This window comes from Flagellimonas chongwuensis (assembly GCF_013376415.1).
GTDB lineage: Bacteria > Bacteroidota > Bacteroidia > Flavobacteriales > Flavobacteriaceae > Flagellimonas > Flagellimonas chongwuensis.
This window is the reverse complement of sequence record NZ_WYET01000004.1, coordinates 807,402-922,744: the sequence shown is the minus strand read 5'-3', so window position 1 is coordinate 922,744 and position 115,343 is coordinate 807,402. Positions and strand designations below refer to the sequence as shown.

The window sequence follows — 115,343 nt, the reverse complement described above, 5'->3', positions numbered from 1 at the left end:
TTTCCCATGATTTGATAAAGAACGTCCTTAAACCTGACCTTTCGGAAAAAGGAGAGCTATGGGCGGCCCGACTTTCGGCTGCAGTTGCCGTTGTAGTAGCGGGATACTTCGGAATTAATCCTCCGGGATTTGTGGCAGCGGTAGTCGCATTGGCTTTTGGCCTGGCCGCGGCATCGTTTTTTCCAGCCATCATACTTGGGATTTTTTATAAAAAAATGAACAGTAAGGGGGCCATTTCTGGAATGGTAGTGGGGCTTTGCCTAATGCTTTTTTATATGTTGAAATTCAAATTTGGCATTTTTGATGGAGGTAAGGACGCGGTGTCTGGGCTTCAGGAAAATTGGTGGTTCGGAGTATCCCCAGAAGGATTTGGGTCTATTGCAATGTTGGTCAACTTCATAGTAGCCATCGTGGTTAATATGTTTACTCCGGAACCTCCCGAAGCTGTACAGGAAATCGTGGAAAACATTCGTGTTCCAAACCAAGCAGGACAAGCAATTGAGCACTGAATCTCCTGTGAAATCACTCCGTTTTTCCGTATTTTTAAGGCAGCTTAAAATTTAATTGAACATAATGAGTAATTACCACATTAAACATCTGGAGGAATATTTTCAGGTGTATCGAAAATCTGTTAGAAACCCTGAAGAATTTTGGGAAGAAGTAGCTGAAGAACACTTTTTTTGGCGAAAAAAATGGGATTCGGTACTGGAATGGGATTTTACAAAGCCAGAGATAAGTTGGTTTAAAGGAGCCAAACTGAACATTACCGAGAATTGTATAGATCGTCATATACGTATAAGAGGCGATAAGACCGCCATTCTTTTTGAACCTAACGATCCAAACGAAGAAGCTGAACACATCACGTATCTGCAATTACACGAGAGGGTGTGCAAATACGCCAATGTGCTAAAGGATAAAGGTGTGGAAAAAGGGGATAGGGTCGTTATTTATTTACCGATGATTCCCGATTTGGCCATAGCACTTTTGGCCTGTGCCCGCATCGGGGCAATTCACTCGGTGGTTTTTGCAGGATTTTCTTCAACAGCGTTGGCCACTCGAATTAACGACTGCGGTGCCAAAATGGTATTGACGTCCGATGGTTCTTATCGTGGTAAAAAAGAAATAGATTTAAAAGCCATTGTGGATGAGGCTCTTGAAAGTTGCCCCGATGTGGATAGTGTTTTGGTTTCGAAACGTACAGGCGGCAAGGTTACAATGAAAGAAGGCAGGGATGTTTGGGTTCAGCCGTTGTTGGACAAAGCCTATTCCGATTGTGTGCCCGAACTCATGGATGCCGAAGACCCATTGTTCATATTGTATACCTCAGGTTCAACAGGTCGCCCAAAAGGGATGGTCCATACCACGGGAGGGTATATGGTGTACACGGCCTATACTTTTAAAAATGTTTTCCAGTACCGAGAAGAGGATGTGTATTGGTGTACTGCCGATATTGGATGGATTACTGGACACTCTTATATTGTTTATGGGCCATTGGCCAACGGGGCTACAACGGTAATGTTTGAAGGTGTACCATCATACCCCGATTTTGGAAGATTTTGGGATGTGGTTCAAAAACATAAAGTAACCCAGTTCTACACGGCACCCACAGCAATTAGAGCATTGGCCAAGGAGAACTTGGATTTTATTACAGAACATGACCTTTCTAGTCTCAAGGTTTTGGGAACTGTGGGAGAGCCTATCAATGAGGAAGCATGGCACTGGTATAATGATCATGTGGGCGACAAAAAGTGTCCGATAGTAGATACATGGTGGCAAACAGAAACAGGAGGTATACTTATTTCACCAATTCCTTTTTCAACACCAACAAAACCAACTTATGCCACCTTGCCTATGCCGGGTATCCAACCTGCACTGATGGATGAAAATGGTAAGGAAATCAAAGGAAACCAAGTTGATGGAAGGCTTTGCATCAAGTATCCATGGCCATCCATTGCAAGAACCATCTGGGGCAATCACCAACGTTATAAAGAAACTTATTTCTCTGCCTTTGAAGGTAAATATTTCACAGGTGATGGAGCGCTCAGGGATGAGGTGGGCTACTATCGAATCACAGGTAGGGTAGACGATGTTATTATTGTTTCAGGACACAATCTGGGCACCGCACCAATTGAAGATGCCATAAACGAGCATCCGGCAGTGGCAGAATCGGCCATTGTAGGATTTCCGCACGATATTAAAGGAAACGCCTTGTATGGCTATGTAATTTTAAAGGAAACAGGAGAAACTCGTAACCGGGATAACCTGAAAAAGGAAATCAACCAATTGATTACGGAACATATTGGTCCGATTGCCAAGCTTGATAAGATTCAGTTTGTAGAGGGACTTCCAAAAACGCGAAGCGGTAAGATCATGAGGCGAATCCTAAGAAAAATTGCTTCAAAAGATACCAGTAACCTTGGTGATACTTCCACATTGCTGAACCCGGAAGTAGTAGAGTCAATTATGAAGGAAAGTCTATAATTAAATTTTTTGCTTTAAGCAAGGGCCTCTTTATCTAAGGAGGTCCTTTATTTTTTGTGGCTTTAGTTTTTCAATGGTTCTTAAAAAAGCAATTGCCGTAATAAAGGCATCCCCCAAGGCTGTATGCCTATCTTTTCTGGAAATACTGAATTTTTTTGCAAGGTCGTCCAAGGCGTACCGCTCTTTTTTTTGGACCACCGATGATATTAATAAGGTTCTAATATAGAGGGATTCGGTATCCAGCGTTTTATTTTTGAGCTTGGGAAGTCCATTTCTTTTAAGTGCAGCATTCATCATATTGACGTCGAATATCACATGGTGCCCCACCAATATGTGGTTTTTGGCATATTCTAAAAACTGCTTCAGGGCTTCAAGTTCAGAAATAGTACTCTTTTTACTGTGCTTGAGTATCCCATGGATTTCGGCACTCTCCGAATCGTAATGTTCCTGTTGAATGTATACTTCAAAACTTTCTTTAACCACAATGGTGTTGTCCCTCAGTTTCAAAGCACCGATGCAGAGCATTCTGTCCTTGGTCAAACTAAAACCTGTGGTTTCCGTATCCAGTACCACAAACGTATTTTCATGAATGCTCTCTGGGAGCTTTTCATTGAAATCCTCTTCATAGGCCCACCAAAAATTGGGCAGTTCCAGCGATTTTTTTTTGGAGAACGGCCACATTATCGCAAAAGGTTTTTTACTTGGAACCGGACCTCAATCAAGGATTGAATTTCCTTAACGGTCTTAAAGGTTCTCTTCAGTTTGATTTTTTCTTCCTTGTTCAATTTGTCCAAAGCAATGTATCGGCCCGAATCGTTGTGCAGTAAACCTTGTCTTGTTCTAAATTTGAGCAAAGCCTTGCTTGCGTAAGAACAGGCCAAATAGAGTTCTTTGTTGTTTGGTTCCAGTTCCGCAAGTTTCTCATAACGTTCGGCCGTATTATTGATGGATTTGATGGAGTGGGATAAAATAAGCACCCGAGCTGCATCGATAATGGGCATAAGGGCACGTAATTTTAAATCGAAAAAGTCTTTATGTTCACCATCTTGCTCCACCAAAAAATCCCTAAAAAATCCTGAAGGAGATGGGTTTTGCAATGCACCACTTGCCAAATGGGTAAAGAATAATGGATATCCTTGAACATTGTCAAAAATATTTTGGGATAATTCATCGGCCAACGACTTATCTCCATAGGTGACATTGTAGTCGAAAAATATGGATGACAATAAGATTTCGTCGGGCCCCGGATTATGTATCCAATGAGTGGTCACCTTTTTCCATTCACTTAGGCTGTGGCACCAAGATGGGTTATAAGCCATCATATCCGCTGGACAATATTCAAAACCAATGGTATTTAGCATTTTGGAAATCCGTTCGCCCAATTTTAGGAAATAGGCTCTGGTGGCTTCCAAATTTTCCACTGGAACATCCTCAAAAATAATCGCGTTGTCTTGATCAGTATTTAATAATTGTTCGCCACGACCTTGACTTCCCATACTCAACCAAGTAAATTTTACAGGAGGTTCTTCTTCCATTTTGGACAAAGCAATTTTTACCACCTGTTTTGTAGAGGCATCATTGAGTTCGGAAATAATTTTGGAAACAAGTCCCAACGGAATATTCTGTTCCAGATAACCTTGAAGCAGATTCATGATTCCATGTCGAATGCCCCGTAACCTTTTTACTTTGGAAGCCCTTTTTATGGCGCGTAAAAGAACAGCAGGGTTGTTTCCCACGGCAACCATAATATCATGTTTGGACAGGATTCCTGCCACTTTTGTATCCGTCGTGCCATCCTCGGTGAGCACTAAATGGCTGATATCGCTCTTCATCATGGCCATTTGCGATTGTGCCAAGGTAAGTCCTTTGGGGTAGGTAATGATAGGGGATGACATTATGGATTGAACCGAGGCGGTTATGGGGTACAGTCCCGTTGCTACTTTTTTTCTGATATCCTTGTCAGTAATGATACCAACAGGAAGGTCTTCCCGAACCACCAACATGCAACCTACATTGTGCTTGGTCATTTTGTTGGCAATGGTCTTTACCTGGGTCCCTTCTTTGCAGGTGATGAGCTTGGTGGAATATTTAATGGGCTGCAAATCCAGCATTTTGTCGCTGGAATACTGATTGGAATCACTGTTCTCACCATACAGTTTGCCACGATGTTTAATGGAATAGGGGTTTCCGGTGTTGGAGGCAAAACTTTCTATCAAAAAATTCCCGATACGTTTGTTTTCGAGAGCCAGTGGCTTGAAATCTTTGATGGGAATGGCGTAGAGGATGGTTTCTTCATAGGCCTTAGCTTCCAATTTATAGCTTTCGTTGGCCAGCAGGGGGCGCAGTCCGAACACATCACCTTCATCACAAATATCCAATATCTGACTCGAACCTGCTTTGGAAAGTGCCACCGCACCTTTGTTTACCACATAAAAACTCTCGTGCGGGCTTTCACCTTGGGAGAAAACAACCGTATTGGTCTCTTTATGGATTATGGTCACCTCAAGGGACAATTGCTCCAATTGTTTAACCTCCATGGCATTAAAAGGCGGGTAGTTTTTTAAAAAGTCGGCAATACGCTCGGATATGGTGTTTTTCATACTACTAATTTAAGCCTTGGTTTCATTTTCTAGAAATTATTGCTCCATAACCTTTTAATGGATGATTCTCTTATATATACTGAGTTTCTCAAAGTGATTGCCGACTTTTTACCTTGCCCATAAACACCTATCTTTGCCCATCGGAAAAACAAGAATCCAATTTTCTAATAATTTATTAATCATATACAATGCAAGACGGAATCTACGCAAAGTTCAATACTTCCAAAGGTGAAATATTGGTGAAGCTTACGCATAATAAAACACCTGGAACGGTTGGCAACTTTGTTGCACTGGCAGAAGGGAATATGGAGAACAGTGCTAAGCCACAAGGAAAACCGTATTATGATGGACTAAAGTTTCACAGGGTAATTGCCGACTTTATGGTACAGGGCGGATGTCCATCCGGAACTGGAACCGGAGACCCAGGATATAAGTTCGATGATGAGTTTCATCCAGATTTGGTGCATGATGGACCAGGAGTGCTATCCATGGCCAATGCAGGGCCAGGTACCAATGGGAGTCAATTTTTTATCACCCACGTAGCCACCCCATGGTTGGATAACAAGCATACCGTTTTCGGTCGTGTTGAGGAAGGTCAGGATGTGGTGGATGCCATTTCCCAAGGAGATAAAATTGAAACCTTGGAAATCCTTAGGGTAGGCGAAGAGGCCAAAAATTGGAACGCTATTGAGGCCTTCCGTACATTTGAAGGTGCAAGGGAAAAGCGTATCGCAGCGCAAAAGGCTGCTGCAGAGGCCGAGATGGAAAAGTTGGCCGCAGGTTTTGATAAGACCGATAGTGGACTTCGTTATAAGATTATTCAAAAAGGTAGCGGTGCCAAAGCGGAAAAGGGTAAAACCGTATCCGTGCATTATGAAGGAGCTTTGACGAATGGTCAAGTGTTTGATTCATCCTATAAAAGAAAGCAACCTATTGACTTTTCATTGGGTATTGGACAAGTAATTCCCGGTTGGGATGAAGGTATCAGCTTGCTGAAAGTAGGTGACAAGGCACGTTTTGTGATTCCTTCTCATTTGGCATATGGAAGTACGGGAGCTGGCGGAGTTATTCCACCAAATGCAACATTGATTTTTGATGTGGAATTAATGAACGTGAAATAAAAAAATCACGTCAAAATATAGAAAGCCTTCAGTAATGGAGGCTTTTTTTATTTGGCCCGGTTTACGCTCAAAAACAATAAACAGGCGTTAAGTGCAAGTAGTGCAACAAGAATGCTTAAAAAAGTTGTCATGGTTGTAACGTGTTTATTAGGTAACAGTTGAACGGTAAAAAACCCTACCTATTGCCCTAATCGATTTTTTTGTTACTTTTTTGAACCATTGACACTCCATACCAATAGCAGCGCATTGACAATCAATAAAAACGAAAGTACTCCGAAAAAGGTATTCATTTATTATTAGGTTTATATGGTTATTGGGGAACAGTGCTTGTTTATTGCTTAGATAGTAAACTTTGGAATGGTTGCGTAGAATTTGAAAAAAAAAGCAAAAAAAAAAAGTCTGGGCCGCAGCCCAGACTAGTCTAGAAAAAAAGTTTATATAACTTATTCCGCAATTTGTACATTGACGGCGTTCAATCCTTTTTTACCTTGTTGTAGTTCGAATTCTACAACGTCACCTTCTCTAATTTCATCGATTAAACCTGAAATGTGTACGAAGTGATCTGTGTTTGAACCATCTTCAGTGATAAATCCGTAACCTTTAGAATCATTGAAGAATTTTACTGTTCCTTTACTCATAATATAAATTGAAAAAATTAAATTGGCTCCAAAGGTACGTTTAATTTATTGGCAATCAGTTTTTTTCTTCAAATAAAATAAATTAAGCTGTTGGATCGGGCGTCAAACGTAGGTATGGTTTTACTTCTTCTACCCCTTTTGTAAAAATATTTTTCGCTTCTTCCGTAGGTATCGCAGGACTAACTACCACTTTTTCACCGTTTTTCCAGTTGGCTGGAGTCGCTACTTTATGGTTTGCTGTTAGCTGCAATGAATCCACAACTCTGAGCAATTCGTAAAAATTACGTCCGGTAGAGGCAGGATAGGTGAGCGTAAGTTTAATTTTTTTATCTGGATCGATAATGAATACCGAACGAACGGTCAACGTATTGTCTGCATTAGGGTGGATCATATCATAAAGGTCGGATACCTTTCGTTCCACATCAGCAACTATCGGAAAGTTGACTTCAGTGCTTTGTGTTTCGTTGATATCCTTTATCCATTCCAAGTGCGAAGCGGCACCATCGACACTCAAAGCCATCATCTTTACATTTCTTTTGTCAAACTCATCCTTGAATTTGGCCGCGGTACCCAATTCAGTTGTACAAACGGGTGTAAAATCAGCAGGGTGGGAAAACAGAATTCCCCAGCTATCCCCAAGATATTCATAAAAGTTCAAAGTTCCTTCTGAAGTTACCGCAGTAAAATCCGGAGCGGTATCTCCCAATCTTAAAGTTGCCATATATTTTAATTTTTAGGTTTATAAATTAGTACTCTACAAAATTACTAGATTATTTGGTTGTCTAGTTGTAAATCAGTTAAAAGTGTATTAAAATACGGCTTTTTGGTGAAGCGTGTTATTGACAAAAAGTTATTATTTTTAGTTTATGGAAAATGAAACCTTGGAACAACTGCGCTATCCGATAGGAAAATTTGAGATTCCTGATGCTATTACAACCGACGATACAGAAAAATGGATCACTGATTTGGAAACACTCCCTCAAAGGTTAAGCGATTTGGTTGCCCCACTTTCGGAGCAACAACTCGAAACCGCTTATCGCCCTGGAGGCTGGACCGTGCGCCAATTGATACATCATATTGCTGACAGCCACCATAATAGTTACATACGTTTTAAATGGGCACTAACGGAGGATAATCCGACCATAAAAGCCTACGATGAAAAGGCTTGGGCGGAGTTGTTCGATACAAGAACCGCTCCAATACTCATGTCGTTGTACCATTTGAGTGCTGTACATGCCAAGTTGGTGTATTTGTTGAAGGGTCTTTCGGAAGAAGACTTGCAGCGCAGTTTTATTCATCCTGATGGAAACCAGAAAACTAGTTTAAAGGAAAATATTGGACGCTATGCGTGGCATGGCAATCATCATTACTCGCATATACAAAACTTGGTTGAACGCAAAGGGTGGTAGGCTAAAGTTTTTTGGTCAAAATATACATGGGCTTCTCTTCTGGTTTTACATGGGGAAGAGTTACTTCGCTATCCCTTTTGATGATAAAACCATTTTTTTGATAAAATTGTACCGGCTTGCCTTTTTGCATGGCATCCAGCCAGATGATTTTTTTGTTGAGTGTTCGGGCCGTTTCTTCAATTATTTGGATTAGTTGTTTGCCAATACCTTTGCCAGAATGCTCTTTCAAAAGATAGATTTTTTCGGCTTTTAATGCCTCGGCATCCGATATTTCATCAACACCACGGTCTTTTAGCAATTTCAGAATGCCAACAGTATGATCTCCCAAGTTGATGAGAAAATTCAAAGCATTGGGGTCCTGTAGTTCGCGTTCTACAACTTCAGATGTAAAACCATTTGAAATGTAAGGTGTCGGGTCATCATTCTCCCATAAATGAAGGTAATTCTCACGATAGGATTTAATGCCAATGGTCAAGTAGGTTGTAAGGTTATCGTGGTTGACAGGGACCAATGTTACGGTATTGTCCAAAACAGCACAGTTCATTTATAGTTAGGTGTTTTTCCATTTGATGTTACAGCCCAAGCTCGGTTTTTGGTCTTGGTCGACCTCTTTTCCCTGCAGAATAGCGTCCATTGCTTTTTTGAGATCGGTTCCGGTGAGCGGAACATCGTTTCCGGGCCTGGAGCCGTCAAGTTGTCCTCTATAAACTAAGGTTAGCTGGGAATCAAAAAGATAAATATCCGGTGTACAGGCTGCATCGTAGTCTTTGGCGACCCCTTGGGTTTCATCATATAAATATGGAAATGTATACCCTTCTTCCTTTGCTTTTTGTTTCATGAGGTCTGGCGAGTCTTGCGGATAGTTTTCCACATCGTTGCTTGAGATGGCTACAAAGGCAATGCCTTTTTTTTGATATTCCTTGGCCAGTTCAACAATCATTGGGTTTACATGGATCACAAATGGGCAGTGGTTGCATATGAACATTATAACCGTGCCTTTCTCTCCTTTTGCACTGTTCAACGATATGGATGTGCCGGAAACGGTATCCAGGAGTTCAAAATTCGGAGCTTTGGTGCCCAAGGGTAGCATGTTGCTGGGTGTCCTAGCCATTGTTCTGTATTTTTTGTTGCGGAAATGCTATGGTAAAAATAAAAAACGACCTGCAAAATACAGGTCGTTTTAAATTATTAAAGGAATTATTTTTTAGATGTCGTCGAAACTTACATCGGTAAAGTTGCTTCCGGCGGCAGTTCCATTCTCACTGAAAGTTTCTTCTTCATCTTCCTTTTTAAAATCTTTTTGATGTCTTTCGGAGATGACCTCGCTCCCTTTTTCGTCAATGATGTAGTCCATCATCTCTTCCATAATCTCACGGAAAGCGCTAAAATCTTCTTTGTACAAGTAAATTTTGTGCTTTTTGTAGTGGAAAGAACCATCGTCGTGAGTAAATTTTTTACTCTCTGTTATGGTAAGGTAATAGTCTCCGGCCTTGGTGCTTCTGACGTCAAAAAAGTAGGTTCTTCTTCCTGCTCTTAAGACTTTCGAATAAATCTCTTCCTGATCCATTGTATCTTTCTGGCCCATATGGTATAGTGTATTTAGTACTATGTTGAATTACGTTACCAAAAATGTAAAAAAAAAGCTAATTCAGCAACTTTTTTATGATTCTTTGCCCGAAAGCTGATTAATGTAAAGGTCTTTATAATACCCATCAGTATTATTCAGTTCTTCATGTGTGCCTTCTTGTATGATACTTCCATTGTCCAATACGATAATTTTATCGGCGTTCTTTGCAGACGATACTCTATGGCTCACAATCAATGTGGTCTTGCTTTTTGAAACTTTTTTCAAATTATTGAGAATTTCTTCCTCTGTTTCGGTATCCACGGCCGAAAGGGAATCATCGAACAAATAGATTTTTGGGTCTTTGAGCAATGCCCGGGCAATGGAGACACGCTGTTTTTGCCCTCCACTCAACGTAATCCCGCGTTCACCCAAAATAGTGTTGTATTTTTTGGCAAAGCCTTCGATGTTCTTATGGACGACTGCTTTTTTTGCGACCGCTACAATTTCATCATGGGTGGCGTTCTCATTACCAAAACGGATATTGTTCTCAATAGTGTCCGAGAATAGAAAAGCATCTTGCGGTACGGCACCGATAGAACTTCGTAAACTGTCCAAATTTAGATTTTGAACGGGTACACCATCAATCAATACCTCACCTGAAGAGGTGTCGTACAAACGAGCCACCAAATCCAGTATGGTCGATTTTCCTGAGCCTGTTTTTCCTAAAATGGCTACGGTCTGTCCTGCTTTTACCGAGAACGAAACATTTTTGAGGGCAGTGATATTGGTATCCTCGTAGGTGAAAGTCACATTCTTGAATTCGATATCGCCTTTGATAGGCGTAGGCTCCTTTACCATGTTTTGGATGGAGGGTTCCTCTTTCAAAAATTCGTTGATTCGTTTTTGTGAAGCTTCCGCCCGTTGTACAATGGATGTAAGCCATCCTACAATGGCCACGGGCCATGTGAGCATATTCACATATAATATAAATTCTGCAATGATTCCAATGGTTTCAATTTCCCCATTGATGTATTGGCGACCTCCAATATATATAACAAACAGGTTGCTCACCCCAATCAATAATATCATCAAAGGAAAGAACCATGCATTTACTTTGGCCAAGGCCATACTGGTATCTTTTCCCTCTTGGGCCAAATCGCGTAATTCATTATTGATACGTGGCTCAATACTGTATGCTTTGATTACAGAAATTCCTGAAAAAGATTCTTGGGTAAACGTGGAAAGGGTGGATAGAAATTCCTGCACCTTGGTGCTCCTTTTGTGGATTATCTTGCTGATTTGATAGATCAAAACAGATAAGATGGGTAATGGGAGCAGGGTATAGGCCGCAAGTGTGGGAGCTTTTATGAACATTAGGGGAATCAAGCAGACAAAAAGGGTCAAGGTCTGTATACCGTACATAATGGCAGGCCCACCGTACAATCGCACCTGGTTGATGTCCTCGCTGATTCGGTTCATTAAATCCCCGATTCGGTTTTTCTTGTAAAAATTAAGACTGAGGAGCTGGTAATGGTCAAACACCTCGTTCTTGAGGTCATATTCAATATACCGGGATACATTTATAATGGTCTGGCGCATCAGAAAAGTGAACAATCCTGATAAAAAAGCTGCGCCGACAATAATCAAAATGTACTGGAGCAGTAATCCTTTGGCATCGGACAACGTAATCACATCCGACATAAAATCCTCCACGGCCTGGATGGATTTGTTCACGTAAGAGGGCATTACAAGGGAAAAAATCCGTGCAATTATGGTAATCAATATGCCCAATAGCAGTTTAAGCCAATATTTCTTAAAATATTTATTTAAGTGCTTCAGTTCTTTCATAAGAGGGAGAAAGGTGGTTTTTTAGCTTCGATGTAAGCAGACAATCCCGCAAATATATACCATACCTCACAAAGTAAATGTTATAAAACTGATAAGAAAGTAACTTTGGTAGGTAAGAATCAAATATAAGATTACTTTTGCAGTGTGAAAGCCAAATAATGACTTTAAAAGTTCTTTAAACATGTTAACCAGAAGGCACATTAGGGTAAAAGTTATGCAATGTATTTATGCATTGGTGCAATCCAAGGACGATTCGCTTCAAAAGCAGGAAAAGTTCCTAAGAGTGAGTATAGAAAATATGTACGTTCTATATCTTTTGATTTTAAGCCTTTTGGCAGAACTGCATCGTTTGGCCGAAAAACATGTGAGCCACGCTTCCAAAAAATACGTGGCCACCGAAGAAGATAAATATCCCAATCCAGAAAAATTTATAAAAAACCGATTGCTTTTGCAACTGGTCAATAACGAGGCGTTGAAGAATGAACTCTCCAAGCGCAAACTGGACAATTGGTACTTGAACGATGAATATGTAAAGATCATCTACAAGGAAATCATGGGCAGTGATATTTATAAGCAATATATGCTGAACGGGGCCGATGATTATACTGATGACCGTGATGTGGTACTACAACTGTTCAAAGAGATTATAGCTCCCAATGAGAAAATCTACGATTACTTCGAGGATGATAAGCTTACGTGGGTCGATGATTTCCCTATTGTAAATACTTTTTTGGTCAAACGCCTTAAAAAAGCCAAGCCAGATTCTGGAGACCGTTTCTTTTTACCCGCATTGCTCAAGGATCAACAAGATTTGGATTTTGCCAATGATCTGTTGACCAAAACACTTCTTAACGATGGTAAATGGGAGAAAGAAATTGAAGGAAAAACTCCGAATTGGGACAACGACCGTATTGCTGAGATCGACTCCATTATCCTTAAAATGGCAATATGCGAGTTACTTAACTTTCCGTCCATTCCAGAAAAAGTAACTTTGAACGAGTACTTGGAGATTGCCAAAGAGTATTCCACACCTAAGAGCAGTATATTTATAAATGGGGTGTTAGATAAGTTGGCAAAAGAGTACAAATCGGACGGAAGACTCCAAAAAATAGGTAGAGGTCTACAATAAACAATAATTCCTTAATTTTGGGAAAACAAATTTTAATCATGAAAAGAATAACAACAATTTTTAGTTTGATCGCAGTGGTTGCCCTAACCAGTGTATCATGCAAGGACAAAGCATCGCAAAAGATAGTTGCTGACAATGTTGAAAGCGCTGTTAGCAGAGATGAGGCCGACAAAAAAGTTCCTGTAATGACGTTTGAAAAAACGGAGCACGATTTCGGTACCATCCAAAGAGGAACTCCTCAAGAAACTGTATTTACTTTCACCAATACAGGTGATGCTCCTTTGATCATTACAGATGCTAAAAGTAGCTGTGGTTGTACAGTGCCAAACCCTCCAAAGGAGCCTATTGCACCAGGAGAAAAAGGTGAATTGTTAGTGAAATTCAACGGTTCTGGTCAAAACCAGGTGACAAAAACCATTACGGTAACAGCAAACACCGCCAAAGGTTCTGAAATCGTAAGAATCAAAGCATTTGTACAAGCACCAGAAGCTACACCAGCTGGTCCTGTAAAATAATTTAAAAGACCTAAATGGAAAACTTACAGCAGTTTTTACCGCTGATATTGATTTTTGCCGTGGCGTATTTTTTTATGATTCGCCCGCAAATCAAACGTCAGAAGGATGAGAAAAAATTCGCTTCCGAATTAAAAAAAGGAGACAAGATTATTACCAAGAGTGGTTTGCACGGTAAGATTGTGGAATTGAACGACAAGGATTTTTCCTGTATCATTGAAACCATGGCAGGCCGTTTAAAGTTCGACCGCTCCGCCATTTCCATGGAAATGAGCAAAAAATTAAATGCTCCCGACGAAAAAAAGTAAGCGTTTAAAATTCATAAAAATTGAAAACACCCCATGGTACAGGATAACCAAGGGGTGTTTTTTTTGTACTTTACTCAAAATTTTGAAAAGTATGGGAACCAGAAGACAGTTTGTAAAGCAAAGCAGTTTGGGCGCGGCAGCCATGGGAGCATCAATGGTATTGCCAACCGAGTTGTTGGCATCGATTAGAAAAACCATCAGTCCAAATGATAAAATTCAGGTTGGCCTTATTGGTTGTAAAGGAATGGGTTTTTCCGATTTGAGTTCTATGTTGCAGAATAGTGAGGTCGAGGTTGTAGCCCTTTGCGATGTGGATGAAAATGTGCTTCGCGAAAAAACTGCCGAACTGGAAAAAGGGGGAATCAAAAGGCCTAAATGGTATTCCGATTACCGAAAACTGTTGGAAGATAAGGATATTCATATTGCCATAATCGGAACGCCGGACCACTGGCATTGCCTACAACTTACCGATGCCATTGATGCCGGTAAGGATGTATATTGTGAAAAGCCCATAGCCAATTCCGTGGCCGAGAGCGATGCCATGCTGGCCAAGGTAAATGCAAGCGACAGAATGGTGCAGATAGGGCAATGGCAACGCAGCGAGCCCCATTTTGTAGATGCCATCAACTATGTGCATTCCGGTAAGCTGGGACAGATAAGGCTAGTAAAAACATGGGCGTATCAAGGGTGGATGTCATCCGTTCCCGTGGAGCCCAATGGCCCTGTACCTGCTGGTGTAGATTATGATATGTGGTTGGGACCTGCGGAGAACAGGCCCTTCAATCCAAACAGGTTTCACTTTAATTTCAGATGGTTTTGGGACTATGCAGGAGGATTAATGACGGATTGGGGCGTACACTTGATTGATTACGCTCTTTTTGGAATGAAGGCTTCCACACCCAAATCTGTGATGGCCATGGGTGGTAAGTTTGCCTACCCCAAAGATGCGGCCGAAACTCCTGATACTTTACAAACCATTTACGATTTTGGTGATTTTTCCCTTTTGTGGGAGCATGCTACTGGAATTGACGGTGGCAATTACGGGCGTAACCATGGTATTGCTTTTATCGGGAATAATGGAACTCTAGTACTCGACCGAGGTGGCTGGGAGGTAATCCCGGAACATGATCGTCCACATTGGAGTCAAGATTTGGGGCCAAAAATAGAAGCTGTACCGTTACAGCAGGGTGTTGGCCAAGGTTTGGGATTGCATACACAAAACTTTTTGGAAGCAGTAAAGTCGAGGGATAAATCAATCTTGAAAGCCCCGATAAAAATCGGTTATGATGCCGCGGTGGTGAGCCATATGGGGAATATTACCTACAAAACAGGAGAACGCTTATTCTGGGATGCGGAAAACCATAAGTTTAACCACAAGGAAGCTGATGCTTTATTGGCCAAGCAATACCATAATGGATGGAAGTTCCCAAAGATGGGCTAAAAGACAGATTTTTAGTTGAAATTAACAGTGACTGACGGAGCTCGACTTACCGTTCTGCGTCTGTGGCAACTGTTATTTTTCCATTTTGCCACCCTTTGGGTAGGTGTAGGTTCATTCCAGTTTTATTTTCAATATCGATTAAATCATTTCTAAGGGAGATGGTTCGTAATCCGATAACATTTCTATTGTTATTTGTTGTTTCCAAAGCTGCATCATTCGGAATGACTCCAAGAAATCCATAGGATGTTGATTCATGGTTAGTTAAAGCTGCAGTTCGCCAATCTTCAATTTGGGCTAATTCGTACGGTGATATTTCACCTTGTTTCAGTGCAGCTAATAATTTTGGCTTTAAATGAGCGTAGATGGTATCTTTCGAATTGTAATTTATGGATATTGAATTATGATGACTTAAAATCACGGAGCCCCATAGGTTGTTTCCTGTAAGTCGTTCACCTGGATAACCATACTCTTTTAAAATTTGCTCCAGTTGTTCTAACTGTTGCTCGCTATGAGGGGCAAATTTTTTTTCTGAATACCTCCTTTTGGCTTTTTGTCCAATTCTGAACAATGCCCCAAGTGCTTTTTTCTGGTCCTTTTTGAACATTTCATGGACTTGTTCTTTGAGCTGAGGATTTAGTCCCGATAAGTAGGTTTGGTGGAGGGAATCATATTCGGATAAAAGCTTTGACCATTCCGAAGATTTTTTTAATGACTGTAAATTGTCATTTTTTTTTATGCTTTTCAGTGTCCAACCAGCTTTGATTCCCAGTCTGGTGAACTGTAATCCTGATTGATAATCATTTTGATATGCACTGAGCTCAGTAGCGACTTTGATGTCTCTTAAAAACGAGAAATCAAACTGTTTAAATAGAGAATCAAATGTATCAATCGCAGAAGAGTATTTTCCTTCAGCAATCAGCTGTTCACACTCAATTACTTTGGAATGGTAGTTCAGGTAGTTTTCTTGGGCTTTACTTTTGACAGAAAACAAAAGACAGCCAATAAAAATAAGGGTCAGTGAAAATTTAGTCATGAAACAAAATAATGTATTTTGACTGTAAATAGCTGTGAATGAATAGTTAAATGTGGCTTCAAGGTTAAACCTGCAGTTAAGATTAACCAATCCCCTTTTCAGTTGACGGATTCATTTTGGTATGTGCTTTTTTTCCAATAAAGCTATCGCAAAGGGGATATACATTTCTAAGATTTGCCCACTGGTGGACAAATGTATATAGGTCTATTGTATCAATGCAGGTAAGATATGTGTTTTGAGAACATCCCTGGATTGATTCCCTTTACCGTTCCTAAAGTTGCCCGCAGTGATTACAACTACTGTACCCAAATCGGGAAGGATAAAAATAAACTGTCCGCCCGCACCTCTGGCTTCAATAGATTTGATTTCTTTACCGTTTATCTCATAGGTGTCGTGCCACCATAGATAACCATATTCATTTTTATCCTTGGTGTCCTGTAAACGACCATACTTTTTAAAGGATTCCTTTACCCAACTTTCGGAAATAATACGTTTTCCATTCCAAGTTCCTTTATTGAGGTACAATTGACCAAACTTGAGCAGGTCACGGGAAGTCAACAGCATACCACCTCCAAAATAAGGTCTCTGTTGGGTGTCATCTGTCTGGTTGATGTAGTTTGTAATGCCCAATGGCTCAAATAGCTTTTCGTCCATATAGGTCTCCAGAGGAGTTTTTAAATGTTCACTCAAACAAATGCCCAATAAAAACGGGTTTGCGGAACCGTAGTCCAAGTAAGTGCCTGGAGCGCGTACCATCGGTGCCTCTAGGACAGTTTTTAACCAATTATCGGAATTGTTGGGGTTCTGGTAGTAATCCTCCGCAGCTTTATTGTTTACATCCAGCCCGGAGCTCATGGTAAGCAGGTGCTGTAACGTTATGTTAGCCTTCAGGGAATCTTTGGTATATTTATATGCCTCAGGTATAAAATCGTACAATTTTTCTTCTGCACTTTTGATGAGACCATCATCGATAGCAATCCCTATTATGGCAGAAGAAATACTTTTCGATGCGGATCGCAAATCGTGAGGAATATGGGCATTATAGCCTCCAAAATAACTTTCGAACACCAGTTTATTGTTTTTGGCTATAAGGATACTGTGCATATTTATCAACTCACCGGTATTGGATGCATTTATCAGCTCCGCAAGCTTACCTTGGTCAATACCGTATTCATTACTGTTAGCCACTTCCCAACCATCTTTTAATAATGGAGGGGTGTTGGTGCTCTGTGGCTCGGCCCTAGGTTCGGAGAAGTATTCCCACCCATCATCAGTATACGTTAAACGGGTAGAGGTTAACACAGACTGACTCAAAAGGATATCCAAGTCAATATGATCTCCCTGTAGATTGGCCCTAAAATTAAACCCTGTATTACTATCCTTGAAGGTGAGCAAGTTGCCATTTTGTTCAAAATTGCTTGACCATGCTCCTCTAAATCGTTGGTCGCCAAAAAATGGATAGCCCGCTAGGCCATTATCGGTTTCTTCCATGTACAACATAATGTCGGAGCTCTGTAGTCCATCGTTGAACATAAAAGGGTTCCATGTTCCTTTATAAGTATCGTCGTCAGCTTTTTTTAAGGTTACATGGTACAAAAACCTTCCAGTCTTCAGAAATCCGGTCAGTTCTGTTTCATTATCTTCATACTTTAGATCAAAAAAGAGTCCTTCGCCAACAGTGAAAGCCACATTATCGTGACTTTGCGATACTATTTCCTTGTCAATCAGAATATCTTCGTTAGCAATGATCAAGTTGTAACTGTTGTCTCGTAGTTTTTCCAGCGAAACTTTAAAATTGAAACTAGTTTTTTCCGGTAGATGTCCAATCCATTCGCCTGAGTAGGAATGTTCCTTTCCCTGTGCGCAGCTCAACAGCATATTGCAAAGCAGCGCTGTTGATAGAATCCATTGTTTAAGCATTATATTGATATTTTGAAGACAAATGTACCGCCCCGATTATTCCAAAACTTGTATAAAATTAACATCAGAGCTTAGTCTTCAACCTATCTCTATAGGCTTTTGGAGTCATGTTGAAATGTGATTTGAAAACGCGGTTAAAATGACTCTGGTCTGAAAAACCTGACTGGTATGCGATTTCTGTAAGCGAATAATTGGACTGTATTAACAATGGAATGGCAGCTTTTAATTTGCATTGCCTAATGTATTCTCCTAGGCTGGCATTTAGATATTTTGAAGCTGCCCTTGAAATATGCACGGGATGAACATCTAACTGTTGCGATAGGTATTCCAAGCTCAGGGTGTTTTCATCAAAATGAAGTAACTCTTTTAGTCTATCAACCCATTCGGGCCGTTTCTTTGATTCGACCGATTGCTCGGTTTTGAGGGAATCACATATTTGAATCAAGATGGATTGAATAGTAAGTTCGCTGTAGTTGTCCATCATGCTAAGTTCCCGATACAATTTTGCGAACAGAAAATGTACTTCGGGGTGCTGTACCAATTTACTTCCTTCCAGAACAGTGAAGGTAATATCATGTTTTTGCAGCCAAGATGTCTCAAATTCCAGATGAAAGCCAGCTGCGTTGGTAGAGTGTTTGGACCCGTAATGGGTTTCCTGCCAATTATTGAACATTAAGCTGCCGGTAGGGCATAAAGTGGTCGCTTTTTTGTTACAATCCTTCATGTTGCCCTGCAGTACGTACATAAAATAAGGGTTTTCATGATAGTGCCAATCCGTTTGTATTCCGGTGTAACTGTATTTTGAAAGCGTTATTCCGTCATGGCGTAACTCCGAGTTTTTGTTACCATAGTATTCGCCGCTAGATAAGATTTTCATTGATGATTTTTGATTGATGATGCAAATTTACACTCAATATAAGCGAATTATAGATGTAAGCCTATGATTTTAGCGATAAGTATCATTCAACCCAACACCCACTTTAATCATGGGAAGTATTTTTTCCAATCTGCGCAGTTTGGTTTTCTCCTGTTTAGCCTCGGCAATGTACTCGCAGAATTCTTTTTGTTTGTAGGGAGTAAATTTTTCAAAAGCTGTCCTTAGTTCGCGATTTTGGTCCAATTCAGCTTGTAATAATTGGGGAATGGTAACTTTCTTGGTCTTCTCGGCTTGCACTTCCAATCCCTTTTTTTGATTTTCCAAAGCTTCATTCATATAGGCCAGTACATCCTTTTGGTTAACTTCTTCCCAATTGTGGAACTTCCAATGGCGCATACCTTTGGTTTTGCCTTCTTGTGCATTTTCTAGTACGTCTTGCGGATCCTTTAGATATACCCCGTTAAAAAACCAAACACCGAAATAGCTCTTGAACTTTCCAATGCCAAATACATTTTTGCCATCCAATGTATAAACAGGTATACTCCATTTAAAGTCCTCTACGGCTTCTGTTTTTAGGGCAATCTCTCGCAGTAGAGCAATGCCGCCCTTAAACGGATGCTCGCTTTCGTAAAAAGACTCCAGTTTTTCGATTTTATTCACAACTATCTGATTTGACTAGCGGTAAGTTCGCAAATTTTGGCGATAACCAGCACAGCTTTTTCCATACTTTCCAAGGGAACATACTCGTATTTGCCATGGAAATTGTGCCCACCGGCAAAGATGTTGGGGCAGGGTAGCCCCATAAAACTGAGTTGGGAGCCATCGGTCCCGCCACGGATAGGTTTAATAATGGGTTCTATTTGGAGAGATTTCATGGCTTCTTCCGCTATTTCTACAATATGAAAGACTGGTTCCACCTTCTCTCTCATATTCTTATACTGATCCTCAATGGTCAGGTTGATGAACTCTCCATATTTTTTGTTGAGTTTGTCCTTGATGTCGATTAAAAGGTCTTTTCTAGCCTGAAAATGCACTGCATCGTGATCACGGATAATCAAATCTATTTCTGCCTTTTCAATTTCCCCCTTGATTTTGTGCACATGGAAGAAGCCCTCTCGACCCGTGGTATGCTCAGGTACTTCACTAGGGGGCAAATGGGTTAAATAGTCATTGGCAATCCCAATGGCATTTACCATTTTGTTTTTTGCATATCCGGGATGCACACTTTTTCCGGTAACGGTGATCTTGGCCTTTGCGGCATTGAAGTTTTCGTATTCCAGTTCGCCCACTTGGCTACCATCCATGGTGTAGGCCCATTCCGCACCGAATTTTTCCACATCGAATTTGTGGGCGCCTCGCCCAATTTCTTCATCGGGAGTAAAGGCAATCCTAATTTTTCCATGTTTGATCTCAGGATGTTGAATCAAGTATTCCATGGCGGTAATAATTTCGGCAATACCTGCTTTGTCATCAGCGCCCAATAACGTGGTCCCGTCGGTGGTAATTAGTGTTTGACCTACGTAATCTTTCAAATCTTCAAAATAATCGGGAGATAGAACAATATTGTTCAACTTGTTGAGCACAATATCTTTCCCGTCATAATTTTCAATGATCTGTGGCTTTACATTTCTGCCCGAAAAATCTGGGGAGGTATCAAAATGAGACACAAATCCAATGGTAGGTACTTTTTTATCAGTATTGCTAGGCAAGGTTGCCATTATGTAGGCATTTTCGTCGATTGAGACCTCCTGCATACCGATTTGGTGCAGTTCCATCACTAATTTCTTCGCTAGATCCCATTGTTTTTCTGTACTTGGAGTGGTCTTGGAATAGGGGTCGCTCTGTGTGTCAGTGGTTACGTAATCTAAAAATCGGGACAATAACTTTTCCATGGTCGGTGTTGAATTTCATCAAAAATAATGCTTATTCAGACGTAATTTTGCAAATCAAGAGCATTAATAAGTATCTTTCACAAACGATTAAATTCAACTTCACTTGAAACCATTGGTATATTTTCTTTTTTTGATATCTGGGTTTTACGGAACTGCCCAGATGGATTGTATTTTAGGCGTTGGCGGTAGGGATAACGAGACCATTACCAAAGTTTTTGAACTCACGGAAGAGCAAAAGGAGGACTTGAAAAATTGGAGTGCCGAACTAAAAATCAGGAACGATATTTTTAAGGAACGGGCAGAGTACCTAATGAAACAAAATGAGGACAGCTCGCCTGAAGTTCTGATTGAAGTGTCCAAAAAGTACCAATCCTTTATTGATAGCATGGCAAAAAATGTCCATATGATGGATAAAAGACTGCTGGAAAGTTTCACTCAAACACAATATGATAGGTATTTGAAGCTGTGCAACCAAATGACCCTGCGCCCCATCTATGTAAATAGGTCTGTTGACGAAAATTGACCGAAATGTTAAGAACTGTTTTAAGAGTTTTTATTTTTGTCCAAAATCCATTCTGAATGTACAAAATCCTTATTCGTCCGGTACTTTTTTTGTTTGACCCAGAAGCCGTGCACCACTTTACTTTTAGGGCTATAAAGTTTTTTTCAAGATTGGGTTTGGGCAGTATTTTCCGAAAGATTTTTGTTGTTGATGACCCAAGATTGGAACGGGAAGTATTTGGCGTGAGGTTTAAGAATCCGGTGGGATTGGCCGCTGGTTTTGATAAAGATGCCAAACTGTACAACGAGTTTTCGGATTTTGGATTTGGATTTGTTGAAATAGGTACGGTAACCCCAAAACCACAACCGGGCAACCCCAAAAAACGGTTGTTCCGATTAAAGGATGATGAGGCCATTATCAATAGGATGGGGTTCAACAATAAAGGTGTTTTTGAAGCCGTTGAGCAGTTGAAGAAGAGTCATCGCGTAATTGTTGGAGGTAATATTGGTAAAAACAAGGTTACACCCAATGAGGATGCCTTAAAGGATTATCTCATCTGTTTTGAAGCTCTGTTCGAGCATGTGGACTATTTTGTAGTAAATGTGAGTTCACCCAATACGCCAGGTTTGAGAGAACTTCAGGATAGGGAACCACTCACCAAATTGCTCAAAAAGTTAAAGAGTCATAATAAAAAAATGGCCAAGAGCGTGTCTAAGAAAGAAAAACCGATATTATTGAAGATTGCTCCTGATTTAACGGACGACCAACTATTGGATATCATCGAAATTGTGGCCGACACAAAAATCGAAGGGGTAATAGCGACAAATACCACGATTGCACGAAATGACTTAAAATCGCATTTGACCTTATCTGAGGAAGCAGGCGGTTTAAGTGGAAAACCATTGACCAATAGGAGTACCGAGGTAATCCGATTTTTGGCTGATAACAGCAGAAAGGCATTCCCGATTATAGGTGTCGGCGGTATACACTCCGAAGCTGATGCGCTCGAAAAATTGGAGGCAGGTGCGGATTTGGTGCAGCTTTACACCGGTTTTATATACGAGGGACCGGCACTTGTCAAAAAAATCAACAAGGCCATTTTGGAAAAAATGACTTAAGGTAGTATGTACGGTTTGCTAATATTTCTGGAAACCATCAATTCACCCGTATTGATTGCATTTTTGGTGTCTTCCTTGGTTTTAGCCATTTCACCGGGACCTGATAATATTTTTGTGCTCACCCAAAGCATCAGTAACGGAACAAAATCCGGCCTGGCCACCGTATTTGGATTGGTCTCCGGTTGTTTGGTGCATACCACACTTTTGGCTTTTGGGGTGTCTGAAATCATTAAACAAAGTGATGTTTTGTTTTTTGCCATCAAATTATTTGGTGCCATATATTTATTGTACTTGGCTTATCAAGTTTATCGTAGTGATGCCTCCATTCTTCTGGATGACAAAAACAGAACTACCAAATCACCAAGAAAACTTTTTTGGACCGGTTTCACCATGAATGTGCTTAATCCTAAGGTTACCATCTTCTTTTTGGCATTTTTTCCTGGTTTTTTGTTCAGTGAGAGTCTAAGTACTGTAGTTCAATTTTACATTTTGGGATTACTTTTTATGCTTTCCGCATTCATTGTTTTCGGTACAATTGCAGTTTTGGCGGGTAAAATCACCAAGTATCTTTCGCGTCATCAAAAAACAGGATTCTATTTAAAATGGGTGCAGATAGTTGTTTTTGTGGGGATTGCTCTTTATCTGTTTCTGTCGGAGAAATAAGTGCTATTTTTACGGGAGACTATGCAAAAAGTAAAACTCATAGAATGTCCAAGGGATGCCATGCAGGGTATCAAAACCTTTATTCCTACGGATGAAAAGGTGAAGTATATTCAATCGCTTTTGGGCTGTGGTTTTGATACCATCGATTTCGGAAGTTTTGTATCTCCCAAGGCCATACCGCAAATGCAGGATACCGCTGAGGTTTTGGCAAAGTTGGATTTGTCCCGCACCCGAAGTAAACTTTTGGCCATTGTGGCCAATGTACGAGGCGCTCAAGATGCCTGTGAACACGAAGCTATAGATTATCTGGGTTTTCCATTCTCCATTTCCGAAAACTTTCAGATGCGGAACACACACAAGACGATAGACCAATCGGTGGAAACGCTAAAGGGAATCTTGGAATTGGCAGACGCAAACAACAAGGAGGTGGTCACCTACATTTCCATGGGATTCGGAAATCCATATGGCGACCCATGGAACGTGGAGATAGTAGGGGAGTGGACCGAGAAATTGGCCGATATGGGAACCAAAATCCTATCCTTGTCCGATACCATTGGAAGTTCCACACCAGAAGTAATCGATTATTTGTTCAGCAATCTGATTCCGAAATACCCAGAAATAGAGTTCGGTGCCCATTTGCACACTACGCCCGTTAAGTGGCACGAAAAGGTGGATGCGGCGTACAAGGCCGGTTGCCGCCGTTTTGATGGAGTAGTGCAAGGTTTTGGTGGTTGTCCCATGGCGAAAGACGAGCTGACCGGCAACATGCCCACAGAGAAAATGCTGTCCTACTTTACTACAGAAAAGGCAGATTCAGGTGTTAACTGGATGGTTTTTGAAGCGGCATACAACAAAGCCACTGAGTTGTTTTCCGTGTATCATTGATTCCTTAATCGATTTAAATCCTTCGCTATTTATTTAGATTGAGTCTAAATTGATATCTTTGATGCTTCCAATCATTCATCATTATGAGATATAACGGTCTTTTGCCCAGCTTCCCTAAAGAACTACGTTTTTTTATAGCAACATTCGTATTTGTTTTATCCGTAGGTTATTTCACGGGATTGCTTTTTATCCAAGAAACGGAATCCACCACACCAGCTGGAATCGAGGAAAATTATTTGGGTAATGAAGATGATGAAGATGCGGAAGAAATGAAATTCAAAAAAGGGAACCGTGAGATGCTGACCATAGTCCATACACATATACTCTCCATGTCACTCATATTTTTTCTTTTGGGTGGATTGGTATGGCTAACAAAAGCCCCAAAAAAGCTTAAACTTTTTTTGACGATAGAACCGTTCCTTTCCATAATTCTAACATTTGGAGGTATTTATCTCATGTGGTCGGGTATTGATTGGTTCAGGTATATTGTGGTGTTTTCTGGAATTTTGATGACGATTACCTACACGGGCTCAGCTATCTTAGTACTTTGGCAATGTATGTTTCCGAAAACATTCAAAATATCAGGTATCAGTTCTCGATGAATTGATAGTCGATTTCATCGTGACTTAATAATGCTACGCCTTGCTTTTCAAAACACAGTAGGCTTAGTAGTTCACTGACTTCCTCCTTATTTACCAAGATGATGAAATGTTTTTTGCCCACGGAGATTGGAATTTTACGTTGATGGCCCCAATTTTTCAAGTGTTTTTCCCAATAGGGAATATCTAGCTGTTCAATGTATTCTCGTAAAGCGTCTAGCTCCCATTCATACAACTCAAAACAGAGGTTGTTGTATAGTAATTGAAATAATTTGGTGTGGTCACAGAAAGTCAACACCCCATTTTTCGACCGGCTCATCACATTCAAAAATCTGCACATAAAAAAAGATTTGAACCCTAAAGGTAATAATTATATAGAATGATTCTAAATAATCGAACAAATTTCTAGGAGCCGAAAAAATGTAATACGGGCACAGCGAGGTAATCCAATAAATTAGTGGTATATTTGCACGCAATTAATCCGTAATTGCAATGGAAGCTCACCAGAACAAAATTGTTGGAGAAGGACTTACGTACGACGACGTTCTTCTTGTGCCGGCATACTCCGAAGTACTTCCCAGAGAAGTAAATATTCAATCAAAATTTACAAAGAACATCACCATAAATGTCCCCATTGTTTCCGCAGCGATGGATACAGTGACCGAATCCCGTATGGCCATAGCCATGGCAAGGGAGGGCGGTATTGGTGTGCTTCATAAAAATATGACCATAGAGCAACAAGCACTTAAGGTCAGAAAAGTAAAGCGGGCAGAGAGTGGAATGATCATGGATCCTGTTACTCTACCATTGGAATCCTTGGTGCGCGATGCCAAAGCAAGTATGAGAGAGCATAGTATCGGTGGAATTCCCATTGTGGACAGCAACAAAAAGCTGATCGGTATTGTGACCAATCGTGATCTTCGTTTTGAGAAAAATGACGATAGGCCCATTGCGGATGTAATGACGTCCGAAAATTTGGTGACTGTCGCCGAGGGTACTTCACTTCAACAGGCAGAAGTGATCCTGCAAGAGAACAAAATTGAAAAACTTCCGGTAATAAATGACAATGACGAGCTTATAGGCCTCATTACCTTTAGGGATATTACGAAACTTACCCAAAAACCCATAGCCAATAAGGACCAGTACGGACGATTGCGCGTAGCTGCGGCAATTGGCGTCACAGGAGATGCGGTAGATCGTGCAGCAGCCTTGGTCAAGGCTGGCGTAGACGCCGTAATCATAGATACGGCTCACGGGCACACCAAAGGTGTGGTAAGTATTTTAAAGGCGGTAAAGAAATCGTTCCCGGAACTGGAAGTGGTCGTCGGAAACATAGCGACTGCTGAAGCCGCAAAATACTTGGTAGAGGCCGGTGCCGATGCCGTAAAGGTTGGAATCGGGCCAGGTTCCATTTGCACCACGCGTGTTGTGGCGGGGGTTGGATTTCCCCAGTTTTCCGCTGTTTTGGAAGTTGCCGCCGCATTAAAGGGGACTGGTATTCCTGTTATCGCGGATGGAGGAATCCGATATACCGGTGATATCCCAAAAGCATTGGCGGCCGGGGCGGACACCGTAATGTTGGGGTCCTTGCTTGCGGGCACCAAAGAATCTCCGGGAGAAACCATAATCTACGAAGGAAGAAAGTTTAAATCTTACCGCGGAATGGGCTCTGTAGAAGCCATGAAGCAAGGTAGTAAAGACAGATACTTTCAGGACGTTGAGGACGATATCAAAAAGTTGGTTCCAGAAGGTATAGTTGGCCGTGTGCCTTACAAAGGGGAATTAATGGAAAGCATGCACCAGTTTATTGGTGGGCTGCGGGCAGGTATGGGCTATTGCGGTGCCAAGGATATCGAAACCCTTAAAAACAACGCTCGATTTGTAAAGATTACATCAAGCGGAATTCACGAGAGTCACCCACATAATGTTACGATTACAAAAGAAAGTCCGAACTATAGCAGATAAGAAATAAGGTCAAAGCGGCTGGGGAATTTTATTTCCCAGCGTAGCTTTGCCAATCTTTGTCCTTATAAATGTTGTCGCCAAAGTATTTGGCAATCTGCATAAAAGGTTCCACCTGTTGATAACCGGGAACGGGAGATAACATATTTAGAGATTCATCCAAGAAAACAACCGTAGGATAGCTCATTTTTCCCTGTAATAGTGCAGCTGCAAGCTCATGGTAGCCTCTTCTTCCCGAGGGAACATACTTGAAGGTCTTACCTTGATATACGATAGGGTCTTTACCTTCAGCATCCATTTTTACCATATAGAAGTTGTCCTGCATATATTTGGATACTTCGGGGTTTTGAAAAGTGTTTTGGTCCATTTTTTTGCACCATCCGCACCAGTCCGTATAAACATCCACAAAGATTTTTTTGGGTTTGGCATCCGTTTTGGAAAGTTCAACGGCCTCTTCCCATGATATCCAGTTAATATCTTGAGCTTGAATACTAAAGCTAGTGAATACTAGAAAAAGTAAGCTGATTTGGGTAAAAATTGAGCGCATAGTCTTGGTTTTTTGACGTAATCGTCGTCGTATCAATACAAAACTAACGAAAATTGTGCCAAAAAAGTATTGCCTTTAACAGTCTAATAATGCTTTGTGCTTACTTTACGGTTTGCTTTTTTGATGGTTCAAAAAGTTCCTTAACGTCAACTTGATTATTCAAGATATCATCAAAGGTTTCCCTTTTTCTAATCAAATGTGCTTTGCCCTGATACCAAAGTACTTCCGCGGGCCTGTATCTGGAGTTGTAATTGCTTGCCATGGTAAAACAGTAAGCACCGGCATTTTTAAAGCATAGGATGTCCCCTTCGGATATTTCGTTGATTCTGCGGTTGCTTCCAAAGGTATCTGTCTCACAAATGTACCCCACTACGGAGTAATAACGCTCCCTGCCTTTTGGATTGGAAATATTTATAATTTGATGGTTGGACCCATACAGCATAGGTCTTATCAAGTGATTAAAACCTGAATCGATACTGGCAAAAACGGTAGAGGTGGTTTGTTTTACCACATTTACTTTTGCCAAAAAGAAGCCAGCTTCGCTTACCAAGAATTTACCCGGCTCAAAAGCAAGGGTAAGCTCTCTACCATATTCTTTGCAAAACTCATTGAACCTTTTGGTCAATTTTTTGCCCAACTCATCCACATTGGTCTGTATATCACCTTCTTTATAAGGAACTTTAAACCCGCTACCAAAGTCGATAAACTCTAGATCCTTGAAGTTTTTCGCGGTTTCAAAAAGTATTTCCGAAGCATAAAGAAAAACATCAATATCCAAAATATCGCTACCTGTGTGCATGTGAATACCGTTGATGTTCATGTTGGTCAACTCCACAATACGCAATAGGTGTGGAATCTGATGTACGCTGATTCCAAATTTAGAATCGATATGTCCCACGGAGATGTTGGAATTTCCTCCCGCCATCACATGAGGGTTGATACGGATACAAACGGGAATATCAGGGTGCTTGCTTCCAAACTGTTCCAAAATGGAAAGGTTGTCTATATTCACCTGAACCCCTAGTGCTGCGGCTTCCTCAATCTCTTCCAAAGAAACCCCGTTAGGGGTGAAAATGATGGATTCCGGTTTAAACCCGGCCAGAAGGCCTAATTTTACTTCTTGTATGGATACCGTATCCAGACCACTCCCAAGACTGTTCAGCAATCGTAGGATGCTAACATTCGACAAAGCTTTGGCCGCATAGTTCAGCTTTAGATTGGGTACGCCCTTAAAAGCATTGGTGAGCTTTTTGTATTGTGATGTGATCTTATCGGCATCATAAACATATAGCGGTGCGCCAAATTGCTCGGTTAGCTGAAGTAAGTCCTTAGAATTCATATTGTACGGTATTTTGAGCAAAACTATATTTTGTTGCTTATACACGCAAGAAATAAAACATTTTTATCAAAATATAACAAGTTGTTTTATTTAAAACAACTATGGTTTTTTTGGAGTTGCGGATTTAGGTTTTCATCTGTATTTTTAGGCAAATCGCAACAATGAAACTACCCTTATTCCCATTACAGTCGGTATTTTATCCGGGAGAAACGGTGCCGCTACATATTTTTGAAGACCGTTACAAACAATTGATAAACGATTGTAGAAGAGAGGCCATGACCTTTGGTGTTCCGGTTTATATCAACAATTCTATTTCCTATGGCACCGAGGTGCAATTGGTAGAAGTCGTGAACACATATGATACCGGTGAGATGGATGTCGTTTGCGTGGCGCGTCAAGTTTTTAAGGTGCTGAGCTTTGAAAAGCAGATGGAGGGAAAACTTTACGGAGGGGGAGAAATCGAGTTTTTATATCACGAGAACGATGCGGATGAAAGTTTAAGGGAAGAAGTGCTTCAAAAAGTGGAGGAACTATACGATATTATGGATGTGCCATTTGCAAAAACATCGCCAAAACAATTCAACAGTTATTCGTTGGCCCACAAAATGGGTCTCTCCTTTGAGCAAGAATATGAATTATTACTGATGACCAAAGAAACGGACCGCTTGAATTTTATCAAGGCCCATTTAGAAACAACGACCCATGTTCTCAATAAGGTGAATCGAACCAAAGAGGTGATTGAAATGAACGGACATTTCAAAAACTTTGATCCTTTGGACTTTCAAGATTTTAAGTTATAGTTATTCCCTTTGACAAAAGATGCAATTTATAGGTGCTTATCTTTAATTAATCATTTAACATCTTCAATTTGTCAGCGGTGTTTTCTATTTTTGTCTTCAAACAAAAGTAAATTCACAGATGAATCTTCACGAATATCAAGGAAAAGAGATTTTAGCGAGTTTTGGAGTTAGAATCCAGAGAGGGATAGTTGCCCACAACGCCAAGGAAGCGGTAGATGCCGCAAAACAACTTACTGAAGAAACCGGAACCGGATGGCACGTAATCAAAGCGCAAGTACATGCTGGTGGCCGTGGTAAGGGTGGTGGTGTAAAACTCGCCAAAAACTTGAAGGAAGTTGAAGAGTTGGCGGGTAACATTATAGGAATGAACTTGGTTACCCCACAAACATCTGCCGAAGGTAAAAAAGTACATCAAGTTTTGGTGGCCGAGGATGTTTACTATCCAGGTGACAGCGAAACCAGCGAATTTTATATGTCAGTTCTTCTAAATAGAGGCACGGGAAGAAACATGATTATGTATTCTACCGAAGGAGGAATGGATATTGAAGAAGTGGCGGAAAAAACTCCACATTTGATCTTTACTGAAGAGGTGGACCCGGGATTGGGACTGTTGCCTTTCCAAGCAAGAAGAATCGCTTTCAATCTTGGACTTTCCGGAACTGCATTCAAAGAAATGGTAAAATTTGTGATGTCTTTGTACAAAGCGTATGTTGAAAGTGATTCCAGTCTTTTTGAAATCAACCCAGTCTTGAAGACTTCCGATGATAAAATTATGGCAGTTGATGCCAAGGTGACCATTGACGATAATGCACTTTACAGAAGAAAGGCTTATGCGGAAATGCGTGACCTTCGTGAAGAAAATCCAATCGAGGTTGAAGCTCGTGAAGTTGGACTGAACTATGTTGATTTGGATGGAAACGTAGGGTGTATGGTGAACGGTGCCGGTTTGGCGATGGCCACTATGGACTTGATAAAAATGGCAGGTGGTGAACCAGCTAATTTCTTGGACGTAGGAGGTACTGCTGATGCCAAAAGGGTAGAAGAGGCCTTCCGTATTATCCTTAAAGATCCAAACGTAAAAGCAATCCTTATCAATATCTTCGGAGGAATCGTTCGTTGCGATCGTGTTGCCCAAGGTGTTGTGGATGCCTATAAAAACATGGGAGATGCCATTCAGGTTCCAATTATTGTAAGGTTGCAAGGAACCAATGCCGAGTTGGCGAAGGAAATTATCGATAACTCTGGCTTGGCGGTACATTCAGCTGTACAATTTAAAGAAGCTGCAGATAAGGTAGAGGAAGTGTTGAGCTAGTTCTACCACTTAAAAATAGAAAAGGGCAACGTTTTATTAACGTTGCCCTTTTTTTATTTCACAATGTATCCGTCATAAATTTTAGTGCTTTTCTATACTGTTAACAATATTCCCTACGTATTCAATAAGTTCTTTCTAATCCTTTGAATTCTTTACAAAGAAAGGGGCTCATTTAGTGATATTGTTGCAGAGGTAACTACATTAAACATTTGTTAAATCGTTAAAGAGTGTAACAATTATGTTTTTTTATCGTCTTATTTTTGAGGTGTCATTAAAAAGGGAGTTTAATCAACTCTAAATATTGACATATTGTTAATCATCAATTTTAATCAAAAAACAAAAAATCATGAGAAAATTTAAAACGATTACGGTAGCATTGGCATTTTTTGCAACTATGAGTGCTTTTGCAACAAAAGGAAAGAAAGCTACAAACGACAACAACCTTTCCGGTCAGATTTATGAAATGTTGAAGGACAATCAATTTAATGCCGACCAGAATGAGTTGACAGCAGAAGTGAAGTTCATCGTTAACGAAAAAGGTGAATTGATCGTACTTTCTGTAGAGACCAAAGATGAAGTTTTAGAAGGTTTCGTAAAAAGCCGTTTAAACTATAAAAAGGTGCAATTGGACAATGTCGCACCGGGTAGGGTTTACGAAATCCCAGTACGTATTACCGCTTAAAAACGGGAATTGTTTGAGTTAGTTAGAAAAAGCCCTGAATTTCAGGGCTTTTTTGTGTACTAAAATGAGCTGTTTTGGAGTTATCTATTTAAGATTGCTAACCAAAACCTTAATTTATGGGTAGTTACGAGGAAAAACTGAGCATTCTCTCCGAGATGATCGCCTTTGCCAGAGTAGATCATTCCCTGAAACAATCGGAATATGATTTTTTACTGAAAGTAGCCCATAGTCTGGAGATAGATAAAGATGTTCTCGATGGTCTCCTCAAACAAAAATCTCCCAAAATTCGATTAAAAACCCAAGCAGAACGGATTGTACAGTTCCATAGACTTATGCTTTTGATGAACATAGATCAGGAACAACATAAAAAGGAGATTGATACACTTTATAATATTGGCTTGAAAATGGGTTTGCCTCCATCTGCTATAACTCAGGTGTTGGAGGTGATGCACCGCTACCCAGACAACATTGTTCCGCCCGATGTGCTTATAAATATCTTCAAGGCACACTATAATTAATGTCAAATTGACACCTTTTCCAATTCATTTCATGCCAAATAGGCATGTGTTTTCTGTTGGTATAAGTTTTGTCTTATACATGGTGATTTGAATGTTTAACTAAAAATTGAATCGCCATGAGTATAGTAAAAAGAAATAACCTGTTTTTTCCATCCTTGATGAATGATTTTGTAAGTCCTGATTGGTTCGGCGGAACTGAAAAGTGGAATACATCGGTTCCCGCAGTAAACATAAAGGACAATACAGAAGGATATGAATTGGAACTTGCCGTTCCAGGTATGAAAAAAGATGATTTTAAAGTTGAGATCGACAATGATGTCTTGACCATTTCCAGTGAAATGAAAACTGAGAATGAAGAAAGCAATGATAATTATACAAGAAAGGAATTCTCATATTCTTCATTTAAAAGAGCCTTTACATTGCCTGAGACCGTAGACGGTTCCAAAATCGACGCTAAGTACGAGGATGGAGTGTTGAAATTGACATTGCCCAAAAAACAAGAGGCCTTGCCAAAACCAAAAAGATTGATAGAGATTGCATAAGACATTAGAACACCAACTATAGGTGTTTCATGATGGTTGGATTAGTTGGTTAGTTGAGAAGCGCTCCTACATATGCGGGGGCGCTTTTTTTATTCCTTTTCCTGAAGCATTTTTATCTCGTCCCTTAGTTTGGCCGCTTGCATAAAATCGAGCTCTTTGGCCGCTTTTTCCATAGCTTTTCGCTTCTCCCTGATTAATTTTTCCTTTTGATCTTCAGTGATATATTTTAGATCAGGTTCGGCAGCTCTCAATTCTTCCTTTTGAAAGTGGTAGGTGGATACGGAATTTTTGGCCAATGCACTATCTAGGTTTTTCTTTAATGCTGTAGGAGTGATGTTATTCTCCTTGTTGTACGTCATCTGCTTGTCCCGACGGTAATTGGTTTCGTCAATGGTCTTTTGCATGCTTTCGGTGATTTTGTCCGCATACATTATGGCCTTTCCGTTTAGGTTACGCGCAGCTCGGCCCACGGTCTGTGTCAGAGAGCGGTTACTACGTAAAAAACCTTCCTTATCCGCATCCAAAATGGCCACCAGGGATACTTCTGGTAAATCCAAACCTTCACGTAAGAGGTTTACACCTATCAGCACATCAAAAAGCCCTTTTCGTAAATCCTGCATAATTTCTACTCGCTCCAGTGTATCCACATCACTATGGATATAGCGACAACGGACATCGATTCTGGTTAGATATTTGGTAAGCTCCTCCGCCATTCGTTTGGTCAGGGTGGTGACCAATGTGCGCTCATCCAGTTCTACCCGTTGCTGAATCTCTTCTATCAAATCATCAATTTGATTTTCACTGGGCCTAACTTCGATGATAGGGTCCAATAATCCTGTAGGGCGGATAATCTGTTCCACATAGACCCCTTCGCTGAGTTCCAGCTCATAATCTGCTGGTGTGGCACTCACATAAAGCACTTGATTTTGAAGGGCTTCAAACTCTTCAAACTTTAACGGACGGTTATCCATGGCCGCAGGTAAACGGAATCCGTATTCGACCAAATTCTCTTTTCTCGAACGGTCACCCCCATACATGGCATGCACTTGCGGAATGGTAACATGGCTTTCATCTATGACCATTAAATAATCATCTGGGAAATAATCCAACAAACAGAACGGTCGGGTGCCTGGTTTTCTACCATCTAAATACCTGGAGTAATTCTCTATTCCAGAGCAATAACCAAGTTCGCGTATCATTTCAAGGTCGAAATTCGTGCGTTCCTCCAAACGTTTGGCCTCCAAAGGCCGACCGATTTCCTTGAAATAATCTATCTGCTTCACAAGGTCGTCCTGTATCTCCTTTATGGCATTTTGAAGCACATCCGGTGAGGTAACGAACATGTTCGCCGGGTAGATGTTCAAGGTGTCATAAATCTCGATGACATTATTGTTGTACGGGTCCAATGCTTCGATTTCTTCAATTTCATCACCAAAAAAATGGATGCGAAATGCATGGTCCGCATAGCCAGGGAATACATCCACCACATCGCCTTTTACTCTAAAATTACCATTTCTGAAATCTGCTGTGGTACGGGCATACAGGCTTTGCACCAGTTGCTTCAAAAATTTGGTTCTTGGGATGACTTGGTCCCTATGGATGGTAATGACGTTTTTCTGAAACTCTATTGGGTTTCCGATACCGTACAAACAGGAGACGGAGGCCACCACAAGTACATCACGCCTTCCTGAAAGCAGAGAGGAGGTGGTACTCAATCGTAATTTCTCTATATCCTCGTTTATGGACAGGTCCTTTTCAATATAAAGTCCGCTTGTGGGGATATAGGCCTCTGGCTGATAGTAATCGTAGTAGGATACAAAATATTCCACCGCATTGTTGGGAAAAAATTGCTTGAACTCCGAATACAATTGCGCGGCCAAGGTCTTATTGTGCGCCAAAACCAAGGTGGGCTTCTGAACCGATTCCACCACATTTGCAACGGTAAACGTTTTTCCCGACCCGGTAACTCCGAGCAAGGTCTGATGTTGGGCCTTGGAATCAATGCCCTCTACCAATTGTCGTATCGCCTCGGGCTGATCGCCTGTTGGCTTAAAGTCGGAAACTACCTGAAATTTCATAAAGTAAAAATACTAAAGGCAGTCGCTAAATAGAAGCAAAGCTCTAATATTCTTGCTTGATGTTGTTACAAATCACGTTTCTTCAACAAGGCATAAGATAAATAGATAAAAATAGCCGTCCAGATAATGACTATGAAGAACTCGTACCAATAGACATGGTAGTCAAACTTCATGTCTTCACCAATTTGTTGCCCAATATTTTGAACGGCAGATAGCCTTGTAAAGGGTTCTTTGATCAAATTGGACATGGATTCTAACGGAAAGAATCGTTTTACTGCTTTGGCAGCTTCCCAACTCATCACTTTCCATCCCAATAAGCCAAATACCACTTGCTCAAATATGGTCCAAAGAATAAGGAAACCAAGGGCAAATGCCGACCGTTTCACCAATATCCCCAAGAACAGGCAGAAGGAGAAGAACCCGACCAACTTGATAAAGAAAGCGGGCAAAAACTCCAAATCGGAGAATATAATGGACATTTCGTTGTAGTCTGAATAGGCCAGACCAAGAATCATGGACACCACAAACACAAATATGGTGGATATGAGCGCAAAGGATATTACCGTGAGAACTTTGGACGTAATGAATTCCTTTTTGGATAATCCGTCTATCAAATTTTGTTTTATGGTCTTGTTGCTGTATTCGTTGGACATCATGGAAACTATAACAATGGCCAAAAACAGCTTGAAAAGTGCTGTGACAAAAGTATTGAAATGCCAAATGTAGGGGAAGTTAAATATTCCCTGATCTGCAAGGTGGAACTCTACCGGGCCAATATCAAATTTAATGGCAGCGATAAGTGCAATGGAGGTCAAGAGCACAAAATAGGAGATGATCAGTACCTTGCTGGCCCTATTGTTCCACAGTTTTATAAATTCTATTTGTAGGAGACGTAACATTCGTTTTTTGATTATTGGTTCTTGGTCAGGGTTAAAAATTGTTCTTCAAGGCTTTCTTTGCGCTTTACCAGGTGGGATAGTATAATCCCTTTTTCGAACAACATTTTGTTCAAGCTTTCGGCATCCATTTCCTCTTTTAAATAAGCCGTAAGGGTACCATTAAAGACTTCTATTTTGCCAAAACTGGCACTTTTTTCCAATAGGGTTTGCAATTGGTCCAAGTCGGTAGATCTTAATTCAAAAAAACCATGACTTGCCAGCATACTGTCGACAGGACCGGAGTAAAGGTTTTCTCCTTTTCTTAGAATGATAACATGGGAACATACCTTTTCCACCTCGTCCAATAAGTGAGATGCCAATAAAATCGTGGTGCCTTGGTTCGCTATAGTTTTGATGATTTCCCTGATTTGATGGATTCCCTGAGGGTCCAAGCCATTGGTTGGCTCGTCGAGAATCAGAATTTCTGGGTCGTTAAGTAGGGCGGAAGCGATGGCCATACGTTGTTTCATACCCAACGAATAGGTTTTGAACTTGCTGTTACGACGGTCCCACAGGCCGACCAACTCCAATTTTTCCTGTATTTTGGTTTCTGGAACATCTTTTATTTTGCACACCAGTCTTAAGTTCTGGATGGCATCCATGTAAGGATAAAAATTGGGCCGCTCGATGATGGCCCCCACTTTTTTTAGGGCATCGTGGGTGGTTGTGGAACCATCGAACCAACTAAATTCTCCGGAAGTTCGGTTCACAACATTTAAAATAATGCCCAAAGTGGTCGATTTACCACTTCCGTTAGGTCCCAAAATGCCGTAGACGTTCCCCTTTTCTATGGTGAAAGAGAGGTCTTTGACTGCAGTGAGATACCCAAACTTTTTGGTAAGATGGTTTACGGTAAGTATTGTTTCCAAAAGATGCTATCGTTTTTTGAATGGTTTATACTAACTTGACGAAGAATAGTGCAATTTGTTACAAATAATCGAATACAATGTCGGAAGAAAAGTTGATGTCGAAAAAGAAACCTGCTTATCCCATAAGCAAGGAACTCGATGAATATTTGGAATATTACAACCGAAAGATAGAAATCCCAATCCATTATGATGACCTCCTTCGGTTCTCGGGAAGTGTTGCGGTATATGATGCCAATGACGAGGATACCCTTTGGGTACGGGTGTTTTACCCAGAGTTCGACAGGGATGAGATAGACCTGGCTTTAAAGAGGGTCTACTCGAATTTTGTATCGGATGGTAGCGATAAGATTTTCCAATACCTGAACGTGGATTATGTGGATTACTGCACATTCGGAAATTCAAAGCCCTTTAGAATTAAGGTGAGGAATATCCTGAACGATAACTACACCTTGTTCTATGTAAAAAAAACCGATGCTTCCCGTGTGTATGGATTGGAGTTGGAGCATATGTTGTCGCCCTACAACCTTAATTTTGTCATTTATCAAAATACACTGATCGAGGAGCATATTGTAGGTATTCCCGGTGATGTGTTCTTTAAAAAAAATCTGCCCGAATGTTCAGAGTTCGATAAAGCACAGATTGCCAAGGAATTTGTAAAGTTCAATGAGCGTTGTATGATTCGGTTATTGGGCGATATGCGCTCGTACAACTATGTCATTGTGCCCACACACGATTTTGATAGTGTGAACTACAAGATCAGGGCTATCGATTTTGACCAGCAATGCTATGAAGGAAAAATAAAGGTCTACCGTCCCCAATTTTTTAAAGAGAACAAGGTGATGGTCGATTTGGTGCAGAGCAAATTGACGGTCGACTCCGTGAATCAATATATTGTGGAGGAGCGCTCCATAATCGCCAAAAGAATATTGAGCTGGGGCAGAAGACTAAAAAGACTTTTGGATGTCTGCCAAGTTGATACCATAGCGCCACCAGAAAATATGGAAATGCTAAAAACGCAGTTATTGGACCTAACAGGTGATATTAATTTCCGAGATAGTAAAACCATGGGCGAAGTGCTTATACACGCCTTAGATTTTGTAAAACGAAACTACGAAGATGTCAGTATGAAACAGATTATAGATAAAAAGTTCTAGCTTTTCTGTTCTTTGTTGAAATACACGAGGTAGTAGTACATCTGCCTTTCTTCGTCCCAACCTTTTTCCACAAATTTTTCTGCGGATTCCGGGTTGATAAAATCCATTTTTATCTGAATGTTGGTGTCGAGGTTGATGACATTCTTGATTTTCTTACGGGCATCGCTCACAGCTTTGTTCGCAATATCAAAATTGGAAACATCCTCAATGCTATATTTTGGACCTTTCTCAACCTTGTAATGCTTGAATTCTGGTATGAGTTCAGGGTTTTCCATAACCTCGTTCAAGAATGAGGTCTCCTCAAAATTGTCATTCTTGGCAAAGTGGTTCACCGCACGGTTCATGAACATAACCTCTTGTTGCTTGTCCTCTGCAGGAAGCACAACGTCTTTTGCAAAGTTCTGGCAGAACTTCAGGTAGTTTTTGGTGTAGAAGTTATCATCCGTTAACGGCAACACACCTAGAAAGTTTTCGAGCCAATATTTGGCATCATAACGGTTGCTATCTACGGAAAGAACTTTAAAGCCTTCTTCCTTGTTGATGTTGAATACGATACATCCTTTGTCAAGCTTGTTGATGTTGATACCTTGTCGAATCAAAATCTCCAAGTTGTGCTCATTTTCTTCAAATTGAAGGAAATCGTGCTTCAACTCACTTTTAAAAATACCAACGGCATCCGTTTTTTGGTTGTCGATGACCATATCGGAAAAATGGACCACGTAAACTTCCCCACTCTTTATATGTGGGTGGTTGGATTGCTCAAAAAGGTAGGTAGTGATTTTTTTTGAAAGTCTATGGTTGTCAGATGGATTTTCAAAAATACCAGTTACCGCTGCATGAACCTCATTGAACTCCAAATCTACCTCATGACCAAACTTATAGTAGTTTTCTTCTTTCTCCCTAAACGGTTTAAAAAAGTATTCCTTTAAAAGTCCTGCCATTTCATCGTTCAGTGAAAAAGGTTCTGCGGATAAAAAGGCAGACTCATTCTTACTTTTATTGCCAACACGATGAAGTGAAATACTTTCAATTTGGGCGTTATATAGGTTTAGCATGCTAAGAGTAAATGTTAATGGTTAAAAAACTTGGTCAAGAGATCGGTTAATTCCAGTTTTCGTCGAAGTCCATATCGTCGTAGCTGTCCAAAAGGTCGTCATAGTCTCCTTCTTCCTCTTCATTGGACTCTGCTTCGAACTGTTTTTCCGGCGGGGCATCCGGGAGTTCACCAAAGGTGAACAATAGGTTGGGATATACCCTTCCATCTTCTTTTTCGACGACGTCTGCCAATTCCACAAAAAAGGTCCACATGCTAAAAAAGTCGTACACGTAAATCATTTTGGGGGTGTTTTCCGAAAGCACATCATCAATAGAGGTCTCGTTCATCAAACGGATATCGGAACCGTTCTCGCTCATATCAAAAAGAGCTATTTCCTCATCTTGGTTCCATTCCTCGTCACAAGTATAAAAAGAGGCCATTTCACTTCCCTCAAAACCAAAAGCTTGGGTAATGGCATTGTGAAAATCCTCCAAGCTACTTTGGTCTTCAATTTCGATATCTCTAAAGATATCTTCCTCAGCATCAAGTATTATCCTGATTTTATAAATCATCCATCAAATTTTAGAGTGGGCACAAAGGTACAATAAATAGACCTTATTTGGAGAACCTGTGCAGGGTAAAAGTCATGGCTGCCAAAAGGAAAAATGCACCAATTTGATGCGCTATTCCCAACCAAAGCGGCACAGCGTAAATCAACGTGAGTACACCCAATAAAAATTGGACAAATACTAAGCCCAATAGGGTTTTTAATCCTTTTTCTTGAAGAGGAGTACGTTGGATTTTACGGGTTCTATACCAAATCAATGCGATAAACGCAACTACGATGTACGCCAAATACCGGTGCACAAACTGTACGCCGCTCTTACCTTCATAAAAGTTTTTGATAACGGGTTGCTGCTCAATATAAACAGTTTCGTGAATCAACTTGCCATCGCTCATCAACGGCCAATGATTGTGAATAAAACCGGCATCCAAACCTGCTACAAAGGCGCCCCAAATAATTTGAAGCAATAGAACCACAAGTCCCGATCGAATCAGGTTTCTGATTTTTGTATTGATTTCTTTCTTATATGGGTAGATGAGGTCCAGAGCGACCCAAAGGCTGTAAGCAAATGTGATAAACGCAGTGGTCAAGTGCGCGGCCAGTCTAAAGTGACTTACATCTGGGCGGTCCACAAGTCCACTTTTTACCATGTACCAGCCCAAAAAACCTTGGAATCCTCCTAAAAAGAGCAGAACCAAGCATTTTTTCACAGTTGGGCGGTCCAATTTCCTTTTCAAGAGAAAATAGAGGAACGGTAAAATAAAAACCACTCCTATAAATCGTCCAATGACCCTATGTAGCCATTCCCAGAAATAAATATCCTTGAATTCCTCAATTCCGAAATGGTTGTTGAGTTTTTGGTACTCTGGATATTGTTTATATAGGTCAAAGGCTTCTTGCCATTCTTGTTCGTTCATGGGAGGGATGGTCCCGTGAATCAATTTATAGTCGGATATGGAAAGCCCAGAGTGGGTAAGCCGCGTAATACCGCCTACCAGAACCATCACAAAAATTAGAAAACACCCAGTTAACAACCAATACACTACATATTTGTTCTTATTCATTCGGAATGGACTTTTAGGTTCAATTTTTTGCCTTTTTCCAACATAAAATTGTAGGCAGCCTCGTATTCGTTGGGAATTTCGCCTTCCAAAATCGCTTCTTTAATAGCGTCCTTAATGATGCCGATTTCTTTGGAGGGTTTCAAGTTAAAGGTCTTCATGATCTCTTCACCGGAAACTGGCGGTTGAAAGTTTCGGATATGGTCCCGTTCCTCGACTTCCACTATTTTTTGACGAACAATCTTAAAATTGTTCTTGTATTTTTTCTGTTTTCGCGGATTTTTTGTTGTGATGTCGGCCTCACAAAGCGTCATCAAGTCTTCCACAAAATCCCCTGCATCAAAAACCAATCGTCGTACGGCAGAATCCGTGACGTGGTCTTCTGATAAAATGATGGGCCTTGAACTCATCAATACCATTTTCTGTACAAACTTCATCTTCTCGTTCAATGGAAGACGAAGTCTTTTAAAAAGTTTATAGACCATTTTGGCCCCGACGAATTCATGCGCGTGAAAGGTCCAACCGATTTTTTTATGGAATTTTTTGGTGGGTGCTTTTCCAATATCGTGCAGTAAAGCCGCCCATCGTAACCATAGGTTGTCTGTGGTTTCGGAAATATTATCCACGACCTCCAGGGTGTGCCAAAAATTATCTTTATGGCGTTGACCTTCTATTTCCTCTATGCCTTGTAAGGCGGTGAGCTCTGGCAATAGTATAGGTAGCAGCTCGGTTTTGTGCATCAACGAAAATCCTAGAGATGGTTTGGAACTCATCAATATTTTGTTGAGTTCGTCCACGATACGTTCCTTGGAAACAATTTTGATACGGTCCTTGTTCTCTGTAATGGCCTGAAGGGATTGCAGCTCAATCGTAAAATGCAATTGTGCGGCAAACCGGATGGCGCGCATCATCCGAAGCGGGTCATCAGAATAGGTAATGCCGGGCTCCAAAGGGGTGCGAATAATTTGCCTATCCAAGTCTGCTAAACCATCAAAAGGGTCTAAAAGCTCCCCAAAATTGGATTGGTTCAATGCTAAGGCCATGGCATTTATGGTGAAATCCCGTCGGTTTTGATCGTCTTCCAGAGTGCCGTCTTCCACAATGGGCTTTCGGCTGTCCCGATTATAGCTTTCTTTGCGGGCACCCACAAATTCAAGCTCTAAATCCATGTGCTTGATCATGGCCGTACCGAAATTCTTGAATACCGAAATCTCTGGTTTCCCCTTTAGTTTGGAGGCTACTTTTTTGGCAAGGTCTATTCCACTGCCAATGGCAACGATATCAATATCTTTGGGTGTACCTCTTTTTAAAAAGTAATCACGTACAAAACCACCGATGACGTAAGCATCTACGCCCAACTCATCTGAAGCTTCACCAATAAGTTTAAAAATAGGATGTTGTATTGCCTTTGTATGGAATTCCTTCGCCATTGTTATTCCCGAATAACCTTCACCTGTCCGTCATTACTCAGTTTAATGATGGAGGAGGGAGAAGGGTTTATATTTTCATCGGGCAAATTTACCACATAGTCCACTCCTTTTAAAATTTCTTCCTCAATATCCTTGAATTGTTTTGGTGTGGGGTGGCCCGAAATATTGGCGGAAGTTGACACTATCGGTTTTTTGAATTTATTGATGAGGTACTGGCAAAATTTATCGGAAGCCACGCGGATGGCCAATGTATTGTCTTCTGCGATTAGATTACTGGCGACCCGCATTGGTTCATCAAAAACTATAGTCGTTGGTTTGGTTGCGAGGTCCATAATATCGTAAGCCACATCGGGCACTGCTTTTACGTGGCGTTCCAACATGGCCTGATTGGCAACTAAACAAATGAGTGCTTTGGTGTCTTCGCGCTTTTTAAGGGCATACACTTTTTTTACGGCTTCCGGATTTGTGGCATCGCAGCCTATGCCCCAGACCGTGTCGGTCGGGTAGAGGATGAGTCTACCTTCTTGCAGCACTTTAATGCAATTGTTGATTTCTTCGGTCAATGTTCTAGAATTTTAGTTGAAAATGGTCAGTCAAAGCCTGCCATTGTACTCTGTTTTTATCCATCCCGATATTTCCTTTTTTTAATGAGACTTTTTGTGAGCCCCAAATGGGAATCGGTTCTTTTCCGCTGTTATAGGCTTGTATGGATTGTGTTCCTTTCAATATTCCCATGATTTTAAACCAGAGGTCGTCCGCATTGGGTGCCAGTTTTAGAAACAAGTCTCGCTCAAACACTTGCTGGTCCATTGTATCGGGGGGATATAACGTTCCGCCTGCACCGATAGGTAAAATAAGTTTTTTGTTTTTGCATTCTGCTAAATCGGAATTCCATTGTTTGTACGGTAGTAGCTCTCCCGATTCATTGTAGGTTATACACCGTGTTTGGTTTGCAATGATTTTATCTGGGTTCTTTTGATAGGCTTCATAAAGGTTTGATAACCAGTTTTTACGATACATCATATCATCATCGCAAGTCACAATGATTTTGTTTGGATACATTTTTAGAGGCTCTACCAATTTTCTATGAGAACTATAGTAGTCGGTAAACTCTATACTGAAGATGTCTCCAACTAAATCAATAAGTTTTTTTGGAACTTTATCCTTAAGGTCTTCATGTAGCCATAACAAGATTTTTTGGGGCAACACATCTTGATTCAACAAACTGCGGATAGTGAGATGGACTATGTTCAGTCTAGATGGAATCGATGCCAATGAAACAATTACTGGAATGTTTTTTTTCTGAGCAATGAGCCTTTCTTTGGATTGCCAAGTTAGATTGGCCTGATAAAAAAGTGACACAGGAATTTCCTTGACCTTCATTCTAGGAGTTTAGAATCACAAAATTAAGCATATGAGATAACATTTAATATTTCTATTTTTGCCCAGATGAACCCAAACGAAACAGAATCACCGAAAATATCAGTAATCATTAGCACCTATAATGCCGAAGAGTGGCTGAAAAAGGTGTTGTGGGGATTCAATTGCCAGCTTTTTAAGGATTTTGAGGTGGTTGTTGCGGATGATGGTTCTGGTCCCAAGACCAAAGCATTATTGGAGGAAATGTCCAAGAAGGTGTTTTATAACATCATTCATGTGTGGCAAGAGGATGATGGCTTCCAGAAATCTAGGATTTTAAATAAAGCGGTCGAAGCCTGTAATGCTGATTACATTATTATGACGGACGGTGATTGTATTCCACGTGAGGATTTTGTAGAGGTGCATTACATTAACAAGGAGCAGGGGTATTTTATTTCGGGCGGGTATTATATGCTTCCGATGAACATTTCCAAAATGATTACTTTGGAGGATATCGAAAAGCAGAAATGTTTCAACATTCATTGGCTTAAGGAAAAAGGTATTCCTAAGACTTTCAAGAACAACAAGCTTACAGCTAGAGGAATAATATCTAAGTTATTGAATACGGTTACTCCGACCAATGCCAGTTGGAACGGGCATAATTCCTCAGGTTGGAAAAAGGATATATTAAACGTAAACGGTTTTGATGAACGCATGCAGTATGGCGGACAGGACCGTGAGTTGGGAGAGCGCTTGTTCAATTTTGGAATTAAATCCAAACAATTGCGCTATAGTGCAGTCTGTGTACACTTAGATCACAAGAGAGGTTATAAAACGCCAGAATCCATTGCTAAAAATCAAGCAATACGTAAAGAGACCAGATCAAAAAAGGTAGTGTGGACGCACTATGGCATCACCAAATAATAGGCAAGCTCGTTTTTCTTTTCCAAACGTTTTAACTCTCTGAACCTCTCCAAAACGCCAAGGGCGTTCAAATAACAAATGGTCCATCCTTTTTTGCCGTCCAAAATCCCTAAACGGAGGATATAGTGGTTGAAGAATTTCCAAACGGGCTTCACTGTCATCAAGACATAGTTAAAATGCTTTTCCTTGTAGAAATCCTCTTTGGCCTTTAATTGGCCATACTTGAGCATTTTCCCTTTGTAGTCTTCATAGTTTTTATAGCAAAAATGAATCAATTTTTCTTTAAGGATTCCAGATTTGCCATCCACTACCAAAGTTTCATGAACAATTTTTTGATCGGTAAAATGAGCTTTGCTTTTTCGGAAAAGCCTATAATTTTTGTCCGTTTGCCAACCACTGAAATTCAAAGGTTCGTTTTGGAACATAAACTTTCGGTAGAACCAATAAGCTTCGTGGGCATCTGGATTATTAATGGTTGCTAAGATTTCCTTTTGAAGACTTTCCGTAACCACTTCATCGGCATCCAAGAATAAAACCCAATCGTTGGCTGCTTGTTTAAGAGTAAACGACTTTTGAGCGGTGAAATTTTCAAAAGGGTTTTGAATCACCTTTACTTTTGGATGGTTCAAAAGATACTCGTAAGTGCCGTCGGTACTGTAAGAGTCAACGACCAATATTTCATCAGCGAAAGAAACGGAATCAATACATTTTTCAATGTAGCCCATTTCATTATAGGTAATCACAAGTGCTGATATTTTTTGCTTTGGGGTGCACAATTCAGCCATAATTTATTGGTGTAGTGTTTAATATTTTACAAATCTATAACAAAAAAGTAGCGTAAAAATTGTTTAGGCGTTTCTTTTTCTTATAAACAATCGACTCGTCAATTTCCCTACTTCATATTTGTTAAAGCTCTAATTTGAGCTATTTATTTAGTTAGACGGTAATATGGATCTAGAGTTGCGTGTAGGATTAAGATTTTTCGATGAACAACCTCTTTGTCTCACTTAAAGCTGCCCCAATAACCTGATGCATATCGTAATATTTATACTCGGCAAGCCTTCCCCCGAATATTGTGGTTTCTTTTTTGGCCATATCTTGATAGGCTTTAAAAAGAGCAGTATTCTTTGCATCGTTGATGGGATAATACGGCTCTTTTTCTGATGAAGCTTCCAATGGGTATTCCTTTGTGATCACCGTCGTTTTTTGTTTCCCAAATTCAAAATGCTTGTGCTCAATGATTCTGGTATATGGGATGTTAGATTCCGTATAGTTTACAACTGCATTGCCTTGATAGTTTTGCATATCCACTACTTCATGTTTAAAATCCAAGCTTCGGTATTCTAATTTACCATGGCAATAATCAAAGTATTCATCAATTTTTCCGGTGAAAACTATTTGTTTCGCCAAACCGGTCAAGGCTTCTTTTTCTTTGAAGAAGTCAATATTTGTTCTGCATTCTATACCTTTTAACAATCCCTCGGTAAGTTTGTTGTAGCCCCCAATGGGTATGCCTTGGTAGGCATCGTTAAAATAGTTGTTATCGTACGTAAACCGCAATGGCAACCTTTTTATAATAAAGGCAGGTAGTTCGCTGGTCTTTCGTCCCCATTGTTTTTCGGTATACCCTTTGATTAATTTTGTGTAAATATCATCTCCGACCAGTTTAAGAGCTTGTTCTTCGAGATTGGATGGTTGAATATCTTGATATTTTCTGGTCTGTTGGGCAAGAACTGCTTTCGCTTCTTCCGGGGTTTTTGTTCCCCAAAGTTGGTAAAATGTATTCATATTGAAGGGAAGGTTGTAAAGTTTGCCTTCAAAATTGGCCAAAGGTGAGTTGGTGTATCGGTTGAAGGGAACAAAGCTATTTACATAATCCCAGATGGTTTTGTCATTGGTGTGAAAAATGTGTGCGCCATATTTGTGCACATTAATTCCATTAACGTCTTCGCAATAGGTATTGCCACCAAGATGGTCCCGTTTGTCAATTACCAAACATTTTTTATTGCGCCTAGTTGCTTCATAGGCAAAAACCGCTCCATAAAGGCCAGCACCAACAATAAGATAATCATATTCCGCGGCGGGATTCATTCGGTTAGTTTTTGAAGATTTTTAAAAAAGGGGAGTTGCAATTTATGGATTAGGTAATTGAAAAATGATATTTTTAGAAAAAATTAAAATTTTGAAAATGCAAAACACTAACCAGTTCTACATTTCCAGAAATTATAAATTTTCCAAGAATGCGGCCTCCAAGCCCAAAATGGATTGTGAAAATGTCTTGTCCCAACTAGGTTTTGAAAATTTAGGGTTTAAGCAGAGCAATCATCCCAGTTCGGCCATTGGGGCCATCATTAGTTTTTTGGGGATAACCAAAGGTTTGATTTTATTGCCCTTTTCATCAACATTGTGCATGCAATATCCCCTGAGCAAGTTTTTTAGCTATAAAGTTCAAGTGGCCAAGCTCAAAAGATGTAAAATTGTTTTGATTGTCCATGATGTAAAAACCTTGATGGGCAAAAACAAAAATGTGGAAAAAGAAATGAAACACTTCAACAAAGCTGATGTTCTTGTGCTGCACAATGAGATGATGATTGAATGGTTTACAGAAAATGGATATAAGGGAAAAATGGTGCCGTTATATTTATTCGATTATTTGCTCGCTAGCAATCAGGAATTGCCCGAATCTCCTAAAGAAGCTGGGAGGGAGGTTGTTTTTGCTGGAGGATTGGGAATGGAAAAAAGCGCCTTCCTGTACAAGGTTGACGAGTTGGAACAAAAGGATTTTACCCTAAAGCTCTACGGAAATGGCTATCAAAAGGAAAAAGTGGATGAAAAATCCATTTTGAACTATCAAGGAGTTTTTTCTCCGGATGAGGTGCTGGATAAAATGAAAGGGAATTTTGGATTGGTGTGGAACGGAAATGCCATTAAGGAGTGTGATGGAGCATTTGGTAAATATATTCAGTACAATAATCCGCATAAAACATCTTTGTACTTATTGGCTGGTTTGCCTGTAATTGTTTGGGACAAAGCTGCAGTAGCCAAAATAATTGAGGAGGAACAGGTGGGCTTTGCGATTGGATCTTTGGATGAACTATCCGAAAAGCTGGATAATATTGATGAGGAGACCTATTCCAAAATGGTCTCCAATGTGGATAGGATAAGGCATAAAATCACGAACGGCCACTTTTTACAAGCGGCCGTCAGTAATGTATTAAATTAATTGAACAAGGGATTACACAGCAACATTGTGCTCACGCAAGGCATTGTTCAAAGAAGTTTTCTTGTCCGTGCTTTCTTTTCGCTTTCCAATGATCAAGGCACAAGGTACTTGATAATCACCTGCTGGGAATTTTTTGGTATAGCTTCCGGGAATAACAACTGACCTAGCAGGTACGCGTCCTTTCAATTCAACAGCTTCATCACCTGTCACATCAATAATTTTGGTAGATGCGGTCAAAACAACATTCGCGCCCAAAACGGCTTCTTTTTCTACTCGCACACCTTCCACTACTATACACCTTGAACCAATAAAGGCATTGTCTTCAATAATTACGGGGGCCGCCTGTAAAGGTTCCAAAACCCCGCCGATACCAACTCCACCACTCAAGTGAACGTTTTTACCGATTTGTGCACAACTTCCCACCGTGGCCCAAGTATCCACCATGGTTCCTTCATCAACGTAGGCACCGATGTTTACATAACTCGGCATTAAAATAGTGCCCTGAGAAATATAAGCTCCATGTCTTGCCACCGCATGGGGGACCACACGAACACCTTTTTCTTTGTATCCTTTTTTCAAAGGAATTTTATCATGATATTCAAAAATGCCAGCTTCGAGCACTTCCATTTTTTGGATAGGGAAGTAAAGTACCACCCCTTTTTTTACCCATTCATTTATCTGCCAACCATCTTCCGTAGGTTCTGCACAACGCAGTTCTCCCGAATCAATAAGCTTTACGACTTCGCGTATGGCGTCTTGAGTCTTTCTGTCCTCGAGCAACGCTCTATTGTCCCACGCTTTTTCAATTAGCGTTCTTAATTCTGTCATTTTTCTTAAAGTTTATACAAAGATAAGCCCCCTCATACAATTATGGTCGCCATTTTTAAGCGCATAACATTTTTAAGGTTATTTTTGCCAAAAAATTATTTTGGCTAGAATTTTGGCTTTGGATTTTGGAAAGGTGAGAACGGGGATAGCAGTTACCGATGAACTTAAGCTGATCGCTTCTGGATTGACCACTATTCAAACCAAGGACTTGTTATCCTTTTTGGACGAGTACACCCATAAAGAATCCGTTGAACTTTTTGTTGTGGGGTTGCCCAAGCAAATGGACAACACCGCTTCCGAGTCCGAGGAACTTATCCAGGTTTTTTTGAAAAAGCTGAAGGCCAAGTTTCCTTCTATTCCTGTGGAGCGACAAGATGAGCGGTTCACATCCAAAATGGCATTTCAATCCATGTTGGACAGCGGAATGAAAAAAAAGAAGAGAAGGGATAAGGCCCTAGTCGATGAAATAAGTGCCACGCTCATATTGCAGGCCTACTTAAACAGATTTTGATTTATGATTTTACCCATAGTAGCCTACGGAGACCCCGTTTTGCGAAAAAAGGCAAAGGATATCACATCCGAATATCCAAAACTTGACGAGTTAATAACAAATATGTGGGAGACCATGTACAATGCCCATGGTGTTGGCCTGGCCGCTCCACAGGTGGGGCTTCCCATACGTATGTTTATGGTGGATACAACACCTTTTTCTGATGATGAAGAATTGACCGAAGCCGAGCAGAAACAACTCGATGGATTCAAAAAAGTATTCATCAACGCAAAGATTCAAGAAGAAAGTGGCAAGGAGTGGGACTTTAACGAAGGTTGTTTGAGTATTCCTGATGTCCGTGAAGATGTAAAGCGTAAGCCAGAAATCACCATTACATATTTAGATGAGGGTTTCAAAGAACATACGGAGACCTTTGATGGCCTTTTGGCCCGAGTTATCCAACATGAATACGACCATATTGAAGGTATTTTGTTTACCGATAAGCTTTCAACCTTAAAGAAACGACTTTTAAAAAGCCGATTGGAAAAGATTTCCAAAGGAAAAATAACCGTGGACTACCGAATGAGGTTTCCCAATATCAAAAAAGGACGTTAAAAAAATCGCAGTTTGCGATAAAAACATATTTTTGCGCCCATAAATTATTATTTGAATGGCATTAGACAAGATTTTATCCATTGGAGGTAAACCAGGACTTTACAAATTATTGACCCAAACGCGAGGAGGCTTTGTTGGCGAATCCCTTTTGGATGGCAAACGCGTAACCGTTGGTTTAAGAAGCAATGTAAGCGTGTTGTCCGAAATAGCCATTTACACTTTGGAAGAGGAAGTTCCTTTAAAGGAAGTATTTCAAAAAATAAAGGAAAAGGAAGACGGTAAAAAAACCTCGATTAGCCACAAAGCCGAAAAAATCGAATTGGAGGAGTATTTTTTCGAGGTACTCCCGAATTATGATGAGGACCGTGTGTACGCAAGCGACATCAAAAAAATCATACAGTGGTACAACATCCTTCTCGACAACAATATCACTGAGTTTGTTGAGGACGAAAAGGATGCCGAACAACCTACTGTATCTGCCTCAGAAGAGGAAGAATAAACACTATTCTTTTTTCCAATCCACCAACTTTGTTGGGTAATAATTGATCTGCATGGATTCCAGATTAGGAACCTGTGCAGCTAATCGATTTTTATAATCGTCCCAATCAAGGTGCTCACTTGGAGACCATCCCAGTTCGGCATACCCGATTAATCTTGGGAAAGCCAAATATTCCAATTCAGTGCTGTTGCTAATGGTTTCTGACCATAATGGTGCTTCTATTCCAAGAATATTTTCTTTGGGAAGTCCATCAACATAGGTTTCCGGATTCCATTGGTATCCCACATCAACAGGTATATAGCCAGCCCAGTTTAGACCATACTCGGAAATGGAATCATATTTCATGTCCAAATAGGCTTTCTTTGCAGGCGATATTATGATTTTGGAACCATTTTCGGCGGCTTTCAAGGCATTTTCAGCACTGTTCCATAGTTGAACAACCGAATTGGGATCAATGTCCGCTTGGGCAATTTCATCCCAACCGATCATTCTCTTGTTGTGCTTTTGTACCAACTTCCCTACTTTTTCTACGAAAAGGATGTAATCGTTCTTCTTGGTTACGTGGCTTTCATCGCCACCAATATGGAAGTACGGACCGGGCGTTATGGATGCAATCTCGCCAATTACATCATCCAAAAAACTGTAAACCGTATCCTTTTTTGCATCAAAGGAACTGTAACCTACTTTCATATCGGTACGTACACGTGGGGTTTCAGCCCCGGCATAGTGCAAAAACGGGTAGCTCAATGATGCCGAATTGGTGTGTCCGGGCATGTCAATCTCCGGTACAATGGTAATGTGTCTTTCAGCAGCATAGGCAACGAGGTCCTTGTATTCCTCTTGGGTGTAAAATCCACCTTGGCCACCACCAACTTCACTGGCACCTCCGACTTCGGTAAGTTTCGGCCAAGATTTGATTTCAATGCGCCAACCTTGATCATCGGATAGGTGAAGGTGCAATGTGTTGAACTTGTAGTATGCCAGGGCATCAATGTATTTTTTGACTTCATCCACGGTAAAAAAGTGACGGGCCACGTCCAACATGGAACTGCGGTATCCGTATTTTGGAGCGTCTATGATTTTGCCAGAGGGAATTACCCAAATCGGACGGTCTGCCAGTGTATCATTGCTTTTTTCCGGAATGAGTTGGCGTAGCGTCTGTACGCCCCTGAAAGCACCCGTCGCTGTTTTGGCGTTCAATAAAATAGAGTCTTTTTTAATGTAAAGTTGATAAGCTTCGGGACTTTCCAAATCCACACTGTCCGATTGGTTGATATAGATCAACCGTTCCAATTTGTCTTCGGATGATGTATTTACGGCTATATCAAGTCCTGTTTTGGATTTAATGCTTTCGGATAAAAACTGACCCACTTTCTCAAATTCGGGACTTGTGGTAGAAGTGTAGATGGCCGTTCCTATATCTAACCCAAAAGCACTTCCGGTCGGGATGGTTTTGATGGGCTTAGGAATCAATGGGGCGCTTGCTAGGTCGGTTTTTGGAAAATTGATTTCCTCTTTTTTGGTTTGGCAGGCTGCCATGCAGATAACCGCAACGAACAGCAAAATTGATTTTTTAATCACGTTTGTTTAGTTTTTAGTCCATGTAGTCTTTGATCACATCGTACCAGATGTCGTAACCTTTATCGTTCATATGCAGGCCATCTTCAATAAAAATATCTTGCATCACCTTTCTGTTATCCAGCATAGGATACCAGACATCCACAAAATCGATCTTTTCGTTTTCCGAGGCCAGTTTGTCCAGTTTACGGTTTAACCTGCGATACCTACCTCTATATTTCCATCGGGAAATACTCGGTTTTGCCGAAATCAGAACAATCTCCATATTGGGGTTTCTCTGTTGTAGGTCGGCCAAGATCTGTTCGGCTCTTTCAATGATTTTTCTTGGTCTTTTCTTGGCAAAAATATCATTGTCGCCTTCGTAGATAAAAACCTTTACAGGCCTGTAGTTCAATATCAACTCATCCAAATAAAGCTCAAGGTCGGAAAATTGAGAGCCTCCAAATCCAGTGTTGAGTACTTGGTGTTCCGCGAAGCGCTCTTGAACATCTTCCCACAAACGAATACTCGAACTTCCCGTAAAAACAATCGTAGGTTTGGATGGGTCCCAAAGGGAATCATTCTTCTTTTGAATTGATTTGACTTCGTCTTTGAAAGGATTATCGGTTTGCGCAATGACCATCAAAGGAACCACGAGCAACACCACAAAAAGATGTTTCATTCTACTATTTTAGCCTTAAAATGACGTTGAAGATAGTGATATTTTTCCGTAAACCGCCTTTGTTGAAAAATACCAAAATACTTTTCATAAGTAAATTTTGACATTGGATTTTCAACCAATGGGACTTCGTATTTTTGGACAAAATCCAAAGCCATGAACACAAGACCGGAACAGTTGGCCGCTTTTGACCGCCTTTTGACCATTATGGACGAATTGCGCGAACAATGTCCGTGGGACAAAAAGCAGACGATGCAAACCCTTCGTCACTTGACCATAGAGGAAACCTACGAATTGGGTGATGCTATACTGGACAACGATTTGGAAGAAGTAAAAAAGGAACTGGGCGATATTTTACTGCACATTGTTTTTTACGCTAAAATCGGTTCCGAAACACAGGATTTTGATATTGCCGATGTGGCCAATGGTATTTGCGAAAAGCTCATCAACAGACACCCACATATTTATGGAGATGTTAAGGTGGAGAATGAAGAGCAGGTAAAACAGAATTGGGAAAACATCAAATTAAAAGAGGGCAAGAAAAGCGTGTTGGAAGGTGTTCCCAAGGGGCTTCCATCTTTGGTTAAGGCCAACCGAATCCAAGATAAAGTCTCCGGTGTGGGTTTTGATTGGGAGCATCCCGAGCAGGTTTTTGAAAAATTGAAAGAGGAGCTGGGCGAGCTTCAAGAAGAGATAGAAGCAAATAATACCGATCAAATGGAATCTGAATTCGGCGATGTGCTTTTTTCTATGGTCAATTATGCCCGGTTCCTAAAAATCAACCCAGAGAATGCACTGGAGCGCACCAATAAAAAGTTCATTAAACGATTTCAATATTTAGAGCAAAAGGCAAAGGAGGCTGGAAAAGCTATGAGCGATATGACCTTGGCCGAGATGGATGTGTATTGGGAAGAGGCGAAGCAGTTGTAACATTTATCCATTCCCTAACATTTAGACCCGCTCTAATTGTGCACAAACTGACTATATTTGCCATCCTTTTTTAAAATGATTCCGTGTTTCAAAACTACACCAAAGAATTTGCCTATAACTTAAAACTGTCCTATCCCGTGATCTTGGGGATGTTGGGTCACACTTTTGTGGCTTTTGCCGATAATATTATGGTGGGGCAATTGGGTACGGCCGAACTGGCCGCAGTTTCTTTGGGCAACAGTTTTGTGTTCATAGCGATGTCCCTTGGGATTGGATTTTCCACGGCCATAACGCCATTGGTGGCCGAAGCGGATGGTGCAAAGGATCAAGCGGCGGGCAAAAGTGCCCTGAAACACGGCTTGGTACTTTGTACCTTATTAGGGTTGTCACTTTTTGGGCTTATACAAGTTTGCAAACCTTTGATGCACCATATGGAGCAGCCCCCAGAGGTGGTGGAACTTGCCATGCCCTATTTGGATTTGGTGGCTTTTTCGCTGGTGCCTTTGATCATATTCCAGGCTTTTAAACAGTTTTCTGATGGTCTGTCGCAGACCAAATACCCCATGTATACCACCATCGTGGCGAATGTGGTCAATATCACCCTAAATTACCTTCTCATTTTTGGTTCTTTCGGATTTCCCAAAATGGGGATTGTAGGGGCAGCAATAGGCACCTTGGTCTCACGTGTAATCATGGTAGCGTTTATTTGGTATCTGCTCCAGCGAAAAAAGAAGTTTGAATTCTACGTGACCCATTTCAACTTTAGAAGCATCGAAAAGAAAGTGATGAAAAAAATCATCAATCTTGGTTTTCCATCCGCATTGCAGATGTTTTTTGAAGTTGCCATTTTTACCGCGGCCATTTGGTTGAGCGGGGTACTGGGCAAAAATGCGCAGGCCGCCAATCAGATTGCCTTGAACTTGAGCAGTATGACATTTATGGTAGGGACCGGGCTTAGCGTGGCGGCAATGGTCAGGGTCGGAAATCAAAAAGGACTTCAGAACCATAAAGAATTGAAGCGAATCGCTGAATCCGTATTTTTCTTGACCTTGCTTGTGGAAATAGCCTTTGCCGCCATTTTCCTATTGGGAAGACATTGGTTCCCTACGATTTATTTGGATGTGGATGACATAGCCAACCAGGCCGATAATAGCGAAGTGATTTTTATTGCGGCCAAACTGTTGTTGGTGGCGGCCTTTTTTCAGATTTCTGATGGTCTCCAAGTGGTGGTTTTGGGTGCCCTACGTGGTTTGCAAGATGTGAAGATACCAACACTCATTACTTTTATTGCCTACTGGTTGATTGGATTTCCCATCAGCTATTTCTTGGGATTGCGCACCAGTTTTGAAAGCACCGGTATTTGGATCGGATTGTTGTCGGGGCTTACGGCATCGGCTGTAATGTTGTATCTTCGATTCAACTTTTTGACCAAGAAATTGATAGCTCAATAAGATGAATTCCAAGATTGGAATCAAAATAAGAACACATGGAACTACCTAAATTTTTATTGGCCGATAATACGGATTTTCCCGAGGCCATTTTTATTGTACATACCGAATACCCACGATTCATCATCAATCTGGAGAATGATGAAGTGGAATGGATGGAAGAATTCTCCAAACAAGATGAAGCCGATTTATTGGAAGAAGCGGAAAGCCTAATTGAGGCCGCCACGGCTTTTTATGACCGGGAAGTTTCCAGATACGACCAATAATGCTGGAACAATTACTGCAACACGATAAAGAACTGTTTTTGTTCCTTAACGGATTGGGAACCGAGACTTGGGACGGTTTCTGGATGTTTATGACGACGACCAGAAACTCGGCACCACTTTATCTGTTATTGCTTTATTTATCCTATCGAACTTTTGGTTGGAAGGGAACTGGAATAATTTTGGTTTCCATTGCTTTGTTGATTACTTGTACCGATCAGCTGTCCAATTTTTTCAAGTATGGTATCGGTCGCTTGCGTCCCTGCCACGAACCTGATGTGAGCAGCGCAATGCGCTTGGTAAAAAGCTACTGTGGTGGACAATTTGGGTATTTTTCTGCGCACGCGGCCAACTCATTTGGCCCAGCGATTTTCTTTGCCGTATTGTTCAGAAATAAGGTGAAATATATTTCTTGGGTTTTGCTGCTTTGGGCCTGCATTGTGGCCTATAGCCGTATTTACATCGGCGTGCACTATCCGTTGGATGTGATTACAGGAGCCTTTGTAGGCTCACTGTTCGGATGGTTGTGGGCCAAGTTGGCTATATTTGCTTTTCAAAAAATAGGGGTATGATCTCAACCGCTAGATATTGGTTTTATATTGGATTGATTGTGTTGGTGTACATCATTGGCATGTTTGTAACCTTAATGGAGAACGATTCTGCTCAATTTGCAGTAATGGCCATGCGGATGGTTCAGGAAAATGATTTTTTGAGCCTTTTCAAAGGTCCCGAAGAGTATCTGGACAAACCGCACATGCATTATTGGTTGGCAGCACTTTCCTATAAAATTTTTGGCATTCACGATTGGGTATACCGCATTCCCGGTATTTTGTCAACTTTGTTAGGTGCCTATAGCTGCTACGGTCTTGGTAAATTGTTATACAATAAGGATGTTGGTCGATATGCCTCATTGATTTTTATGACGGCCCAAACCATGGTCTTGGCCAACATTGATGTCCGTACCGATGCTGTTTTGACTGGATTTACGATATTCTCCATTTGGCAATTGGCCACTTATATCGAAAAGAATACCTTAAAAAGTATCGCTTTGGGTGCTTTTGGGGCTGGAATGGCCTTTTCCACCAAAGGGCAGATTGCCTTAGTGGTCATTGGAATCTCGATACTTTGCCACTTGGCCTATACCCGAAAATGGAAAAGACTGCTCAATTGGAAGTTACTGGTTGCATTAGTTGTTTTTTGCTTGACCATAACCCCGATGTTATACGCCTATTACCATCAGTTTGATTTACACCCCGAAAAAGTAATTCGCGGCAAGGATCACCGTAGTGGTATCTTCTTTATTTTCTGGGAGCAGAGCTTTGAACGGATGAGTGGCGAAGGCGTAGGGAAGAACAGTAGCGATTTTTTCTTTTTCTTCCATACCTTTTTGTGGGTGTTCCTGCCTTGGACGGTTCTTGCATTGATTGGCTACTGGACCAAAGTAAGAGCCTTTTGGGAAGCGAAGTTCGCTTATAGGCCCAATTTAGAATTTCTGACCGTGGGCGGGATTTCCATTTTGTTCCTTCTCATCAGTTTTGCGCAGTTTAAATTGCCGCACTACATGAATATCCTGATGCCGTTATATGCGATCCTATCAGCAGCTTTCCTATATGTTTTGCACCAACAGGAAAAATTGAAGATGGCAAAAATCATCTTGGGTATCCAGTATTTTATATTGGGATTGGTAGTGGTCTTTGCCCTGTTGGTAAGTCTCTATGTTTTCAAATTGGAATATTGGTATAACTATTTGTTATTGTTGTTGGCACTCGTATTGGTTACATATCTTCTTTTTCAAAAAGAAGCCGTATACACTAAAATTGTAACGGTCGCTATTTTGAGTTCAGTTCTGTTGAATGGTTTAATGAATGCCCATTTTTACCCAAAACTGCTCGAATACCAAGGCGGTTCCAATATGGCGGAAAAGGTGCGGGAGAACAATATTCCCGTGGACAATATTTATAAGGTTTCCGAAAGATATTCTTGGTCGTTGGATTTCTATAACAAAAAGCCTGTTGAAATAGTTTCAATACCGGAAATTGCCAAAAAGGACGATGTTTGGGTCTACGCCACGGATGAAGAATTAAAGCAATTGAAAGACAATGGAATTGCTTGGGACGAGCAAATTACCGTGGATCAATTTCGCATTACCCGATTGCAGATCAAATTCCTGAACCCGAATACGAGAGAAGATAAATTGAACAAAATGCATTTGGTGCATTTGGACTAATCTACCGATTCCAACTTTGGCTTATTGAAGTGGTAGATGACACCGAAGAGCGAAGTAAGTGCCGTAATCAAAAAGAAAGTAAAGCTGATGCCAATGGATGTGCTTTCATCCAATCCCAACCATTTTGCACCGTACAAAAAGGTGACCTCTCGACTGCCAATACCGCCAATGGTCAAGGGAATTACCGAAACAATCGAGGAGACCAAAAACACGAACAGGTACTCAATACTATCCAAACTAACGGACAAGGATTTCAAAATAAAGAGAATACAGACCAGCTGAGCCAATTGCACCAAGGTCGAGAACCCGACAGATTTCCAAAACACAGAAAGGGTGGAGCTGAAAAAGGTTTTGTTCACAAACCAAAATACTGCAACGCTCAAAGGGATGGCCGCTACAATCAGCCAGTAAAACCTTTGGAAAAACTCATTTTTGGACAAGAGGGCAAGTGCACAAGCGTAGACAAACAGCAGCAACATCCCGCTTAAACGGTCCAATAGTAAGCTTGAAACTACTTTTTTGGTGCCTGGTTGATATTCTTTCTGAATGACGTAGCCTTTATAGGCATCACCGCCAATCCCTCCCGGTAAAAAGAGGTTGTAAAACATTCCCAATAGGTACAGCTTTAAGTTGCTCAACTGGGAAACCTTCGCTCCGATTTGATGAAAATACAGGTTGGTCCTCAAAGCTGATAAAATTTTGGACAGTACAAAAAAGAGCAATGCCAAGAACAAATAGAGCGGGTCGCCCTTTTTTAGGGTTTGGAGTACATCTTTCAACTCTATTTTGGTGAAAATAAAGTAAATCAGTACCGCACTGATGATAATCTTCAAGGCGGTTATGAGCTTTTTACGCAGCTTTTCCGTCACCTATGCTTATTTTTTTAATGCGATATGGTCGTTTCTGCTGTGATTCGTAGTAGGTTCTAATCAAAAGTTCCATTACAATTCCGATGGTAAACAATTGGATTCCACCAACAATAAACATCATCCCGAAAATGAGCAGCGGTCTCGTACCGATATCTTGATCAAATCCTAGCTTAACGATTAGTAAATAAATGTTGATCAAAACTCCAAGGATGACCAGCAAAACTCCAAAAATCCCAAACAAGTGGATGGGACGTTGAAAGTATTTTCTAATGAAAAGTAACAGCATCATGTCCGCCACAACCTTAAAAACACGCTCTAGGCCGTATTTGGAAACCCCAGCGTGCCTAGCATGGTGCTTTACGGGAACTTGTTTGATCTGTGCACCTTCCAAATGGGCCAAAAGTGTGATAAAGCGGTGCATTTCCCCATACAAATTCAGGCTTTTTGCAATATCCTTGGTAAAAACCTTGAGGGCACATCCGTTATCCTTGATGTCCAATTTAGTGACCCTTCTCACCAAAAAATTGGCGATTTTAGAGGGTATCTTTTTAACAAGTGAGTCCTTTCGCTTTTGACGAATACCCGTCACAACGTCGTATTCCTCGGTAATGGCGTATTGCAACATGTTTGGAATATCGGAGGGGTCGTTTTGCAAGTCCCCATCCATGGTGATGATAAATTCCCCCTCGGCATAATCAATCCCGGCAGCCAGGGCCAAACTCTGGCCATAGTTTTTTTTCAATTCAATCAAATGGACTCTCTTGTCATCCATTTCCTTGACCTTGATTCGGGTTTTGTCGGTAGAAAAATCATCTACGTATACAATTTGATAATTGTACCCTTCAAGGCTTTCATTGATTTTTTGGGTCAAAAGGACCACATTGTCCTCCTCGTTGTACAAAGGAACCACTATGGATAAAAGGGAATCGGTGACGGTGCTCATTCAATATAAAATCTGTGCAAATTTATTGCTTTTATTTAAAGTTCCTTGGTAATCTTGTCCAATAGGAGTTTTGCCGCATAGAACGGCGAAATTTTATGCTCTTCGATTTCTGTCAACAACTTGGCCTGTTCCGTTTTAAAAGCTTGTTTTTGATGGAAAAATTGCTTGATCTGTTCATCCACGGTCTGAAGGAACCAGTTTTTGTTCTGTTGTTGTCGGTTTTTTTCAAAAAAGCCGTTTTCCTTGTTGTGTTCCACAAATTGTTGCACCAAGTCCCAGATTTCTTCAATGCCGGTTCTTTCCATTGCGGAACATTTCATCACTTTAGGTGTCCAACCGTTGGCTTTGGGCGGATATAGGTGCAATGCCCTGGAAAATTCTGTTACGGCAAGTTTGGCATGTTCCAAATTGTTGCCATCTGCTTTGTTGATGGCTATGGCATCGGCCATTTCCATGATTCCTCTCTTAATCCCTTGGAGCTCGTCTCCGGCCCCTGATAATTTCAGCAAAAGGAAAAAATCGACCATACTGTGTACCGCAATTTCACTTTGTCCAACACCTACGGTTTCCACCAAAATAACATTGTAACCTGCAGCTTCGCATAGTATGATGCTTTCCCGTGTTTTTTGTGCCACACCACCCAATGAGCTACCAGAAGGGGAAGGGCGAATAAAGGCATTCGGGTCTTTTGCCAAGGTTTCCATTCGGGTTTTATCCCCTAAAATGCTGCCTTTACTCAATGAACTGGTCGGGTCCACGGCCAACACGGCAACTTTGTTGCCTTTGTCGGTCAGGGTTTTGCCCAAGGTTTCTATAAATGAACTTTTACCGACTCCTGGAACCCCCGTAATTCCCAAACGAATACTGTACGTGGGTCGGGAAAGACACTTTTCTATAACGGCATTGGCTTTTTCAAAATGGGCTGTTTTTGTACTCTCCAATAAGGTGATGGCTTTGGCAAGCATAGCTTGGTTGCCATCAAAAATACCTTGGACCAAAGCATCGACAGAAAGTTCTTGTTTTCTGAGTGACTTGATTTTGGAAATGGTATCGGAAGGTATCTTGTTCTCTTCTGCCAAGTGTACGGTTCATCAGTTTGTACGAATTTATAAAGATTTTACGGGTTTGTTCGGACTTTGCTCGGTTTTGCCTCTTTATTTTACCATCCATTTCACAAAAATTTAATATCTGTTAAAGCGGACTTCCGCAAGCAAAGTGGTACCTTATTCGTTAAATGATCGGTAATCATAAAAGGTGCCGATTTTTACGAACCTATAAACATTTAAAAGATGAAGACAATTTTTGAGGCCCAGGCCACTAATACAGGAGGAAGAGCAGGACATGTAAAAAGTGAGGACGGGGTTTTGGATTTTCCGATAAGCATGCCAAATTCCAAAGGTAAGCCAGACCCTGAATCCACCAATCCTGAAGAACTTTTTGCGGCGGCATATTCTACCTGCTACGCCGGTGCAGTGGAGGCAGTGGCCAAAAGCCATGATATCGATGACCTAGGGGATTTTAGCGTTACCGCTATTGTTGCCTTTAATAAAGAGGAAGATGGATTTTTCTTGGAGGTTACGTTGGATACGTATTTGCCCACGGTAGATAAGGAAATGGGCGAAACCATAATCAACGAAGCCCATGAAATGTGTCCTTATAGCAAAGCTACACGCGACAATATTACCGTTCACCTAAATTTATTGTTGGACGAATAAATTAGGTAACGTTTTAATAATGAGCCCCGTTGATTTGTTCAGCGGGGCTTTTTTTGTTAAAAATGAATAAAAAACGGGCTATTTTGCAACGTTGTATTTTTTGCATCGTCATTAGTACAGAACAACTAAAAAACCAAACATAGAACCGAGTGTGCTCCATATTGAGCTTGTAGAAAAGTGCAAGGCGAACGATCGTCAGGCACAAATGCAACTGTACCGTCAGTATTGCGAGGGTATGTTCTGTGTGGCCATGAGGTTCCTTAAAAATGCAGATGACGCGGAGGATGTGCTGCAAGATTCATTTATAAAAGCATTTCAGCGTATCGAGCAGTTTAAGGGAGATGTAACGTTCGGGGCCTGGTTAAAGAGAATTGTAGTGAACGGCAGCATCGATTTTTTAAAATCGAAACATCAACGAACAGTGGAGCTCAATGAGAGGTATCTGCAAGTAGCGGAAGAAGATGACTGGTCTGTGGATGAAGGGATTTCCATTGAACAAGTGAAGAAAACAATCGAGGAACTATCCCAAAAATATAGATATGTGGTGCAATTGTTTTTGGTGGAAGGGTACGACCATTCCGAGATATCCGAAATTTTAGGCATCACGGAAACTGCATCGAGAACCCGATTATTGAGAGGAAAGGCGCAATTAAAGGAGAAACTAAAAGGTTTGGCATATGGCACGTGATCTTAGGGAAATATTTGAAAAGGAGAGAAAGCAGAAAAGCTTTAAAATGACGGAAGGACATGAGGATCGCTTTTTTTCCAAGTTGGAAAAAGAGTTGCCCAAAGACCCTCCCAAGCGAAAGGTGATTTCACTTTGGATGCAGATTGCCGCATCGGTTGTGGTTGCTGTGGGCTTGTCGGTCTATTATTTCAACAATAATGGAGGAACGGTTGAACCTGATGAAAAGATAACCGTTGTGGACAAAGAGACTCCTGGCAACGAAGCACAAGGTATTTCATTGGGAGACCTATCACCCGACTTGAAGAAAATAGAGACCTATTACACTACCAATATTAACCTACAGTTGTCGGAACTGGCCGATGACCCTGGTAACAAGGAGCTTGTGGGCAGCTATATGGACCGATTGGCGGAACTGAACAAGGAATACCAAAGACTTAATGAGGAGTTGAACGATTTTGGTCCCAATGATCAGACCATAGGTGCACTCATTAATAACCTGCAGTTGAGATTGCAGTTGTTGCAAAAGTTAAAATCAAAGTTGAATCAATTAAAATCATCAAAAAATGAACAGGAATCATCAAATATTGTGTAGCGGATTGTTTCTGGCCTTGGTCGGCTTTACCGGCCAAGCGCAGGAGAAATCCAAAACCTACAAGGAAACCTTCGATGTCAAAAACGACACGGAATTGAGCATCAATACGAGTTATGCCGATATTGAGTTCGAGACTTGGGCAAAGGACCAAGTGGAAATCACAGCTGTAATCGAGCTGGAAGGCGTAGATCAAAAAGATGCGGATTTTTATTTTGAGCAGGATCTGGTCAAAATAATGGGCAATAGTAAGGAAATTGAGGTAAGCACAGAAGGTGCGGGACCTAGCTATGATTATGATTTTAGAACGGTGAACATCGATATTCCAGATATGCCGTCGGTGGCAGAAATTATCGCCAATGTTGAAATTCCGGAAATCCCTGAAATCATTATTCCAGAAATAGCGGTGATGCCCTCCATGCCACCGTTACCTCCTATGCCACCTATAGATTTTGATTACGATGCCTACAAAAAGGATGGTGACAAATACATGAAGGAATGGAAAAAGGAGTTTGACAAAACCTTTGATAAGGAATATAAGGAGCGTTTTGAGAAATGGGGAGAAGAGATGGAGAAAATGGCAGAGGAACGCGAGGCCAGAAGAGAGGAGATGAGGGAAGATAGGGAGAGATTCCGTGAAGAGCAACAGGAAATACGCAGGGAGATGCAAGAACAAAGGAGAGAGCAACAAGAAGAGATGCGCGCCCAGCAGGCTGAAATCCGAAAAGAGCAGGCAGAACTTAGAAAGCAGTTACGGGAAGAAATCAGAGTGAACGGAAGCCCTAATGTATTTTATTTTTCATCGGGAGGTAAGCATAAAGAGTATAAGGTCAAAAAACGAATCATCATCAAAATGCCGAAGTACATTAAGGTAAAAATGAATGTACGACACGGTGAGGTAAAATTGGCAGAAAATGCCAAAAACATCAAAGCAAGCTTGTCTTATGCAAGCTTGCTTGCCTCAACCATCGAAGGTGCCAGCACCGATATTCGGGTTTCATACTCTCCCGTAGTGGTTCAAAACTGGAACTATGGCAGCCTTAGTGCCGATTACTCGGATAGGGTCAATTTAAAAGAGGTAAAGAATTTAAAACTGAATTCTGTTTCATCCAATGTGGTGATTGGTAGGGTAGCCGGCAAGGCTTTGGTGACCAATAATTTTGGCGTATTGAATATTGATGAGGTATCCAATGGTTTCAACTCCATTGATATATCTTTGGAAAATGGGGAGTTGGATTGCAAATTGCCCGAAACGCCCTATGTTATTTCGGTAAATGAGACGACTTCAGGTTTTCAGTACCCCAAGGCGCTAAAATTAACATCAACCAAAAAGCAGGGAGGCAACCTATATACAGGATACCACATCAGTAAAAATGATGGTAAGACCATCAAAATCAATTCTAAATACAGCGAGGTGGTTCTAAAGAACTAGCTTCAATTGCCAGTCCCAAGGAACCACCCCGAACCTATTGGTCGATATAACTCTTCAACGACCAGTGCCTACCACATCATCTTCAATGAACATCTTCTTTCAGGTAGGACTTAAAATTTTCTTTAAAGCGATTTAATCTAGGAATAGATACATTTCTGATATAGCTGTTGTTTGGATTCCGCCTTTCGTAGTCCTGATGATACTCTTCGGCCCTATAAAACTTTTCAAAAGGTGTAACCTCAGTAACTATACTACGGTCACCATATACGTTTTCGGCTTCCAACTTGGCTATATAATCCTGAATGATTTTCTTTTCCTTATCATTCTTGTAAAACGCAATGGAACGATACTGTGCTCCACGGTCTGGACCTTGTCTGTTCAATGAAGTTGGATCATGCGAACCAAAGAAAACCTGTACCAATTGTGTGAATGATATGGTTTCTGGGTCGTAATATACTTCTACAGCTTCGGCATGATGCGTCCTACCATAGGAAACTTCTTCGTAGGTGGGATTTTTTTCGAACCCACCGGAATAACCAGAATATACTTCCTTAACGCCCTTTACGCTTTCAAAAATGGCTTCAACACACCAAAAGCATCCACTGGCAAAATAGGCGGTCTTGTATTTTTGAAGTTCTTCTGAGCTCAACTTAGCTATAGAATGGTTTTCGGACTCATTTGTTTGAGCTACTTCTTGATTGTCGGATTTGTTCTTGGGTTGACAACTTATTGATGCCAACAGCAGCAGAATTAAAAATGGAGTTCTCACAGATTTCATTTTAGTTTCTTCTTTAGTAGTAATAAGATACCAACAATTACTTATATAGCCGTTAAAAAATGTTAATCATCGTCTATTGGACGGATTGAACGCCAGCATTGGCGGAGTATCAAAAACGTAGGAAACAACCAGTAACAACTCAAGTTGGACTACATATATATAATCTTTTTCTTACAAATAAATTATTGCCTTTCAGTGGGTTACAGATGAACTGCAAAGCGGATTATCGATGAAATGCACATGCGTTCGGTATGTTGTTCTTGGTCCCCAAAACGTTCATCGTAGATAAAAAACACTTCAACCGAAAAAAAAATATTCACCGACGGAAAGGTGTCATTGAGCGATAGAAATCGAGTTGGGTTTGTAAGCGAAAGTAATTTTACATCGTAAAGCAAACAGAACAAATGAAGACAATTTTCACCATCATCGCAGTAACTTTTTTCGGAACTATGGCTTCCGCACAAGATCTTTCCAAGGAAGTTAAAGTGGATGTACCAACAATGGGTGTTGAGTTGAAGGTTGAATTCGACCAGACAATCAGAAAGGATAGAAAAACGGCCAGACTTTACAAGTTCAAGAACTCCCGTATCAAAAAAGAGCTTTCTTTTAAGACTAAGAAGGACGGTGCAAAATTAGCTTAATTATGATGTTGGATGTACTGATTCCTTTTGGGGTGTCCCTAAGTATAGCGTTTGTATTGGCAAGCATTGCCTTTTCCTTTAGGGAGAGGAGATTTTAGAAGTTTAAGTTTATTTTGGAAATAGGTAGGAATGGTCGGTGCAAGCCGACCTTTTCGTTTTTCGATTTATTGGTCTACCGAATTGAACTGTTCTATCACTTCTTCAAACTCAATGGTGTAGTGTGTCCCTTTTTTATCGTAATCCCTGGTAATGGTGCCCCTAAGCTGTCGGGCCAAGTTGTAGATGAGCTTTAGTCCCAAGGAGTTGGATGTTTTAGGATTGATTTCCTCAGAATACCCGATACCGTTGTCCCCAAGGTGCATTTTATATCTATTGTTCCCAATTTTTTCCACAGAGACATGAATCTCACCATTTCGGACTTCGGCAATTCCATACTTTAAGGCGTTGGTGATGGTTTCGTTAATAATCAGACCTAAAGGAATCACGGTGTCAATGCTCAACTTGTAATTGTTGATGTCCAGATTGACTTTCACATCATTTACGCTACCCTTAACCGACCTGACCAAATAGTCACACAGTTCTTGAACGTAGGGTTTCAGTTCTATTTTGGATAGATAATCATCGCGTTTGTAGAGCATTTCGTGTACCATGGCCATGGATACCACCCTGTTTTGGCTGCTTTTGATGATGTTGCTGATTTTGCTATCATCAATGGATCTTGATTGAAGGCTCAATAGGCTCGAAACGGTCTGTAGGTTATTTTTAACACGATGATGTACTTCCTTCAACAGTATTTCCTTTTCGTCTATACGTTCCTGAATCTCATTGCGGGATTTGTACAACCTATGGTGGGCACTTAAAAGGTTCTTACCAAATACTCCTCCCAACAAGTACACAGCGAACACGGCACTCAAGTAGGCGAACCAGTCGCGTGATTCCAATGGAATTGTATTTTCGGAAATCTTGAAATCACCCGTGTCATATAGGAACAAAATGGTAAGAACGGACAAATTTAAAATAAGGTACAATTGACCGAAAACTTTAGTGGTCACATATCCGGCAAACACTATTATGGCCAAAACAAAAACGAACGGGCTCTCTATGCCTCCACTGTAAAGTGTGATTACAATTGCTCCCAACATGGAAAGAATGGAGGTCAGGTTGTAGGTGAGCACCAGTTTTTCATGTTGTTTATAAAGAAGTGTGTTCAATAGATTGATGACTGCGTAGCCCCAAAAAGTATAAGGAACAATACCATCTATACCCAACAAGAAGTAGCATGCCAATCCAAAGATGGCAGCAAAGAAGGAAGAATTGTAATTTACTTTAAGTATCAAAGTAACCTTGTCTTGTATCCTATATGTATCCTTGCCAGGACTTCTCATATGCTGCGTGTGAATATGCCTCTATCACAAAAAGGTTGAGCGGTGTGATAGAGTTGCTTAATGGGGTGTTTTACGGTGTAAATCTAACTATGTTTTTGATATAAAAAAAGTGGCAGCTTTAATAACTGCCACTTTAGGTTTCTATTTGGGGCGGATCAGTCGTTGACCAAGACCCATTCTCCTTTCTCTATAAGGGGTTCGGCCTGTTTGTATTTTACCGTTTTGCTTTCCCCGGACATCACATTTTTAATGGTGACCTTTTCATTTCTACCGATTTTCGGTTTTTCCCTGACAATGGTTTCCGTTACCTGCTGTCGCTGTCCTTGAGTTTGTCCTGCAGCTCTGTTCCGTGCGGCCAATTCATCGCTGTTCGGAATTTCTTCCTTTGAGGTTTGAATGTTTTCCTTGGGTCTACGGACATTTCTGGCTTCCTGAATCTGAGAGGTGTTCTCCGATGGCAATTCTCCTTTAAATAAGAAGGATATTACTTCACGGTTTACTTTATCGATCATTTCCTTGAAAAGTTCAAAAGCTTCGAACTTATAGATCAACAGGGGATCTTTTTGCTCGTGAACGGCCAATTGCACGGACTGTTTCAATTCGTCCATTTTACGCAAATGCGTTTTCCAAGAATCGTCGATGATTGCCAGTGTGATGTTCTTCTCAAAATCCGTGATCAACTGTTTTCCATCGGTATTGTACGCCTTTTCTAAATTGGTCACAACGTTCAAGGACTTGATGCCGTCCGTAAATGGAACTACAATACGTTCAAACTTGTTGGACTCATCTTCGTACACCTTTTTGATGACTTGGAAGGCAACCGTGGCACTACGCTCCATTTTTTCTTTGTAGTACTTATAGGCCTCGTCGTTGACTTTATTGGCAATCTGCTGAAAGCTCAATTTTTTGAACTCGTCTTCATCAATAGGTGATGTAATGGAGAAATATTTAATGAGCTCAAATTCAAAGTTCTTGAAATCATCGGCCATTTTATTGGTTTCCGCAATGGCTTCAGAGGTATCATAGATCATGTTGGCGATGTCCACCTTTAGGCGTTCACCTTCCAATGCGTGTCTTCTTCTTTTGTAGATAACCTCACGTTGGGCATTCATAACATCATCATACTCCAACAAACGCTTACGGATACCGAAGTTGTTTTCCTCTACTTTTTTCTGTGCGCGCTCAATGGATTTGGTCATCATGGAGTGCTGGATGACTTCACCATCTTCCAAGCCCATGCGGTCCATCATTTTGGCAACTCGGTCAGAGCCGAATAAACGCATCAGGTTATCTTCCAAAGAAACATAGAACTGGGAACTACCAGGGTCTCCTTGTCGTCCGGAACGACCTCTCAACTGTCTGTCCACACGTCTAGAATCGTGGCGTTCTGTACCAATAATGGCCAAACCACCTGCTTCTTTTACTTCGGATGATAATTTAATATCGGTACCCCTACCGGCCATGTTGGTAGCAATGGTAACAATACCACCTTTACCGGCTTCAGCAACAATATCTGCCTCTTTTTTATGAAGTTTTGCGTTCAATACGTTGTGAGGAACCTTGCGGACGCTCAACAATTTGGACAACAATTCCGAAATTTCAACGGAGGTAGTACCGATTAATACAGGTCTGCCGGATTGCGACATTTTTGTTACTTCGTCGATGATGGCATTGTATTTTTCACGTTTGGTCTTGTAGATCAAATCTTGCCTGTCGTCACGGGCAATGGGTCGGTTGGTCGGAATCTCCATCACATCCAACTCGTATATTTCCCAGAATTCACCTGCTTCCGTTACCGCTGTGCCCGTCATTCCTGACAGCTTACTGTACATTCTAAAGTAGTTCTGTAGGGTGACTGTCGCAAAAGTCTGGGTCATGGCCTCGATTTTTACGTTCTCCTTGGCCTCAATAGCTTGGTGAAGCCCGTCCGAATACCTACGACCGTCCATGATACGACCAGTTTGCTCGTCCACGATCATTACCTTGTTGTTCATCACCACATACTCCACATCCTTTTCGAACAGGGTGTAGGCTTTCAACAACTGGGTCATGGTATGGATGCGTTCACTCTTTACGGCAAATTCTTTAAAGAGGTCTTCCTTGAGTTCAGCTTCTTTTTCAATCTCGAGGTTTTGGCTCTCGATTTTGGCAATTTCACTACCGATGTCGGGCATCACAAAAAATTCTTTGTCCTGATCGGTAGAGATGCTTTCTACCCCTTTATCGGTCAATTCAATTTGATTGTTTTTTTCATCGATAACAAATAATAGGTCTTCGTCCACTTTTGGCATTTCCCTATTATTGTCCTGCATGTAGAAGTTTTCGGTCTTTTGAAGCAATTGCTTGACCCCTTCTTCACTTAAAAACTTGATGAGTGCCTTATTTTTAGGAAGTCCACGGTGAACCCGTAGCAACAAGAAACCACCTTCCTTAGTGTTGCCTTCCTTGATAAGTCTTTTGGCTTCTGCCAAAACGCCGGTTAAATGCTGACGTTGTTTTTGGACGATATCCGAAACCTGTGGCTTAAGTTCATTGAATTCATGACGGTCTCCTTCAGGAACCGGACCGGAAATTATCAAAGGTGTACGAGCATCGTCGATCAATACCGAATCCACCTCATCAACAATGGCGTAGTGGTGCGGACGTTGTACCAAATCATCTGGAGTGTGCGCCATATTGTCGCGGAGATAGTCAAAACCAAATTCGTTATTGGTCCCGTAAGTAATATCGGCGTTATAGGCTGCCCTTCTTCCATCGGAGTTGGGTCGGTGTTTGTCTATGCAATCCACGGAAAGCCCATGGAACTCGAACAATGGAGCCATCCAGGCGCTATCCCTTTTGGCCAGGTAGTCGTTTACCGTTACCAAGTGGGCACCTTTACCGGCCAAGGCATTGAGGTAGAGTGGGAGGGTAGCTACCAAAGTCTTACCTTCACCTGTCTGCATCTCGGCAATTTTTCCTTGGTGCAGGGCAATACCCCCGATAAGCTGTACATCGTAGTGTACCATATCCCAGGTAACTTCTTTTCCAGCGGCATCCCATGAGTTTTGCCAAACCGCTTTGTCGCCTTCCAAGGAAACATAATCCTTATCGCCGGAAAGCATTCTGTCGAATTCACTGGCCGTAACGGTTAAGGTTTCGTTGGCCGCAAATCGTTTTGCGGTTTCCTTTACCACGGCAAAGGCTTCGGGAAGTATGTTTTCCAAAGTCTTTTCTGAAACTTTATAAGCTTCTTCGTTGAGTTTGTCGATTTCGGAGTAGATTTCTTCGTTACGATCAATGTCGTTCGAATTTTCCACTTCTTCTTTTAGCTCGGCAATTTTATCGTTGATCTCTTTACAGTCTTCAGCTATTCTTGCTTTAAAAGATGTAGTTTTTTGTCTCAGTTCATCATGTGACAATCCTTCAAGTTGTTGCTCAAAGGATTTTATCTCTTTTACCAAAGGTTGTAGGGACTTTACATCCTTCTCCGATTTATCTCCTACAAAAACCTTAAGTACGGAATTAATAAAACTCATGAAATGTTTTTTCTTTTGATTGTCAAAAGCCGTTCCATTGATGGGATCACGATGGAATTCTTTGGCCAGGCTGTCAAAATTACATAAAAAAAAGCCTCAAATGAGACTTTTTAACGTGGTTTGTGTTTTCGGATCTAATATTCATCCTCGTTCCAGAGGTAGTCCTCTTCGGTGGGATAATCGGGCCAAATTTCTTCTATTGACTCATATATCTCGCCTCCTTCTTCCTCCATGGATTGTAAATTTTCTACAACTTCCAACGGCGCTCCTGTTCGAATGGCGTAATCTATCAGTTCGTCTTTGGTTGCTGGCCAAGGCGCATCACTTAAATATGAGGCTAGTTCTAAAGTCCAGTACATAGTAACGGTTTGATTTTAAATTTTTTGCAAAAATAATTTTTAAACTCAATCTGCCAAGTAAAAACACCATTATTTAAAAATTATTTTATTGTTGACAAAACATTTAGGGCAAAAAAGCGATTTTGTCAGTCCAACTTCTCAGGAATCCATTTGACCTCTTTGGCATTTAAATCTTTGGACAATTTGCGTGCCAGAACAAATAAATAATCGGAAAGTCGATTAATATAGGATAAAACGTTCTCCGGCACCGGCTCATTCTCATGTAAATAGGAAATCATACGTTCTCCCCGTCGGCAAACCGTTCTGGCAATATGACAGTATGACACGGTGGTGTGCCCTCCTGGTAGTATAAAATGTGTCATTTCCGGAAGGCTTTCGTTCATCTTGTCCATTTCCTGTTCCAAAAGCTCAATATCTTCGGAACTTATGCGGGAAATCTTAAGCCTTTTGTCCTTTTTGGGCTCTGTGGCCAGTATGGAGCCCACGGTAAAAAGCTTTTCTTGGACAAGGGAAAGTGTTTTTTTGGAATGTTCATCCATATCCTGGTCCCGTAAAAGCCCTACATGTGAATTGAGTTCATCAATGGTGCCATAACTTTCAATGCGGACGTGATGCTTGGGAACACGTGTGCCTGTAAATAACGATGTGGTGCCCTTGTCCCCAGTTTTGGTATATATCTTCATGGTATCAGTTATCAATGTTCAATAATCAATTAACAATAGTAATTGTCCATTGCACATTGTTTATTGCTCATTGTTTTTATCTCGTTGACGCTTTCCCTCCATAAACTTGCGGGACTTTCTACGCTTTGTCGCTTTCTTGTTTCTGAACAAAATAATCAGATAGATAAGTCCCAAAACGGCCAAGATGTACCAAATGGTGTTATCCGTAGCTATATTTTCCATAACCTAAAATTACCGTTTTAAATTCGAATCGTGAAATGTTCCTTTACCTGTTCCCTTCGGATGGAAATAAGTCCGCAATGATACATATCTATGCTTACGGTGATTTCAGGTAAGGCAATCAAATACTTCCATTGGTCCAAGGTTTCCTTGTTTTTATACATAGAGTCAATCAAGATAAGGCTATCGTTGTGCAATTTTCCTTCGGAATATATTTTTTGAAATAATAGCACGTCTATTTCATCCACAAAAAGAATGTCAACAGGGTTTTCATCAAATCGAACTTTGGGAAAAGTCTGTTTGACCAATTCCGTAGTCTCAACATTATTTTTAATACTGACTATTTCAAAACCAAAATAACCGATGGTCTTGAGTAATGTATTGATGCTTTTGTTCTTGTGAAGTCTTTTTCTGGAATAGAGGCATTTTGTCACATATTGGAACACAAAAGGGGAGTGCACACCATGCTGATTGTTGGATTTGGCTAAAAAGTTTAAATATGAAGTGAATCGGAACCACATTTTTATCCTTCTAAAATGGAAGAAAGCTCGAACCAGCGCTCTGTTTTTTCTTCGATGGCATCGGTTACTTCTTTAAGTTCAATGGAAAGGTTGGCAATTTCGTCCCCATCCATTTCTGGGTCTGTAAACTTGTTTTGCAGCACTACTTTCTTTTCTTCCAATTTTTGGATATCCTTCTCCAACTGCTTGTATTCCTTTTGCTCTGAATAGGAAAGTTTGCCACCACTCGTATCCCGCCAATTGTTTTCCGTTTTTTCTGAAGATGTGGTCTTGTTTTCGCGTTCCTCTATTACTTTACTGCTCTCGTATGCTCGATAATCGGAATAGTTGCCAGGAAAATCTTCAATAACACCTTCCCCACGGAAAACAAATAGGTGATCTACGATTTTGTCCATAAAGTAACGGTCGTGGGAGACCACGATCAAGCATCCGGGAAAATCCAATAAGAAGCTTTCCAGTACGTTCAACGTAACAATGTCCAAATCGTTGGTAGGTTCATCCAGAATCAGGAAGTTCGGATTTTGAATGAGCACAGTGCATAAATACAGTCGTTTACGTTCCCCACCACTTAGTTTTTCAACAAAATCGTATTGTTTTTTACGGTCGAAAAGAAAACGCTCCAAAAGTTGCTGCGCGGAGATTTGTCTTCCCTTTTTTAAGGGGATGTAATCCCCGAACTCGCGAATCACATCAATAACCTTTTGACCTTCTTTATCCGGGATTCCCTTTTGGGTGTAGTATCCAAATTTTATGGTGTCACCAACCACGACTTTTCCGCCTTCCACATCTTCCCGTTGCGTAAGGATATTTAAAAAAGTTGATTTGCCCGTTCCGTTTTTCCCAATAATACCCACGCGTTCCCCTTTGGTGAAGTTGTAATCGAATTTGTCCAAGATGGTTTTGTCCCCGTAGGATTTTGAAATATTGTGCAGTTCCAAAATTTTGCTGCCCAAGCGCTCCATGTTGAGCTCTAGCTGTACCTCGTGCTCCTGTCGGCGTTTGTGGGCACGCTGTTTTATCTCCGCAAAATCATCAATCCGGGATTTTGATTTCGTTGTACGTGCCTTGGGCTGCCTGCGCATCCAATCCAACTCCTTTTTGTAGAGCATTTTGGTCTTTTGTTGCTCTACGGCTTCCCGTTCCATCCGGGCATCTTTTTCGTTCAGATAGTACGAGTAATTGCCTTTATATGTGTGCAATTGGTTGTCGTCCAGCTCCAAAATCTCATTGCAGACCCTATCCAAAAAGTAGCGGTCGTGCGTTACCATGAACAGCGTTATGCTTTCTTTGGCAAAATATGCTTCCAGCCACTCGATCATTTCAAGGTCCAAGTGGTTGGTGGGCTCGTCGAGAATCAATAAATCAGGTTTGTTGAGCAGGGCATTGGCCAAGGCCAAGCGCTTTTTTTGTCCGCCAGATAATGTGCTGACCTTCGCATCGAGTTTGGAAAGCTGTAACTGAAAAAGGATTTGTTTGTATTGCGTTTCAAAATCCCAGGCATTTAAGCGCTCCATGGCTTCGAAAGCTTTTTGGTATTGCTCTGTATTATCGGGGTTCTCAACGGCCCTTTCGTAATTGGCAATTACTTTTAGGATTTCATTGTCCGTGGTGAAAATGGTTTCCTCAATGGTCAAATTTGGATTGAGTTTGGGTTCCTGCTCCAAAAAGGAAATTTTGATGCCCTTGCGCGTAGTCACCTGACCGGTTTCGGAGGTGTCCTTTCCCGACATGATATTGAGAATGGAGGTTTTGCCACTTCCGTTTTTGGCAATCAGGGCTATCTTTTGGTCTTTATTGATTCCAAAGGAGATATCGGAGAAGAGCACCAGCTCCCCATACGATTTTGATATGTTTTCGACCGTTAATAAGTTCATGGATGTTGTTTGTGGGCCGACCTATAATTTGGAATACCTGATGATGTAAAGGTATCGAATGGCCAGCGTCAAAAGTAATGGAATAACTACAGGGGAAAAAATCTGAACCTTGAGTATCCAAAGCAAAAGCACTATGCCCATTGCCCCTAGGGCCGCCCACAAGTATTTTGGAGCCCATTGAGGTATGTTATCTTGAAAAACCAAGGCAAAAGCAACAATCGCGTTGGTGGGAAATGCCCATAAAATATTAAAATTATATGGGGTGGACGTGTGGTCCGCCGCCACCCAGAGCAAAAAGAGAAAGGTCCCTGCCAATCCCGATATAAATAGCAACGAAAAGTCCAGCCAGCGGCTACGAGTTTTGTGTTTGTGATCAAAATAAGTGATAATCGCCGTGAAAGCCATCAACATCAAAAACCAAAAAAGTGGTGAGAGCGGAAAAAAGCCCTGTTGAAGGTGTTCGCTATAGTCCAAAATGGTCCGCTCCCTTTTTACCAAGGGCTTTCCGTTAAGGGAGGTGTGCCTTAGTTGTTCCATAGCATAGTAGGGCAAAAACATATGTTCCTGTACCGTTGCCTTTCTGTCCACAGGAGAACCAAAGGCGAGATCAATGCCGAACATGGACCATGTATTAACGGCCATAAACTGGCGTACCAGTTGCCGAAAGGTGTATTGCTTGTCAAGATAGGAGCCATCAAAAACAATGGCATCCCCAAATTGTTCTTTTAAAACATCGCCTGTAATGCTGGAACAATTGTTCAAAAGCGGGTCATACAGGTAGTCCCTGTTTTCGGGCAGATAGTTTTCTTCAAAAAAGGCAAGGAGCTGATTGCGTTGCTGCAGATTGAGGTCCAAGATCTGCTCTTTTACCCATCTTTTTTCCAATTCGTACTCATAGAGGAAAGCTTCAAAACTTCTGCGGGAAAGAGAATAGATCATTCTGCCCTTGGTGAAGTTGAGGTAGAAGTTAGGTTGATCAAAATCAAAAGTCCCGTAATTATAGACCACATCTATTCCGAGTGCCGGGTCTTGCACGCGAAAAGCGCTATGGCCAAAGGCATAGTACAATTCGTCGCCTGCGGCACAGGTAAGCAGGCTTACTTGTGCATTTTCCGTGAGTTGTGGAGCTTGGGCAAAAAGGAACTTCCCAATAATGAAGCAAAAAAATAATAGATGGAGCCTTCGTCTCATTTGTTCTGTTGTCAGAACAAATATCAGAATAAAAACGACTCGGCCTACTATCCGTTGTGTACAGTTTGATTTTTCCTTTATTTTTACGGAAATCTAATTTCATGAAGTCCTACATTCCCAATTTTTTAACTCTGCTTAATGTGTTGAGCGGTTGTATTGCCACGGTATTTGCAGTGCTCAATCATTTGGAATGGGCGGCCCTTTTTGTATTTATCGGGATTTTCTTTGACTTTTTTGATGGTCTTGCAGCGAGACTACTTGGTGTACAGAGTGAAATAGGGGTGCAGTTGGACTCTTTGGCCGATGTGATTACCAGTGGTTTGGTGCCTGGAGTGGTTATGTTCCAGTTATTGAGCATGGCCGAACGGGGAGGTTGGAATCTTGGTTTTATTGGGCATGATGCAGAAATTACACTGTTGCCTTTTGTCGGTTTTGCCATTACCTTGGCCTCGGCCTACAGATTGGCCAAATTTAATGTGGATGAGAACCAAGTATCTTCTTTTGTGGGGCTGCCAACACCGGCCAATGCCCTTTTGATTCTTTCGATGCCCATGATTCTCCTGTATCATAATAACGAGGTGTTGAACAACATAATCCTAAATCCATGGTTTTTGGTAGTTTTGACGGTTTTGAGCTCGTATTTGCTGAACTCGCCCATCAAACTTTTTGCCCTAAAGTTTAAAAATTGGAGTTTTAAGGATAATGGCATTCGCTATTTGTTTATTATTGGAAGCTTGGTTTTGTTGTTGACATTACAGTTTTTGGCTATACCGGTGATTATACTTTTTTATGTTTTGGCTTCTTTATTGATGCCTTCCGAGAAGTAGGTTTAAACACCAAGCTTCTTTTTACCTAGCTCAAAGTTTTGGCCGAGGCATTCTTTTCTAACCATTTCACCCATGGCAAGTTCTTCGGGAACCCCAGCTTTTAGTTCACCGCCTTCGAACATCAAATAGAAACGCTCGGTAACGGCCAAAGTTTCCAGAACGTTATGGTCGGTTATTAAAACACCTATGTTTTTTGTTCTTTAATTGGGTAATTTGGAACAGTTTATGTGGGAATTCTACTAATAACTATTATTTAAGACTGTGAAAGATTGACTTTTTTAAAAAAGTATATCTGTCTATGAAACAATCGCATTAAAATATTAGTGCTTAAATTTTTTTCATGGTAGGGTACAATGATAATTGAGTTTATAGTTGATAACCATTAAATTATTTAGAATGTCTAAACACACACCATTATTGTTTTACTTTTTGTTCATATTGATTTCTCTCAATGCCCAAAATCAAATAGAGGAGAAATATCTGGATTATTTCAAGGACCCAAGGGAAGTGGTGTACCTGCAGGTAAGTAAAGATATATTTCTTGAAGATGAGGAAATTTGGTTCAAAGGTTACCTGTTCGACCAAAAAAGCGAACGTCCCTCCAATATCTCCAAAACAATCAATGTGGGGGTTTACGATAGTATGGGAGTATTGAAAGAGGAACTGCTCTACTACGTGAACGAAGGCTTTTTTAAAGGCAGTGTAAAGGTTGATTCAACGTTTGGGGAAGGAAGATATTTTTTGAAAGCAAAAACAAACTGGATGAGAAATTTCAGTTATGGAAATGCATTTCTAAAGGAAATCACAGTCGTTAAATCCGACCTGGATGTTGCCCAAGACCAGCTAAATTACGAGAATTTGGATATCCGTTTTTTACCGGAGGGAGGCAAGCTGGTATCTGGAATAAAAAACACCGTGGGGGTCAAAGTGGTCAATGGTAAGGGCTTGCCAGTAGATTTAGGCGACCTCAGGATAGAGGATGGGTCAGGCAAGCAACTGGCATTGATAGAGGTCAATGGTCAAGGTCTTGGAAAATTTGAAATAACCCCCAATCCCCGTTCCGATTATTTTGGCAAAATCAGAGTCCCTTCCGGAGGAGAGATAAGTTTTAAATTGCCAAGATCCAATGCTAAAGGGATTAATCTCAATGTAGTTGACAATCCCTACAAAAAGGAAATTTTGGTGCAAGTTGAAGCAAATGATCTAGCCTTGGAAGATGGTGATATAAATACAAACTTGGTTTTGCACAAAGATGGTGAGATCGTATCTCAACCAGTATTATTGACCAAGAATAGTAAAGTGTTCAGTACTTATTTTGATAAGACAAAGTTAATGACCGGTGTCAACACACTGACCTTGTTCGATATGGACAACAAGCTCATAGAGGAAAGGCAATTTTTTGTTTGGAAAGGATTAGGGGAGAACAAAATTGAAACCGCACTAGGGCATTCTTCACGGGCAACCGACTCGCTGGAAATTACTATAAATTCCAAAGTTCCCGAGGCCGTGGGGCTGAGTGTATCCGTTTTTCCATTGGACACAAAAGTTTATCAAGGAAACGAGAATATGTACAGCCAAATTTATTTGAGGCCTTATCTAAAAGGGGATATTCAAAACGGTGGTTATTATTTTAAAGACACCAATCATCAAAAGAAATATGAGATGGATTTGCTCTTATTGACCGAGGGGCAAGGTAAATATGACTGGGATACTATTTTGAGAGACCAGTTTGAAACAACGTATAGCCCAGTGGATGGAATTAGTCTTTATGGTTTTTTAAATGAGGATTTGAAAAGGGAGAAAATTTTAGTGCATAAAACTATCGAGCATGAACTTAAGGAAATAAACTTATCATCCGGTCAAGATAAATTTTTAATCACCAATTTTTATCCTATCACTGGCGAGAGTATTTTCTTTTCCAAAATCGATGGTCGCGGTAAAATATCCAAGTTGAATATGTATGCCCGCTTATCCAATAATTATTTTTTGGATGAGCGAATTGATGTTTCCGGTCATCAAAAAAATACCTTTTTCAAGAATAAAGGAGAAACCATAAGTAATGTGAATAAAGACTTTAAACTACCAGAAGTAAGCTCAGAAGAAAAACTTATTGCTTTGGATAACGTGACCGTAACCGAGGAAAGTAAAATGGAAAAAAGCGCCCGAGAGAACATTCGGGTTCCGAGATATTTGGCAGATAAAATTACCTTTGTGGATAAAGAAATGGCATTGACGTTCAATACTGTTGCATCGTTGTTGCGTTCAAAAGGTTATGAAGTATTGGAAGAGTTGCAGGCGTATGATGGTGGTAGTAACGAATTCATCAGTAGGGTGAAAATTAAATCAAGGCGTGGCGCCTGGGTTAATATTGTTTTGGATGATGTTTTGCTGCCGAATTTGGATGTACTCTACAATATGCCCTTGACTCAAGTAGAGAGTTTTTATATTGATAGGTTATCTAGGTATATGGGTGCTAGATCAGCTTTAAATGAAACAATTTATATCTATACAAGACGTGGAAAAGAACTCAATCTCACACCTGGCCAAGACTTTATGTCCAGGAGATCTTTTGAATTCAAAGTGGACAAAGGGTTCGAAAAACAAAAGGACTTTTATAACCCGGAATTTACTTCTTTTACTGATACCGCTTTTCAAAATTTTGGGTTGATTCACTGGGAGCCCTGGATATGGATAGACGAAGATGACAGTTATACCTTAAAAATCCCAAACTATGGTTTCGATAACTTAAAGTTGGTTATTGAAGGAATGGACAGGGACGGAAATGTGTTGTCCGAAATTAGAATATTGGACGTAGGTGATTCGAACTAAACATCCATTTTTCGACAGGTTTTTGATCTTTAATTGCGCTATTCGTAAGGGTTTATAGAGCAAAGTGTTTTTAGGACGGTAATAGTAAAACACTTTTATTGATTTAATATTCTGATTGTCATTTGTTTGGAAAGTCCATCTTAAGCATCAAAAGGGTAACTAATTTTTATTTGTGTATCTTCTTGACCTTTTATCAAGAAATTAATCTTACTACGCAACTAACCATAATAATTATCTAGAAATGCGAGAATATAAACCGCTATTTTATATAGTATCCTTATTATTCCTAATAAACACGCTTAATGCCCAAAATCAAATCGAGGAGAAATACCGTGAATACTTCAAGGACCCGAGGGAAGTTGTGTACCTGCAGGTAGGTAAAGATATATTTCTCCCAGATGAGGAAATTTGGTTTAAAGGTTATTTGTATGACCTTAAAAAATCCCAACCCTCCGATATATCCAAAACAATCAATGTGGGTGTATATGATAGTTTGGGAGTACTTAAAAAAGAATTGCTCTACTACGTGAACGAAGGTTTTTTTAAAGGCAGTGTAAAGGTTGATTCAACATTTGGTGAAGGCCGCTATTTTTTAAAAGCTAAAACCAACTGGATGCGAAACTTTAAAGATGACAATGCATTTTTGAAGCAAATCTTAGTCGTAAAGTCCGATTATAATATTCCGTTAAATCAACTGGATCCAAGAAAAGTAGATATCCAGTTTTTGCCGGAGGGCGGCAAACTTGTAGCAGGAATAAACAATATTGTGGGGGTCAAAGTACAGAATGGTATGGGCATGCCTTTACAAATGGATAATATAAAAATTGTGGATGAAGCTGGTAAGCAATTGGCATTGATTGAAACTAATAGCTTGGGTCTTGGAAAATTTGAGATTACACCTGAATTGAACGTTTTTTATTTTGCCAATCTGCAAATGCCTTCTGGAGAGGAATTAAGTGTTAGGGTTCCCAGGATTTACGCTAAGGGAATTAACTTGAATGTAGTTGACAATCCCTACAAAAATGAAGTTTTTGTGCAAGTTGAGGCCAACGATTTAGCCTTGAAAGATGGTGAGGTAAAGACAAATTTGCTATTGCACAAATACGGAGAATTTATCTCAGAGCCTGTTGTGTTGTCCAAAAATGCCAGAGTGCATACAGCTTATTTTGATAAGACTAACTTGATGGAGGGAGTAAATATCCTGACCTTGCTAGACGATAGGAACAACCCTATTGAAGAGAGACAATTTTATGTTTGGAATAGTGGGTTAGCAAATAGGGTTGAAGCCTCCATAAACTACGCAACGGTTACAAAAGACTCTTTGGAAATAACATTAAACTCTAGGGGTTATCAGCCTATGGGGATAAGTGTTTCAGTATTACCCGAAAACACAAAGGTTTATAAGGGAGAAAATAGTATTTACAAACAAATTTATCTTATGCCCTATATACAGGGCGATGTAGAAAATGCAAGCTACTATTTCAGCAAGAATGAGATTAAGAAAAAATATGACCTTGATTTGCTCCTTTTAACACAAGGTTATAGTAAATATGATTGGCAAGAGATTTTAAGCGATAAATTAGAAACCAAGTATGATTCGGTAGATGGATTGACTCTTTACGGGTTTTTAAATGAAGAATTGAAAAGAGAAAGTATTCTGGTACATAAATCGATTGAACACGAACCTTCGGAAATAAACCTTTCCCCTGGCCAAGATAAGTTTTTGATTACCAACTTTTATCCGATCAATGGAGAAAACATCTTCTTTTCAAAAAAGAACAATTGGGGAAAGTTATCCAAGTTAAATATGTATGCTCGCTTATCTAACAGTTACTTTCTGGATGAAAAAATTGATGTTTCCGGTATTAAAAAAATTAACTTTTTTAATACCGAGAGTGGAATCATGGACTCAAGAAGCAATGATTTAGCGTTACCCGATTTACATTCAGATTTTGAACTTATAGCGCTGGACAATGTTACGGTAACCGAACAGAGTAAACTTGAAAAACAAGCCAGAGAGAATATAAGGGTTCCCCGCTATTTGGCAAGTAAAATTACAGTTGTTGATGAAGAATTAGCTCTAACGTATGGTACGGTGGCAGAATTATTGCGCTCTAAAGGCTATGTGGTATTGGAGGAATTGCAGGCCTATGATGGAGGAGACCCTGCATTTATTAGCAGGTACAAAATAAGATCACGTAGAAACCCTAGGTTTGGAGTTAATATTGTTTTGGACGATGTGGTACAAATGAACCTGGATGTGCTTTACCAGATGCCCTTAACACAGGTAGAGAGCTTTTATATAGATCGTTTGTCAAGGTATATGGGAACCAAAGCTGGAAATACAGAAACGATATATATTTTTACAAGGCAAGGAGAAGAGCTAAATCTAACCCCGGGTAAAGGTTTTATGTCCGATAAATCTTTTGCATTTAAAGTTGATAATGGTTTTGAAAGACAAAAGGAATTTTATAACCCAGAATTCATCTCGTTTACCAACACGGCTTTTGAGAATTTTGGATTGATTCATTGGGAGCCATTGGTATGGTTGGATAAGAACAACAATTACACCCTCAAAATTCCTAACTATGGTTTTGATAACCTAAAGGTAATTATCGAAGGAATGGGTAAGGACGGAAGTCTATTCTCAGAAGTTAAGATATTGAACACCGCTAAATCCAATTAAAAATCAAGCTTCTTTTTCCGTAGCTCGAAGTTTTGGCCCAAGTAGACTTTTCTAACCATTTCGTCCATTGCAAGTTCTTCGGGCACCCCTGCTTTTAGGATACCACCTTCGAACATTAAATAGGAACGTTCGGTAATGGCCAAAGTTTCCTGAACATTGTGGTCGGTGATTAAAATGCCGATGTTTTTGTTCTTTAATTGGGCCACGATTCGCTGAATATCCTCCACCGCTACGGGGTCGACCCCTGCAAATGGTTCATCCAAAAGAATAAATTTAGGGTCTGTGGCCAAGGCGCGGGCAATTTCGGTACGACGGCGTTCACCACCTGAGAGCAGGTCACCACGGTTTTTACGGATGTGCCCCAAACCAAACTCATCAATCAGGGACTCCATCTTCATATGTTGCTCCTTTTTGCTCAATTTGGTAAGCTGCAACACGCTCAGGATATTTTTCTCGATGCTCAATTTTCGAAAAACAGAAGCTTCTTGCGCTAAATAGCCAATACCGTTCTGGGCCCTTTTGTACATAGGAAAAGCGGTAATGTTCATATCATCCAGATAGATATTCCCGCCATTGGGTTTTATCAAACCAACTATCATATAGAAAGATGTGGTCTTCCCAGCTCCATTTGGACCTAACAGTCCAACAATTTCGCCTTGGTTTACTTCAAGGGAAATACCCTTAACAACTTTTCGGCCTCGGTAGGCCTTCATTATATTTTCTGCACGTAGCTTCATAGGAATTTGCCAAAACTAAACATATTCTTTGTCTACCGAATGGTCTTTTGGATTTTTTTAAGCTTCGCTTTCTTCCAATGCTTCCCAGTATTCGTATGCACGTCTTAGGTGGGGTACTACAATGGTTCCGCCGACTAAGGTGGCTATGCCCAAGGTTTCCATTACCTCTTCCTTATTGGCACCGGCTTTTTTGGAGCTCTCTAAATGGTACTTTACACAATCATCGCAACGGAGAACTGCGGAGGCTACCAAGCCTAGGAGCTCTTTGGTCTTTACGTCCAAAGCGCCGGCCATATAGGCGTTGGTGTCCAGGTTAAAGATGCGTTTGATGAGTTTGTTATTTTCCGCAAGCAGCTTATCGTTCATTTGGGCACGATAGGCATTGAACTCTTCTACTTTATTTGGCATTTTTTCTTGCTTTCTCTTTTCGTTCTTCTTTTCTGACAACCATTCTGGAAATAAAAATACTTACCTGGTACAATATAAGTACAGGAATACAGACAATGATTTGACTTGTTATATCCGGTGGTGTAATGATCGCGGACAGTATCAAGATTATTACCAAAGCTATCTTTCTGTATTTCTTCAGGATTTCTGGAGTTACCAATCCGACCTTGGTCAAAAAGAAAATAACGATGGGCAATTCAAACATAATCCCACAAGCAATTACAGAAGCCCTTACCGTTCCAATGTAGGAGGCAAGGTCGATTTCGTTCAATACCTCTTTACTTACTTGGTAAGATCCCAAAAAGTTGATGGACAATGGTGCAACAATGTAATAACCGAAGAGTACGCCAAGAAAGAACAAGCCTGAGGCCGTAATGATGAATCCTCTGGAATGCTTTCTTTCGTTTTCGTATAGCCCTGGACTGATGAATTTCCACAATTCCCATAAAATATAAGGAAAGCCTAGAATAACCCCCGCCCAAATTGATGTCCAGATATGTGCGGAAAACTGTCCGGCCATCAATCTACTCTGAATGGTGAACGGGATGGTGTCTCCACAGAATTCGGAATCTACCCCGAAAAACTTTCCAATATTACAGAAAAATTGATAGGTCGGGAAATCCATGCTCTTGGGCCCGAACAATATTGTGTCAAAAATAAAGCCCCTGAAAACAAAGGCTACACAGGCAATGATTACAACTGCCAAAGTTGAGCGTACCAAATGCCAACGTAATTCTTCCAAATGGTCCAAAAAGGACATTTCATCTGGACTTTTTCTCTCTTTTTTAGCCATTATAGGATTCCCTCGTTTATAAGGTTATGAATGTGGACCACACCGGCATATTTTTCACCATCAAAGGCCAACAATTGCGATATGCTCTTTTCCTGTAACAGTTTCAACGCTTTCACGGCCAAAGTGTCCACATCTATCGTCTTAGGGTTCGAGGTCATAATGTCCTTCGCGGTAAGTCCACTTATATTATCGTATTTGCTCAACATTCTTCGTACATCGCCGTCAGTTACTATGCCCACAACCTTTTCTTGGTCCAATACAGCTGTAACGCCGAGCATTTTTTCAGATATTTCCACAATTACATCTTTTACCTTGGCATTGATATCTACCTGTGGTTTTTGATTATTGGCCACAATATCGGCAACGCGCAAATATAGCTTCTTTCCCAAAGCTCCACCGGGGTGGTATTTGGCAAAATCCGAACTGCTGAACCCCTTGAGCTCCAAAAGGCAAATGGCAAGGGCATCACCCATGGACATTTGTGCCGAGGTGCTGGTGGTAGGCGCCAAATTATTGGGGCACGCTTCTTTCTCCACGTAGGTGTTTAGCACAAAATCAGCTTGTTTGGCCAGTACGGACTCCATATTTCCAGTGATTCCGATAAGTTTGTTGCTACCAACTTTAATTAGGGGGAGCAGCGCTTTTATTTCTGGCGTATTGCCGCTCTGTGATAGGCAAATCACCACATCGTTTTCTTGAATGGTTCCCAAATCACCATGAATGGCATCCGCCGCGTGCATAAAAATGGCCGGCGTTCCCGTAGAGTTCAACGTAGCTACAATTTTGGAGGCAACTATGGCACTTTTGCCTACCCCTGAAACGATAACTCTTCCGTTGCACTGTAAAATGTGCTGTACTGCATGCGCAAACTGGTCGTCCAAAAGTCCAATCAAATTTGCTACTGCTTTGCTCTCGATTTCGAGGGTGCGTTTTGCTATGGATAAAATTGACTTAATGTCGCTCAAAGTATAATAATGTAATAAACCGATTAACTGATTGCATTCCTAAAAGAATGTCTTATATTTAAGATTACAAAACTAATCAAACTATCTTTTACAGACTATTATGGAAGTGAGAATAGATTCATCTGTAAATGAACGATAAAATATTAAAAGCTTCAACTGCCGTTTAGGTTGCTTGTTATAAATTGAAAAATGCGGAAATGAGCCTAATGAATACTGATTTACATTCCTCGCTCAAAAAATATTTTGGTTTCTCGAAGTTCAAAGGATTACAGGAAGGTGTAATCCAGAACATTCTTAATGATAACGATACGTTTGTGATTATGCCCACAGGGGGAGGAAAGTCCCTGTGCTATCAACTGCCGGCAATAATGAAAGAAGGAACCGCCATTGTGGTTTCGCCTTTGATTGCCTTGATGAAAAACCAAGTAGATGCCATTCGGGGCATATCCGAGCAACACGGCATTGCCCATGTTCTGAATTCCTCCCTTACAAAAACAGAGGTTAAGCAGGTAAAAGAAGATATAACCAATGGCGTGACCAAATTACTTTACGTGGCGCCAGAATCCTTGACGAAGGAAGAAAATGTGGAATTTCTAAAAAATGTAAAACTTTCCTTCGTTGCTGTGGATGAAGCCCACTGTATTTCAGAATGGGGGCACGATTTTAGACCAGAATACCGAAATCTTCGAGGTATTATCAATCGCTTGGGAGACAATATCCCCATAATCGGTCTAACGGCAACAGCTACGCCAAAAGTACAGGAAGACATCATTAAAAATTTAGGGATGACGGATGCCAAGGTTTTCAAAGCATCGTTCAACAGGCCTAATTTATTTTATGAAGTACGGCCCAAGACCAAGGATGTAGATGCCGATATCATCCGTTTTGTGAAGCAAAATCAAGGAAAATCGGGAATCATTTATTGTTTGAGCCGCAAAAGAGTGGAAGAATTGGCCCAAGTGCTCCAAGTAAATGGGGTGAGCGCCGTTCCGTATCATGCTGGTTTTGATGCCAAGACCCGTTCCAAATACCAAGATATGTTTTTGATGGAGGAGGTGGATGTGGTGGTGGCCACCATTGCTTTTGGTATGGGGATAGACAAGCCGGATGTACGTTTTGTTATCCACCACGATATTCCCAAGAGTATTGAAAGCTATTATCAAGAAACCGGTCGAGCAGGGCGAGACGGCGGAGAAGGGCATTGTTTGGCCTATTACGCATACAAGGATGTGGAAAAGTTGGAAAAATTCATGTCAGGTAAGCCCGTTGCGGAGCAAGAGATTGGAAATGCACTTTTACAGGAAATAGTAGCCTATGCCGAAACATCCATATCCCGTAGAAAATTTATACTACATTATTTCGGTGAGGATTTTGATGAGGAGAACGGCGAGGGCGCCGATATGGATGATAACTCCAGAAACCCTAAGCCAAAAGAAGAGGCAAAAGAAGATGTAGTGAAACTTCTGAGCGTGGTAAGGGATACCAAGGAAAAGTTCAAGACCAAGGAGATTGTAAGAGTACTTGTCGGCAAGACGAATGCCATGATTTCTTCACATAAGACCGATGAAAAAAGTTTTTTTGGGATAGGTAAGGATAAGGACAAAGAATTTTGGATGGCTTTGACCAGGCAGGTTTTGGTGGCAGGTCTCCTTAAAAAAGAAATTGAACGCTATGGTATTTTGAACCTGACTAAAGAAGGTGAGGAATATCTCGAGGATCCAGAGTCGTTTATGATGACCAAGGACCATGTGTACTCCAAAGATGATACAGGAAATATTGTTACCGCGGAAAAATCGAATGGAGGGGTAGCTGATGAGAATTTGTTGAAATTACTTCGTGACCTTCGCAAAAGGGAGGCACAAAAACATGAAGTGCCGCCATTTGTGGTTTTTCAAGACCCATCATTGGAAGATATGTCCTTAAAGTATCCAGTGACCATGAACGAGCTTCTGAATATTCAAGGAGTTGGGGAAGGAAAAGCAAAAAAATATGGTAAGGCCTTCGTGGAGCTGATTTCTAAATATGTGGATGAGAACGACATAATACGGCCGGATGATCTTGTAGTAAAAAGTACAGGAGCCAATTCCGCTTTAAAACTTTACGTAATCCAAAGTGTGGATAGAAAGTTGCCTTTGGATGATATAGCCTCTGCCAAAGGATTGGAATTGCCGGAACTTATCAAAGAAATGGAGCAGATTGTCTTCAGTGGAACCAAGTTGAATATTGGTTACTGGATAGATGAAATACTGGATGAGGACCAACAGGAAGAAATCCACGATTACTTCTTGGAAGCCGACACGGATTCCATATCCGCTGCCATTGATGAATTTGATGGCGATTACGAAGATGAAGAACTCCGTTTATACCGTCTTAAATTTATAAGTGAAGTGGCGAATTAAAATTCGCCACTCAACTCACCTGTAGTTATTGCCGCTACTATAAATCCAAAATAAAGGATTACGAATACTAAAGAAACGAGAGCAAGGGCCAATCCTATATAAGAAAGGATCTTACCTGTTTTCACATTGCTGAAATCAGTGTAATTTTCAGGACTTTGCTCGTACAATTGGGTAGCGGTCTTAGCTTTTACCAATCCAATGATGCTAAAAATAGCACCGAATGGCCCGCAGCACACCAAAGTGAGGACAATGGAGAGTATTCCCATTGTCAACACAGTGCTTGCCCCGGGTAAGGGTTGTTGGTTCATAAAATTATATTATTGGTATTGTTCAAGGATTTCTTGCATTCTCTGTGGATCTTGTAAGGTTTCCCATCCAAAGAAAGAAAGGGCCCAGATAAAATAGGCAAGAGCCAATACGTTGAGTATAACACCAATGATGGCAAGTATTCTACCTGTTTTTACATTTTGTACGCCTTCATAAATTTCTGGGTTTTCAGCGTATAGTTTAAGGGCCTTGTTGGCCAAGATTAAAGCAATCACACCAAAAATAAGTCCGATAACCCCATAGCAACAGCAAGTTACAATAGAGATGATTCCGAAGACCAATATCAGGGTCGCATTTGGAAGTTTTTGTTGTTCCATAATTTTAAGTATTAATTAAAAAGGTTATTCATTTTTAGGATGTAACTTATGATAACGGTACCCACTGTCAATAGCGTTAAAACCATTTTGATCATATTGGCATGTTGAAACTTCACAAAAATGTTGGTGATCAAAAACAGCAATAGGAACAATATGGGGTATATGGCAGGGTACATTTGAAAAGCAGCTAAGAACTCTCCATGCAGTAAAAGGTTTACCGATCTCTGCAAACCGCACCCTGGACAATCTATGCCTGTAATCCGTTTATTAAGACAGGGAAGCATATAATCTTCAAGATCAAAGGCGATTATGGTCGGTGTTAGGTACATCATTGTCTGTAGAGCCCGAAAATACTATTATTTTTGTATTCAAGTTTAATTTTCATGTCATTTTTATAGATAGAAATCGTGTATGGGGAAATTTTCGATAGGGGATAGGGCAGAGGTATTGGATGAGGCCATTTCGGGTGTCATTCAAAAAATTGATGGCAATCAGGTAACGTTAATTACCGACGATGGTTTTCCCATGCATTTTGCCAGTAGTGATCTCGTTAAAATAGGTGGCGATATATCGGTTTCCAATCATGAGGTGGCCCAAATCAAAAAAGAAAAAGAAATCCCCAAAAGAAGAAAAGCTCCTACTATCAAACCCAAAGAAAGAAGTGCTCCAAAAATGGAGGTTGACCTGCATATTCATCAATTGGTGAAATCAAGCAAGGGCATGAGCAACTACGATATGCTCAACATTCAATTGGATACCGCCAAAAGACAATTGGACTTTGCCATTAACAAGCGAATTCAAAAGGTAGTGTTTATCCACGGGGTAGGGGAAGGCGTTCTAAAAGAGGAACTGCACTATCTTTTCAATCGGTACGATAATGTGAAATTTTACGATGCCGATTATCAAAAATATGGTTTGGGGGCTACCGAGGTCTATATTTACCAAAACACCTAGTCAGGTACCACGGTGATAACCTCTCCAAATTCATTTATGGCCAAATTAGTGATACGCTCCCCATTTCCGGTGACAAATGATATACCGCTAAGGTTTATGTTGTGTTCAAAACGTGTAGTGTCGTTTTCTACCGGCATGGTCTCAATAATTACCATGCCCCCTTCGGCAACAACTTCGTCAATTACTTTAGGATCCACCGTAGGTATGTCGTTACAAAAATAATCCTTGTTAACGGCATCCGAGAAAACCCTGTACGTTACCTGGGATTGTCCCGGAACCGTACTCTCGGTTATTACAGTATCTCCAGCAACCCCACGGTTCAAGACCCCGCTTTGAAGCTCAAGTATAAGGGCTTCGTTATCATTTATTTTGAACATCAAATTTTTGGCGTTGGCAACAGGATTGGCACAATATTGTATCGAGGCACTGTCAAAGTCAATGGTCTCGATTTGAAGATCCCCATCGCTACAGGAAAGGATTGTGATTGCCCCAAGAATTGAAAAGATACATTTTCTCATGCACCAAATTTAAAGCAATTCCATTTTAAAACACTAATCCTTAGGATCACTTTAAAAGAAATTAACTTTATTTCCTGTACTTTTGCACCTGTTAAAAAGTAAACCCGATCATGCAAAAAATCTATCTGGACAATGCTGCCACCACGCAGGTAAGGAAAGAGGTAATTGAACGGATGCAGGAGGCTCTTGCACAGCAATATGGCAACCCATCATCTACCCATAGCTTTGGTAGATCTGCAAAAACCGCCGTGGAGCAAGCACGTAAGACCATTGCCAAAACGTTGAACGCCCAAGCATCGGAAATCATCTTTACATCTGGAGGTACCGAGGCGGATAACATGATTTTGCGTTGTGCCGTAAGAGATTTGGGTGTCAAGACCATCATAACTTCCAAGATTGAACATCATGCGGTGCTCCATACAGTGGAGGAACTGGAAAAGGAGTATGGTGTCCATGTTTGGTATGTAAACTTGGATGAATTTGGCAATCCTGACATGAAGCATTTGGAGGAATTGCTCAAAAAAGATGACTCCAAAAAATTGGTCAGTTTGATGCATGTGAACAACGAGATTGGTAATATCACCGATATCGCCGCCGTGGGTGAGCTATGCAAGGCGAACAATGCACTTTTTCATTCAGATACCGTACAATCCATTGGGCATTATCCTTGGGATGTGCAGGCCGTGAATATTGATTTTATGACAGCTGCAGCCCATAAGTTCCATGGGCCCAAGGGTGTAGGTTTTGCCTTTATCCGAAAAAATTCAGGTTTGAAACCGTTGATTGTAGGAGGTTCCCAAGAACGTGGGTTTAGGGCAGGTACAGAACCGTTCCATAACATTGTTGGTCTGGAAGAGGCATTTGTACAAGCGTATGAGCATCTGGAAGAAGAAATTGAGGCGGTAAAAGAGCTCAAGAAATATTTTGTGGATAGGATTTTGGAAGAGATTCCAGGTGCCGAATGCAATGGACTTTCCGGCGATTTAGAAAAAAGTACCTATACGTTGGCCAATATTCGCTTGCCTTTTGATAAACAGAAAGGTCTGATGCTGTTGTTCCATTTGGATATGAAAGGTATTGCCTGTTCCAAAGGAAGCGCCTGCCAATCGGGAAGCAATCAAGGTTCGCACGTACTCAACGAAATTTTGGAAGGCGAGGAGCTGGACAAGCCCAGTCTGCGCTTTTCTTTTTCTATGTACAACACCAAGCAGGAGTTGGATTATGTCGTTGGGGTCTTAAAAGAATTTGCGAATAGCTGATTAATTTCGGTTTCTTCTTTTTTCCCTGTCGTAAGGAAATTTTCTGGAAGCGGTCTTCATCATTTTGTCGATAAGCTCGGTGGTGTTCTTTCCGGTTTTTTTGGAAATCTCGTTCTCGTACTTCCAAAGTAGTTTCCCGGTCTCACCGTCACTTATTTTTACCCCGATTCTTCCATAGTTGGCATTGCCACTGAAATAATCCAGAATACTGAAATCGGTCGGGACTCCTTCAGAAAGTAGAATGTTGAGGTTTAAGTTGCCGCTTATGATACCGTCTACATCCAAAATTTTACAAAGTTCCTGTGTAGTGTAGGTATCAATATTGTTATAGTTGATATTGTTTTGAGCCAAAATAGCGTTGGTGTTCATGATGTTCTGAAAATCCACATTGAACTTTTTACGCTTTTTACGTTTGGAGAAATAGGTTTCCAAGGCATTTTGTACCGCATAGCCCTCTTTTTCGGCCAGTAGGGTCAACTCATCGGTATCCACGGCCTTTTTTAGCTCCAAATGGGCAATAAAGGGGATAATGGCTAAAATCTCGTGGTCTTCGGTGTATTCATCAAACCTTATGCTCTCATAAATGTTCTTTTGCGCCATTGTACATACGCTGGTGAAAAGAACAAGGGCAAAGACAATATTTTTCATTCATCAAATTTTAATTCAACAATCTTGATCTTTGGATGAGGTTGCTTTTAAATAGGTTGATTATTAGAGCTCTAAAAAAGGACATTTACTTGACTAGCCTACTTTTCGTGTGCAAAAATAACGCTATTTCCTGAAAAAAGAGCCTGTATAGGTGTTAGAGTTGCCGACATTGTCCGTAACGGTAACTTTAAGTTCACATTCCGTTTCGTTTGCAATGTTGTCATCAAAATTATAGGTGATGGTATTGGTTTTTGGTTCGTATTCCATCAAAATCCATTTCCCGTTCAGTGTGGCGGAATAGGAGTCAATCCCGCTGAGGTCGTCCGTAATGGTAAGGCTTAGGTAGCTGTAATTGCTCAACCATTGCTTTTCCTTAAAGTTTTTGGGGCGTATCTGTGGTGCTACGCTATCCTTTACCAATGTATAAGTACCCAAGATCCTGGTTCGGGTGGTAAATGCCCCGTCGCGTTTGTATGTCTTCGAATACGAAGGTCTCATTCTGCTGTCCAAATGCGCAATAAACATCTGGCTCCTATCTTCCATTGCATATTTGGATGGGTCGAAACTGATGGTGAAGTTCCGGTGTGCGGCAATGCTGTTATCGTGAATGGTGATTGTATCGTTCCCTTTTTTCAAATTGATGAAGAAATCTTCATAAAACGTACTGGCAGGGAAGTAAACTTTGGCAGCACCAAGGTCAAAGTTGTTCGGTTTCTCCGCAATCAAATAATTTTCCGTGGCTTTGTCCTCTTTTGCGATTTTCTCCTCTTCTTTTTTGCCTTCAATTGGAATAACAAGTTTTGTAGTGTTGCCTGCCAAATCCGAAATGAGCAATTCAACATTGTACGACATGCCTTCTTCAATACTTATTTTTCCATCATTATAGAGCGATTTGTAAATGCTTAGGTGGTTATAAGGTTCCCTAAAACATTTTTGTATACGCTGCCGATGATCATAATAATAGGCGTAATCAATAAGTGTGTTGATGTAGCGTGTCTCGGCAAAGGAGAAGGTCTCAAAATCGAATTCTGAATGCACCCTCCCGTTAACCGTTTGCTTTATGGCATACACTCCATTTTGGTTGGCGGCCATATCCAGGCGATCAAAAGTATTGAGTCCAAAACCGATGGTGCCACTAGCGGTTACCTTGTCCGCTAAATAGGAACCATCAGCTTGCCTTTTGTAGTTCAATTGAATTTTTTTTGCGCTTTGATTGATGAGAGCGCCTTCCGAAATGGGATAACCGTACAGTCCCAGCAAAGTAGGGTCGGTGGCATCGCGTACCTCATAACCATACAAAAGTGGGTTGGTCGGCTTGCCGCTTACACTGCTACGTATTTCAAAATGAAGATGTGGGCCTGCGGAACCGCCCGTATTGCCCGAATAGGCGATGATACTTCCCTTGTTCACTTTTAACTCGCCGTAATCAGGGAACATTTCCACCTCGTACGATTGCTTGTCATATTGCATTTTTTTAACGTATTCCTCTATTTCTGGACCAAACTTTTTAAGATGCGCATACACCGAAGTGTAGCCATTGGGGTGTGCTACATAAAGAGCTTTCCCGTACCCCCAGTGCGAAACTACGATACGCGTCACCGTACCATCTGCAATGGAAAATACCGGTAGGCCTTCGCGCTGTTGCGTTTTAATATCCATCCCCGAATGAAAATGATTGGAACGCAGTTCGCCAAAAGTCCCGGCCAAAACCAAGGGTATGTCCAACGGAGAGCCGAATGCATCCTGAGGATATTCTTTTTGGGCAGATAAGTGCAATGCAATAAAAGAAGTGATAAAAAAAAGATAGAGGCGCATATAAAAACAATAATTCCTTACGAAAGTAACCAATGTTTTGATTTGATAAAAAGTTTTGGAGGAAACCACTTTTTACTTGAAGCAAAGCTTTAAGAATAAATCTTAAAAGTATTGCGAGGTTGTACGAGGATCGTTAACTTTGTGTAATACGTATTGTTGTTTGCAAATATGAGCGAACTTGTTGAGATTGTTGATTCTTTGGAGAACAAGGTGAGTAAATTGCTTCACAAAATGGAGCTGTTGCACCAACTCAACGCCAATTTAAGGCAAGAATTGGAACTCCAAAAAGAAGAAAACGGACTTCAGCAGAAAGCGCTCAACGATTGGGAAGAGAAATACGAATCCCTGAAAATGGCAAACACGATGCTGGGTAGTAATACTAGTAAAACAGAAGCTAAGCTCAAGATAAATACATTGATTCGCGAACTTGATGTTTGCATAGCCAAGTTGGCGGATTAACTGGTACCGAGATTATGGACGAGAAGCTCAAAATAAAACTTTCCATTGCGGATAGGGTGTATCCTTTAACAATTGACCCCAAGCAAGAGGAAGGGTTGCGCAAAGCGGCCAAGAACATCGAAAATCTGGCAAAAAAGTTTGAGCAAAACTATGCCGTTCGGGACAAGCAGGATGTTTTGGCCATGTGTGCCTTGCAATTTGCATCTAAAATTGAGCAAAGCGGAATAGACCGTTCAGAAAATGCCGAGGCGGCCATGCAGCGCCTCAGGGCCTTGGACGAACTGGTACATTCTAAATTGGGGGAATAAGTTCTTTTAAATAAAATATTGTTACTGCCCACATTGGTAATTTATTTTTGACAAACTCAACACTAATATAATTAGAGAGGGTGAGTTTAGGCTGTAAAAGCAGGCCCTACTTGTATAGGGATCCTTGATCAGCTTGGTAGCCCTAAACCTGTATTTTGGAGTTTGTACAAAACTTCTTCCGATGTGGGCTTTTTTTTTAAACTAAACACAATCAAACATGGATAATATCATAGTAATTGTTGTCGCAGCTGTAGTGGGCTTGGCAATAGGGTTCGCAATAGCCAAGATGATGGAGAAAGGCAAAGCATCCAAGACCATTGCCAATGCAAAGAAGGAAGCTGCCTACATTGTGAAAGAGGCTAATAAAGAAGGAGAGAGCATTAAAAAGGATAAGATTTTCCAAGCCAAGGAAAAGTTTTTGGAGTTGAAGGCGGAGCATGAGAAAGTTATTATCAACAAGGATAAAAAAATAGCCGAGGCCGAAAAGCGAACCAGGGATAAAGAATCACAGGTAAGCAGCGAATTGGCCAAGAACAAAAAACTCAACGATCAATATCAACAAAAGATAAAGGAGGTCGAGTATAAAAGTGATATTCTGGACAAGAAGCAATCCGAAGTAGAAAAACTCCATAAAAGTCAAGTACAGCAACTAGAGGTAATCTCCGGTCTTTCCGCGGAAGATGCCAAAGCACAATTGTTGGAATCTTTAAAAGAGACCGCAAAGAGCGATGCCATGGCCTATTTGCAGAATACTCTGGAAGAAGCAAAGCTTACCGCACAGCAGGAGGCGCGAAAAATTGTGGTCAATACCATTCAGCGTATAGGTACCGAAGAGGCGGTGGAAAATTGTGTTTCCGTATTCAACTTGGAATCCGATGATGTAAAAGGACGGATCATTGGGCGTGAAGGTCGAAACATACGAGCCATTGAGGCTGCTACAGGGGTTGAAATTATAGTAGACGATACGCCGGAAGCGATTATTCTATCTTGTTTTGATTCTGTACGAAGAGAAGTGGCGCGACTGTCCCTCCACCGATTGGTGACCGATGGCCGTATTCACCCTGCACGTATTGAAGAAGTGGTGAAAAAAACCGAAAAGCAAATCAACGAAGAGATAGCAGAGATTGGAAAACGCACCGTAATCGATTTGGGAATCCATGGATTGCACCCCGAGTTGATTAAAGCAGTAGGTAGAATGAAGTATCGCTCCTCTTACGGACAAAACCTGTTACAGCACTCTCGCGAGGTTGCCAAACTTTGCGGGGTTATGGCCGCAGAACTGGGACTAAACCCAAAATTGGCCAAAAGAGCAGGATTGTTGCATGATATCGGAAAGGTCCCCATGGCCGAAGTAGAGGTGGAAACACCGCACGCTATCTTGGGTATGCAGTGGGCCCAGAAGTTCGGTGAAAAGGACGAAGTCTGTAATGCGATAGGGGCTCACCACGATGAAATAGAGATGACAACGCTATTATCTCCCATTGTTCAGGTGTGCGATGCCATTAGTGGTGCACGTCCAGGGGCTAGAAGACAAGTTTTGGACTCCTACATCCAACGTTTAAAGGATTTGGAAGATATAGCCTTCGGTTTCCACGGAGTGCAGAAAGCCTATGCGATACAAGCCGGTAGGGAGCTGCGAGTTATCGTTGAAAGTGAAAAGGTGAACGATGACAAAGCCGCCGAGCTGTCTTTTGAGATTTCACAGAAAATTCAAACGGACATGACTTATCCTGGACAAGTGAAGGTGACCGTGATCCGAGAAACAAGATCAGTGAACGTGGCAAAATAGTCTCCTGACAATTATCATACTTTTCCAAGGGGGATAGGACTAACTTCATTCAAGGAATTGATAAATACTTGAATGATGAAAAATAGTGTGCCTGTTTCAAAAATAATGACCAAAAAATTGGTGACACTTACCGCCAATGACGATTTGGTGACCGCTGAGCAGCTTTTTAAAAAGCACCATATTCGACATATACCTGTTGTTGAGGGCAAGGTGATTAAAGGAATGTTGAGTTACACCGACTTACTTCGCATAAGTTTTGCCGACGCTGTGGACGAGCATGAAGAATATGTGGATACCATAGTGTACAACATGTTTACGATTCCGCAGGTAATGGTCAATGATGTTGTCAGTGTAAACTCTGAAACGTCTATCCCTGATGTGGCGCGCTTTCTTTCCAAAAAAGAGTTTCATGCGTTACCGGTTGTGGACAATGGTAAACTTGTTGGTATTGTGACCACTACAGATTTAATCAATTATCTATTGGAGTATATTGAGGGCTAATACATCATCAAAAATGACAAAGGACCGCTGATTTGGCGGTCCTTCGTTGGATATCTTGGTATTTACCGAGTTCTATTCCTCTTCGTTGCTGTCGGTTTCCTCTTCTTCGGATTCCTTATTGAGCTTGTGTTCCAGGATGTTGAGGTTTTTCATTTTTTCTTTCCAAGTCTGGAGAGCTTCTTTTTGTTTGTTGAGATTGTTCACCACTTCTTTTACCAGTGGATTGTCTTCAGAATCGTTCGAGAAGAACTGCAGATTGTTCTCCAATTGACGTATTTCCGATTTTACTTCATCAATTTTACGCTTAACAAATACACGTTCGTTGCCAATAGCATAATTATCCTCTGTTTTGGCCAACTCCTGAACCTTGTTTCCATATTTAAGCAGTTCGGATTGCTGTTTGCCAACTCCTAATTTCTTGAGTAGGGCGTCTACAATTTTATTGAACTTACTATTGATATGCTTTTTATTGTACGGAATACGGCCGTACTGCTTCCATTCAGACAAAAATGTCTTGATGTCCTCAATATCCTTTTTCTTGTCGCCACTCAATTGGAATTCCTTCAAACGGTCAAGACACTCGCTCTTCTTCTTAAAGTTTTCAAACTCTTCCTGATTCGCCTCGTTCTTTTCGGAGTGCAAACGGTTAAAATAATGGTTGCAGGCGTCCTTGAACTCTTTCCAGATTTTATCTGAGTATTTTCGGGGAACATGGCCTATCTTTTTCCAGTCGCTTTGTATCCGCTTCATTTGGGGCGTAACCTCTGCCCACTCATCACTATCTTTTAAGGAGATGGCCAGTTCAAGAAGCTCTTTTTTCTTTTCTAAATTTTCCTGCTGTTCCTTCTTTTGATTCTTGTAAAAAGCATTTTTGGTCCTATTGAACTTGCGGACACTCTGCTTAAACTGGTCCCATGTTTCTTCATTTACCTTCTGTGGCACCTTTCCGGCCTTGAAAAATGAGTCTCTTAGGGCTTCCACTTCTTTTATCTGCTGTTGGATACCTCGGTGGTTGTTCGCAACATTGTCGGAAATGGAGGAGATAGAGGCAATTATTTCCTGCTTTTTCTCGTAATTCTTCTCGTAGACCTTTTCCAGTTCGTGGAAATGCTCCTGCCTACGTTGGTGCATGGCCTTGGTGGCGTTGCTGAACTTCTCCCAGATTTCTTCCCGATGTTCCTTGGCAACCGGACCAATGTCCTCTTTCCATATTTTGTGAAGGGTCTGGAGCTCGCGGAACGCTTTGTTCAAATCCGGTTCATTGGCCAACGCCTCCGCACGTTCCACCAATTTTTGTTTTTCTTCCAGATTATGTTTAAAGTCCAGATCACGCAACTCACGGTTCAAGTGAAGGAAATCGTAAAAGATTTCCATGTGGTGGTGATAGGTTCGCCAAACATCATTGTAATTGGTGCGTGGAATGGGACCGGCATTTCTCCACCGGTGCTGTAAATCTTTAAAGTTGTTATAGGTTGTATTGATGTCTTCTTCAATATCAATAAGGCCTTTGAGCTCTTCAATGATTTCCAGTCGGTTTTGAAGATTACTTTTTAGGGATTGATCAAGTTGCTTGTAATATTGGTCCCGTTTTTCCCGGAAATCGGAATATACTTCGTTGAATTGCCTTTTGGCTACAGAGTTGTAACGGAAATCAATTTCGTTTCCGCCTTTGGATACAAATTCCTCCTTTTTTTCATCTAGAAAATCTTGAAACTTTTGGTCGAACTCATATTTAATGGCACTCACATGCTTGTTGATTGCCTGTACCTTTTCGTTTTTGACCAATCGCTGCAATTCCCCAACCAGATTTTCCATGGACATGGAATGGTAGTCCAACATGGGAATGGTATGCCTTTTTTCGTTTTCGGTATCTTCTGCATCCTCGGCATTGGACTCATCAATCTCATCCAAATGATCGTTGGAATCATCGCTTTTGGCACTCGTCTCCTCGTTGTTGGTTTCGGAAGAAGTTTCCCTTTCAGGTTGTTTTTTCTCCTCATTTTCGGGCACGGTCTGCTTTGACACTTTTGTTTCGGCCTGTTCGGTCTCTTCCAAATGTGTTTTTGTGTTCTCCGTTATTTCTTCTTTGCCACCTTCAGCTTGCTGAAGTTTACGATCGTTTTCCTGCATTGGTTGCGTGTTTACCTCTTTGATTGATGAAAGTTATAGCCAATTTAACAACTTAATTGTCTAATAGCAAAAGTAGTGATTCTTCTTTTGCTTTAATATGATGGTTGTAGGTGTCGCTGGAATCGCTATATCAATAGCTGGTTTTATACGTTGTTCCAGATTTCCCAAGCCTTTTCAGCTTGTCCTTCCAACATTTTTAGCCCATTGCAAATAGAAGCTCCCTTGGACTCCCCCATGGATAGAAAGCTGGTTTTTTCAGGATTATAGATCAAATCGTACAATAAGTGCTGCGTTCCGATGTGATTATAGGGGATTTCAGGTTTACCCTCAATATTTGGAAAAGTTCCCAGTGGTGTGCAATTGATGATCAAGGTATTTTCTTCCATGATGTCTTGGTCAAGTTCATCATAGGTATACTGCCCATCTTTTTTGCTGCGGGAAACATAGGTGCTTTTGATTCCAAGTTCGTTGAGCACATATTGAACCGCCTTGGACGCGCCTCCCGTTCCCAATATCAACGCCTGGGTGTGATGCGGTTTTAGGTAGGGCTTCAAAGATTTTTGAAAACCGTATGCATCGGTATTGAAACCGATTAAACCTTTCTTTGAAAACTGAATGGTGTTTACGGCCCCTATTTGTTCTGCCTTCGGGTCTAGCTCATCCAAAAAGGAAATGATCTCTTGTTTGTAGGGAATGGTGACGTTCAGCCCTCTTATGTCCTTTTGTTTGAGCACATCTATTACCTCTTCAATTTTTTGAAGGTCAAAGTTTTCGTAGCTGTGGTCCATCAAGCCCAAATCGTTGAATTTTTGGGCAAAATAACCTTGCGAAAAGGAGTAGGAGATGTTTTTACCGAGAAGGCCGTATCTGTTCATTCTTTTTTCTGTTGTTGCCATACCAGTCCAAAATTAATAATACCAAAATCCCCAGTAAAATAAAAAGTATGGCCCACCAGGTTTCGGCCTTTGCCATATCCGGGAAATATCTGGTATAGTTTAGGATTATTTTATTTCCATTGGTGTCCAAAATGGGATTGTTGGCCAGGTCCAATTTGAAAATGGTCTTTTTCCAAGGCCATAAAACACCTAAGGAACCGGTAATGAAACCTAGTAAAACAGCTGTGGTGGTGGATTTGTAATGTTTTAGTAGATAGCTCAATAAATGTGAAAATGTGACCAATCCGGTAATTGAGCCTAGGGTGAAAACTGCCAGAATTTTCAGGGTCTGCATGCGTTCCGCATTATTCCAAAAACTGAAATCACCTGAAAATATCTCGGAAAATGTATCGTACAGGGCATTGACGGAATCTACCAAAAGCAGCACGTAATTACCCATCAATATCAAAATGAAAGAACCCGAAAGTCCTGGAAGCGTCATTCCGGAGACGCTTATTATTCCACAAAAAAAGATGAAGAATAGGTTGTCGTTTTCTTTTGCAGGGTTTAAAAAACTGATGGAAACACCAATGATAAGCCCAATAAGACCGGCGGGTATGGTACGCTTGTCCCATGGGGAAAAGTCTTTTCCAATATGATAAATGGACCCGATGACCATTCCAAAAAACGTGGCCCATACAAATAGTTCGTTGTGCTGTAGAAAATAATCCAAAATCCTGGAAACACTAAAGTAGCTGACCAGCATTCCAAATATCAATAATCCCAGAAATTTGGCATTGATATACCGGAAAAAACTCCTGAACCTTCCATTGAAGAATAGCTTAAGTGCCTTTGAGTTCAGTTTTTGAAGGGAATAGATGAACTCCTCGTAAAAACCGGCAACAAAGGCGACAATACCGCCCGAAACACCCGGGACCTTGTTGGCCGCTCCCATGCAGAGGCCTTTGATGACCAAGAAGAAGTTGTCCAGAAATGTTCTAGGTTGCTGCATGTGCCAAAAATAGGGTTTCCTTATTTTTTGGAAGCTAATCTTTCCAGGATAAAAATAAGTGAAAAACCTAGGATGGCTAATACAATGGCCAGCATTAATTTACTGTCTCCCTCAAAAGCGCCGGGGAGTACGTTCATATCGTCCACGACAATGATTTTTTCACCAAAAGTCTTGGTCTCTATAACCTTTTTCCAAGGCCATATTTTGTTCAAGGAGCCTAGGATGAAGCCTGTCAACAATGCCAATGTGATATTCTTATAGTGGTTGAACATCCATTTAAGGAGTCGGGCAAAGCTCAACAGCCCAAAAATGGCTCCAAGACCAACGGTCAAGATAATTTTGATGTCGCGTTCATGAACAGCGTCCAAAATGGTTTTGTAAGACCCCAACAGTACCAAGATAAAAGCTCCGGAAATACCGGGAAGGATCATGGCACAAATGGCCAAGGCGCCTGATAGGAACAGATAGGGGAGGTTGTCGGTATTGTCGCTTGCTGGCAACTCTGTAATGAAAAACGCGAGCGCGGCACCCAAAATCAAAACAACTATGGAGCCTGCTGTCCACTTTGTAATTTCCTTGCCGACCAAAAATATGGATGCTACTACCAATCCAAAGAAAAAGGACCAAAGTAAAATGGGTTCGTTCTCCAAAAGCCAGCTCAGGAACTTTGCCAAGGATAGTACGCTGATGAAAATCCCTAGGAACAAGGCTACTAAAAAGTTGCCATTTACCTTGTTCCATACAGCCTTTATTCCTTCTTTTCTTAAAACAGGAATGAGGGAAAGGTTAATATTATTGATAGAGGTAATGAGCTCTTCATAAATTCCTGAAATGAAGGCGATGGTTCCTCCTGAGACTCCGGGAACGACATCGGCAGCGCCCATGGCCATTCCTTTAAGGGTAATAAAAATGTAGTCCAGTATACGACGTGCTTGCATGAATTTGGATAAAATGTACTGGCTACTTGGCTGTTTTTCTAATTTTTGAAACCAGCGCTTTCACCCAATCGACTTCAGTGAATTCCGGGAATTCCTTTTCAAACTGTCGCAATTTACCAATATCCAGTTTCATGGCCTTGGATAAAATCTGTTTTGATTCGGCCAAGTCGTCATTTTTTAAATGGATGCCCGCCAATTTATAGGTTAGATCACAGTTATCGGGGTAAAACTCCAATCCCTGAATCAACACCTGGATAGCGGAATTGTAATCCCCGATTTTATTGAGGGCCTCGGCCCAGTTTTGCCATGTGGAGAGTTCGTAGTTACCTAAATCCACAGCTTGCTTATAGGCAAAATCAGCTTCGTCCCAGTTTTTGAGGGCTGCATAAATTTTACCGGATTTTTTCCAATACTTTGGGTTTTCACCATCGATATTTATGGCCTTGTTGATGTAGTACAGCGCTTTATCATAGTTCTTTTGTCCAAAATGGAAATCGGTGATGGCCAACCATCCTTTGTCCAATAAAGGGTCTTCATGAACGGTGTGATAGTAGTAGTATTTGGCCAGATCAAAGTTTCCCAGTTTTTCATGACATTTGCCCAGTCTCAGAAATGCGTAAGATGTTGGGTCTTCGATGGATATGGTGGACTCATAATTTTCAATGGCCTCGTTGTACCTTCCCAACTTTTCCAACACCTTGCCTTTTTCAAAATAGGCGCCGATAAAGGAGTCGTCCGAAATCACGGCAAAGTCAAAAGCTGTCAAGGCTTCGATATAAAGCTTTTTGGCAAGGTACATTTTGCCCAATTGGTGCCAAGCGACCTCGCAATAGGGGTTTCTATCCAAATAATCGTTCAGGTAATATATGCTGCCATCAAAATCTTCCAAAAACTCAAAACAGTACACCACGTTGTAAAGGGACGAATAATCTTCGTCATCAATCTCAACACAGCGCATAAAGCTTAGTTTGGCTTGCTCATAGTTGTCCATAAACAGGTATTCCATACCTAAAAGGGAATGGATGTCGAAGGAATGGTCCGTGATATCCAAAGCTTCCAACAATAGGTTTACGGCTTCTTGGTGCTTGTCCTGTTTGGAACGGATGTTGGCCCGTTGAATAAATACTTCCTCGTTTGCGGCATTGATGTTCTGAATTTCATCCAGAAGTGTTTCCGCTGCTTCAAATTTATCTTCGAAAGCCAAAACCTCTACTTGTAAAAGCTTGAGCTCCATGGAATTTGGGTGTTGTTCCAAACCAATCTGGATGGCTTTTTTCCCCAAGGAGATTTTGCCGTTGTTCAAGTAGTGGTGGATGATTTCCTCAAAGTCCTCTGCATCAAAGAAATAGACGTCATCCGTCTTGAGCATGGACTCAAATTTGCTAATGGATTTGTCAGGATACTCGTTAGATTCTAACGCCATAGGAACGTTTTTGGTTGTACTATGGACTTAAAATTAACCCTTTGAGCTACTCTTAAAGTCCATTTTAGGGGTATGTTATCAACAAATTAGTTAACAGTATCTGATTTATAGCTGTTTAAAATCCCAAGGATTTGGTCGCATCCTTCCTCAATTTCTTTCATGGAAATGGTCAGGGGAGGGGAGATTCTCACAGCTTTTGGCTCAAATAACAGCCAGAAAAGTATGAGTCCTTTTTTTGCGGCCTCGAGGACCAAAAAGTCAGCTATTTCCTTGCGCTCCATAATCGGGGCGAGCATTAAACCTTTACCGCGTATTTCTTTTATTAATGGATGTTGCAATAGTCTTCGGAACAGTTTTTCCTTTTCCAAGGTTTGCGGGATCAGGTCTGTTTCGGTGATTTCTTTTAGGGTCGCCAAACTTGCGGCTGCAATTACGGGATTACCACCAAAAGTCGTGATGTGCCCAAATTTCGGGTTTTCTTTTAAATCGGCCATCAACTCGTGTGATGCCACAAAAGCTCCAACAGGAAGGCCCGATGCCATGCCTTTTCCAATGACCAAGATGTCCGGCGGGCAGTTAAAATGTTCAAAAGCAAACAATTTGCCCGTACGTCCAAAGCCTGGCTGTATTTCGTCCAGAATTAACAATGCGCCCACTTCGTAGCAGCGGTTCCGCACTTTTTCCAGATAACCGTTTTCCGGTAAAATAAAACCGGCGCCGCCCTGAATGGTTTCCAAGACCACGGCGGCCGTTTTTTCGGTAATGTCTTGGATTTCTTCTTCCGCATTGAACTCAATGGAACGGACATCTGGAATCAAGGGACGGAAGGCGCTTTTGCGTTCTTCCAGCCCCATAAGGCTCAAGCTGCCCATGGTGTTGCCATGATAGGCATTTTTCGCGGCGATGACCTGTGAACGTCCCGTATGCCTTCGTGCCAATTTAATGGCTCCTTCCATAGCTTCCGTACCCGAATTGACCAAATACGTGGTATTCAAATTATCGGGAAGACGGGAGGCCAACAGTTTGGAGAATTCCACGGCAGGCCTTTGAACATACTCCCCATAGACCATAACGTGCATGTATTGGTCCACCTGTGTTTTGATGGCATCCACTACTTTGGGATGGCCGTGTCCCAAACTGCAAGCCGAAACACCTGCCACAAAATCCAAATGGGCATTGCCATCTTGATCATAGATGTAGCTCCCCTTGGCATGAGAAACCTCCAAGGCCAATGGATGTAGGGAGGTTTGGGCTTGGTATGTGAAAAAATCCTTTTTGGACATTATGGTGTCTGTGCTTTCTTATGAACCGCGGTCTTTTTGGGTTTTACCGCCTTGGTGTTAGGTGTGTTGATGGGGTCGTTCTGGTTGTTTTGTCGCTCGTTTTCCTCCGCATCGATATCGATTGGATTGTCTATGCCCCTAATTTTTGCCAGTTCGATATTGTTGTCGTCTTCATCAAATATTTCTTCTTTTGACCTAATTCGTTCATCGCCGCGCCAAACAAATCCTTTTAGTTTTCTACTCTCCACGGGCAAATCGGTCTCAGGGAATATATCTCCATCCGGATTCACAAAAAATGTGATGTCTTCAATATCGTTGTTTGCCATAAGCAAACGTATCTTGCTGCAAATGGTCTTGTCGATTCCGATCAGCTCTTGGTCATCGTTGTATACGTAATAGATGACCTCGGTGTTTTGGACCAAATCAATGAGCTTCAATTCATTTTCAATGAACTTACCAAAGAGATTCTTCCCCTTGGCCTGATTGTATCCCGTACCGCTTATCGTATCCAAAGAGATGATAAAGGCATTCTCAATCACTTTGAGGGAATCCAGTTTGTCGGTTTCCATATCGGATATCAAATGGATACTATCTCCGGTAATCTGGTTGTCCACGTTCCATAAAATGGGGTCGGTGATCAGTTGGGTGATTCCTGTTCTTTCCTCAAAATGGATGGAATCGCACTTGCCGCTCAAATCTGTTTTATAAAATTTGGCATTCCTGAAGGCCCTTAAAACTCGCTCCTCTTCCTTACCGGTGACCATTAAGGTGTCTCCATGCATGTATAAGGAATCTTTCTCTACCAGACTGATGGAAACTGCTCTTTTGGTCGCAAAAACGGAATCCTTGGCCTTGTGTACCTCTGCGTAGTGAGCACGAATAACCCCATTGTTGATGGTATCGGTAATCTGAATATTGTTCGTGGCCGAAGCAAATTCCGAAGCTTTGTCGAAATAAAGGCTGTCTCCCTCGATTATTTTATTGTCGTAATCGATACGGGTGTTCTTAATGCCGTACCCTTGTTCGATTGTGGTGTCATAAAAACCCCGCTCGCAATAAATTTTGTATTCCTCTCCGGTAATGGTGGAAGGGCCGTACATATAGGCATTCTTTGAGGTGGTGTAATAATCCAACTGCTCCGAATCGATGATATAATCGGGGTTGTCGATATGTACGTTACGCTGGAATTGATATTTTTTCGGGGTTATAAAGTAAGTACCCACTTTGCTGGTAAGCACATTAGCGGAGTCCACCACCTTTCCGCCCGAATTGTAATAGGCCAGTTGTTTCTCTCTGTCAAAATAAAGGGTATCGGTGGTCAATCGCATTTGCCCGTTGGTCAGGTCTACGTTCTCCCAAGCCTTGGCCAAACTGGTATTGCCGTCCCAATCCAGTTTTGCACTGTTCATTTCAATGGAATCCCCTTGTTGCAAGCGAATGTTGCCAATGGCTTTTAAGCGGTTCTCTTCTGCATAAAAAATAGCAATATCGCACCAAAGGTCTGCACCTTGGTGTTCAAACTGTACCTGTCGCTCATCGTCCTTGCTAAAAATGGAAGCACCTGGGAATTGGGCCTCATCTTTGGTGAAATTCGCCCCGTATACAATGTTGATCTGTCGACCGCCCTGAGGTTGTTGGTCCTGGGCAAAAACGCTAAAAGCGAAAAGTGATAGAATGAGAAATGAAATGCTTTTCAAGTCCATAAAATTTTGCCCAAAAGTAGGGTTTTTAACGGAAGTGGCATGCATCGTTTAGAAAGCTTTGGGATTTCTCTCCCAAACGGTTAAGGCCTTGTTTTTTATTTTCCGTGTTTAAGCGTTAGGGTAATTTGTCCGCAATGGTAAGTTGTGTGATATAATATATGTCCCAATAGCCTGACCCTGGAAATGGTTCCGAAAAACGGAGTGTCCAAGGTTTCCCTCCATTGATCTTCGGAAAGATTTTTGACAAGGCCGTACAATACTTGATAACCGTCCTCTATAAGTTTTTGGTTTTCATCCCTGTTGTACGCCTTGCCGGTGTCTTTTTGCCCCATAGTGGTGTTCTCAACATTTGTTGGGACACCAAAGAATTGGGCAAGTAGATGCATGATCTCTCCAATATGACGATAAATGAACCCGATGGATGCGGTGTCATCGTTCAATCTTAGAACACTATTTTCCTCTGTGATTTCGTTAAAGGTGAAATCGCAAGTTTTCTGATTCTGTGCGATTAGGTCATTGAGAATGTCCTTGGTCATACGAGTTATTGGTTTAAATATGCCGAGTACATCCAAATAAGTTTTTCCTGTTCACGGATGTAATCGCTCATAAGTGCATTGGTGCCTTCATCATTGGAGTCCCCTGACATTTCCAAAAGTTCTCTTTCCAACGGCAACAGCACTTCATACCCTTTTAATATTTTCTGAATGGCCTCTGTACCGCTTGATATATTTTTGGAGACCTTTATTTTTGAGAGCTCCAGATAATCCCCAAAGGTGTGTAGTGGAGTAAAGCCCAAGGTCAAGATTCGTTCTGCAATTTCATCAATTTTGATCAATGAATCGTTATAGAGTTCTTCGAACTTAAGGTGAAGTTCAAAAAACTTTTCACCTTTAATGTTCCAATGAAATCCACGGGCATTCATGTAGAAAATCTGATAATTGGCCAATAACTCATTTAGCTTATCCGCCAAATCGCTCGATGCTGTTTTATCTAGTCCTATTTGATTAAGGTTTTGAGTCATTTTGTTTTATTTTTTAGATTAATTTAAAGGTAAAACAAACTAACATTCCTTAAAGTGACATTGGTCACATAAGGTTAACCCTATTCTTATAAAATAGGTCTATCGATGAATCGTCTGAAGCCTATCCGGACCTACCGATACAATCTTGATGGGCACGTTTAACTGCTCTTCCAAAAAGGCGATATAATCATTTAAGGTGGCAGGTAAATCCTCCGCTTTGGAAAGCTTCGTAAGATCCTCGGACCAACCTTTCATTTCAGTATAAACAGGGGTTACATATTCTTCCTCTATACTGTAAGGCAAATGCTGGATTTCTTCTCCTTTATATTGGTATGCAGTACAGACCTTGATGGTGTCAAAACCACTGAGAACATCGGCTTTCATCATCATCAATTCTGTTACACCGTTGATTTGAACGGCATATTTCAAAGCAACCAAATCTAACCAACCACAACGTCGGGGTCTTCCTGTTGTTGCACCGAATTCGTTTCCGACTTTGGCCATGGTGGCACCGTCTTCATCAAAAAGTTCAGTAGGGAAGGGGCCGCTTCCCACTCTGGTGGTGTAAGCCTTGAAAATTCCCAAAACATTTTTGATATTGTTGGGAGCAACTCCAAGACCAGTACAGGCACCAGCGGCTGTAGTATTCGAAGAGGTTACAAACGGATAGGTTCCAAAATCAATGTCCAACAACGAACCTTGTGCTCCCTCTGCCAATATTTTCTTGCCTTCTGCCTGCGCCTTGAAAATGTATTCCTCACTGTCGATGAAGGTTAATTTTTTCAATGTTTCCACACCTTCGCAGAACTCGGCTTCCAATTCGTCGAGGTTGTACTGGATTTCCACATTGTAAAAATCTATCATCGCTTCGTGCTTGTCGGCCAAAGCTCTGTATTTGGTTTTCCAATCATCGAACTCCAAATCACCAACGCGCATACCGTTTCTGCCGGTTTTGTCCATATATGTCGGTCCAATACCTTTTAAGGTGGAACCGATTTTTGCTTTTCCTTTGGAAGCCTCGGAAGCGGCATCCAACAAACGGTGGGTGGGCAAAATTAAATGTGCTTTTCTTGAGATAAAGAGCTTGGTTTCGATGTCTATATTGAATTTCTCCAAGTTATCGAGCTCTTTTTTAAATATTACAGGGTCGATTACGACTCCGTTACCTACCACATTGATGGCATTTTTGTGAAATATTCCGGACGGAATAGTGTGCAAAACGTGTTTTATACCATCAAACTCCAAAGTGTGCCCTGCATTCGGACCTCCTTGAAATCTGGCGATAATATCGTATTCCTTGGTCAGTACATCAACAATTTTTCCTTTTCCTTCGTCTCCCCATTGGAGTCCAAGCAATAAATCTACCATGTAATATGTGGGTTATTCAGTTAGGTTTTTTTCTTTATTTCGGGTTCCGTAGAAGTATAAAGAGTGGTTGTTGATTTTTATATCAAATACCTCCTCGATAGTTTTTTTGATGGATTGAATGCGCGGGTCACAAAATTCTACCACCTCACCAGTGTCGGTAAGTATTACGTGATCATGCTGACGGTCAAAATAGGATTTCTCGTATTGAGCCTGATTTTTACCGAATTGGTGTTTTCGTACCAGCTTACATTCCAATAAAAGTTCGATGGTGTTGTAAAGCGTGGCACGACTTACCCTGTAATTTTTGGTCTTCATTTTAATGTAAAGGGATTCTACATCAAAATGGTCGTCACTTTCATAAATTTCCTGTAAAATGGCGTATCGTTCAGGGGTTTTGCGGTGTCCCTTTTCTTCAAGAAAGGCAGTGAACACGTTTTTTACAATTTCCTGATTTTTATTATTTCCCATGGCTTTCTACCTATGCTAATGCACAAAGGTACAGTTAAAAATTAAATTCTGGTCACTTTATCTATACCTTCCACCTGCTTTAAATTGTTCATAAGCCTTTGCAGGATATTATTGTTTTTTACCACTAGCGTAATTTTCCCTTTAAAGGTTCCACCATCTGCACTAAAGTTCAGATTGCGCATGTTTACGTGCATATTTTCCGAAATGATCTTAGTGATATCCTTGACCAGCCCCATGTTGTCGATTCCGGTAATTTGGATGTCGACGGAGAATTCTTCTTGGGAAGAATCTATCCATTTGGCACTAATGATACGGTAGGCGTAGTTGGACTGTAACGAAATGGCGTTGGGGCAGTTCTTTTTATGGACCTTGATTCCATCGTTTACACTTACAAAGCCGAATACCTCATCCCCGGGAATGGGATTGCAACATTGGGATAATTTATAATTGAGTCTTTCTTCTTCCTTTCCAAAAACAAGCAAATCGTATTTGGTGGTAATCTCATTTCGGTCAACATCTTTTGGAGCAGGATTTTTACGGATTCTGTTCTTGAAGAAATTGATGAATGCATTATGGTAGGAAGAGGAGAAATCCTTCAGCTTATCGTTGTCGATGACCCCGATGCCCACCCGGTAGAAAAGGTCTAAACTTGTTTTTAGTTTGAAGAAGGTCACCAATTTGTTCACCGTGTCTTCGTTCAGGTTGATTTTCTGGGCCTTGAGTTTGCGGCGCAAAATTTCTTTTCCTTCTTCGGCGACTTCTTTTTTCTCCTCGCTTAGCGATGATTTTATCTTGGAACGTGCCCGTGCCGTCTCGGCGTAGTCCAACCAGGTCTGGGTGGGTTTTGCGCTTTCGGAGGTGATGATTTCAACTTGATCGCCACTTCTTAGCTTTGTTCCAAGCGGCACTAGTTTTCCATTGACCTTGGCCCCTCGGGTCTTCATCCCGATTTCAGTATGGATGTTGAAGGCAAAATCCAACGCAGTTGCACCTTTCGGCATGGATTTTAAATCTCCCTTGGGAGTGAAAACAAATATTTCCTTGGCGTAGAGGTTGAGCTTGAACTCTTCTACAAAATCAACCGCATTGCCGTTTGCACTTTCAAGCGCTTCTTGAAGCTTGTTGAGCCACTCTTCGATACCTTGTTCTTTCTGCGCGCCATGCTTATATTTAAAGTGGGCTGCATAGCCTTTCTCTGCAATCTCGTGCATGCGCTCACTCCGAATCTGAACTTCTACCCATTTGCCCTTGGGGCCCATAACGGTAATATGAAGTGCCTCGTAACCCGTAGATTTAGGAGAGGTGATCCAGTCGCGCAAACGGATTGGGTTCGGAGTAAAGTGGTCCGTTACTATGGAGTAAATTTTCCAGGCAAGGAACTTTTCGTTTTTCTTGTCGGATTTATAGATAATACGGATGGCGAACTTATCGTAGACTTCATCAAACGAGACGTTTTGCGCCTTCATTTTTCTACGGATGGAAAAGATGGACTTCATCCTACCCTTGATGAAATAGTTGAGTCCCTCTTTGTCCAAGGACGTTCTTATCACATTGGAAAAATCCTCGATATAGGCCAAGCTCTCTTCTTCCGTATCCTCAATTTTGGCATAAATGTCATTATAGACCTCGGGCTCTGTATATTTTAGTGAGAGGTCTTCCAAATGTGTCTTGATGTTGTAAAGACCTATCCGGTGTGCCAACGGTGCATAGATATAGAGCGTTTCCGAAGCAATCTTCACTTGTTTGTGCTCCGGCATGGAATCCATGGTGAGCATATTGTGATAACGGTCGGCAATCTTGATGATGATTACCCGGACATCATCATGCAGGGTCAGTAGCATTTTTCTGAAATTCTCTGCTTGCTGACTTATATCTTTATCTTTCTTGAGATGCGCAATTTTGGTCAAACCGTCCACAATTCGTGCAACCGTCTCCCCGAACATCCGCTCAATATCTGCAAGTGTATAGGCAGTATCCTCAACGACATCGTGCAAGAGGGCAGATGCAATGGAAACGGCATCAAGGCCTATTTCCGAAGCTACGATCTTAGCAACGGCAATCGGATGGAAAATATAGGCTTCCCCGGATTTCCTTCGCTGGTCCTTATGGGCGTCCACCGCAACATCAAAGGCGGAACGAATCAATTTCTTGTCCTCGTCCGTCAATGTTTGGTAGCTTATGCGAAGTAATTCCTTGTACTGCTTCGCAATCTCCTTGTTCTCTTTTTCAATAGCAGCCTCTGTCATAGTATATTAAATTTACTATAATCTTATTATCTAAACAACAAAAACTATGCCTTTAGGTTTCGGATACGTTCCACTAAAGGGGGGTGTGAATAATGCACAAATACGTAAGCTGGGTGAGGTGTTAAATTGCTCAAGCTTTTTTTGGACAACTTTTTTAATGATGATACCAATGGAGTTGCAGCAAAGGTATTTTTTGCAAAATTATCAGCTTGAAACTCGAATTTTCTTGATAAATAATTCATGATCAATCCAGTGATCTCGGATATTGGACTGTACAACAATGCAAACCCGACCAATGCAGCATGGAAACTCGGTGTGGACACCCCAATGGCCAAGGATATTTCTGGATGGTTGATGAACAATGAAAGAACGAACAACGTCAAACCGGTTGTCAATAGGGAAACTACAAGATTTACAATAATATGGTTGCGCTTGTAATGACCTACTTCATGGGCCAAAACTGCCACAATTTCATCTTCGCTAAGATCATTGATCAAGGTGTCGAACAAAGTGATTCTTTTCTCTTTTCCGAAACCTGAAAAATAGGCGTTTGCCTTAGTGGATCTTTTAGAACCATCGATCACAAAAATATTTTGAAGCTCGAACCCGACCTTTTGCGCATAGTTTTCAATCGAACTTTTTAAACTTCCATCTTCAAGCGGCGTTTGCTTGTTGAACATGGGCACGATCAAGCGGCTATAGAATAAGTTGATAAACAAAATGAAGATTCCAACGGCAATCCATGCATAGATCCAAAAATTGGCGCCTGTAGATTGGTGGAACAACATGAACAATGTCAAAATACCTCCTCCAAGAACAACGGTTAGGATGCCGCCTTTGATTTTATCGGAGAAAAAGGTGGATTTTGTGGTTTTGTTGAAGCCATATTCTTCCTCTATTACAAAAGTACGGTAATAGGAAAAGGGGAGTCCCAAAATGGCGCTTCCCAACATTATGATCCCGAAAAAAATCAATGCCATGGGAATGCTGTCCTGCGTGATGGAGCGCGTAAGTTGGTCTACCCATTCAAAGCCCCCAAAAACGAGAAAGCAGGTGGTCAGAACCAGTGAAAAGCCATCCGAAATGACCCCAAATTTATAATTGATTTTCTTGTACTGCTGTGATTTTTGATATTCCTGTTCATCAAAAACATCGGCCAGTTCAGGTGGCAATGTCGATTTGAAACGCTTGGCGTTCAGGTACTCCAAATACTGGTGAACCAAATATTGGACCACAAGAATGGCCAGAATGACATAAAAAAGGATATTTTTTTCCATAGCTTAAAATCCGCGCTGGCGCTTCGCCTCAAATATAAGTATTGCGGCGGATACCGAAACATTCATGGAGTCTATTTCTCCTTGCATCGGTATAATTATGTTTTGGCCGGAATTTTGAAGCCATTTTTCTGTCAATCCAGTGGCTTCCGTGCCCATTACAAGGGCAGAAGCGGCTTTAAAATCGCACTCCACATAATTTTTGGAAGCGGTGAGGGCGGCACAGTAGATTTTGATTTGGTTGGTTTGTAAAAAATCAATGATTTCGTCCGTTGTCCCTACGCCGATCTGGTTGGTAAAAAGACAACCTACGCTGGAACGGATAATGTTGGGACTATATAGGTCCGATTTGGGATTTGCTATTAAAACGGCATCCACGGCTGCGGCATCGGCAGTACGCAATAGTGCGCCAATGTTGCCAGGTTTTTCCGGGGCTTCGGCAACCAACACCAAGGGTGTTTTGCTTTCAAAGGAGATGTTTTTCAATGCATGGTTCTTGGATTGCATCAAGGCCATAACTCCCTCTGTGGTGCCACGGTGTGCAATTTTACCGTATACGCTTTCGGAAACCTGAACAATTTCCGGGTTTGTAGTTTTGGTGAAAGCCTCAATGGAAGTTGGGCCCATCAACTCTGGGCAAAAAAGTAGCGTTTTCAGAACATAGCCCCCTTTTAGGGCCAATTCAATTTCCCTTTGTCCCTCTCCTACAAAAAGTCCTGTCTTTCTACGTTCACGGGATTTGTCTTTTAGTAAAATGATGCTTTTTACCAAAGGATTCTGGGCACTGCTGACTAGTTTAGCTTCCATATTCATGGTAAAAATAGCCATTCCTGTAATTAAAAAAAGGGCTTTTCGACCAACTGGTAAAATAGATACCATGAACAAATTAACCATCCTATTACTTTTTATTGGCCTTACCGCTTGCAAACAAAATCCTAAAACAGAAAAAAATGAAACACCAATTCAGCAGGAAATGGTGGTGGACGAAGCTGTTTATCCTGATGCCTTAACTAAGGTTTTTGATGCCCATGGAGGCTTGCAACAATGGAAAGCGCAACGAACATTGTCCTTTGTACTGCCCAAACCCGAACTGTCCGAAACTCATACTATTGATTTGCGTTCGCGAAAGGATAGAATTGACACGGAGCAATTTTCGATGGGTTTTGACGGCGAACAAGCATGGTTATTTAATGATGCGGGCAATTACGAAGGCGACGCTGGCTTTTATCATAATTTGATGTTTTATTTCTATGCCATGCCCTTTGTGCTGGCCGATGACGGCATCATGTATACTGCTACCGAAGATTTGGAATATGAAGGTAAAAAATACCCCGGTCTGCAAATAGCCTATGAATCAGGTGTGGGGGCTTCATCCAAAGATGAGTACTTCATTCATTTTGATGCCGATACCCACCAGATGGCTTGGTTGGGCTATACCGTGACCTATCGCTCTGGGGAAAGTTCGGATAATGTTAAATGGATTCACTACGATAATTGGCAAGAGGTGAATGGACTGGTATTGCCAAAATCCATTACATGGCATAAGTATGAGGGCAGAACGATTATGGAACCGGTGAGTACTGTCAATTTTGAAGAAGTATTACTGAATGAGGATGCCAAGCCGGACAGTTTTTATGAAAAACCAGAAAATGGGGAGTACGTTCCCATTAAAATGAATTAATTCACGAAAACAAAAACGGCGCTCCAATGAGCGCCGTTTTTTATTTTAGAAGAATCTATTGTCCTTCTTTTTCTCTTTCGTATTTGCCCATATACCGTTTCCAAAGTTCGGTCTGGTGCGTTTCCAACGAAACGTCCCTACCGTCAATATATGCTTTTGATAGTTGGTTGGTCCTCATATCCAAAGCGTCACCTTCGGAAATAAACAATGTGGCACTTTTACCTTCTTCCAAGGTTCCGTACAAGTCATCAATCCCAAGAATTTTGGCTGTATTTCCGGTTATCAATTGGAGTGCGGTTTCTTTGTCCAATCCCTGAGCTACGGTCTGTCCTGCATAAAAAGCAAGGTTCCTTACCTGGAAATTGGCTGCATCCTCATTTTGCAATCCAACCAAAAGGCCGGCATCGACCAACAATTTTGGTAATTTATAGGTGATGTCGTAATCATCGTCTTCAAAACTTGGCAATGCGTGTGTACGCTCGACCAAAACAGGAATATTATGTTCTTTGAGAAGGTCTACAATTTTGTTGGCCCTATATCCACCAACGATTACTACGTTTTTAACCCCCATTTCCTTGGCCATTGTCACGGCGTCGGTCATTTCTTTTTCGCCGTCTGCATGGATGTACAGGCGCTGGGAACCATCGAACAAGCCCTGCATGGCGGCAAATGGTAAGTTCTTTTCATCTTCACTGGCTTTTCCGTAGGCAATGGAATTTTGGAAGAACATTTCAATGTCGGCCATTTCCTTGCCATACTCTTTGTTTGGAATAAAACCTCTTTCTTCGCCAGCCCACCAACGGCCTCTTCGAAAAAAGTTGGGCCAGTTCATATGGATGCCGTCATCTGTTTTAACCGCTGCATCTTCCCAGTTCCAAGCATCGAACTGAACAATACTGGAAGTTCCGGAAATGGTACCTCCAACAGGGGTTACCTGTCCGATAAGTACGCCGTTGGGACGCATGCTTTCCACAACTTTGGATTCTGCATTATAAGCGATTAAACTGCGTACATGAGGAATCATTTCTCCGATTTCGTCTTGGTCGTCACTCGCCCTAACGGCATCTACCTCTACCAAACCAAGGGATTTGGACGGAGCGATAAATCCGGGGTACACATGTTTGCCTTCGGCATTGATCATGGTCCCAACGGTGGGTACCATTAAATCGGCGCCAATGGCGGTAATTTTACCATCTTTAAAAACAATGGTACAGTTCTCTATCACCTCTCCGTTACCAATGTGTGCCGTAGCACCAATTATGGCTATTTGTTCGGATTGAGGTGGGGCAGGGGTCTGCTGAGCGTTCAATGAAACCCCAAAAACAATTACTATGATTAAAAATATTTTTTTCATGGTCTACTTTTTAAAGGGTATCACAGTTAAATTCTTCTTTCTTGCTCTGCACAGGAGTTCTGGATTTTCCTCCTTTTTTGTTCTCGTTCAACATCATTCCAATCAACTGGTTACGTTCCTTTTTGATGGATTCCCTTAACGCTTTATCTTTTTCCAAATCGAAATATACTTTTCCTTCGATCAAGGTTTTTTCAGCTTTTGCGTAAACAGATAACGGATGGTCGGTCCAAAGAACCACATCGGCATCTTTGCCTTCCTCGATACTTCCAACACGGTCGTCCAAGTGAAGCAATTTGGCAGGGTTCAGGGTTACCATTTTCCAGGCTTCCAATTCTGACATGCCACCGTATTTAACAGTTTTACCAGCTTCTTGGTTCAATCTTCTGGACATTTCGGCATCATCACTGTTGATGGCAACTGTAACACCTTGGCTTGTCATGATAGCGGCATTGTAGGGAATGGCGTCGTTTACCTCGTACTTGTAGGCCCACCAGTCGCTGAACGTCCCACCGCCAACACCATGCTCGGCCATCTTATCGGCAACTTTGTAACCTTCCAAGATGTGGGTGAAGGTGTTTACACGGAAATCAAATTTCTCGGCTACTTTCATCATCATATTGATTTCGCTCTGTACATAGGAGTGACAAGAAATGAAACGCTCTCCGTTCAATATTTCGGCCAAGGTTTCCATTTCCTCATCATGTCGGTAAGGTTCTCCGCTCTTTTTCTTTTCGTCATATTCCTTGGCGCGCTGGAAGTAGTCGGTATATACCTGTTCGACACCCATCCTTGTTTGTGGGAAACGTGAGTAGCTGCCCCAGTTGGACTGCTTTACATTCTCTCCCAAAGCAAACTTGATGAACTTGGGTGAGTTGTCAAATACCATATCTTCGGCACTTTCTCCCCATTTCATTCGTATAATAGCGGATTGCCCACCAATCGGGTTTGCAGAACCATGCAGCAATTGCGCGGAGGTTACCCCACCGGCCAAATCACGGTAAATGGCAACGTCTTTTGGATCTATTACGTCTTCCATGCGTACTTCTGCTGAGGAATTGTGTCCCCCTTCGTTAATGGCCAATGCTGCAATGTGGGTGTGCTCGTCAATAATTCCAGCCGTTAAGTGTTTTCCGGTGGCATCAACAACTGTAGCTCCTCCAGCTCTTAGGTCTTTTCCAACTTTAGAGATTTTACCGTTTTTGATCAACACGTCGGTATTTTCCAAAATGCTCTCACCGGTCCAAACCGTAGCATTTTTGAACAAAATACTTTCCTGCTGAGGCTTTTCTTTATAACCATATCCAACGTTTGGATAGGTTATGGCCATAAGCTGTGGCTTTTCTGTGGTTTCGTCTTCTTCGGCTTTTTCTTCGAAAGGAGATGTCTTGGTCATTGTAGCCGTAGTTTCATCGCCATTGGGAAGGACTATGGTACCTTTTATGCTGTTGGTGGCAGGCATAACCTGTGCTACCCATCGGTATGAACCGATATTGTCGTCACTAAAGGATATATTGAGCCAGTCGGCAGAATAGTCGATTTTGGAATCAACTTTATCTTCTCCTTTTTTGATTTCAGCTTTTGGTTTATCAGCATCGCCGGTTAAGGAAACTTTATATGTGGTTCCGTTAACTGCAAGGTCATAATCACCTCTAATATCGATTACGTCCATGCTCTCGACAATATTCTTGGTTCCTTGCACCCAGTTCTCATAAAGGGTGATTCCTTTGTCAAAAATATTACCGGAGGTAATCAAAAAGTTGGCCTGGCTACCTGGTTGCAAAGACCCTATTTCACTTGACTTCCCTAGAATGGCTGCGGGAACGGTGGTTAAGGCCTCAAGTGCCTTTGTTTCGGAAAGACCGTAAGTTATGGCCTTCATTATTTTTCCCTTTAAATCTTTTGGCGATTTTAGGCCATGCAGGGTGATGGAAAACTCGACACCGTTGTCCGCCAACACCTTAGGGTTGGATGGTGCCAAGTTCCAATGTCTCATGTCTTTTAACGCAATGTATTTTGCTTGATAAGGATTTGAGACGTCAAAGGCATCTGGGAAATTAACGGGTAGAATCAATTTGGCATTGGTAGCTTTGATTTCATCTATACGCTCATACTCATCTCCACCGCCTAAAATGGTGTACTGTATTCCAAAAAGGTCACCAATTTTAT

The 115,343-nt window shown here is 41.1% G+C and carries 114 protein-coding genes, 1 other RNA gene and 1 pseudogene (2 of these 116 cut by a window edge); 47 read left to right on the top strand and 69 right to left on the bottom strand.

The annotated features are described in order from the left end of the window. Both GUA46_RS11280 and acs read left to right on the top strand, forming a co-directional pair. Window positions 1-509: the end of a sodium:solute symporter family protein gene (locus GUA46_RS11280; RefSeq protein ID WP_176620570.1), read on the top strand. Its footprint begins 1,207 nt before the window's first position; the window shows 509 of its 1,716 coding nt (coding positions 1,208-1,716); its start codon lies off the left edge, out of view; it ends in the stop codon at window positions 507-509. Window positions 510-573: 64 nt separating this feature from the next. Then, window positions 574-2,481 (top strand): acetate--CoA ligase, encoded by a 1,908-nt coding sequence (acs, locus tag GUA46_RS11275; protein WP_176620569.1) that lies wholly within the window; start codon window positions 574-576, stop codon window positions 2,479-2,481. Window positions 2,482-2,511: 30 nt separating this feature from the next. Here the strand turns inward: acs and GUA46_RS11270 are convergent, their stop codons facing one another. Both GUA46_RS11270 and GUA46_RS11265 read right to left on the bottom strand, forming a co-directional pair. Next, window positions 2,512-3,162, bottom strand: coding sequence for a 3'-5' exonuclease (locus tag GUA46_RS11270; RefSeq protein WP_176620568.1), 651 nt, complete (start codon window positions 3,160-3,162; stop codon window positions 2,512-2,514). Next, the gene (locus GUA46_RS11265; RefSeq protein ID WP_176620567.1) at window positions 3,162-5,081 is read right to left on the bottom strand and encodes a DUF294 nucleotidyltransferase-like domain-containing protein; all 1,920 of its coding nucleotides are present in this window, start codon (window positions 5,079-5,081) and stop codon (window positions 3,162-3,164) included. Before GUA46_RS11265 ends, GUA46_RS11270 begins: the two co-directional genes overlap by 1 nt. 188 nt (window positions 5,082-5,269) lie before the next feature. On the opposite strand from GUA46_RS11265, the gene GUA46_RS11260 reads away from it, so the two are divergent. Further along, on the top strand, window positions 5,270-6,202 hold the full coding sequence (locus tag GUA46_RS11260) for a peptidylprolyl isomerase (protein WP_176620566.1): 933 nt from the start codon (window positions 5,270-5,272) through the stop codon (window positions 6,200-6,202). 443 nt (window positions 6,203-6,645) lie between these two features. On the opposite strand, the gene GUA46_RS11255 is transcribed toward GUA46_RS11260, so the two are convergent. Continuing rightward, the gene (locus GUA46_RS11255; protein ID WP_108246532.1) at window positions 6,646-6,840 is read right to left on the bottom strand and encodes a cold-shock protein; all 195 of its coding nucleotides are present in this window, start codon (window positions 6,838-6,840) and stop codon (window positions 6,646-6,648) included. An 82-nt stretch (window positions 6,841-6,922) separates the two neighbouring features. Continuing rightward, window positions 6,923-7,561, bottom strand: a complete 639-nt coding sequence (locus GUA46_RS11250; protein ID WP_108246533.1) for a peroxiredoxin — start codon at window positions 7,559-7,561, stop codon at window positions 6,923-6,925. A gap of 145 nt (window positions 7,562-7,706) precedes the next feature. Between GUA46_RS11250 and GUA46_RS11245 the strand changes: the two genes are divergently transcribed. Further along, entirely contained in the window at window positions 7,707-8,249 is a 543-nt protein-coding gene (locus GUA46_RS11245; protein ID WP_176620565.1) for a YfiT family bacillithiol transferase, read from the top strand. A 1-nt stretch (window position 8,250) separates the two neighbouring features. Here GUA46_RS11245 and GUA46_RS11240 read toward each other — a convergent pair whose 3' ends face one another. The 4 genes from GUA46_RS11240 to GUA46_RS11225 form a co-directional block, all read right to left on the bottom strand. Beyond that, complete coding sequence (locus tag GUA46_RS11240) at window positions 8,251-8,793, bottom strand: GNAT family N-acetyltransferase (RefSeq protein WP_176620564.1); 543 nt, start codon at window positions 8,791-8,793, stop codon at window positions 8,251-8,253. Between the two features lie 6 nt (window positions 8,794-8,799). Next, window positions 8,800-9,360, bottom strand: coding sequence for a thioredoxin family protein (locus tag GUA46_RS11235; RefSeq protein ID WP_176620563.1), 561 nt, complete (start codon window positions 9,358-9,360; stop codon window positions 8,800-8,802). Window positions 9,361-9,453: 93 nt separating this feature from the next. Further along, window positions 9,454-9,834, bottom strand: coding sequence for a PUR family DNA/RNA-binding protein (locus tag GUA46_RS11230; RefSeq protein ID WP_176620562.1), 381 nt, complete (start codon window positions 9,832-9,834; stop codon window positions 9,454-9,456). 75 nt (window positions 9,835-9,909) lie between these two features. After that, on the bottom strand, window positions 9,910-11,664 hold the full coding sequence (locus GUA46_RS11225; protein WP_108246538.1) for an ABC transporter ATP-binding protein: 1,755 nt from the start codon (window positions 11,662-11,664) through the stop codon (window positions 9,910-9,912). Between the two features lie 181 nt (window positions 11,665-11,845). Here GUA46_RS11225 and nusB point away from each other — a divergent pair, with 181 nt between their 5' ends. The 4 genes from nusB to GUA46_RS11205 all read left to right on the top strand — a co-directional run bounded on the left by nusB (window position 11,846) and on the right by GUA46_RS11205 (window position 15,054). Further along, window positions 11,846-12,793, top strand: coding sequence for a transcription antitermination factor NusB (gene nusB / locus GUA46_RS11220; protein ID WP_108246539.1), 948 nt, complete (start codon window positions 11,846-11,848; stop codon window positions 12,791-12,793). Window positions 12,794-12,831: 38 nt separating this feature from the next. Further along, window positions 12,832-13,308 carry a DUF1573 domain-containing protein gene (locus GUA46_RS11215; protein WP_176620561.1) on the top strand — a complete coding sequence of 159 codons (477 nt, stop codon included), beginning with the start codon at window positions 12,832-12,834 and terminating at the stop codon, window positions 13,306-13,308. 14 nt (window positions 13,309-13,322) lie between these two features. Continuing rightward, the gene (gene yajC / locus GUA46_RS11210) at window positions 13,323-13,613 is read left to right on the top strand and encodes a preprotein translocase subunit YajC (RefSeq protein WP_176620560.1); all 291 of its coding nucleotides are present in this window, start codon (window positions 13,323-13,325) and stop codon (window positions 13,611-13,613) included. Window positions 13,614-13,704: 91 nt separating this feature from the next. Continuing rightward, on the top strand, window positions 13,705-15,054 hold the full coding sequence (locus GUA46_RS11205; protein ID WP_176620559.1) for a Gfo/Idh/MocA family protein: 1,350 nt from the start codon (window positions 13,705-13,707) through the stop codon (window positions 15,052-15,054). A 46-nt stretch (window positions 15,055-15,100) separates the two neighbouring features. Here the strand turns inward: GUA46_RS11205 and GUA46_RS11200 are convergent, their stop codons facing one another. The 5 genes from GUA46_RS11200 to pepT form a co-directional block, all read right to left on the bottom strand. Then, window positions 15,101-16,087, bottom strand: coding sequence for a hypothetical protein (locus GUA46_RS11200; RefSeq protein WP_176620558.1), 987 nt, complete (start codon window positions 16,085-16,087; stop codon window positions 15,101-15,103). A gap of 204 nt (window positions 16,088-16,291) precedes the next feature. Then, the gene (locus GUA46_RS11195; protein ID WP_176620557.1) at window positions 16,292-18,007 is read right to left on the bottom strand and encodes a serine hydrolase domain-containing protein; all 1,716 of its coding nucleotides are present in this window, start codon (window positions 18,005-18,007) and stop codon (window positions 16,292-16,294) included. 64 nt (window positions 18,008-18,071) lie between these two features. Continuing rightward, window positions 18,072-18,884: a helix-turn-helix transcriptional regulator gene (locus GUA46_RS11190; RefSeq protein ID WP_176620556.1), complete on the bottom strand. Its 813-nt coding sequence runs from the start codon at window positions 18,882-18,884 to the stop codon at window positions 18,072-18,074. A 69-nt stretch (window positions 18,885-18,953) separates the two neighbouring features. After that, the gene (locus tag GUA46_RS11185; RefSeq protein ID WP_176620555.1) at window positions 18,954-19,544 is read right to left on the bottom strand and encodes a YdeI/OmpD-associated family protein; all 591 of its coding nucleotides are present in this window, start codon (window positions 19,542-19,544) and stop codon (window positions 18,954-18,956) included. A gap of 2 nt (window positions 19,545-19,546) precedes the next feature. Next, the gene (gene pepT, locus GUA46_RS11180) at window positions 19,547-20,776 is read right to left on the bottom strand and encodes a peptidase T (protein ID WP_176620554.1); all 1,230 of its coding nucleotides are present in this window, start codon (window positions 20,774-20,776) and stop codon (window positions 19,547-19,549) included. Between the two features lie 103 nt (window positions 20,777-20,879). Here pepT and GUA46_RS11175 point away from each other — a divergent pair, with 103 nt between their 5' ends. The 5 genes from GUA46_RS11175 (at window position 20,880) to GUA46_RS11155 (ending at window position 24,546) form a co-directional block, all read left to right on the top strand. Then, window positions 20,880-21,299, top strand: coding sequence for a hypothetical protein (locus GUA46_RS11175; protein ID WP_176620553.1), 420 nt, complete (start codon window positions 20,880-20,882; stop codon window positions 21,297-21,299). A 56-nt stretch (window positions 21,300-21,355) separates the two neighbouring features. Then, window positions 21,356-22,396, top strand: a complete 1,041-nt coding sequence (locus GUA46_RS11170) for a quinone-dependent dihydroorotate dehydrogenase (RefSeq protein WP_176620552.1) — start codon at window positions 21,356-21,358, stop codon at window positions 22,394-22,396. A 6-nt stretch (window positions 22,397-22,402) separates the two neighbouring features. Beyond that, window positions 22,403-23,059: a LysE family translocator gene (locus GUA46_RS11165; RefSeq protein WP_108246550.1), complete on the top strand. Its 657-nt coding sequence runs from the start codon at window positions 22,403-22,405 to the stop codon at window positions 23,057-23,059. Window positions 23,060-23,080: 21 nt separating this feature from the next. Continuing rightward, window positions 23,081-23,944: a hydroxymethylglutaryl-CoA lyase gene (locus tag GUA46_RS11160; protein ID WP_176620551.1), complete on the top strand. Its 864-nt coding sequence runs from the start codon at window positions 23,081-23,083 to the stop codon at window positions 23,942-23,944. A gap of 83 nt (window positions 23,945-24,027) precedes the next feature. Further along, on the top strand, window positions 24,028-24,546 hold the full coding sequence (locus GUA46_RS11155) for a hypothetical protein (protein WP_176620550.1): 519 nt from the start codon (window positions 24,028-24,030) through the stop codon (window positions 24,544-24,546). Here the strand turns inward: GUA46_RS11155 and GUA46_RS11150 are convergent. Further along, window positions 24,533-24,883 (bottom strand): DUF6686 family protein, encoded by a 351-nt coding sequence (locus GUA46_RS11150; RefSeq protein ID WP_176620549.1) that lies wholly within the window; start codon window positions 24,881-24,883, stop codon window positions 24,533-24,535. The genes GUA46_RS11155 and GUA46_RS11150 overlap by 14 nt on opposite strands. 152 nt (window positions 24,884-25,035) lie before the next feature. Here GUA46_RS11150 and guaB point away from each other — a divergent pair, with 152 nt between their 5' ends. Further along, window positions 25,036-26,508, top strand: coding sequence for an IMP dehydrogenase (guaB, locus tag GUA46_RS11145; protein WP_176620548.1), 1,473 nt, complete (start codon window positions 25,036-25,038; stop codon window positions 26,506-26,508). Between the two features lie 28 nt (window positions 26,509-26,536). Here the strand turns inward: guaB and GUA46_RS11140 are convergent, their stop codons facing one another. Further along, window positions 26,537-27,052, bottom strand: a complete 516-nt coding sequence (locus tag GUA46_RS11140) for a thioredoxin family protein (RefSeq protein ID WP_176620547.1) — start codon at window positions 27,050-27,052, stop codon at window positions 26,537-26,539. A gap of 100 nt (window positions 27,053-27,152) precedes the next feature. After that, window positions 27,153-28,391 carry a diaminopimelate decarboxylase gene (gene lysA, locus GUA46_RS11135; RefSeq protein ID WP_176620546.1) on the bottom strand — a complete coding sequence of 413 codons (1,239 nt, stop codon included), beginning with the start codon at window positions 28,389-28,391 and terminating at the stop codon, window positions 27,153-27,155. A gap of 161 nt (window positions 28,392-28,552) precedes the next feature. On the opposite strand from lysA, the gene GUA46_RS11130 reads away from it, so the two are divergent. The 5 genes from GUA46_RS11130 to GUA46_RS11110 all read left to right on the top strand — a co-directional run bounded on the left by GUA46_RS11130 (window position 28,553) and on the right by GUA46_RS11110 (window position 32,245). Further along, on the top strand, window positions 28,553-29,191 hold the full coding sequence (locus GUA46_RS11130) for an LON peptidase substrate-binding domain-containing protein (RefSeq protein ID WP_176620545.1): 639 nt from the start codon (window positions 28,553-28,555) through the stop codon (window positions 29,189-29,191). A gap of 118 nt (window positions 29,192-29,309) precedes the next feature. Further along, entirely contained in the window at window positions 29,310-30,503 is a 1,194-nt protein-coding gene (gene sucC / locus GUA46_RS11125) for an ADP-forming succinate--CoA ligase subunit beta (protein WP_176620544.1), read from the top strand. Between the two features lie 346 nt (window positions 30,504-30,849). After that, entirely contained in the window at window positions 30,850-31,185 is a 336-nt protein-coding gene (locus GUA46_RS11120; protein ID WP_108246558.1) for a hypothetical protein, read from the top strand. Between the two features lie 116 nt (window positions 31,186-31,301). Continuing rightward, complete coding sequence (locus GUA46_RS11115; RefSeq protein ID WP_176620543.1) at window positions 31,302-31,703, top strand: TerB family tellurite resistance protein; 402 nt, start codon at window positions 31,302-31,304, stop codon at window positions 31,701-31,703. Window positions 31,704-31,819: 116 nt separating this feature from the next. Next, window positions 31,820-32,245, top strand: a complete 426-nt coding sequence (locus GUA46_RS11110; RefSeq protein ID WP_176620542.1) for an Hsp20/alpha crystallin family protein — start codon at window positions 31,820-31,822, stop codon at window positions 32,243-32,245. Between the two features lie 89 nt (window positions 32,246-32,334). Here the strand turns inward: GUA46_RS11110 and uvrB are convergent, their stop codons facing one another. From uvrB to GUA46_RS11095, 3 genes are all read right to left on the bottom strand, one after another. Continuing rightward, window positions 32,335-34,323: an excinuclease ABC subunit UvrB gene (uvrB, locus tag GUA46_RS11105; RefSeq protein ID WP_176620541.1), complete on the bottom strand. Its 1,989-nt coding sequence runs from the start codon at window positions 34,321-34,323 to the stop codon at window positions 32,335-32,337. A 65-nt stretch (window positions 34,324-34,388) separates the two neighbouring features. Beyond that, entirely contained in the window at window positions 34,389-35,222 is an 834-nt protein-coding gene (locus tag GUA46_RS11100; RefSeq protein WP_176620540.1) for an ABC transporter permease, read from the bottom strand. Between the two features lie 11 nt (window positions 35,223-35,233). Next, entirely contained in the window at window positions 35,234-36,130 is an 897-nt protein-coding gene (locus GUA46_RS11095) for an ABC transporter ATP-binding protein (RefSeq protein WP_176620539.1), read from the bottom strand. 77 nt (window positions 36,131-36,207) lie between these two features. Here GUA46_RS11095 and GUA46_RS11090 point away from each other — a divergent pair, with 77 nt between their 5' ends. Then, window positions 36,208-37,284 (top strand): hypothetical protein, encoded by a 1,077-nt coding sequence (locus tag GUA46_RS11090; protein ID WP_176620538.1) that lies wholly within the window; start codon window positions 36,208-36,210, stop codon window positions 37,282-37,284. Here the strand turns inward: GUA46_RS11090 and GUA46_RS11085 are convergent. From GUA46_RS11085 to GUA46_RS11060, 6 genes are read right to left on the bottom strand one after another with little or no spacing between them, the layout of a single operon-like run. Beyond that, window positions 37,281-38,339: a nucleoid-associated protein gene (locus tag GUA46_RS11085; protein WP_108246566.1), complete on the bottom strand. Its 1,059-nt coding sequence runs from the start codon at window positions 38,337-38,339 to the stop codon at window positions 37,281-37,283. The genes GUA46_RS11090 and GUA46_RS11085 overlap by 4 nt on opposite strands. 46 nt (window positions 38,340-38,385) lie before the next feature. Then, entirely contained in the window at window positions 38,386-38,892 is a 507-nt protein-coding gene (locus tag GUA46_RS11080; protein WP_108246567.1) for an IS1096 element passenger TnpR family protein, read from the bottom strand. Window positions 38,893-38,935: 43 nt separating this feature from the next. After that, entirely contained in the window at window positions 38,936-39,949 is a 1,014-nt protein-coding gene (locus tag GUA46_RS11075) for a COX15/CtaA family protein (protein ID WP_176620537.1), read from the bottom strand. Next, on the bottom strand, window positions 39,946-41,376 hold the full coding sequence (locus GUA46_RS11070) for a CCA tRNA nucleotidyltransferase (RefSeq protein WP_176620536.1): 1,431 nt from the start codon (window positions 41,374-41,376) through the stop codon (window positions 39,946-39,948). The genes GUA46_RS11075 and GUA46_RS11070 overlap by 4 nt, the downstream gene beginning before the upstream one ends. Window positions 41,377-41,378: 2 nt before the next feature. Then, complete coding sequence (locus tag GUA46_RS11065; protein WP_176620535.1) at window positions 41,379-41,939, bottom strand: L-threonylcarbamoyladenylate synthase; 561 nt, start codon at window positions 41,937-41,939, stop codon at window positions 41,379-41,381. A gap of 4 nt (window positions 41,940-41,943) precedes the next feature. Continuing rightward, on the bottom strand, window positions 41,944-42,759 hold the full coding sequence (locus tag GUA46_RS11060) for a zinc-binding alcohol dehydrogenase (RefSeq protein WP_176620534.1): 816 nt from the start codon (window positions 42,757-42,759) through the stop codon (window positions 41,944-41,946). 66 nt (window positions 42,760-42,825) lie between these two features. On the opposite strand from GUA46_RS11060, the gene GUA46_RS11055 reads away from it, so the two are divergent. After that, window positions 42,826-43,659 (top strand): glycosyltransferase family 2 protein, encoded by an 834-nt coding sequence (locus tag GUA46_RS11055; protein WP_176620533.1) that lies wholly within the window; start codon window positions 42,826-42,828, stop codon window positions 43,657-43,659. Here the strand turns inward: GUA46_RS11055 and GUA46_RS11050 are convergent. Together GUA46_RS11050 and glf are read right to left on the bottom strand one after the other, a co-directional pair. Beyond that, a complete protein-coding gene (locus GUA46_RS11050) occupies window positions 43,641-44,444 on the bottom strand; it encodes a glycosyltransferase family 2 protein (RefSeq protein WP_176620532.1) in 804 nt (267 codons plus the stop codon). The genes GUA46_RS11055 and GUA46_RS11050 overlap by 19 nt on opposite strands. Before the next feature lie 187 nt (window positions 44,445-44,631). Further along, on the bottom strand, window positions 44,632-45,750 hold the full coding sequence (gene glf / locus GUA46_RS11045; RefSeq protein ID WP_176620531.1) for a UDP-galactopyranose mutase: 1,119 nt from the start codon (window positions 45,748-45,750) through the stop codon (window positions 44,632-44,634). Window positions 45,751-45,847: 97 nt separating this feature from the next. Here glf and GUA46_RS11040 point away from each other — a divergent pair, with 97 nt between their 5' ends. After that, window positions 45,848-46,882: a glycosyltransferase gene (locus GUA46_RS11040; RefSeq protein WP_176620530.1), complete on the top strand. Its 1,035-nt coding sequence runs from the start codon at window positions 45,848-45,850 to the stop codon at window positions 46,880-46,882. A 12-nt stretch (window positions 46,883-46,894) separates the two neighbouring features. Here the strand turns inward: GUA46_RS11040 and GUA46_RS11035 are convergent, their stop codons facing one another. After that, window positions 46,895-47,710, bottom strand: a complete 816-nt coding sequence (locus GUA46_RS11035) for a 2,3,4,5-tetrahydropyridine-2,6-dicarboxylate N-succinyltransferase (RefSeq protein WP_176620529.1) — start codon at window positions 47,708-47,710, stop codon at window positions 46,895-46,897. A gap of 100 nt (window positions 47,711-47,810) precedes the next feature. Here GUA46_RS11035 and ruvX point away from each other — a divergent pair, with 100 nt between their 5' ends. The 3 genes from ruvX to GUA46_RS11020 are packed head-to-tail and all read left to right on the top strand — an operon-like array spanning window position 47,811 to window position 49,314. Further along, complete coding sequence (ruvX, locus tag GUA46_RS11030; protein WP_176620528.1) at window positions 47,811-48,221, top strand: Holliday junction resolvase RuvX; 411 nt, start codon at window positions 47,811-47,813, stop codon at window positions 48,219-48,221. Window positions 48,222-48,224: 3 nt separating this feature from the next. Next, window positions 48,225-48,815, top strand: a complete 591-nt coding sequence (gene def / locus GUA46_RS11025; protein ID WP_176620527.1) for a peptide deformylase — start codon at window positions 48,225-48,227, stop codon at window positions 48,813-48,815. Window positions 48,816-48,870: 55 nt separating this feature from the next. Next, window positions 48,871-49,314 carry a DUF5606 family protein gene (locus tag GUA46_RS11020; RefSeq protein ID WP_176620526.1) on the top strand — a complete coding sequence of 148 codons (444 nt, stop codon included), beginning with the start codon at window positions 48,871-48,873 and terminating at the stop codon, window positions 49,312-49,314. A 3-nt stretch (window positions 49,315-49,317) separates the two neighbouring features. On the opposite strand, the gene GUA46_RS11015 is transcribed toward GUA46_RS11020, so the two are convergent. Both GUA46_RS11015 and GUA46_RS11010 read right to left on the bottom strand, forming a co-directional pair. Then, window positions 49,318-50,853, bottom strand: coding sequence for a family 20 glycosylhydrolase (locus GUA46_RS11015; protein ID WP_176620749.1), 1,536 nt, complete (start codon window positions 50,851-50,853; stop codon window positions 49,318-49,320). A gap of 55 nt (window positions 50,854-50,908) precedes the next feature. Next, window positions 50,909-51,553: a GDSL-type esterase/lipase family protein gene (locus GUA46_RS11010; protein ID WP_176620525.1), complete on the bottom strand. Its 645-nt coding sequence runs from the start codon at window positions 51,551-51,553 to the stop codon at window positions 50,909-50,911. Window positions 51,554-51,706: 153 nt separating this feature from the next. On the opposite strand from GUA46_RS11010, the gene mazG reads away from it, so the two are divergent. From mazG to GUA46_RS10985, 5 genes are all read left to right on the top strand, one after another. Continuing rightward, window positions 51,707-52,480: a nucleoside triphosphate pyrophosphohydrolase gene (mazG, locus tag GUA46_RS11005; protein WP_176620524.1), complete on the top strand. Its 774-nt coding sequence runs from the start codon at window positions 51,707-51,709 to the stop codon at window positions 52,478-52,480. Window positions 52,481-52,563: 83 nt separating this feature from the next. Further along, on the top strand, window positions 52,564-53,931 hold the full coding sequence (locus tag GUA46_RS11000) for an MATE family efflux transporter (protein ID WP_176620523.1): 1,368 nt from the start codon (window positions 52,564-52,566) through the stop codon (window positions 53,929-53,931). Between the two features lie 35 nt (window positions 53,932-53,966). Then, window positions 53,967-54,194: a hypothetical protein gene (locus GUA46_RS10995; protein WP_108246583.1), complete on the top strand. Its 228-nt coding sequence runs from the start codon at window positions 53,967-53,969 to the stop codon at window positions 54,192-54,194. After that, window positions 54,194-54,763 carry a phosphatase PAP2 family protein gene (locus GUA46_RS10990; protein ID WP_108246584.1) on the top strand — a complete coding sequence of 190 codons (570 nt, stop codon included), beginning with the start codon at window positions 54,194-54,196 and terminating at the stop codon, window positions 54,761-54,763. Before GUA46_RS10995 ends, GUA46_RS10990 begins: the two co-directional genes overlap by 1 nt. Then, entirely contained in the window at window positions 54,760-56,418 is a 1,659-nt protein-coding gene (locus GUA46_RS10985; RefSeq protein WP_176620522.1) for an ArnT family glycosyltransferase, read from the top strand. Before GUA46_RS10990 ends, GUA46_RS10985 begins: the two co-directional genes overlap by 4 nt. On the opposite strand, the gene GUA46_RS10980 is transcribed toward GUA46_RS10985, so the two are convergent. The 3 genes from GUA46_RS10980 to meaB are packed head-to-tail and all read right to left on the bottom strand — an operon-like array spanning window position 56,415 to window position 59,309. Further along, window positions 56,415-57,287, bottom strand: a complete 873-nt coding sequence (locus GUA46_RS10980) for a lysylphosphatidylglycerol synthase transmembrane domain-containing protein (RefSeq protein ID WP_176620521.1) — start codon at window positions 57,285-57,287, stop codon at window positions 56,415-56,417. The genes GUA46_RS10985 and GUA46_RS10980 overlap by 4 nt on opposite strands. Beyond that, window positions 57,268-58,230 carry a glycosyltransferase family 2 protein gene (locus tag GUA46_RS10975; RefSeq protein ID WP_176620520.1) on the bottom strand — a complete coding sequence of 321 codons (963 nt, stop codon included), beginning with the start codon at window positions 58,228-58,230 and terminating at the stop codon, window positions 57,268-57,270. The genes GUA46_RS10980 and GUA46_RS10975 overlap by 20 nt, the downstream gene beginning before the upstream one ends. A 35-nt stretch (window positions 58,231-58,265) precedes the next feature. Continuing rightward, complete coding sequence (gene meaB, locus GUA46_RS10970; RefSeq protein ID WP_176620519.1) at window positions 58,266-59,309, bottom strand: methylmalonyl Co-A mutase-associated GTPase MeaB; 1,044 nt, start codon at window positions 59,307-59,309, stop codon at window positions 58,266-58,268. Between the two features lie 210 nt (window positions 59,310-59,519). Here meaB and GUA46_RS10965 point away from each other — a divergent pair, with 210 nt between their 5' ends. The 4 genes from GUA46_RS10965 (at window position 59,520) to GUA46_RS10950 (ending at window position 62,654) form a co-directional block, all read left to right on the top strand. Beyond that, window positions 59,520-59,945, top strand: a complete 426-nt coding sequence (locus GUA46_RS10965) for an Ohr family peroxiredoxin (protein ID WP_176620518.1) — start codon at window positions 59,520-59,522, stop codon at window positions 59,943-59,945. A 151-nt stretch (window positions 59,946-60,096) separates the two neighbouring features. After that, complete coding sequence (locus tag GUA46_RS10960) at window positions 60,097-60,633, top strand: RNA polymerase sigma factor (RefSeq protein WP_176620517.1); 537 nt, start codon at window positions 60,097-60,099, stop codon at window positions 60,631-60,633. Beyond that, window positions 60,623-61,225 (top strand): hypothetical protein, encoded by a 603-nt coding sequence (locus tag GUA46_RS10955; RefSeq protein WP_176620516.1) that lies wholly within the window; start codon window positions 60,623-60,625, stop codon window positions 61,223-61,225. Before GUA46_RS10960 ends, GUA46_RS10955 begins: the two co-directional genes overlap by 11 nt. After that, on the top strand, window positions 61,197-62,654 hold the full coding sequence (locus GUA46_RS10950) for a DUF4097 family beta strand repeat-containing protein (protein ID WP_176620515.1): 1,458 nt from the start codon (window positions 61,197-61,199) through the stop codon (window positions 62,652-62,654). The genes GUA46_RS10955 and GUA46_RS10950 overlap by 29 nt, the downstream gene beginning before the upstream one ends. A gap of 82 nt (window positions 62,655-62,736) precedes the next feature. Here the strand turns inward: GUA46_RS10950 and msrA are convergent, their stop codons facing one another. Beyond that, window positions 62,737-63,432 carry a peptide-methionine (S)-S-oxide reductase MsrA gene (gene msrA / locus GUA46_RS10945; RefSeq protein ID WP_176620514.1) on the bottom strand — a complete coding sequence of 232 codons (696 nt, stop codon included), beginning with the start codon at window positions 63,430-63,432 and terminating at the stop codon, window positions 62,737-62,739. A 404-nt stretch (window positions 63,433-63,836) separates the two neighbouring features. Here msrA and GUA46_RS10940 point away from each other — a divergent pair, with 404 nt between their 5' ends. Continuing rightward, on the top strand, window positions 63,837-64,073 hold the full coding sequence (locus GUA46_RS10940) for a hypothetical protein (protein ID WP_176620513.1): 237 nt from the start codon (window positions 63,837-63,839) through the stop codon (window positions 64,071-64,073). A gap of 164 nt (window positions 64,074-64,237) precedes the next feature. On the opposite strand, the gene GUA46_RS10935 is transcribed toward GUA46_RS10940, so the two are convergent. The 8 genes from GUA46_RS10935 to GUA46_RS10900 all read right to left on the bottom strand — a co-directional run bounded on the left by GUA46_RS10935 (window position 64,238) and on the right by GUA46_RS10900 (window position 73,823). After that, window positions 64,238-65,458, bottom strand: a complete 1,221-nt coding sequence (locus GUA46_RS10935) for a sensor histidine kinase (RefSeq protein ID WP_176620512.1) — start codon at window positions 65,456-65,458, stop codon at window positions 64,238-64,240. Between the two features lie 155 nt (window positions 65,459-65,613). Further along, complete coding sequence (gene secA / locus GUA46_RS10930; protein ID WP_176620511.1) at window positions 65,614-68,976, bottom strand: preprotein translocase subunit SecA; 3,363 nt, start codon at window positions 68,974-68,976, stop codon at window positions 65,614-65,616. Between the two features lie 134 nt (window positions 68,977-69,110). Next, complete coding sequence (locus tag GUA46_RS10925) at window positions 69,111-69,335, bottom strand: DUF2795 domain-containing protein (protein WP_013551418.1); 225 nt, start codon at window positions 69,333-69,335, stop codon at window positions 69,111-69,113. A gap of 125 nt (window positions 69,336-69,460) precedes the next feature. Further along, the gene (locus GUA46_RS10920; RefSeq protein WP_176620510.1) at window positions 69,461-70,018 is read right to left on the bottom strand and encodes a cob(I)yrinic acid a,c-diamide adenosyltransferase; all 558 of its coding nucleotides are present in this window, start codon (window positions 70,016-70,018) and stop codon (window positions 69,461-69,463) included. Between the two features lie 60 nt (window positions 70,019-70,078). After that, complete coding sequence (locus GUA46_RS10915) at window positions 70,079-70,240, bottom strand: hypothetical protein (RefSeq protein ID WP_176620509.1); 162 nt, start codon at window positions 70,238-70,240, stop codon at window positions 70,079-70,081. 17 nt (window positions 70,241-70,257) lie between these two features. After that, the gene (locus GUA46_RS10910) at window positions 70,258-70,758 is read right to left on the bottom strand and encodes a hypothetical protein (protein ID WP_176620508.1); all 501 of its coding nucleotides are present in this window, start codon (window positions 70,756-70,758) and stop codon (window positions 70,258-70,260) included. A gap of 2 nt (window positions 70,759-70,760) precedes the next feature. Then, entirely contained in the window at window positions 70,761-72,632 is a 1,872-nt protein-coding gene (locus GUA46_RS10905; protein ID WP_176620507.1) for an ABC-F family ATP-binding cassette domain-containing protein, read from the bottom strand. A 21-nt stretch (window positions 72,633-72,653) separates the two neighbouring features. Continuing rightward, a complete protein-coding gene (locus tag GUA46_RS10900) occupies window positions 72,654-73,823 on the bottom strand; it encodes a lipoprotein N-acyltransferase Lnb domain-containing protein (RefSeq protein WP_218109543.1) in 1,170 nt (389 codons plus the stop codon). 101 nt (window positions 73,824-73,924) lie between these two features. Between GUA46_RS10900 and GUA46_RS10895 the strand changes: the two genes are divergently transcribed. Next, on the top strand, window positions 73,925-74,650 hold the full coding sequence (locus GUA46_RS10895; protein WP_176620506.1) for a CDP-alcohol phosphatidyltransferase family protein: 726 nt from the start codon (window positions 73,925-73,927) through the stop codon (window positions 74,648-74,650). A gap of 2 nt (window positions 74,651-74,652) precedes the next feature. On the opposite strand, the pseudogene GUA46_RS10890 reads toward GUA46_RS10895, so the two are convergent. Next, window positions 74,653-74,850, bottom strand: a pseudogene (locus GUA46_RS10890) (LPS export ABC transporter ATP-binding protein); the annotation flags it as partial. Window positions 74,851-75,046: 196 nt separating this feature from the next. Between GUA46_RS10890 and GUA46_RS10885 the strand changes: the two are divergent. Both GUA46_RS10885 and GUA46_RS10880 read left to right on the top strand, forming a co-directional pair. Then, window positions 75,047-77,479 (top strand): hypothetical protein, encoded by a 2,433-nt coding sequence (locus GUA46_RS10885; RefSeq protein ID WP_176620505.1) that lies wholly within the window; start codon window positions 75,047-75,049, stop codon window positions 77,477-77,479. Between the two features lie 241 nt (window positions 77,480-77,720). Beyond that, window positions 77,721-80,165 (top strand): hypothetical protein, encoded by a 2,445-nt coding sequence (locus GUA46_RS10880; RefSeq protein WP_176620504.1) that lies wholly within the window; start codon window positions 77,721-77,723, stop codon window positions 80,163-80,165. Here the strand turns inward: GUA46_RS10880 and lptB are convergent. Genes lptB through GUA46_RS10860 form a run of 4 tightly spaced genes read right to left on the bottom strand, consistent with a single transcriptional unit; the run spans window position 80,162 to window position 83,107 of the window. Continuing rightward, window positions 80,162-80,902 carry an LPS export ABC transporter ATP-binding protein gene (lptB, locus tag GUA46_RS10875; RefSeq protein ID WP_176620503.1) on the bottom strand — a complete coding sequence of 247 codons (741 nt, stop codon included), beginning with the start codon at window positions 80,900-80,902 and terminating at the stop codon, window positions 80,162-80,164. The genes GUA46_RS10880 and lptB overlap by 4 nt on opposite strands. Before the next feature lie 57 nt (window positions 80,903-80,959). Further along, a complete protein-coding gene (locus GUA46_RS10870) occupies window positions 80,960-81,310 on the bottom strand; it encodes a carboxymuconolactone decarboxylase family protein (protein ID WP_108246754.1) in 351 nt (116 codons plus the stop codon). Then, window positions 81,300-82,142: a twin-arginine translocase subunit TatC gene (gene tatC / locus GUA46_RS10865; protein ID WP_108246603.1), complete on the bottom strand. Its 843-nt coding sequence runs from the start codon at window positions 82,140-82,142 to the stop codon at window positions 81,300-81,302. The genes GUA46_RS10870 and tatC overlap by 11 nt, the downstream gene beginning before the upstream one ends. Further along, window positions 82,142-83,107: a KpsF/GutQ family sugar-phosphate isomerase gene (locus tag GUA46_RS10860; protein ID WP_176620502.1), complete on the bottom strand. Its 966-nt coding sequence runs from the start codon at window positions 83,105-83,107 to the stop codon at window positions 82,142-82,144. Before GUA46_RS10860 ends, tatC begins: the two co-directional genes overlap by 1 nt. Before the next feature lie 197 nt (window positions 83,108-83,304). Here GUA46_RS10860 and recQ point away from each other — a divergent pair, with 197 nt between their 5' ends. Continuing rightward, the gene (gene recQ / locus GUA46_RS10855; protein WP_176620501.1) at window positions 83,305-85,506 is read left to right on the top strand and encodes a DNA helicase RecQ; all 2,202 of its coding nucleotides are present in this window, start codon (window positions 83,305-83,307) and stop codon (window positions 85,504-85,506) included. Here recQ and GUA46_RS10850 read toward each other — a convergent pair. The 3 genes from GUA46_RS10850 to GUA46_RS10840 are packed head-to-tail and all read right to left on the bottom strand — an operon-like array spanning window position 85,503 to window position 86,482. Beyond that, window positions 85,503-85,814, bottom strand: coding sequence for a CCC motif membrane protein (locus GUA46_RS10850; protein WP_108246605.1), 312 nt, complete (start codon window positions 85,812-85,814; stop codon window positions 85,503-85,505). The two genes, recQ and GUA46_RS10850, sit on opposite strands and share 4 nt — an antisense overlap. 9 nt (window positions 85,815-85,823) lie before the next feature. After that, window positions 85,824-86,150: a CCC motif membrane protein gene (locus GUA46_RS10845; protein WP_108246606.1), complete on the bottom strand. Its 327-nt coding sequence runs from the start codon at window positions 86,148-86,150 to the stop codon at window positions 85,824-85,826. Window positions 86,151-86,161: 11 nt separating this feature from the next. Continuing rightward, window positions 86,162-86,482: a DUF2752 domain-containing protein gene (locus tag GUA46_RS10840; protein WP_229418490.1), complete on the bottom strand. Its 321-nt coding sequence runs from the start codon at window positions 86,480-86,482 to the stop codon at window positions 86,162-86,164. Window positions 86,483-86,561: 79 nt separating this feature from the next. Here GUA46_RS10840 and GUA46_RS10835 point away from each other — a divergent pair, with 79 nt between their 5' ends. Beyond that, window positions 86,562-87,104, top strand: coding sequence for a Smr/MutS family protein (locus GUA46_RS10835; protein ID WP_176620500.1), 543 nt, complete (start codon window positions 86,562-86,564; stop codon window positions 87,102-87,104). On the opposite strand, the gene GUA46_RS10830 is transcribed toward GUA46_RS10835, so the two are convergent. Continuing rightward, entirely contained in the window at window positions 87,101-87,622 is a 522-nt protein-coding gene (locus GUA46_RS10830; protein ID WP_176620499.1) for a hypothetical protein, read from the bottom strand. The genes GUA46_RS10835 and GUA46_RS10830 overlap by 4 nt on opposite strands. A gap of 110 nt (window positions 87,623-87,732) precedes the next feature. On the opposite strand from GUA46_RS10830, the gene GUA46_RS10825 reads away from it, so the two are divergent. Then, a complete protein-coding gene (locus GUA46_RS10825; protein ID WP_176620498.1) occupies window positions 87,733-88,881 on the top strand; it encodes a cysteine desulfurase family protein in 1,149 nt (382 codons plus the stop codon). Here GUA46_RS10825 and GUA46_RS10820 read toward each other — a convergent pair whose 3' ends face one another. After that, on the bottom strand, window positions 88,882-89,529 hold the full coding sequence (locus GUA46_RS10820) for a hypothetical protein (protein ID WP_176620497.1): 648 nt from the start codon (window positions 89,527-89,529) through the stop codon (window positions 88,882-88,884). Between the two features lie 123 nt (window positions 89,530-89,652). Then, the gene (locus tag GUA46_RS10815) at window positions 89,653-91,344 is read right to left on the bottom strand and encodes a M23 family metallopeptidase (RefSeq protein ID WP_176620496.1); all 1,692 of its coding nucleotides are present in this window, start codon (window positions 91,342-91,344) and stop codon (window positions 89,653-89,655) included. 168 nt (window positions 91,345-91,512) lie between these two features. Here GUA46_RS10815 and GUA46_RS10810 point away from each other — a divergent pair, with 168 nt between their 5' ends. The 5 genes from GUA46_RS10810 to GUA46_RS10790 all read left to right on the top strand — a co-directional run bounded on the left by GUA46_RS10810 (window position 91,513) and on the right by GUA46_RS10790 (window position 94,401). Beyond that, window positions 91,513-91,803, top strand: coding sequence for a hypothetical protein (locus tag GUA46_RS10810; protein WP_108246611.1), 291 nt, complete (start codon window positions 91,513-91,515; stop codon window positions 91,801-91,803). A gap of 14 nt (window positions 91,804-91,817) precedes the next feature. After that, a complete protein-coding gene (locus GUA46_RS10805; RefSeq protein ID WP_108246612.1) occupies window positions 91,818-92,111 on the top strand; it encodes a cell division protein ZapA in 294 nt (97 codons plus the stop codon). Window positions 92,112-92,165: 54 nt separating this feature from the next. Further along, a non-coding RNA gene (gene ssrS, locus GUA46_RS10800) (6S RNA) lies at window positions 92,166-92,275 on the top strand. A gap of 53 nt (window positions 92,276-92,328) precedes the next feature. Next, window positions 92,329-93,900 carry a ribonuclease Y gene (rny, locus tag GUA46_RS10795; protein ID WP_176620495.1) on the top strand — a complete coding sequence of 524 codons (1,572 nt, stop codon included), beginning with the start codon at window positions 92,329-92,331 and terminating at the stop codon, window positions 93,898-93,900. Between the two features lie 75 nt (window positions 93,901-93,975). Beyond that, on the top strand, window positions 93,976-94,401 hold the full coding sequence (locus tag GUA46_RS10790; RefSeq protein WP_176620746.1) for a CBS domain-containing protein: 426 nt from the start codon (window positions 93,976-93,978) through the stop codon (window positions 94,399-94,401). A gap of 72 nt (window positions 94,402-94,473) precedes the next feature. On the opposite strand, the gene GUA46_RS10785 is transcribed toward GUA46_RS10790, so the two are convergent. The 14 genes from GUA46_RS10785 to GUA46_RS10720 form a co-directional block, all read right to left on the bottom strand. After that, window positions 94,474-96,531, bottom strand: a complete 2,058-nt coding sequence (locus GUA46_RS10785) for a DUF349 domain-containing protein (protein ID WP_176620494.1) — start codon at window positions 96,529-96,531, stop codon at window positions 94,474-94,476. A gap of 143 nt (window positions 96,532-96,674) precedes the next feature. Then, window positions 96,675-97,427, bottom strand: coding sequence for a shikimate dehydrogenase family protein (locus GUA46_RS10780; RefSeq protein WP_176620493.1), 753 nt, complete (start codon window positions 97,425-97,427; stop codon window positions 96,675-96,677). Beyond that, window positions 97,381-98,418 (bottom strand): DUF368 domain-containing protein, encoded by a 1,038-nt coding sequence (locus GUA46_RS10775; RefSeq protein WP_176620492.1) that lies wholly within the window; start codon window positions 98,416-98,418, stop codon window positions 97,381-97,383. Before GUA46_RS10775 ends, GUA46_RS10780 begins: the two co-directional genes overlap by 47 nt. Before the next feature lie 20 nt (window positions 98,419-98,438). Continuing rightward, on the bottom strand, window positions 98,439-99,356 hold the full coding sequence (locus GUA46_RS10770) for a polyprenyl-phosphate transporter (RefSeq protein ID WP_176620491.1): 918 nt from the start codon (window positions 99,354-99,356) through the stop codon (window positions 98,439-98,441). A 22-nt stretch (window positions 99,357-99,378) separates the two neighbouring features. Then, a complete protein-coding gene (locus GUA46_RS10765) occupies window positions 99,379-100,779 on the bottom strand; it encodes a tetratricopeptide repeat protein (RefSeq protein ID WP_176620490.1) in 1,401 nt (466 codons plus the stop codon). A gap of 86 nt (window positions 100,780-100,865) precedes the next feature. After that, window positions 100,866-102,062 carry an aspartate aminotransferase family protein gene (locus tag GUA46_RS10760; RefSeq protein ID WP_176620489.1) on the bottom strand — a complete coding sequence of 399 codons (1,197 nt, stop codon included), beginning with the start codon at window positions 102,060-102,062 and terminating at the stop codon, window positions 100,866-100,868. After that, window positions 102,062-103,765 (bottom strand): OstA-like protein, encoded by a 1,704-nt coding sequence (locus tag GUA46_RS10755; RefSeq protein ID WP_176620488.1) that lies wholly within the window; start codon window positions 103,763-103,765, stop codon window positions 102,062-102,064. The genes GUA46_RS10760 and GUA46_RS10755 overlap by 1 nt, the downstream gene beginning before the upstream one ends. Before the next feature lie 95 nt (window positions 103,766-103,860). Beyond that, window positions 103,861-104,301 carry a DinB family protein gene (locus GUA46_RS10750; protein ID WP_176620487.1) on the bottom strand — a complete coding sequence of 147 codons (441 nt, stop codon included), beginning with the start codon at window positions 104,299-104,301 and terminating at the stop codon, window positions 103,861-103,863. A gap of 5 nt (window positions 104,302-104,306) precedes the next feature. Further along, window positions 104,307-104,786 (bottom strand): Dps family protein, encoded by a 480-nt coding sequence (locus GUA46_RS10745; RefSeq protein WP_176620486.1) that lies wholly within the window; start codon window positions 104,784-104,786, stop codon window positions 104,307-104,309. A gap of 99 nt (window positions 104,787-104,885) precedes the next feature. Beyond that, on the bottom strand, window positions 104,886-106,154 hold the full coding sequence (locus GUA46_RS10740) for an adenylosuccinate synthase (protein ID WP_176620485.1): 1,269 nt from the start codon (window positions 106,152-106,154) through the stop codon (window positions 104,886-104,888). Window positions 106,155-106,166: 12 nt separating this feature from the next. Next, complete coding sequence (locus GUA46_RS10735; RefSeq protein ID WP_108246624.1) at window positions 106,167-106,622, bottom strand: Fur family transcriptional regulator; 456 nt, start codon at window positions 106,620-106,622, stop codon at window positions 106,167-106,169. Window positions 106,623-106,663: 41 nt separating this feature from the next. Continuing rightward, a complete protein-coding gene (locus tag GUA46_RS10730) occupies window positions 106,664-108,868 on the bottom strand; it encodes a RelA/SpoT family protein (protein WP_176620484.1) in 2,205 nt (734 codons plus the stop codon). A 44-nt stretch (window positions 108,869-108,912) separates the two neighbouring features. Beyond that, entirely contained in the window at window positions 108,913-110,145 is a 1,233-nt protein-coding gene (locus GUA46_RS10725) for a M48 family metallopeptidase (protein WP_176620483.1), read from the bottom strand. A gap of 3 nt (window positions 110,146-110,148) precedes the next feature. Continuing rightward, window positions 110,149-110,949 (bottom strand): TrmH family RNA methyltransferase, encoded by an 801-nt coding sequence (locus GUA46_RS10720; protein WP_417942883.1) that lies wholly within the window; start codon window positions 110,947-110,949, stop codon window positions 110,149-110,151. A 70-nt stretch (window positions 110,950-111,019) separates the two neighbouring features. Here GUA46_RS10720 and GUA46_RS10715 point away from each other — a divergent pair, with 70 nt between their 5' ends. Next, complete coding sequence (locus tag GUA46_RS10715) at window positions 111,020-111,823, top strand: DUF6503 family protein (protein WP_176620481.1); 804 nt, start codon at window positions 111,020-111,022, stop codon at window positions 111,821-111,823. A gap of 55 nt (window positions 111,824-111,878) precedes the next feature. Here GUA46_RS10715 and GUA46_RS10710 read toward each other — a convergent pair whose 3' ends face one another. Both GUA46_RS10710 and GUA46_RS10705 read right to left on the bottom strand, forming a co-directional pair. Further along, window positions 111,879-113,177, bottom strand: a complete 1,299-nt coding sequence (locus GUA46_RS10710) for an amidohydrolase family protein (protein ID WP_176620480.1) — start codon at window positions 113,175-113,177, stop codon at window positions 111,879-111,881. A gap of 10 nt (window positions 113,178-113,187) precedes the next feature. After that, on the bottom strand, window positions 113,188-115,343 hold the 3' portion of the coding sequence (locus GUA46_RS10705; protein WP_176620479.1) for an amidohydrolase family protein. Its footprint extends 790 nt past the window's final position; only the last 2,156 of its 2,946 coding nucleotides appear in the window; its start codon lies beyond the right edge, outside the window — the gene reads right to left on this strand; it ends in the stop codon at window positions 113,188-113,190.

Bases quoted from the DNA above. Each gene is read 5' to 3' on its own strand.
- acs (WP_176620569.1), top strand. From the start codon at position 574: ATGAGTAATTACCACATTAAACATCTGGAGGAATATTTTCAGGTGTAT.
- GUA46_RS11270 (WP_176620568.1), bottom strand. From the start codon at position 3,162: ATGTGGCCGTTCTCCAAAAAAAAATCGCTGGAACTGCCCAATTTTTGG.
- GUA46_RS11265 (WP_176620567.1), bottom strand. From the start codon at position 5,081: ATGAAAAACACCATATCCGAGCGTATTGCCGACTTTTTAAAAAACTAC.
- GUA46_RS11260 (WP_176620566.1), top strand. From the start codon at position 5,270: ATGCAAGACGGAATCTACGCAAAGTTCAATACTTCCAAAGGTGAAATA.
- GUA46_RS11255 (WP_108246532.1), bottom strand. From the start codon at position 6,840: ATGAGTAAAGGAACAGTAAAATTCTTCAATGATTCTAAAGGTTACGGA.
- GUA46_RS11250 (WP_108246533.1), bottom strand. From the start codon at position 7,561: ATGGCAACTTTAAGATTGGGAGATACCGCTCCGGATTTTACTGCGGTA.
- GUA46_RS11245 (WP_176620565.1), top strand. From the start codon at position 7,707: ATGGAAAATGAAACCTTGGAACAACTGCGCTATCCGATAGGAAAATTT.
- GUA46_RS11240 (WP_176620564.1), bottom strand. From the start codon at position 8,793: ATGAACTGTGCTGTTTTGGACAATACCGTAACATTGGTCCCTGTCAAC.
- GUA46_RS11235 (WP_176620563.1), bottom strand. From the start codon at position 9,360: ATGGCTAGGACACCCAGCAACATGCTACCCTTGGGCACCAAAGCTCCG.
- GUA46_RS11230 (WP_176620562.1), bottom strand. From the start codon at position 9,834: ATGGGCCAGAAAGATACAATGGATCAGGAAGAGATTTATTCGAAAGTC.
- GUA46_RS11225 (WP_108246538.1), bottom strand. From the start codon at position 11,664: ATGAAAGAACTGAAGCACTTAAATAAATATTTTAAGAAATATTGGCTT.
- nusB (WP_108246539.1), top strand. From the start codon at position 11,846: ATGTTAACCAGAAGGCACATTAGGGTAAAAGTTATGCAATGTATTTAT.
- GUA46_RS11215 (WP_176620561.1), top strand. From the start codon at position 12,832: ATGAAAAGAATAACAACAATTTTTAGTTTGATCGCAGTGGTTGCCCTA.
- yajC (WP_176620560.1), top strand. From the start codon at position 13,323: ATGGAAAACTTACAGCAGTTTTTACCGCTGATATTGATTTTTGCCGTG.
- GUA46_RS11205 (WP_176620559.1), top strand. From the start codon at position 13,705: ATGGGAACCAGAAGACAGTTTGTAAAGCAAAGCAGTTTGGGCGCGGCA.
- GUA46_RS11200 (WP_176620558.1), bottom strand. From the start codon at position 16,087: ATGACTAAATTTTCACTGACCCTTATTTTTATTGGCTGTCTTTTGTTT.
- GUA46_RS11195 (WP_176620557.1), bottom strand. From the start codon at position 18,007: ATGCTTAAACAATGGATTCTATCAACAGCGCTGCTTTGCAATATGCTG.
- GUA46_RS11190 (WP_176620556.1), bottom strand. From the start codon at position 18,884: ATGAAAATCTTATCTAGCGGCGAATACTATGGTAACAAAAACTCGGAG.
- pepT (WP_176620554.1), bottom strand. From the start codon at position 20,776: ATGGAAAAGTTATTGTCCCGATTTTTAGATTACGTAACCACTGACACA.
- GUA46_RS11170 (WP_176620552.1), top strand. From the start codon at position 21,356: ATGTACAAAATCCTTATTCGTCCGGTACTTTTTTTGTTTGACCCAGAA.
- GUA46_RS11165 (WP_108246550.1), top strand. From the start codon at position 22,403: ATGTACGGTTTGCTAATATTTCTGGAAACCATCAATTCACCCGTATTG.
- GUA46_RS11160 (WP_176620551.1), top strand. From the start codon at position 23,081: ATGCAAAAAGTAAAACTCATAGAATGTCCAAGGGATGCCATGCAGGGT.
- GUA46_RS11155 (WP_176620550.1), top strand. From the start codon at position 24,028: ATGAGATATAACGGTCTTTTGCCCAGCTTCCCTAAAGAACTACGTTTT.
- GUA46_RS11150 (WP_176620549.1), bottom strand. From the start codon at position 24,883: ATGTGCAGATTTTTGAATGTGATGAGCCGGTCGAAAAATGGGGTGTTG.
- guaB (WP_176620548.1), top strand. From the start codon at position 25,036: ATGGAAGCTCACCAGAACAAAATTGTTGGAGAAGGACTTACGTACGAC.
- GUA46_RS11140 (WP_176620547.1), bottom strand. From the start codon at position 27,052: ATGCGCTCAATTTTTACCCAAATCAGCTTACTTTTTCTAGTATTCACT.
- lysA (WP_176620546.1), bottom strand. From the start codon at position 28,391: ATGAATTCTAAGGACTTACTTCAGCTAACCGAGCAATTTGGCGCACCG.
- GUA46_RS11130 (WP_176620545.1), top strand. From the start codon at position 28,553: ATGAAACTACCCTTATTCCCATTACAGTCGGTATTTTATCCGGGAGAA.
- sucC (WP_176620544.1), top strand. From the start codon at position 29,310: ATGAATCTTCACGAATATCAAGGAAAAGAGATTTTAGCGAGTTTTGGA.
- GUA46_RS11120 (WP_108246558.1), top strand. From the start codon at position 30,850: ATGAGAAAATTTAAAACGATTACGGTAGCATTGGCATTTTTTGCAACT.
- GUA46_RS11115 (WP_176620543.1), top strand. From the start codon at position 31,302: ATGGGTAGTTACGAGGAAAAACTGAGCATTCTCTCCGAGATGATCGCC.
- GUA46_RS11110 (WP_176620542.1), top strand. From the start codon at position 31,820: ATGAGTATAGTAAAAAGAAATAACCTGTTTTTTCCATCCTTGATGAAT.
- uvrB (WP_176620541.1), bottom strand. From the start codon at position 34,323: ATGAAATTTCAGGTAGTTTCCGACTTTAAGCCAACAGGCGATCAGCCC.
- GUA46_RS11100 (WP_176620540.1), bottom strand. From the start codon at position 35,222: ATGTTACGTCTCCTACAAATAGAATTTATAAAACTGTGGAACAATAGG.
- GUA46_RS11090 (WP_176620538.1), top strand. From the start codon at position 36,208: ATGTCGGAAGAAAAGTTGATGTCGAAAAAGAAACCTGCTTATCCCATA.
- GUA46_RS11085 (WP_108246566.1), bottom strand. From the start codon at position 38,339: ATGCTAAACCTATATAACGCCCAAATTGAAAGTATTTCACTTCATCGT.
- GUA46_RS11080 (WP_108246567.1), bottom strand. From the start codon at position 38,892: ATGATTTATAAAATCAGGATAATACTTGATGCTGAGGAAGATATCTTT.
- GUA46_RS11075 (WP_176620537.1), bottom strand. From the start codon at position 39,949: ATGAATAAGAACAAATATGTAGTGTATTGGTTGTTAACTGGGTGTTTT.
- GUA46_RS11070 (WP_176620536.1), bottom strand. From the start codon at position 41,376: ATGGCGAAGGAATTCCATACAAAGGCAATACAACATCCTATTTTTAAA.
- GUA46_RS11060 (WP_176620534.1), bottom strand. From the start codon at position 42,759: ATGAAGGTCAAGGAAATTCCTGTGTCACTTTTTTATCAGGCCAATCTA.
- GUA46_RS11055 (WP_176620533.1), top strand. From the start codon at position 42,826: ATGAACCCAAACGAAACAGAATCACCGAAAATATCAGTAATCATTAGC.
- GUA46_RS11050 (WP_176620532.1), bottom strand. From the start codon at position 44,444: ATGGCTGAATTGTGCACCCCAAAGCAAAAAATATCAGCACTTGTGATT.
- glf (WP_176620531.1), bottom strand. From the start codon at position 45,750: ATGAATCCCGCCGCGGAATATGATTATCTTATTGTTGGTGCTGGCCTT.
- GUA46_RS11040 (WP_176620530.1), top strand. From the start codon at position 45,848: ATGCAAAACACTAACCAGTTCTACATTTCCAGAAATTATAAATTTTCC.
- GUA46_RS11035 (WP_176620529.1), bottom strand. From the start codon at position 47,710: ATGACAGAATTAAGAACGCTAATTGAAAAAGCGTGGGACAATAGAGCG.
- def (WP_176620527.1), top strand. From the start codon at position 48,225: ATGATTTTACCCATAGTAGCCTACGGAGACCCCGTTTTGCGAAAAAAG.
- GUA46_RS11020 (WP_176620526.1), top strand. From the start codon at position 48,871: ATGGCATTAGACAAGATTTTATCCATTGGAGGTAAACCAGGACTTTAC.
- GUA46_RS11015 (WP_176620749.1), bottom strand. From the start codon at position 50,853: ATGGCAGCCTGCCAAACCAAAAAAGAGGAAATCAATTTTCCAAAAACC.
- GUA46_RS11010 (WP_176620525.1), bottom strand. From the start codon at position 51,553: ATGAAACATCTTTTTGTGGTGTTGCTCGTGGTTCCTTTGATGGTCATT.
- mazG (WP_176620524.1), top strand. From the start codon at position 51,707: ATGAACACAAGACCGGAACAGTTGGCCGCTTTTGACCGCCTTTTGACC.
- GUA46_RS10995 (WP_108246583.1), top strand. From the start codon at position 53,967: ATGGAACTACCTAAATTTTTATTGGCCGATAATACGGATTTTCCCGAG.
- GUA46_RS10990 (WP_108246584.1), top strand. From the start codon at position 54,194: ATGCTGGAACAATTACTGCAACACGATAAAGAACTGTTTTTGTTCCTT.
- GUA46_RS10985 (WP_176620522.1), top strand. From the start codon at position 54,760: ATGATCTCAACCGCTAGATATTGGTTTTATATTGGATTGATTGTGTTG.
- GUA46_RS10975 (WP_176620520.1), bottom strand. From the start codon at position 58,230: ATGAGCACCGTCACCGATTCCCTTTTATCCATAGTGGTTCCTTTGTAC.
- GUA46_RS10965 (WP_176620518.1), top strand. From the start codon at position 59,520: ATGAAGACAATTTTTGAGGCCCAGGCCACTAATACAGGAGGAAGAGCA.
- GUA46_RS10955 (WP_176620516.1), top strand. From the start codon at position 60,623: ATGGCACGTGATCTTAGGGAAATATTTGAAAAGGAGAGAAAGCAGAAA.
- GUA46_RS10950 (WP_176620515.1), top strand. From the start codon at position 61,197: ATGAACAGGAATCATCAAATATTGTGTAGCGGATTGTTTCTGGCCTTG.
- msrA (WP_176620514.1), bottom strand. From the start codon at position 63,432: ATGAAATCTGTGAGAACTCCATTTTTAATTCTGCTGCTGTTGGCATCA.
- GUA46_RS10940 (WP_176620513.1), top strand. From the start codon at position 63,837: ATGAAGACAATTTTCACCATCATCGCAGTAACTTTTTTCGGAACTATG.
- GUA46_RS10935 (WP_176620512.1), bottom strand. From the start codon at position 65,458: ATGAGAAGTCCTGGCAAGGATACATATAGGATACAAGACAAGGTTACT.
- secA (WP_176620511.1), bottom strand. From the start codon at position 68,976: ATGAGTTTTATTAATTCCGTACTTAAGGTTTTTGTAGGAGATAAATCG.
- GUA46_RS10925 (WP_013551418.1), bottom strand. From the start codon at position 69,335: ATGTACTGGACTTTAGAACTAGCCTCATATTTAAGTGATGCGCCTTGG.
- GUA46_RS10920 (WP_176620510.1), bottom strand. From the start codon at position 70,018: ATGAAGATATATACCAAAACTGGGGACAAGGGCACCACATCGTTATTT.
- GUA46_RS10915 (WP_176620509.1), bottom strand. From the start codon at position 70,240: ATGGAAAATATAGCTACGGATAACACCATTTGGTACATCTTGGCCGTT.
- GUA46_RS10910 (WP_176620508.1), bottom strand. From the start codon at position 70,758: ATGTGGTTCCGATTCACTTCATATTTAAACTTTTTAGCCAAATCCAAC.
- GUA46_RS10905 (WP_176620507.1), bottom strand. From the start codon at position 72,632: ATGAACTTATTAACGGTCGAAAACATATCAAAATCGTATGGGGAGCTG.
- GUA46_RS10900 (WP_218109543.1), bottom strand. From the start codon at position 73,823: ATGAGACGAAGGCTCCATCTATTATTTTTTTGCTTCATTATTGGGAAG.
- GUA46_RS10895 (WP_176620506.1), top strand. From the start codon at position 73,925: ATGAAGTCCTACATTCCCAATTTTTTAACTCTGCTTAATGTGTTGAGC.
- GUA46_RS10885 (WP_176620505.1), top strand. From the start codon at position 75,047: ATGTCTAAACACACACCATTATTGTTTTACTTTTTGTTCATATTGATT.
- GUA46_RS10880 (WP_176620504.1), top strand. From the start codon at position 77,721: ATGCGAGAATATAAACCGCTATTTTATATAGTATCCTTATTATTCCTA.
- lptB (WP_176620503.1), bottom strand. From the start codon at position 80,902: ATGAAGCTACGTGCAGAAAATATAATGAAGGCCTACCGAGGCCGAAAA.
- GUA46_RS10870 (WP_108246754.1), bottom strand. From the start codon at position 81,310: ATGCCAAATAAAGTAGAAGAGTTCAATGCCTATCGTGCCCAAATGAAC.
- tatC (WP_108246603.1), bottom strand. From the start codon at position 82,142: ATGGCTAAAAAAGAGAGAAAAAGTCCAGATGAAATGTCCTTTTTGGAC.
- recQ (WP_176620501.1), top strand. From the start codon at position 83,305: ATGAGCCTAATGAATACTGATTTACATTCCTCGCTCAAAAAATATTTT.
- GUA46_RS10850 (WP_108246605.1), bottom strand. From the start codon at position 85,814: ATGAACCAACAACCCTTACCCGGGGCAAGCACTGTGTTGACAATGGGA.
- GUA46_RS10845 (WP_108246606.1), bottom strand. From the start codon at position 86,150: ATGGAACAACAAAAACTTCCAAATGCGACCCTGATATTGGTCTTCGGA.
- GUA46_RS10840 (WP_229418490.1), bottom strand. From the start codon at position 86,482: ATGATGTACCTAACACCGACCATAATCGCCTTTGATCTTGAAGATTAT.
- GUA46_RS10835 (WP_176620500.1), top strand. From the start codon at position 86,562: ATGGGGAAATTTTCGATAGGGGATAGGGCAGAGGTATTGGATGAGGCC.
- GUA46_RS10830 (WP_176620499.1), bottom strand. From the start codon at position 87,622: ATGAGAAAATGTATCTTTTCAATTCTTGGGGCAATCACAATCCTTTCC.
- GUA46_RS10825 (WP_176620498.1), top strand. From the start codon at position 87,733: ATGCAAAAAATCTATCTGGACAATGCTGCCACCACGCAGGTAAGGAAA.
- GUA46_RS10820 (WP_176620497.1), bottom strand. From the start codon at position 89,529: ATGAAAAATATTGTCTTTGCCCTTGTTCTTTTCACCAGCGTATGTACA.
- GUA46_RS10815 (WP_176620496.1), bottom strand. From the start codon at position 91,344: ATGCGCCTCTATCTTTTTTTTATCACTTCTTTTATTGCATTGCACTTA.
- GUA46_RS10810 (WP_108246611.1), top strand. From the start codon at position 91,513: ATGAGCGAACTTGTTGAGATTGTTGATTCTTTGGAGAACAAGGTGAGT.
- GUA46_RS10805 (WP_108246612.1), top strand. From the start codon at position 91,818: ATGGACGAGAAGCTCAAAATAAAACTTTCCATTGCGGATAGGGTGTAT.
- rny (WP_176620495.1), top strand. From the start codon at position 92,329: ATGGATAATATCATAGTAATTGTTGTCGCAGCTGTAGTGGGCTTGGCA.
- GUA46_RS10790 (WP_176620746.1), top strand. From the start codon at position 93,976: ATGAAAAATAGTGTGCCTGTTTCAAAAATAATGACCAAAAAATTGGTG.
- GUA46_RS10785 (WP_176620494.1), bottom strand. From the start codon at position 96,531: ATGCAGGAAAACGATCGTAAACTTCAGCAAGCTGAAGGTGGCAAAGAA.
- GUA46_RS10780 (WP_176620493.1), bottom strand. From the start codon at position 97,427: ATGGCAACAACAGAAAAAAGAATGAACAGATACGGCCTTCTCGGTAAA.
- GUA46_RS10775 (WP_176620492.1), bottom strand. From the start codon at position 98,418: ATGCAGCAACCTAGAACATTTCTGGACAACTTCTTCTTGGTCATCAAA.
- GUA46_RS10770 (WP_176620491.1), bottom strand. From the start codon at position 99,356: ATGCAAGCACGTCGTATACTGGACTACATTTTTATTACCCTTAAAGGA.
- GUA46_RS10765 (WP_176620490.1), bottom strand. From the start codon at position 100,779: ATGGCGTTAGAATCTAACGAGTATCCTGACAAATCCATTAGCAAATTT.
- GUA46_RS10760 (WP_176620489.1), bottom strand. From the start codon at position 102,062: ATGTCCAAAAAGGATTTTTTCACATACCAAGCCCAAACCTCCCTACAT.
- GUA46_RS10755 (WP_176620488.1), bottom strand. From the start codon at position 103,765: ATGGACTTGAAAAGCATTTCATTTCTCATTCTATCACTTTTCGCTTTT.
- GUA46_RS10750 (WP_176620487.1), bottom strand. From the start codon at position 104,301: ATGACCAAGGACATTCTCAATGACCTAATCGCACAGAATCAGAAAACT.
- GUA46_RS10745 (WP_176620486.1), bottom strand. From the start codon at position 104,786: ATGACTCAAAACCTTAATCAAATAGGACTAGATAAAACAGCATCGAGC.
- GUA46_RS10740 (WP_176620485.1), bottom strand. From the start codon at position 106,154: ATGGTAGATTTATTGCTTGGACTCCAATGGGGAGACGAAGGAAAAGGA.
- GUA46_RS10735 (WP_108246624.1), bottom strand. From the start codon at position 106,622: ATGGGAAATAATAAAAATCAGGAAATTGTAAAAAACGTGTTCACTGCC.
- GUA46_RS10730 (WP_176620484.1), bottom strand. From the start codon at position 108,868: ATGACAGAGGCTGCTATTGAAAAAGAGAACAAGGAGATTGCGAAGCAG.
- GUA46_RS10725 (WP_176620483.1), bottom strand. From the start codon at position 110,145: ATGGAAAAAAATATCCTTTTTTATGTCATTCTGGCCATTCTTGTGGTC.
- GUA46_RS10720 (WP_417942883.1), bottom strand. From the start codon at position 110,949: ATGGAAGCTAAACTAGTCAGCAGTGCCCAGAATCCTTTGGTAAAAAGC.
- GUA46_RS10715 (WP_176620481.1), top strand. From the start codon at position 111,020: ATGAACAAATTAACCATCCTATTACTTTTTATTGGCCTTACCGCTTGC.
- GUA46_RS10710 (WP_176620480.1), bottom strand. From the start codon at position 113,177: ATGAAAAAAATATTTTTAATCATAGTAATTGTTTTTGGGGTTTCATTG.